The sequence below is a fragment of the Actibacterium sp. 188UL27-1 genome (assembly GCF_016901225.1).
Classification (GTDB): domain Bacteria; phylum Pseudomonadota; class Alphaproteobacteria; order Rhodobacterales; family Rhodobacteraceae; genus 188UL27-1.
Genome location: NZ_JAFEUL010000002.1, coordinates 113,855 through 228,462, shown reverse-complemented (window position 1 = coordinate 228,462; position 114,608 = coordinate 113,855). Strand labels below are relative to the sequence as shown.

Genomic DNA, 114,608 nt, shown 5'->3' with positions numbered 1-114,608 from the left:
GAACAAGGGCAAACCTGACCCGGCCTGTTTCACGTTTGCCGCCAAAACGTTGGACGTCTCACCGGAACACTGTTTGATCATCGAAGACAATGTCGATGGGATCCAGGCCGGTCGGCAGTTCGGCGCCAAGGTCATGGCATTTCCAGGCGCCAACACGATGGACCATGATTACACGAGTGCCGATCATGTATGCACGTCCGATTTGCGCCAGTCCATCAAGCCGTTTCTGACCAATACCTTGCGCGGCGCGGCCTAAAAGGCGTCCAGATATCGGTCTCGCTCCATCGGTGTGACCTGATCTGCGAAAAAAGCCAATTCGCGCCGCGCCTGCTGCAAAACGAGGGTATGCAGCGTGTCGCCCAGAACCGCGCGCAACCAGTCTGAGGTCGCTGCCTGGCGGATTGCATCGCCCAGATCCGTGGGAATGGGGCCCGCGCTGGCGCTTTTATACGCGCTGTCGGGGGTCGGATCCGTCGGCTCCATCCGCTGTTCAATCCCGTCAAGCGCGGCGGCAATATCGCTGGCGAGCAACAGATACGGATTGCAATCCGCGCCTGCATCGCGTTTTTCCACCCGCACGGCCTTGTCCTGCCCTTCGATCACGCGCAGCCCAGCCGTCCGATTATCGATCCCCCATGCCGTGTTGACCGGACAAAACGAATAAGGCACCCGGCGGCGGTACCCGTTCACCGTGGCGCTGCCACAGATCGCGGCCTCGGCCATACGGCGCTGCAAGCCCCCGATCACATGGCGCCCGATCTCCGACAGCGCACCGCCATCCGCCAACAGATTTCGCCCATCCCGCCACAGCGAATAATGACAATGAAAACCGTTCCCGGATTGATCGTGGAATGGCTTGGCCATGAACGTGGCCTTGTAGCCGTGACACCCCGCCAGTTGCTTGACCAGGGACCGAAACATGACCACCCGATCCGCGGCAAGCAGGGCTGTATCATATCGGATATTCACTTCGACCTGACCCGCCGCATATTCCGGGTTCGATTGTTCGATGGGAATGCCAAATTCATTGATCTGGCGACGGATCGGACCCAGCACATGTTCCAATTCCGCAGCCCGGTCCAGGCCGTAGACACTAATCCCCCTATCGCGCGGCAGATGGGTGGCTGGGTCCAGCAGGTAAAATTCCAGCTCCGTCCCGACCTGAACATCGATATCCATCCGGGCGGCGCGCTCTACCTGCCGCACCAGCGCCTGGCGCGGGTCAAGCGGCAAGGCATCATGGCCCACATCCACGGCCCGACCAAAAGACAGCGCCACGCCCGGCTCCCATGGCAATGCGGCGGGTTGTGACAGGGGCCACATGTGAAAGTCGGGAAAGCCATTGTCGAAATTGGCAAAGGGGGTGTCCCACACATCGCAGGTCATATCCATCGCGAACAGGACCGACGAAAAGGCATTGCCATCAGCACAGACCGTGGGCCACTGGCGCGCCGGAATGCGTTTGCCCCGCATGATCCCGTTCAGATCGCCCAATCCCAGAACGACCGTATGGGTGCCCTCCGGCAGCTCCCGCAGCGCGATACTCATCTGCAAACCCCTTTCGCAACTCCACCCGATCATCGGCATCGGCGCGGGACTGGCAAGGGGTCATGGCGGCGGTGGATGTGCCCGGCGCAAAACCATCCCGTGCTTTTCACCAGCAGTGTAACCCAACCGCTCGTAAAACCCCTTGGCGACATTGTACCGCCCGGTCAAAAGCATGATCTTATAGCAGTTCTGTTCCCAGGCGGTCGCGGCAACCGCCTCCATCACCTGGCGGCCCAAGCCTTGCCGGTGATGGCTCTTCAAGGTGACCACATTCTCGACCAGGGCATAGGGCCTGCCGCCATAGGTCATGTTGGGCAGCACATGCAACGTGGCCATCGAAACGACGCGCCCGCCGATGTCGGCCCCCAGGACCGATGTGCCGGGATGGTCGATGAGCGCACCGAACATCTCTGCCCCCAGGGCCCCGTCCGCCACGGGCACGTCAACCGACAAATCGCGATAAAGTGCGATGGCATCGGAATAATCCTCGCGACCCAATGTCCGGCATACCGCCACAGCTGCCCCCATCATGTGTCTGAAAATATCCTCGCCGAAGGCACAAAATCCTCAGTCCCCCGGATCCCCTCAGCCCAGCGCATAACCCGCTCCACGGACCGTGCGCACGGGGTCTTCGCCGCCATGCTGGCACAGCGCCTTGCGCAGCCGCCCGATATGCACATCAACGGTGCGGGTATCAACATAGATGTCGCGTCCCCAGACCCGGTCCAGCAATTGCTCCCGGCTCCAGACGCGTCCAGGTTTTTCCATGAACGTGCTCAGCAGGCGAAATTCGGTCGGTCCCAGCTTCAGCGCTTCGCCTGCGCGGAACACCCGGTGGGTTTCCGCATCCAGCAGGATGTCGTCAAATTCCAAACGACTGCCCACGCTGGCCGGGCGGGTCCGTCGAAGCTGTGCCCGCACGCGAGCCATCAATTCAATGACGGAATAGGGTTTTACGACATAGTCATCGGCGCCGGTTTCCAGCCCGCGCACCCGGTCAACCTCTTCACTGCGCGCGCTCAACATGATGATCGGCACGCTGCGCGTATCGCTGCGCATCTTCAACCGGCGGCAAACCTCAATACCTGACACGCGGGGCAACATCCAATCAAGCACGATGATATCAGGCGCATCCTCATCGACCAGGATCAACGCTTCCTCGCCATTCTCGGCCCGGCTCACACGGAAACCCTCGGCCTCCAGATTATAGGCCAGAACCTCCCTTTGGGCTGGCTCATCTTCGACGACCAGGACCGTCGGCTGCTCAGCAGGCGGTGCCATTACTGTATCTCAAGCTTTTCATAGGCCGTGCTATCGCCTTTGGGTCGTTCATCATCGGGCGCTTCACCGGTCACCAGGTAAATCACCTGTTCCGAGACCGAGGTGACGTGGTCCCCCATCCGTTCGATATTTTTGGCGATGAAATGCAAATGCATGCACGACGTGATGTTGCGCGGATCTTCCATCATGTGGGTCAGAAACTCCCGGAAAAGCGCATTATACATCTGATCTACCTCGACGTCGCGGTTGCGCACATCCTCGGCCAGATCAGCATCGCGCTGGATATAGGCATCAAGAGCATCTTTCAGCATTGCCTCAACCGCACGCGCCATGCGGCGGATGGCAGAGGTCGCGCCATCAACCTGCGGCAAATCGATCAGCACCGCTGTACGCTTGGCGATATTCTTGGCGTAATCTCCGACCCGTTCCAAATTGCCCGAAATCTTCATGACCGACAGGACAGTGCGCAGATCGCTGGCGACGGGGGAGCGCAGGGCCAAAAGACGGGCGACTTCCTCATTCACCTGCTCTTCCAACTCATCGATGGCCTTGTCGTTCAGACGGACCCGACCGGCCATCTCCATATCGCGGCGTTCAAGGCTGTCGGCGGCCTCGACGATGGCGGCTTCCACCATGCCCCCCATTTTCATGATCATGGCTTGGATCGCTTCAAGGTCCCGGTCAAATGCCGCGGAGATGTGTGGATCTTGCATGTGGACTGAACTCCAGTGTTAGCCGATCCGGCCTGTGATATAGGACTCAGTACGCGGGTCCTTTGGATTGTTAAAAATCTGCCCCGTTTCCCCATATTCAACCAGATTACCCAAGTGAAAGAACGCCGTCTTCTGGCTGACCCGCGCCGCCTGCTGCATCGAATGGGTCACGATCACCACCGAATAGTTCTGACGCAGTTCATCGATCAGGTTTTCCACCTGCTCTGTCGCGATCGGATCAAGGGCAGAGCAGGGCTCATCCATCAACAGCACTTCGGGCTCGGTTGCCACGGCGCGGGCAATGCACAAACGCTGCTGCTGACCGCCCGAGAGACCCGTGCCTGGCGCCGTGAGGCGATCCTTGACCTCGTCCCAGATCGCGCCGCGGCGCAGGGACCGTTCGACAATCTCATCAAGCTCCGCCTTGTCTTTGGCCAAACCATGGATCCGCGGGCCATAGGCCACATTGTCGTAAATCGACTTCGGGAACGGGTTCGGCTTTTGAAAGACCATGCCGACCTTGGCACGCAACTGAACCGGATCCACCTTGCGGTCATATATATCCTCGTCATCGATCCGGATGTCGCCTTCGACGCGGCACACATCGATGGTATCATTCATCCGGTTCAAGCAGCGCAGAAAGGTGGATTTTCCACAGCCTGACGGGCCGATGAACGCGGTGACCGCCTTGTCCTCGATATCGACGTCGACATCCTTAATCGCGTGGTTCTCGCCATAATACACCTGGCAGCCGCGGGCCGCGATCTTGGGTTTGTCGGTATCCACAATTCTCTCCACAGGTCGCATATCATTCATCGTAAGATCTCCCTTACCAACGGCGTTCAAAGCGGCGACGCAGGAAAATGGCCAGCGCATTCATGAAAAGAAGGAAAATAAGCAAGATAATGATCGCTCCCGAGGCGCGTTCGAAAAACGCAGGGTCGGAACGTTGGGTCCAGTTATAGACCTGCACCGGCAAGGCCGACGCGGGATCAAACAGCCCTTCAGGCGGACCTGCCGGATATTCCCGGACAAAGGCCACCATGCCGATCAACAGCAATGGCGCGGTTTCGCCCAGGGCCTGGGCCAATCCGATAATCGTCCCAGTTAGAATGCCGGGGGCGGCCAGTGGCAGCACATGGTGAAAGACCGATTGCATCTTTGAAGCGCCCAGCCCCAATGCAGCCGACCGAATGGATGGCGGCACCGATTTCAGCGATGCCCGGGTCGCGATGATGATCGTCGGCAGGGTCATCAGGGTCAACACCAGCCCACCGACAATCGGCGCAGATTGCGGCAAACCTGCAAAATTGATGAAAATGGCCAGCCCCAGGATGCCGAACACGATGGACGGCACGGCGGCAAGATTCGAGATATTGACCTCGATAATATCCGTCAGCCAGTTCTTGGGCGCGAATTCCTCCAGGTAGATCGACGCGGCAACCCCGATAGGCAGGGCCAGACACAACACTACGAGCATCATGTAAAGGGATCCCAGGATGGCGACCCCCAGACCAGCCGCCTCGGGGCGCTGGCCAGAGGCATCGGGCATGGTCATGAAGCCCCAGTTGAACCGCTTTTCGATCAAGCCCGCCTCGCGCAGCTGGTCGGCCAGCTGCAACTGCTCGGGCGAGATATTGCTATCCCGCGCCGCGGTTTCCATCGTGACCCGGCCTTTGTAATAACCATCAATCCGACCATTGGTGAGGAAGGTGAAGGACCGGCTTACATCCTCGTCATCGCCCATCCGTGCGGTGGCAACATTGCGCAACTGCGCCGCCGCCTCCTTGGAAATCAATCCCATCGCGTCATCAACCGACACTTGATCAGCCAGACCTTGGGCGGCGAGGGCAGTCTGGAAATTATCCTTGATGATTGCGGAATATTTCGACGTCTTGACCACCGATGCCTCGGCATCCGCGATCTGCTCCTGCGTCAAAGTCACCTCAAAGGTTACGAAGGACTGACTAAAGGCCGACAACCCGTTCGACAGGATCGAAATCAGCAGCATTGCCAGCGCAAGCACCCCAACCGTGATCGCCGTCAGCCCGTAAAACTGGAACCGTTTCTCGGCGGCATTGCGGCGCTTTGTGCGGTCATCCTGCTCCAGCAGGGACATCTTCTTGACGCGCACACCGGCAGGGCCGGTGGCGGGTGCGGTTGCGTCGCTCATTCGTACTGCTCCCGGTATTTGCGCACGATGTACAGCGCCAGAACATTCAGACCCAGGGTGATGACGAACAGCGTCAAACCCAGTGCAAAGGCCACGAGTGTTTCGGGGCTGGCGAAATCCGTGTCACCGGTCAGCTGGCTGACGATTTTCACCGTAACCGTAGTCATGGCTTCCAGCGGGTTGAGGAACTGCCCCCCCTGGAATTGCGCAGCCGCAGCCCCCGCCCCCATCACGACGATCATCGTCTCGCCAATCGCGCGCGATGCGGCCAGCAACACGGCTCCGACAATGCCGGGCAATGCGGCGGGAACAACAACCTGGCGGATCGTCTCTGACTTGGTCGCGCCCAAACCAAACGAACCGTCACGCATCGTCTGCGGCACCGCGTTGATGATGTCATCGGACAATGAACTGACAAACGGGATCAGCATGATGCCCATCACCAACCCCGCCGTGATCACGCTTGAGGAGCTTTCGCCCCAGCCCGTGGGCTGCGCCAACCAATCGCGGATCAACGGCCCCACCGTGATCAGGGCGAACAGACCGTAGACGATTGTCGGGATACCGGCCAGCAACTCCAACAGTGGCTTGGCCACCGAACGCAGCCGCGGCCCCGCATATTCCGACATGTAGATGGCAGCGAACAATCCGATCGGGACCGCCACGATCAATGCCACAAGGCTGATGTAAAGCGTGCCCCATAGCAACGGCAGGATGCCCAGATCGCTATTGCCGCGGAAATCCGGCGACCACCGCGCGCCCAGGAAAAACTCCTGCCATGAATAGGCCCGGAAGAAGTTGGTCGTTTCGAACAGCATCGACAGCACGATCCCCAGCGTGGTCAGGATCGCTATGGTCGAAGCGAGCATGAGCAGCGCCAGAATGCCCCGTTCCACCGTATTGCGTGCCCGGAATTCCGCCTTGGTCAGCGAATATGCTAAGCCGAAACCGCCTGCGCTCAGGGACAGCACGACAACGGTCATCCAGATGCCAGAAGCGGCCGATAGACCCCGATAGCGTTGCGCGGCATTCACCACGGCCTGGCTCGGCTCTGACCCCAGGGCCACGCCAACCTCGCCCAATCGCGCGCGCACATTGGTGAAATCGGTCCGAATGTTGGCGGCCTCGTCTTCGGTCAAAGCCCCGCGAGAGATCGCCGCGTCAATGCCAGAGGCAAGGCGGCGCACGTCCTCCATAACAAGCCCACGCGTCGACACTTGCGGGATCGTCTCGTTAGGCAGCAAGGCCGAGACACGCCCATCAATGACCAACGGCGCCACCAGCAGCCACGCCGCCAATGCCAAAAGGCTCGGCACAGCCGCGAACATGACCACGTTCCAACCGTAGTATGAAGGAAGGGAGTGCAGGCCCCGCGCGCCATCGTCGGTCATGGATAAGGCGCGTTTACGGCCAATCAAGTAACCAACAACCGAAATCGCAAAGATGATAACGACAATCCAGAGAACCGGCATGGCCCGGTATTCCTTTAGACTAGCGCGCGCAGTCTAGCGGCGACTTGGACCGAACCCCACTGATACGGTCAAAAAGGCGGCAAAGCCGCCTGCAAAAATGCAGGCGGCTTTACCGATATCGTCTTAGGAACCAGACGCCATGGTCTGTTCTTCGGCAACGGAGCTTTGGGTGGCTGACAGCTCGGGATCGGCAACCAGACCATAGGCCGACAGCGGGCCATCGGGGCCGGCAATTTCATCAGAGACGAAGAACTGCGCGTACTCTTTCAGGCCGGGGATCACACCGATATGGGCTTTCTTGATGTAAAAGTACAGCGGACGCGACACCGGGTATTCACCCGAGGAGATCGTCTCAGTCGAGGGGGCGATGCCGCCCATGGTGGCGACCTTCAGCTTGTCGGTGTTGTTCTCGTAGAATGCCAAACCGAACACGCCAAGACCGTTATTGTTGGCGTCGATGCGGGCCAGGGTCTCTGTGTAGTCACCGTCGATGTCGACAGACCGTCCGTCCGAACGGATGGCCATGCACTTGCTCTCTGCCGTGTCTTCATCAACACCGGAATCGAGCATTGCCTGGTAGAAACCGCCTTCTTCGCAGCCAGCCAGGATCACTTTTTCCTCGAACACTTCGCGCGTGCCGTGCTTGGTGCCAGGGATGAAAGCCTGGATGTCAACGGCGGGCAGCGATGCATCGACCTGGTCCCAGGTCGTGAATGCGTTGGCAACAAGCTCACCATCGATGAAGTGCTCAGCAGCCAGCGCCTTGTACCACTGCTCGGCCGTAAACTCTGTGAATTCAGGGCCATTTGTCTGGCTGGCAAAGACGATGCCATCATACCCGATGCGCACTTCGATGATGTCGGTCACGCCGGCATCGGCACAGGCCTTCACTTCCTTTTCGCGGATCTTGCGCGACGCATTTGCCACATCGATGGTGGTGGCGCCAACGCCTTCGCAGAACCGCTTCAGGCCAGCTGAGGATCCACCGGATTCAACGACGGGTGTGGGGAAGTCGGTGTTTTCGCCGAACGCTTCGGCGACGATCGAAGCATAGGGCAGAACGGTCGACGAACCGGCAACCTGCACCTGGTCACGGGCGGTAGCAACGGTCGCGGAAAGCGTGGTGATCGCCAGGGCGGAGGCGGTCATTTTCACGAGGGACATAAATAGCTCCTGTCAGATGGTGAGACCTCTCAATGGAGATCTTAATGACGCCACATATGCGCGCCGTGTTGGGCTTTTGTGACGAGAGCGTAACAGATTTATGAATGCACAAATTTGTCTACTTGTCTATGTGTGGCCTCGCAGGGATATACCAACAAAATAAGGTTTCAGCGCTGCATTATCACGCTGCGCAATCGTTTTGGATCTTTGACAAGCTTACGGGTGGTTCGTGCAACCAAGCAGTAAACCCCGCAATATTTCGAATCGATGGCGCGTCAGATCTGCGCCGCCTGCTGCCAATCTGGCTCAACTGCCATCTGTTTCAGCAGGCCGGGCACCTTGCCGACGATGGCATCCACGACAGATCGGACGGCAGGTTGATCGATCGTCTGGGGATTGGCCAGCATCCAGATATCGCGGGTCAGCGTGAAATCCCGGGCAAGAATGCGGCGCAGCCCCGACCGCCCCGCGGCCAGGTAACGTGGCAGCGCCACGATACCAAAGCCCGATGTCACCGCGACAAGCTGGTTTTGCAGGGTGTTGCTGGCATAGGCGATCTGCGCCCCGCCAGCGGCATCACGCAGGGCTTCAACCTGAACAAGCTTGGCAATCTCGCCTTTGCTCTCGATGACCGCATGGTGCTCCAGATCGGCCAGGGTCGCGGGAGTGCCGCGGATGGTAAGATACTCTTCGTGGGCGTAAAGGCAGAATTGCACCTGCCCCAACCGGCGCCCGATCAGGCTGTCATCCATCGGATCCCCGATCCGCACGGCGACATCGGCCACGCGGCGCCGAAGGTCCGCGATCTTGTTGGTGATTGACAGATCTAGGGTGATATCCGCATGGGTCAGCCGCAGACCCGCCAAAACTGGCGTGAGCAAGGCCTGCGTCACACCTTCGGATGCGGTCAGCCGCACAGGCGTGGCCACGGCCCTTTCAACCGCGCGGGCCTGCATCTCGATCTCGGCTACCTGGCATTCCAGCAGACGCGCCTCATCGCAGATCCGCCGCCCAGCCTCGGACAGGCGCGCGCCATCCATGCCTCGTTCCAGCAAACACAGATCAAGGGCCCGCTCCAAGGCCGTGATCCGGCGGCTGACCGTCGGTTGGCTGACGCCCAGTCGCTGTGCAGCGGCAGCAAGGCTACCGAACGTGTCTGTCGCCAACAAAAACCGATAATCATTCCAGTTGGTCATGGTCCCACCCAAACTTTGATGACGTCGATTTTGCCTTGAAGATACCGTTACGGGCGTTGTGTTTTCACAAACCGAACCCCGCCTGTGGTCAACAAGCGCCAACACTTTCGTGAGCTTTCCAACAAAATCGTGGATCCCGCCGGATCGCATGGGCCGCTAGGCTAAGGGCCAGGAGTTTTCAAACACCGCCCCGTTTTCAAGGCGGACCCACCGAAAGACCACCGCGATGACATTGTATGATACGCTTGAAGGCGTGATGCTGGGATGCTTTTCCATCGGCTGGTACTGGTCGATCTTCACCATGGTCCGGACCGGTCGGCCCAGCGGGAAAAGCGCCGTTTTTGTGTGCTTCACGGTCGCTGGGTATGGTTGCGGTCTGACGGCGCATATCATCGCCCTGCGCCACGGCGCGCCGTTCACCTATCTGGTGGTGCTTTATGCCTGGAACCTTGCCGTTACGCTAATCGATCTTAGCCTGGTCGTGCTTCTGACCCGGCGCACGCTCAGCTTCCCAACGGCAACAGGACTGAAAAGCGTGCCCCCCGCCCCGGTGCGCTTTCGATCCGAAACCGTCCGCGGTGACGGTTGAGGATGTGTTTGGCAATGGCAAGACCCAGACCCGTCCCCCCCAGTTCGCGCGAACGGTGGCTGTCGACCCGGTAAAAGCGTTCGGTCAGGCGCGGTATATGAACCGGGTCAAACCCGTCGCCTTGGTCGATGACGTCGACCTGCACGAACCCGTCCTTGAATCCCGGCGCGCGGTCCTGGCGGCTCAACGCGACGGTCACAACACCGCCGCCGCCGCCATATTTGATAGCGTTTTCCATCAGATTGGTGAAGACCTGCACCAGTTGATCGGCATCGCCCGGCACGGTCAGGTCATGATCCATGTCGCCCATGATCGCAATCTCCACCCCGGCATCCTCGGCCATCGGCCGGATCGCCGTCGCGGTGGACTGGATCAGGTTGCGCAGATCCACCCGCTCGGTCGGGCGCACCCGCTCGTCGGTTTCCACCCGGCTCAGGGACAAAAGATCGGCAACCAGGCGGTTCATCCGCTCAGCCTCCCGCTCCATTATGCCCAGAAACCGCTCGCGCGCGATCTCGTCATCCCGCGCAGCCCCTTTCAAGGTCTCGATGAAACTCAGCAGCGCGGTCAGCGGCGTTTTCAACTCATGGCTCACATTGGCCACGAAATCGCGGCGCATCTGTTCGGCCCGCTGCAAGTCCGTCACATCCTCGAACGAGACCAGAACCCCCGATCCGCTCTCCGAATTGACCGGTGCCGCATAGACACGGTAGCTTTCCGCGCTTTCCTGATCCGGACGCGTGAACCGGGTCCGCGCCTCAAGCCGTTGCTTCAGTGCCTTCTCGATACAGTCGATCATCAGGGGTTGGCGCAACACGGTGATGTAATGCCGCCCCTCAGTTGCCGATCCAAACAGCGCAACAGCGGGGGCATTGATCGCCTCGATCCGCTCCTGCTGGTCGATCAGGATCAACGGCAAGGGCACCGCGGCTAGAAAGGATTTCGATATCGTGTCGCCCACGTCCAGCCCCCTCACCCAAGTCTCAGCGCGGCGACCTAGACCCTCTTGGTGGTAAAGCGCAACTCGCAATTTTACCCAACGTCATGGGCTGCCGCGATACCAGCCGCGAATTCCTCTTTCAAAACAGCGATATCTTCGACCCCGACCGAGACCCTAAAAAATCCCTCGGTGATCCCCATGGCCGCGCGCCCTGCCGGGCTCAACCCGCGATGGGAGGACGTGGCCGGATGCGATAGCGTCGTGCCGATATCCCCCAGGGTCGGCGCGAAGGGCACATTGGGCATAGCCCTGACCAGGGCATTGGCAGCATCGCGCCCGCCCCTCACCTCAAAGCTCACCATATTGCCGTAACGCCCCGCCAGCAGATCGCGCGCGCGGATACTTTCCGGGTGATCCGCGCGCCCAGGGTACAGCACCCGCAAGATACCGGGCAGATCGGCGATATGGTCGGCCAAGGCGGCGGCATTATCCTCGGCCCGATCATAGCGCAGGTCAAAGCTGAACAAGCCACGCTCTGCCAGCCAGCAATCAAAGGGGCTCGGCGTCAGCCCCCAGGTCGCGCTCGCCATGGCAATCGCCGCCCGATCGGCGGGGTCGCGGGCCACGGCATAGCCCAGCGTCGCGTCGGAATGGCCCGCCAGCAGCTTGGTCACCGAATGCACGATCACATCCGCACCATGGGTATAGGCCTGAAAGGCGCGCGGCGTGGTAAAGGTGTTGTCGATCACCAGCTTGACCCCACGGGCCCGGGCCAGCGCCGCAACCCCGGCAATGTCGGCAATGCGGATCGTCGGGTTCGACACGACCTCGAGCAATATCAACTTGGTCTCGGGTCGCAATGCACCCTCCACCATGGCCGCGTCCGTCGCGTCCACCAGGGTGGTGCCGATCGCCAACCGGGGCAGATCATCGCGCAGCATCTTGAGCGATTTGCCATAAAGCTGATCGCTGCCAATCACATGATCCCCGGCCTGGCAAAGGCCCAGCATCACCGCGGTGATCGCTGCCATGCCCGACCCCATGACATGACCGCCCTCAGCCCCTTCCAGCGCATTGATCCGTGCGGCCAGGGTTGCGGCGTTGGGATGACCTTCGCGCGCATAGGTCCAGCCTTCGGCGCGCCCTTCATAAAGATCATCCAACCCATCCGGGCTCTCTGCGCCATAAACCACTGACGGTTGGAGTGGTGCTCCGATCGGCAGACTTTCGCCAGCCGGCCATGCCATACGACGGATTGTGATGCTGCGTGTGTTGTGACCTTGCGCCATGGATCCCTCCCGATTCCCCCGTCTGCGCACCCTCAAACAAGCCTGTGCCGGATACAAGATCAGCCCGCCCCACACTCTCAAACACAACCCCTGGCTGTGCCCGGCACAAGGTCCAGCATCACTTGACTGTTGCTGAAATACATCGCCCATCATGTGCAAAAATACGTAGAAATCAACGAATTTGGCGAGTTTCGCGCGTTAAGAAAGGTTAATGGGGTATTAACGTGTGCGATAGCGCTCTGTTTCGAAAGAAATTAACGGCCGCTGTTTCGATCCATTCAGGGATCTACCGATTGTGATCGCAGCGGCCCTAAACGAATCCATCGTGGCAAAGGCCAACCCGACAACAACGTGAGGTTGCGTCGGTAATTATCATTAACCTATATGTCGACCATTAACCCGAATTTGTCGAAAATTAGGCAATATCTGGGCAAAACAACGTCGATAGAAATTAGTCCAAATCACAGTCGAATATGAGGATCCAAGCGATGTTTGCTTTACGGTTAAAAGGTACAGCAGCCGCGATTATTTCTTCGCTGCTCATCTCAGCCTCCTCCGCCCTTGCGATACCCGTAGGTTACGAATTCACCGATACTCTCGGCCGCACCGGTATGTTCGAGTTTGAGCATGATGCACAAAGCCAGGGCCGGGGCCTGCATGGCGGCCGGGCCTACCCGCTCGCGACCTTCATCATCGATGGCCAGTCCTTCGCCGATCCCGAGATCTCGATTTTCACGAATTTCCATGGGAACCAGTTCGCCGTCGCCGCAGCCCCGGAACGCAATTTCGTGCAACTTGGTCATTTCGGGAAAGGCCTATTTAGTTCGACCGATTTGTCAGAGCTTTTTGACCTCAAGCTCAGCGATTTTAACATGAGCGGCTTTAACTTTGTAAATATGGATGATGGCGCGCTGTCGGTCGTCGCATCCTTGCGCAAAATATCAAACAATAGCGCACCGATTGAGCCTGAACCCCCTGTCAGCAGTGAACCTGAGCCGCCGGTTAGCCCGGTCCCGTTGCCGGCCTCCCTTCCCCTCTTGATTGCAGGTATCGGCGGCATGCTTTTGTTGCTCCGACGCCAACGGATGCGCTAACCGAAACGCCAACGTTCCAGACCAAATCAAAACCGGTACGCGACGCGCCGGTTTTTCTTGCGCCGTTGCGCTCAGGCCGGGACAGGCGCGCGCTGCGTATGTATAGGATGTGTACGATTGGTGCATAGCTTCTGCATGCCATATGGGCACGCGGATCAGACCGCGACCAGACCCTCCCGGAACCGTCGCTGATTGGCTTGATAGACGAGTGCCGTCTTGCGAAGCGCCGCCTGCGCCGCGTCGTCCAACTGCCGCACGATCTTGCCGGGCGCGCCCATGACAAGGCTCCCATCGGGGATATCCTTGCCCTCGGTAATCAACGCACATGCCCCGATCAGGCAGCCCCGTCCGATCCGTGCGCCGTTCAAAATCGTGGCACCCATCCCGATCAAGGATCCCTCCCCGATCATACATCCGTGCAGCATCGCCCTATGCCCCACCGTCACATCACGGCCGATCTGCATCGGGAAACCGGGGTCCGTGTGCAAAACACAGTTCTCCTGAATGTTGCTGCCGTCACCAAGCGCGATCAACTCGTTATCGCCCCGAAGTGTTGCGCCAAACCAGATGGATGCAGCAGATCCGATCACGACCCTCCCGATCACATTGGCATCAGGTGCTACCCAGTAATCACCGCTCTCCGGCACGGTGGGATGCACACCGTCCAATGCGTAAAGGGTCATACCCGTTCCTCAAATTCCCGGTTCAACTGGCGGACCGTATCAACCAGCGCGGGCTGTTGCGACCGGCGCATCCGCTCTGCCGTGATGATGGTTTTCAGTTTTGCTTCCGTCTCGTCCAGGTCGTCATTGACCAGCACATATTCGTATTCGGGCCAGTGGCTGATCTCATCCCGGCTTTTCCGCATCCGCCCTGCGATCACATCATCACTGTCCTGGCCGCGGGTCCGCAGGCGCCGGTCAAGCTCGGCGATGGAAGGCGGCAAAATGAACAACGATAACGTGTACTTACCCAGTGTGCTTTCGCGGATTTGCTGACCACCCTGCCAATCCACATCGAACAGAATGTCCCGCCCTTTGGTAATCGCGGCCTCGACCGGGGCGCGCGGGCTGCCATAGCAATGGCCGAACACCTCAGCATGTTCCAGCATATCGCCGTCGCTCACCATGCCGTCAAATTCGGGGCGCGTGGTAAAGTAGTAATCCTGACCATCGACCTCACCCGACCTGGCCGCCCGCGTCGTGGCGGATACCGAAAAGGCCAGACTGTCATCCCAGACCATCAGCCGCCGGGCCAGCGTTGACTTTCCCGCCCCCGATGGAGACGATAAAATGATCAGTAGCCCGCGCCGTGTCTCCGCCATGCCCTGCCCCCGTTCAACCGTTTGGTCTTATTCGATGTTCTGAACCTGCTCGCGCATCTGGTCGATCACGGTTTTCAGGTCAAGCCCGATCCGGGTCAAGGCCACGGATTGAGATTTGGAACACAGGGTATTGGCCTCGCGGTTGAACTCCTGGCACAGAAAATCCAGTTTGCGCCCGATCCCGCCGGATTGCGTCAGCAGGTCCTGGGCAGCGGAAACATGGGCCGTCAGCCGGTCCAGTTCTTCGGTGATGTCCGCCTTTACAGCGATCAGGGCAACCTCCTGCTCCAACCGTCCGGCATCCAACGCGTCGGTGGTGTTCAGCAGCCGATCGACGGCCAGGCGCAACTTGTCGGCGATGCCATCCTGGGTGGCGTCAGCTGTGCTGCGGGCTTGGTCTATCAGACCACTGATCGTCTGCAATTGCCCGACCACCAGGGCCTGCAATGCCGCACCTTCTGATGCGCGCATGGCCTGAAAACGCTCCACCAGAACATCAAGATCAGCCAGTAACGCCTTGCGCAACGCCGTCAGGTTTTCGGGTGCCGCACCCGCCTCCTGCACACCGCGGAGGTTGAGAATGTCGACTGCGCTGGGTGCGGCGAGGCTGACACCCCGTTCGGTCGCCGCCGCATTGACCTGCGCCAAGCCGGTCAATGCGCGGGCCAGGGCATCCTTGTTCAACCGCAGGTCGCTATCGGCCTGATCCACCGTCACACGCAGCGATAACGTGACACTGCCCCGCGCCAGAGTGCCCGACAAAACCTTGCGCGCCTGGGGTTCCAACCCGTCGACCCAGTCCGGCAATCGCAGTCGGAGATCCAGCCCCTTGCCGTTTACGGCGCGCAGATCCCACGCCCAGCTATGCCCGGCCCCTGCCGCGCTGTGGGCCGAAAACCCAGTCATCGAGTTAACCATTTGTGATTTTTAGCCCCCAAAAGACGTGTTTTTGTGTCATATTAACGGAAGGGTAACCATTGTGAGCCATGCCGGTTAATAGTTCGTAACCGCCGGAAGCTCAATGTATGGCTTTCGAGTGGTGTGTTATGAACGTAGAGGGTGGATGAGTGAGCAATGAGGTCAATAACGGGCACAACGTGGTGTCAATCATGGGTATGATAGACGATATCAGATTTCCGGTTGTGGGCCAGCTTGAGGCTTACTGGGAGGAACTGCGGCGTGACCGCGTCGTCCCACCGCGGTCCGAAGTGGATCCCCGCCGGATCGAGAATTGCTTGGAATATGCCTTCATCCTGGAACGCATCGCGCCCGGACTCGCGCGGTTTCGGTTGGCGGGCACTCATCTGAATGATCTGATCGGGATGGAGGTGCGGGGGATGCCGCTGACCTCTCTGTTCACGCCCGATGCGCGCAAGGACGTGACCGAGGTTTTGGAGGACGTGTTCTCAAACCCCGCCACCGCCCTGTTGGATCTGTCGGCCGAGCGTGGCTTTGGCAAGCCAGCCATTGACGGCAAGCTGTTGTTGCTACCCATGAAGAGCGATTTTGGCGATGTGACCCGCGCCCTTGGCTGCCTAGTGACCCAAGGTCAGATCGGTCGCACGCCGCGCCGGTTCGAGATCGGGCAAAAGCGCGTCACGCAACTGAGCGATACTGGCGTAATGACAACCCATGTGGTCAAGACGGAAACACCGCGCCCGGTAGCAAGCGGCTTTGCTGAGGAGCCCGGGAATTTCGTGGCCGCCACACCGCGCCCACAACAGCCGTCAGAACCAGAGCGCCCCGAGCGCCCGAAAGGCGGCCGCCCGCACCTTTACGTGGTTAAATCAGACGATTGATCCCGCGTTCAAACTAAAAAACCCTCTGCCCCGCTGGGCAAAGGGGTTATTTTAGCCATATATCGTCAGGTGTTTCAGCCCGTCGCGCGGGCCGCTTCGCGCCCTGCGGACAGTTCCTCCGCCACAAGAAACGCAAGTTCCAGCGATTGGCTGGCATTCAGGCGCGGGTCACAGGCCGTATGATACCGTGCGCTCAGATCCTCATCTGTCACGGCGCGGACACCGCCTGTACATTCGGTGACATCCTGGCCCGTCATCTCGAAATGCACACCGCCGGGAATGGTGCCGTGGTCCCGGTGGACGGCGAAGAACTCCCGCACCTCGGACAGCACCTTGTCAAATGGCCGGGTCTTGTAGCCGCTGGCGGATTTGATCGTGTTGCCATGCATCGGGTCGCACACCCAGACAACGTTGGCCCCTTCGGATTTCACCGTCTCGACCAGCTTGGGCAGATGCTCCACCACCTTGCCAGCCCCGAAACGCGCGATCAGGGTCAGACGACCGGCCTCGTTCTCGGGGTTGAGGGTGGCCATCAATTGCTTGAGGTCATCCACCTCCATTGAGGGGCCGCATTTCAGACCGATCGGGTTTTGCACGCCCCGGCAAAACTCGACATGGGCGCCATCCGGCTGACGCGTGCGGTCGCCGATCCAGATCAGGTGGCCGGATCCCGCGATGGGCGTTCCGGTGGTGCTGTCGATGCGGGCCAGCGCCTCTTCATATTCCAAAAGCAGCGCTTCATGGCTGGTATAGAAATCGACGGATTGCAGCGCGTCGATGCTGTCGGCATTCACGCCCGCGGCGGCCATGAAATCCAATGCATCGGCGATCCGGTTGGACAAGTCGCGATAGCGCTCTGACTTGTCTTCCTCGACAAAACCGGTCGTCCAGCTGTGGACGCGGTGGATATCAGCAAACCCACCGGTGGAGAATGCGCGCAACAGGTTCAACGTCGCCGCCGCTTGGGTGTAGGCCTGCAACATCTTTTCGGGGTTCGGGATCCGCGCCTCAGGTGTGAAATCCAGATCATTTATGATGTCCCCGCGGTAGCTGGGCAATTCCAGCCCATCCTTGACCTCGGTTGGGGCCGAGCGGGGCTTGGCGAACTGCCCGGCCATGCGGCCAAGTTTGACCACAGGCACCTTGGCACCATAGGTCAGAACGATTGCCATCTGCAACATCACCTTGAATGTGTCGCGAATTGTGTCGGCGCTGAATTGAGCAAAGCTTTCGGCGCAATCGCCGCCTTGCAGCACGAACGCCTCTCCGCGGGACGCCTTGGCCAGTTCGGATTTCAAGCGACGGGCTTCCCCGGCGAAAACCAGCGGCGGAAATTGCGACAAGCGCGCCTCGACATCCTGCAATGTCACTAGATCCGGATAATCGGGCATCTGGATCCGCGGCTTGGCCCGCCAGGCCGATTTGCTCCAATTCTGGGTCATGGGACATCCTCCGCACTGCGTTTACCGGTTATGGCTCCGGCGAGCCAGCACCATAGGGGGCGCTTGACGCGGTGCCAACGCGAAACCTTGCACCATGGTGCGGTTATTTGCCTTGCGGCGTTAGGGATTTCCTGTTTCCGTCTGCAAATCATTTTTGCGGAATGCCCATGGACGCTCATCTCTCAGATCCGGAAATGCTGGTGCAGGTCGATCAGCCCGTGGTCAAGCCGCGCCGGTTCGTGTTCGTATTGCTGGATCAATTCACTATGCTCTGCTTTGCCTGCGCGGTGGAGGCATTGCGGATCGCCAACCGGATGGCGGGGCAAACCCTGTATGATTGGCGGATCGCAGGCGAAGGGGGCGATCCTGTTACCTGTTCCAACGGTGTGTCCTTTCCGGTCGGAATGGACCTGCAGGAGGTTGGCCGCGATGATACGGTCCTTATATGCGGCGGGGTCGACATCCAGGCCGCCACGACACGGCGCTTGCTGAACTGGACCCGGCGGGAGGCGCGCCGCGGCGTGACCATGGGCGGATTATGTACTGCGAGCTTTACCCTGGCCAAGGCGGGGCTGCTGGATGGCAAGCGCGCCACAATCCACTGGGAGAACCATGACAGCTTTGCCGAGGCGTTCGAGGATGTGGAGCTGACCAAATCCGTCTTCGTGATCGACGGCAACCGGATGAGCACAGCAGGGGGCACCGCATCCATCGATCTGATGCTGACCTTGATCGCCGATGACCATGGGGAGACGCTTGCCAATGCCGTGGCGGATCAGCTGATCTATTCGACCATCCGCACCGATCAAGACACCCAACGGTTGAGCGTGCCCACCCGGATCGGGGTGCGGCATCCCAAATTGTCGGCCGTGATCCAGATGATGGAGCAAAACCTTGAAGAGCCGATCAGCCCCTCGATCCTGGCCAAAGAGGTTGGATTGTCCACGCGCCAGTTGGAGCGGTTGTTTCGCCGTTATCTCAACCGCTCCCCTAAGCGCTATTACATGGAGTTACGCCTGCAAAAGGCGCGCAACTTGCTGATGCAGACCGATATGAGCGTAATCAATGTGGCGCTTGCCTGCGGCTTCGCCTCACCTTCGCATTTCTCCAAATGCTACCGTGCCCATTATGATACGACCCCCTACCGGGAACGCGGGGCCAAGACGACGCGGTTGCCGCTGTCCTGAGCCACGCTCGGGTCATCCCTCCAAATCCCTTTTGCACATCGCGCGCAGACCCGCGTTAACGTACCGAAGGTGCTGAGATTTTGAGCGCAGGCAACGTGTCAGCCGCGCTGGACATTGCCGCCACCAGAAAAGGTTGGGAGGGTGATGCAACAAACCAGGGAGTATCCACCATGCCGCGACTGTTAGACCGTATTCTGCTGGGTGCCATTCTGACCATGGCAGCGCCAGTTGTCGCGCAGCCGCTGGATCAGACACCGCGACTGGCCGTTATTTCCGCCTTTCCCCCAGAATGGCTGGCCTTGCAGGAGGGGTTGGACGCGCCTGTTGAACACGTGGTGAACGGCAACCGCTTTTTGACCGGGCGTCTTGCCGACCAGGATGTTGTCTTGTTTTTGAGCGGGATCTCGATGGTCAACGCGGCCATGACAACGCAATTGGCCCTTGATCGGTTCGAGATTGAAGGGATCGTGTTCTCCGGCATCGCAGGCGGGGTGGACCCGGATCTGGCCATTGGCGACGTCGTAGTGGCCGATAATTGGGGACAATATCTTGAGACGGTTTTTGCCCGCGAAACGGACGGCGATTTTGCGATCCCACCTTGGATGTCATCGGATTTTTCCAATTACGGGATGATATTCACCCGCAGCGTTGGTGTCGTGTCAGAAGCTGCCCCGGATGGCGAAGACAAGTTTTGGTTCGCCAGCGATGCCGGATATCTGGAGGTCGCGCGGCAAATAGCGCAAACGGTCAGCCTGGACAATTGCAACACGGATAATGCGTGCCTGGGCCAGGAACCCAAGATCGTCGTGGGCGGCAACGGCGTATCGGGATCTAGCTTTGTCGATAATGCGGATTTCCGGGATTACGTCTTTGAAACGTTCGAAGCGCGGGTACTGGACATGGAAAGCGCCGCAGTCGCCCATGTCGCCCATGCTAATGCGCTGCCGTTCATCGCGTTTCGCAGCTTGTCGGACCTGGCTGGCGGCGGGGATGCCGAGAATGAGTTGCCGACCTTCTTCAGTCTCGCTGCCACCAACTCCGCCGCGGTGGTGACGGCATTTCTGGAGGCCCTGCCCGCGCCAGAGTAACGGAGGCCATCAGGCATTTGCTCATACGCACCACGTAAATCCGTCGCAAGTTGCGCACGGGGCCAGTGACCACGCAGGGAGATGGCATGATACATGCGCTAACCAAATTGTTGGTGACGGTGCAGCCGCGCGCCCAAAGTGCGTGATCGACCGCGGCCAGGGGCTCATCGCGATAAATCAGGTATGGCATTGAAAAATTGGGGCATCTCATTCAAACGAAAATAGCGGGGCGCTTCGTCAAGATCACGTTCCCGGATACGGTTGATCTGGTCCTGCGGCAGGGCCTTCCACACCGTCCACCAGCACGATTTAACCGGTCAGGCCAGGACGCGCTGTACCTGAGCTGCGATGAAACCAGCGCCAAAGCCGCGTTGCGCAAGTATATTCGCAAGGATGATCCGCCAAGGGTGTTGGTGACCTATGCTGTCGAGCGGTGTTGGGTGGTTGATCTACGGCACCCAGAGACGGCTGATCTATATGAACAAGCGCGACAGCCTTGGAAGGCTGTCTTGGATGCTGGGGAAACACCCGCGTCCTGGGAGGCCGCCGACAGAATCCGCGCAGAAGACCATTCCGGGCTTATCGACCCATCACGCCAAAGCCCGGGTCTGTGGCATCTGACATTATTTCGTTGGAATGCGAGCGGAGGTCCGAGCGTGCGACAAATTCATGTGTCCGAGCCGATGCTGATCCGGTGAGGGCCAGCGCCTTAAGAAACCGCTATATACCCTTGATGGTAAATACTTAAAGGAAGGCAGCCCGCACATCCGTGACACAGCGCTGTCGCGAGACATGGGGCCGTTCATGGGGTGCAAAATCGGCCTCTACGCTGTCCAGCATGGCCACTACATCGCCCAGGAGCGCAGTCTGTGATGATGACAGGGAACCGGGGCCGTCCAAAATCAGATCCTCAATGAACATCACTCCGGCCTGCTTCAAAAATATGGTCTCAGGCTGACCGTCCTTTGTGCAGACGCCATAGACGCCGTTCAGGAAATGGCTCCAGGTCGCAGCGACGTGTTCTGTGTCGAACTGTTCGGGAATGTGAGGGGCGCGGGCGACGAGTTGGCACCCGAGAGATCCGGACAGGAACAACCGTTTGGCCGTGTCATATCGACGTTCGAAATATTCCCGGGCGCGATCTTCGGTATGGAGGTCGAATTGCCTGACGGACTGAAACCAATAGGCGTGGTCCTTGAGGTGAAAGCGGTAGCCGTAGGTGTCTTTGATATCGCTGACAAAGGACAGGGACTGACCGGCACCCTGATAGATATAGGATGCTTTCGGAACAGTTCGGTTCTCGATGAGTTCGGCCATGCGATCAGGCGTCAGGTCACAGCGTTGCGCCATGGCCGGTTCATCGAGGAAATGGGAGAAAAGATAGTTGAGAAGCATCGGACCACCCTCATTGTGATCACATCAATCTACCATCGAACGGGTCGTGAATGGTTCGATTGTGACCGAACTATGAGTGTGGGATTTGGCCACAGGCGGCTTGGTTGACATTCACGTGACTTTTGCACCGCAACGGCGAGGCTCTGTTGGAGATGGTCTTTGATCTCGATGGTCCGATTTACGATCCACGGGGTCTGACAAACTGAAAGAGGCGCCGCCGGGCGCCTCTGATCCGTTTGCTTGAGGCCCCGCGTCAGTGGGCGTGGGGTTGGGTGCTTTCGGGGCGAGCTGCAGCGGCTGCGGCAGCAGCGGCCTCCTCTGCGGCTTCGTCCCATTCGATCCCTTCTGGCGTGGAGGTCAGGGCATGTTTGAGCACCTCAGAGACGTGTTTGACGGGGATGATATCCAGCCCGTCCTTCACGTTGTCCGGGATCTCTGACAGATCCTTTGCGTTCTCTTCCGGGATCAAAACCGTCGTGACACCACCGCGCAAAGCGGCCAGCAGCTTTTCCTTGAGCCCGCCAATGGGCATCGCGTTGCCACGTAGGTTGACCTCACCCGTCATGGCGATGTCGCGGCGCACTGGAATACCTGTCAAGACCGACACGATCGAGGTGACCATGGCCAGACCCGCACTTGGCCCATCCTTGGGCGTCGCACCTTCGGGAACGTGGACATGGATGTCCATTTTCTCGAATTGCGGCGGTTTCACCCCGATTTCTGGGCTGATCGAGCGGACATAGGATGACGCGGCCTCGATGCTCTCCTTCATGACATCGCCCAGCTTGCCGGTCGTCTTCATGCGCCCTTTGCCGGGCAGTTTCAGCGCCTCGATGCTGAGCAGATCACCCCCGACCGAGGTATAGGCCAAACCGGTAACGACACCGATCTGATCCTCCATCTCGGCCAGACCATAGCGGTACTTTTTAACGCCCAGATATTCCTCAAGGCTGTCCCGCGTGATCTCAACCGTTTCGGTCGCCTTGCGCACAATCTTCGTCACGGCCTTGCGGGCCAGTTTCGCGATCTCACGCTCCAGGTTCCGCACACCGGCCTCGCGGGTATAGACGCGGATCATTTCCTGCAACGCATCGTCACTGACCGAGAATTCGCCCTTTTTCAGGCCGTGGTTCTTGATCTGCTTGTCGATCAGATGCTGGCGCGCAATTTCGCGTTTCTCATCCTCGGTGTACCCCGCAAGGCTGATGATCTCCATGCGGTCCAGCAGCGGGCCCGGCATGTTGTAAGAGTTCGCGGTGGTCAGAAACATCACATTCGACAGGTCATATTCAACCTCCAGATAGTGATCGACGAAGGTCGAGTTCTGTTCCGGATCCAGCACTTCCAACATGGCCGAGGCAGGGTCGCCACGGAAATCCTGACCCATCTTGTCGATTTCATCCAACAAGATCAGGGGGTTGGTGGTTTTGGCCTTTTTCAATGCCTGGATGATCTTGCCAGGCATGGAGCCAATATAGGTGCGCCGATGGCCCCGGATCTCGGATTCATCACGTACACCGCCAAGGGAGATGCGGATAAACTCGCGCCCCGTCGCCTTGGCCACGGATTTACCGAGCGATGTTTTACCGACGCCGGGAGGACCGACAAGACACAGGATCGGGCCTTTCAACTTTTTAGAACGTTGCTGCACGGCAAGGTATTCGACGATGCGTTCCTTGACCTTTTCCAGCCCGTAATGGTCGTTATCAAGGACCTTTTCGGCGCGGCCCAGATCCTTTTTGACCCGGCTTTTGGTGCCCCACGGAATGCTGAGCATCCAGTCAAGGTAGTTGCGCACGACAGTCGCCTCAGCGCTCATCGGGCTCATGTTCTTCAACTTTTTCAGCTCAGCATCAGCCTTTTCGCGGGCCTCTTTGCTCAAGTCTGTCTCGGAGATGCGGGCCTCCAGTTCGGCCACTTCGTTCTGGCCTTCTTCGCCGTCGCCCAACTCCTTCTGAATGGCCTTCATCTGCTCATTCAGATAATATTCACGCTGGGTTCGCTCCATCTGGGATTTCACGCGGGTTTTGATCTTTTTCTCGACCTGCAGGACGCTCATTTCGCCCTGCATAAGGCCGTAGACCTTCTCCAAACGCTCCGCGACGATCAATGTCTCAAGCAATTCCTGCTTTTGTTCGACCTCGACCCCCAGATGACCCGATACCAGATCGGCCAACTTGGCGCTTTCACGGGTTTCGGCCACCGCGGCGAGTGTTTCGTCGGGAACGTTCTTTTTAACCTTGGCGTAGCGTTCGAACTCTTCTGCGACAGAGCGTACGAGCGCCGCCAGCGTCTCTTCATCGCCCGGTAGTTCGTCCAGATATTCGGCGCTGGCTTCAAAGAAATTCGGATTGTCTACATATTCCTGGATGCGCACCCGGCGACGCCCCTCCACCAACACCTTAACGGTACCGTCGGGCAATTTCAGCAGTTGCAGAACATTGGCCAGGACGCCGACTGTGTAGATGCCGTCGCTGGACGGATCGTCATCGCCCGGGTCGATCTGACTGGACAGCAGGATTTGCTTATCATCGGCCATCACTTCTTCGAGGGCGCGAACCGACTTTTCCCGGCCAACGAACAGCGGCACCGTCATATGTGGGAACACAACGATGTCGCGCAGCGGCAAAACGGGATAGGTGGCGCTCATTTGCTCTTGCATGGGAAATCCCTTGTTATTGGCAAGATGGCTCTGGTCCCGCTTGGCGGCAACCTGTGGCCATCTCCGGTCATGGACCTAGAAGGTGGGGCACTGGAGGCAGGCTTTCAAGCACGCCTCTAAAATCGTGCGAACATTGCCTGAACTGAACCCGCGGCACAAGCAAAGTGATGCGCCGCGGCAGGCGACGTCGGGGCGCCTGGTACTTTTCGCCATTGTCGGGGCATGCTACGTGCGGCCGATGCTGGCGCAATTGAACCCATTGATCCTGCCAGAAAGCGGCGATCTGGCCCGTGATCCCATCCGGGTCGCGCATCTGGACGTGCCCGGTTTTACTGAAGCCTATGACCGCCACACACTGGCCTATGATGTGATCCATAGACCGGCGGATCAAGCGATTGTGCTGGTTTGCCCCAAACTGTTTAACTTTGCCCAGCCATTGCGCGCAGCCAAGATCCAGGTGGACGGGACAAACCGTAAGATCGCAAAAATTGCCCGCTTTCGCCGATATGACGAGGTTTGGATCTCCTGTGGCCCTGCCCCCGAACGGATCGAGATTCATTTGGGCGCAGACACGCTATCGGCAGCCATATCGATCCCGGATGCCACTTTGGCAGGGCGGGATGTCGTCATCGCCAAATCAAAAGACAATGCCCTGGATTGGATCGCGGATTGGGCCCATCACTATGCCACACTGCAACGGGCCACGGGTTTCGTTTTTTTCGACAATGGATCCACCGACTATGGACCGGCAGATATCGAAGCCACACTGACCAAAGCCGCGCCAAACGCAGTGCATCTGGTCGTTCCCGCCAATTTCCGATTTGGGCCAACCCTGCCGAAGGTTCCCAAACATCTGAGCAAGTTCTTTCAGGCTGGCATCCTGAATGTCGCGCGGCATCGGTTTGTGGGGCAATCCGCCGGGGTCGTTTCGGTCGATATCGATGAAATGATCGTGAGCGAGCAGCGCACGATCTTCGATGAAGCGCGCGCCGCCCGCCTCGGCTACGTCACTGTGCCGGGATTCTGGCGCTATGCCCGTCCCGCGGCAGGACAGATGCCACGCCATTCCGACCATGTCTGGCGCTTTCCGGTCGACAGAGGATGTCAGGAAAAGTGGGCTGTTACCCCCAACAGTTTTCTGGGCCGCGGCGGATGGGATGTGCATGGGGTTCGCGGATACCATGCCAACAAATGGGTCACCTCGGCCACGTCGATCATGCTGCATTGCGAACGGGTCACGACTGGCTGGAAACGCAAACGGCAAAATGACGGTCCCGACCTTGTTCCCTGCCCCATCGCGTCACGGGTTTTGACCGGCCAGAAGGTGGAGTGACGCCGGGCCTGATCCGCCCGGCGCCTTGATCAGGTTTTAGGCGAAATCATCGGTCACAGAACAGAAATTCACGCTGAGACCGGCCATCATATCATCGAACTCGGCGAGGCTGTCGGTGGTCCGGGTGCCTTCGCCTGTCGTGACGCTCCCGCTGAAAGTGTTGGTGGCCATATCGTCATCAACTCCGGCCACAAACCAGTCCATGTCACCGAAATCGAACCGGTCAAAAATACGTGCAAAGAACGCCTCGCAATCGGATGCCGTATCCGTCGGCGTCGGGGTTTGCGGCGCCGTGGGACCATCCGTCGGCGTTGGCGTTTCCTCGTCTGGCATTTGTGGCTCGGGCGGGGCTGGGTTCACGGGCGTGGTCGGCCCGTTGGTTGGGGTAGGCGTTTCGTCGTCGGGCGTTTCGGGCTGAGACGGCGTTTGGTCTTCGGGCTCCGTGGGTTCGGGGGCAGTTGGTTCCGGCGTCGTGGGCGGCGCCAGCGGTGTTTCCGTTTCCCCGCTATCACCCCGATCCGCAACCTCGTCAGTTTCCGGCGGGGTAGATGTTTCCGCATCGGTGCGGCCGAAATTCTGGGTCACCATCACACCATCAAACGTGCCGCTATCGGCCGTGAAATCACCCCGTTCAATGCCGATGCCAATATCCTCCATGTTTGGGTTCAGGATATTGGCGCGGTGACCTGGACTGTTCATCAAGCTGTCATGGATGTTACGGACATCATCAGCCAGTCCGGTTGCACCGCGTTCGCTTTGCCAACCGATATTCTCGGCTGTGGACCAGCTCCCATCCAGCTCATATCCAGATGCCTCGATCCGGTCTGTCGCGGTCGAACCGCCCGCCCCGCGATGGTCAAACTGGTTTGTGCGCAGCATCCATGCGCTGTGATCCTCTGCTGCCTCGTTTAGGTCATTGTTAATTTCAAGGGTGGTTAAACCGCGGGAGGTGCGTTCTTCGTTGATCAGGTCCAGCATCAAAAGTTCAAGTTCGCTTGCCTGGCTCATCTTGTATCCTCGCTTCGTCGGGCTTTGCCCGTTGGGTCGTGTTCCCGGGAACACGACAAATGCCCCGGCTCATTCTGACGGGGAGACTGCGTGGTCGAGGCATGTTCAGTCACGACCACGGCGCAAGTTAGAAGGGGTGGACGATCACCTCAACAACCGCTCCACCTCCGCACCACCGGCAAGCATAGCCCTGCCGGGATTTACACAACGTCGGCAGATGTCCTCCGATGGGGTATAAACAGCAGCAACTGCCAAAGGTGACTGTTTCGAAACTGGAAATCGAATGCGAAATCGGCGGGGCATGGCTGACGATTTGGGACAAGGCACGATCCACAACTTGCGTCGCTTCCGTTGCCTGCCAATGATCAAGCCCCTAGAAAGACGAGGCGGAATTGGTTGGGAGGCTGGGATGAGCCACAGAACACGTACGATCCAATGATTGTCAGCATGCCAGCGATCAGTCTTGCGGCAATTTTTTTTGGCATCAATTGCGGTGGCCGATCAACCCCTACCTACGCCGTCTGATTATGAAATTGCCTCCCCCTCTGGCAGTTGGACAGCGACCCTGCAAGCCGAGCCGTCGAAACGGATCCGAGTTCAGGGTCCAAACGTGATCTGGACCCTCAATGAGTGGTTCTACAGCGCATATCTGACCGATACGGGATTGATGATTGTCGGACCATCCGGGGCGCAACTCGTCCCCCAGGGAAGCGGCTCCGATCAGGTGATGTTTCGCGTATTCCGCAATGGCGCAAAGATCGCATCTTACACCCTGGGTGATCTGATCCGGGACCCCGACAGCCTCACCCGAACCGTATCGCACCGCATCTGGGGGCAGACGCGCGGCTTCACCCGCCGTGGCCATCTGCGCATCCGAACAGCCGAAGGCCGCAATTTCATCATCCACCGCAAGACCGGTTCATTGCGCCGCCGTTAACCCCGAGCGTTTTGATCTGAGGTTGCGGACAGTGCTATCCTATCATCCTGAGGAATGCAGGATGGCACGGTCCAATCTGGCGCGCCTCTTACAGTGGCTCGATATCACCATCGGCGCGCGCGGCGTGGAAATCAGCCTCCCATGCGGCAAAGCGGTGTTCGGCGATGGCCGCGCGCATACCCGCCATCAACTTTTGATAATAGTGCAGGTTATGCCAGGTCAGCAGCATGCCTGAGATCATCTCCTGCGCGCGAAAGACATGGTGCAGGTAAGCGCGGGAGTAATTCTGACAGGCCGGGCAACTGCAGCCCTCGTCCAGAGGGCGCGGGTCATCCTGGTGGCGGGCATTCTTGATGTTGACAACGCCGCGGCGGGTAAAGGCCTGGCCCGTCCGCCCAGACCGGGATGGCAGCACACAATCCATCATGTCAATGCCGCGCTTGACAGCGCCCACGATATCATCAGGTTTGCCGACGCCCATTAGATAGCGCGGTTTGTCCACGGGCAGTTGCGCGGGCGCATAGTCCAGAACGCCGAACATGGCCTCCTGCCCCTCCCCCACGGCCAGACCACCAACCGCGTAGCCATCGAATCCGATCTGGGTCAGGGCCTCGGCACTTTCGGCGCGCAGATGTTCAGTCACGCCGCCTTGCTGGATGCCGAACAGCGCGTGGCCAGGACGGTCGCCAAACGCATCCCTCGACCGCGCCGCCCACCGCATGGATAGGCGCATCGCCTCTGCCACGCGCGCGTCATCGGCCGGCAAGGCGGGGCATTCATCGAAGCACATCACGATGTCGCTGCCAAGCAGGCGCTGGATCTCCATCGAGCGTTCTGGTGTCAGCTCGTGCTTTGACCCGTCGATATGGGATTTGAAGGTCACGCCATGCTCGGTCATCTTGCGCAAACCGGCCAGGCTCATGACCTGGAAACCACCGCTATCGGTCAGGATCGGGCGCTCCCAATTCATAAACCGGTGAAGCCCCCCCAGCCGGTCGATCCGCTCTGCCGTGGGGCGCAGCATCAGATGATAGGTATTGCCCAGCAGCACGTCCGCCCCGGTCGCGCGCACGCTTTCGGGCAGCATCGCCTTGACGGTCGCCGCCGTGCCAACAGGCATGAAGGCGGGCGTGCGGATCTCCCCGCGGGGGCTGGAAATGGCACCTGTGCGGGCGGCGCCGTCCGTGGTGGCGAGAGCAAAGGAAAATCGGTCAGTCATTTCGATGGGATAGGCTGCGCTGTCGGTGGTGAAAAGGGCCGATTGGGGTGTGGCGCTTCAAGCAGCCGCAGCGTAGCGTTGTTTCAGGTCACAAGGTCAGTCTCATGTTGCGCAGACTTCGAAATCTGTTCCGGAAACGCCCCACCATCCAGCAGCCCAAGGTCGAGGACCCGAACCGACCGCCACTGGACCGGCTGCGCGATATCCGGGCGATGCTGTGGGACACGGATGCGCGGTTCAGCATCTCGGGCACATTCCATATCCTGAACGTGATCAAGATCGACATGGCGGATGCGGGCATCACCGATTCCGAAACGTTGGGGGAGCTTGCCTATTGCCGTGGCTACCTGCTTTCGCGCAACCAGCAGCATGGCGAATGTATCGAGGCGTATCAGATGGCGCTGCACCATGACGACGCGACGCCGTTTCTGCCCGAAAAGCAGCGGCTGAGCGCCCGCGCGGGTATCGCCCTTCATCAGTCCAATATGGAGCGTTGGGACCAAGCCGTGGCGAGCTATCGTGCACTGTTGCCAGATCTTGAAGCCTCAGACGCGTATGATGAAAATGCCTGTGCCGGAACACAGCAACAGCTGGCCTATTGCCTGCATGAGGCCGAAAAATACGCCGATGCGCTAGAGCTGAATGAAATCGTTCTGGCGCGGGGTGAGCGGCTGTTTGGCGCGGACGCGCCAGAATTGACAACCTGCCTCACAAACATGGCGCAAAACCTGTATGAGTTGAAACGTCTGGCGGAGGCCGCACCGATCCTCGACCGGGTGCTGGCCATTGCCGAGGCGGATGGCAATATCGCATGCGTCACGGATATGCTGTTTCAAAAGGGTGTGCTCGCCCATGAAACGGGTGATAACGCCGCCGCACGCACCTTCATGCAGGCGGCCATCGACCGGGCAGAAGCCGAACAGGACGAGGATTTGGCCGCCCTAACCCGTGCCCAATTGGCCGAATTGGAAACGCGGATGCGACCCAAATCGGTTTGACCCCTTACCTTCCGGCGTCCGATGATGCTTGCTTGGCCAAGGACTTATCAAGGGGGCCACACCATGGATGACGTCTTTAAGGTCGGTTGGGAGGAATGGGTGGCGCTGCCGGATCTGGGCCTGCCCGCGCTAAAGGCCAAGGTGGATACCGGGGCGCGGACCTCGGCGCTGCATGCCTTTGATATCGAACCCTTTGGCCCCGCGAACCGACCCAAGGTGCGCTTTGCCATCCATCCCATTCCGGGCAACGACAATATCACCATCGCCTGCTCGGCCGAGATTATGGACCGGCGCGAGGTTACCTCCTCTAACGGCGAAACGGAACTGCGCTATGTGATCAGCACGCCGCTGAAGATGGGCGAGGCCGAGTGGCCGATCGAGGTGACGTTATCCGACCGTGGCACCATGGCCTACCGGATGCTGCTGGGCCGCAAGGCCCTGGGTGATGAGGTTCTGGTGGCCCCCAGTGACAGCTTTTGCCAGCCCGTACTAAGCTATGATGTGTATAAATCTGCCCGAATGCGCGCCGGTGCGCCCACCCGGGCCCTGCGTATTGCCGTCCTATCGCGCGAGCCGAACAATTACTCCACGGCCCGCCTTGTCGTCGAAGGGGAGCGGCGCGGCCACGTGGTGGAGGTCATCGACACGGCCCGCTGCTATATGGCGATCAACGCAACCTCACCCGAGGTCTATTATGATGGCGCCCGCCTGCCCCGGTTTGATGCGATCATCCCGCGTGTTGGCGCCTCGATCACCTCCTATGGCACAGCGATCATCCGCCAATTCGAGACCATCGGGACCCATTGCGTCAACGGCTCCGAAGGGATCACAGCCAGTCGCGACAAGCTGCATGCCCATCAGGTGCTGGCCCGCCACCGGATCGGGATGCCCACCACAGCCTTTGCCAGCAGCCCAAAGGACACCGATAATCTGATCGGCCTTGTGGGCACCGCGCCTCTGATCGTGAAACTGCTGGAAAGCACGCAAGGCAAAGGCGTGGTACTGGCCGAAACCAAGAAGGCGGCGCAATCGGTGATCTCGGCTTTTCGGGGGCTGCGCGCCAATTTTCTGGTTCAGGATTTCGTGAAGGAAGCGGCAGGTGAGGATATTCGCTGCCTTGTCATTGGATCAAAGGTCGTCGCCGCGATGCGGCGCACCGCCGCCGCGGGCGAGTTCCGGTCGAACCTCCACCAAGGTGGGACCGCAAGCGTCGCGCGCATCACCAAGGACGAGCGGGAGGCGGCGGTCAAGGCCGCCAAAGCGTTCAAACTCGGGCTGGCCGGTGTTGACCTGCTGCGGTCGGAAACCGGGCCCAAGGTGCTGGAGGTCAATTCCAGCCCCGGTCTGGAAGGCATTGAAAAGGCCACCGACAAGAACATCGCCGGATTGCTTTATGATGAGATCGAAAAGCGTGTTCGCCCCACCACCCCTCGCAAGCCAGCCGCGAAAGCTGTAACGTAGCCTACGCTCAATCGCGCTGCGACCACAGGTGGTGATTATGGGCAAAAAGCTGGCAACCTGAGCCGTAGATCTCAAACCGGTGTCGTATCCCATGCGCTGTTAAGGCGTCAGACAGCCGTTTGGCGAACTTTGCCAGCAGATCGACCCGGTCATGGTCGGCGGTGATACAAGGCTGCCCGATATCCGAGCCATATTCTCGAAAGACGAAATGGTCGATCCCAGCCAGACGAGTGGAATAGCGGCCAATGGTAAGCTCAAACCCGACTGCACGCAGCAAGTCGGCCATTCGGTCTTTGGGTGGTCAGCCATCAAGCTCAGCGACAAGAGATCCCGAACCGGGCCTCAGCGCAGGTCGACGGTCTGGCCAGTTTCGGCCGCCTCCTTGATGGCCTCGATTACCCTGAGCGTGGCCAGCCCCTCCGCCCCACTGACCAACGGCGCCTCCGTCCCACGGATCACTGCACAGAAATGATCGTGCTGGCGGTGCAGCGGATCTTCGGCACTATGGGAGACCTGTTTCGCCGCAATCGGCGCCCACCAACTGCGGGTTTCGGGATGCTGCCAAAGACCCAGATCGGGGACCGACAGGGATCCATGGGTGCCGCCAATGGTGTAGCAGGTCGCCTTGGTCGCCGGATAGGCGGGGTTTTCGGCGGCCGTCATCTCCCAACTCCACGGTGCCACGATGCTGTCAGAGACATTGACCGTACCAAGCGCCCCCTTCGCAAATTCCAGCAAGATCACAGCGGTATCCTCCACCGCATGTCTCCGGGTCACGCTGGACTGTCGCGCCTGGACCGATGTGATATCGCCGCATAGATGGCGCAGCAGGTCGATATCGTGGATGAGATTGATGAAAACCGGCCCCGCGCCGATTTGCGTGCGCCAGTCGACATCAAAGTATTCATCGGGCTTATACAGCCAAAACTGCGCATGGACCGATACAATCTGCCCCAGATCTCCGTTTTGGATTGTGGCACGGGCCGCGGCAATGATCGGATTGTGGCGGCGGTGATGGCCGACCAGAACCGGCACCCCTTCCGCCTCTGCCGCTTGGGTCAGATCGCGGGCCGCGGCGCTGGTATCGGCAAGCGGCTTTTCGATCAGCACCGGCACACCAGCCGCGATGCATGCCAATCCATGGTCGCGATGCAATTGGTTGGGCGTGGCGATGATCGCGCCATCCGGGCGATGTGTTTTCAGGTATTCAGAAAGATCAGGAAACCACGGCACGTCCCAATCCCGGGCTAAGGTCCGCGCGGCATCTGACGGATCCACAAGTGCGGCAAGGTTCGATCGCTGTCGTACGATGGCTGCATGGCGCTGTCCGATCAGCCCGGCGCCGATGACTGCAATCTGCGGTTGGCTCACTTCGGCTCACGGGGTTGCGGACGGAGGGGTATCTCTTTCAGCAAGCCGCCCACCCCCATGCTCGCGATGTCGTCATCGGTGATCTCGACCCCACAAGCGATCCGTTCCAACACCCAATCCGCGCCGTTCAGCGCTGGCGAACGGGCACATCCCGGCAGGCCGATCACCGGTTGCCCACGCAGGTTGCCAAGGACCAGCAGATTACCCGGATCGACCGGCATCCCGAACCGCATCACCTCCCCGCCCGCTGCACGAATGGCCGCCGGGGCCGTGTCGTTCATGTCGGAGGTGGCCGAGCCAGTGAGGATCAGCCCGATATCGCTGTCTTGCTGGCCAAGCGCCGCCGCCACTGCCGTGATCTGGTGTGGGACGGTTTCGCAATGGGCCAGGTCAATGCCCAAGGCCTTAAGCCGCCCCTCCACCGCCTTGCGCCCCTTGTCGTTCAGGCTGGGCTTCTGGCCAGGCACCGATGTTAAGATCAGGTGGGCGGTCGCTCGTTTGACTGGCAGAACCCGCAACGCTGTGCGGGCCGCCTCGCAGGCTTTCGAAACCGCCGTCTTTTCAACGCCATACGAGATGATCTTTACCGTGCCAACCAATGTGCCAGCAGCCACGCGAGTATATTGTGGCAACGTCGCCAGGGTGATGGAGGGATGCACCCGGTTCAGGCGATGGATGGCAGCTTGGTCCTGTGCCACGATACCCGGACCGATGGCGTTCAGGTTAACACGCCCGGTGAAGGCCTGGCCGATCTTTAAACACGCCGCCGTGGCATCGGGGACGATTGCAGCGGCCAGTTGGGCGGCGGCTGTGTTTTCATCCACATCGTCGGGGGATAGGCGCGCAACCGTGACGTGCGTCAAACCCGCCTGGAGAAGAGCCTTCGCCATCGCAGGATCAACGACTTGTCCCTTGCGGAAATGGGTCCCGCCGGCCTTTTGCGAATGCGCCAGCATCGCCCCGATCGCTTCGGTCACCGGGACCGGACCAAACTCCATCAACCTTGCCTGAGAACCTGGGTGATCTGTGCCATGACAGCAATCGCGATCTCGGCCGGGGTTTTTGACCCAATATCCAGCCCCACCGGTCCATGGATACGCGAGATCTGGTGTTCGCTCAGGCCTGCCTCTGTCAACCGCGCGACCCTCTTGCCATGGGTGCGGGGAGAGCCGAGGCAGCCTAGGTAGAAACAATCGGAGGCCAACGCCGTCTGGATCGCGGGGTCATCGATTTTGGGATCATGGGTCAGGGTGACAACGGCCGTCCGTGCATCAAGGCCCCACACCGTCAGTGCCTCATCCGGCCAGTCATGGCTGATGGTCTCATCGGGAAATCTTTCAGCAGAACCAAAGGCTTCACGCGGATCGACCAGAAATGGATCATAGCCCGCCAGCCGCGCCATCGCGATCAGAGGTTGGGCGATGTGGACCGCACCGACCACCGCCATTCGCAGCGGTGGATTGTGGATGGCGACGAAGGTTTGATCCTCCTCAAAACCAGACTTGTCGGAGCGAAAACGAGCCTGGAACCCATCGTCGGGTGACATGAGGTTACGCTGCCAAGTCTTTGTATTCACAGTATAAGCTGCGGCTTTCCGACTGTGGCGCGCTTGTGTCAGATCGGCCAGCATCTGTTCGGGGATCGCGGCACCGATGGGTTCAACCAGCACCTTGATCTCCCCACCGCAGGCGAGGCCGACGGCGAAGGCCTCGTCATCACTGACACCATAATCGAGGAGGACGGGCTTGCCGGTCTCCAACGCTTCCATCGCCTCCACCACGACGGCACCTTCGACGCAACCGCCTGAAACCGAACCGGAAATCTCACCCTTACCGCTGATCGCAAGCTGGCTGCCCACACCGCGCGGGGCCGAACCCCAGGTCTGCACAACAGTGGCCAAAGCAGCACCGCGCCCGTCCCGGTGCCAGGCCAAAGCCGTTTCGGGGATGTCATCAAAACCAAGTGTCATCTGGATAGCCTAGGCCGCATTTTTCCGATGCACAATCCATGCACATTCCATGCACATAGCATACATACGCTCCGCACGGTGCCGCAGGACTTTAGCAAGATCTGTCCATCTGCCCGTGATACCGTGCTTGCAGCAAAAAGGCCGGTTCTGTGACGCATGTGGTCCAAAAAGCGCAAACCAAAGCTCCGGCTGTTGATCGCGAGGTTGCAGGCGTGTTGGCAGGCTATCCCCCACTGGTTGCGCAGCGATTGATGGACATCCGCGAACTGATCTTTGCCGTAGCCGCAGCGGATCCAAGGATCAAGACGCTGACGGAAACCCTGAAATGGGGACAGCCCGCCTATGTGACCGAGGCGTCAAAGACCGGGACGACGATCCGGTTGTCGGATGATGCAACGCGCCCGTCCCATTGCAAGATGCTGGTCCATTGCCAGACCGATCTGGTTGGGCGATATCACGCCCGGTTTCCCGATGCATTTGCCTATGAAAAGAACAGGGCCGTTCTGATTTCAGTGAAGACCCCATTGGCGGAAGCTGAACTGGCAGCCTGTATCAATATGGCGCTGATCTATCATCTGTGACCGCCGGACATGAAAAGGCCCGGGTCGCTCTGCGCGTTCCGGGCCAATGTGATCGCGTAGCGGCAATCAGATTTGGTGCCGCAACCCGTGTAGGCTTAGCGGCGGGCCTTGCCGACAAGCGCCCAGAGAGCCGGGATCAGCAGCGCTGCCAAAGCGAGCTTGAGCAGATCGCCGATCAGGAACGGGGTCAAGCCCCAGGCCAGTGTCTGATCCCAGATTGACGAGAATTCAGCCGCATTGAAACGGTCGCCCACGACGATCCACTGGTTCAGCCACAGCAAGCCTGGCACATAGATCGCGAGGCTGGCGACCAGCATTGCGCCCCCCATCCCCTCGATCGAGCGGTCCAGACCGCGACGGGAGGACCAGCCCAGATAGGCCACAGCCAGAATATAGCCCAAAAGGTAGCCACCCGAGCCGCCCAGCATATACCCGATGCCGTAATTCTCAGCGCTGGAACTGGCAAAGATATTCAGCCCCGCCGCGCCCAAAGCAAGATAGCCCACGATCGTCGCCAGACCCAAACGCGGCCCATAGCTGGCGCCGATGGTCAGGACGGCGAATGTGCCCATGGTGACCGGAACGGGCGATGGCCATAGCGGCACCTGGATCTTGGCTGCGATGGCCAAAAGTGCGATCCCGGCAAGGACCAGCACGGCCTGCTTGACGCGCAGGCCAAGGCCGCTTTCGGGGCCAAGCACCTCTGCCAGGGACAGATCGGATGTTGTTGCGGTTTGGGCCATCGGAACCTCCAAGTCGTGGTTTCACAACGGCTTGCCCTATGCGGGGGGGAGGTGCAAGGGGGTTGCGCTAACGGCACGGGCTTCTGCGGAATTGGCCCTGCGATGTCAGAGGTTTTGTCGAATGCGGCGCCGCTGCTCCGAAGACAGCTTCATGAGGAGTTCGGCCTTGTGAAACATCGTTTCCACCTTGGTCCTGTTGGGTCCGCGAAAGCCCAGCGCAAGCGTAGCATTGGGTCTGTCTTCCAAACCGTTCCGGCCCAGCTGCGCGGGCAGCGTGACCAACCCGTCCTTAAAGGAGAGTTTGATCAACTGATGCTCAAGAGACTGATGGGTCACAAGGTCGACGACTTTGATATCAATGGCGATGCGGTGCCAAAAATTTTCCTGCACGGCATAGGGCAAGCTGGTCGCGTGGCGCGTGATTTGCAGTGTTAGATCTTCCAGGCGCAGAAGATCCAGTTGAGACAGCGGAACAAGCAGAAGCCTGCATTGGTATGTGCCAGCAAAATCGGCGTGGGGGATGATTTCCTGAAGGCGCAGGAACATGGCAGCCAATAGCCTGTTCCGCATGCGCCCGTTACTCCATGTGTATAGCGACCGACAGGGCCGCAGCCGGATAACGAGCGCTTGCGTGTAGGAGCCATCGGCCAGGGCACTGGACCGGATCGCGCATTCCTGCGCAAATGCCTGGGGGGTCATCAAGCCATTGTCGGGATCAAGGCTGACGGAGGCCTTGAGTCGGCACTCCTCCTGAAATTTGCGCCTCTCCCCCTCCAACAGGATGCTGATGATCGGGATGATGGCCACATTCACCGCAAAAATTGGCAAGGCGGCCTGCGCAAAGAACCACAGGCGCGCGTCATCCGGCAGGACCAGCCCCGCCAGCAGATGGGTCGATGCCAGCACAGCCAGGGCGATCATTTGAGGATACTGCCGGGTCGGCATGTTCTTGGTGAATTTGGCCCAAATCACACCCATACTGGCCGCAACAGTCAACCCGGCGATGCCGGCCCACATCCCCATGCCACCGATCTGCAGCCGAACCGTCACCGCCACGGCCACACAGATCAAGACAGCCCGCCCGCTGAGGAAAGCACCGGCCAGCGCTATGGGAATATTGCGCAAATCGATGATCAGGCCGTCTGTCGGCTCAAACGGACGATACATCTGGACGACCGCGGCGAGCCCGAAAATCAGGCCCAAGATGGCCTGACTGCCATGGGGGAAATCCAGCCAGCGGTGCAACCTGCCATAGGCCAGCCCAAGGAGGACGATCAGACCCAGCGAGGCGGCCAGATCAATCAGACTTTCAATATCCACGCCGTGCAGCCCCTTTGGTGATGCCAGCGCAACCTAGCCCCTAGGACCTAATCAATTGCTATCGGTCAAGCATTTGTCGGAATGGATGCACCGCTATTACATCGAACTTTCAGTAATACCCTGCGCCGGATCTTAACGTTGGCGGGTGTATTCGGACCGCAGACGGTAGGATTTGCGCGGCCCCTGGACGCGCCATTCGACCGACCAGATGGGCCATCGGCTGAAGTCATAGGTGACATGGTACATGTCAGGCGGGCACATATGCGTGGCTTCGGGCATTGTGCGATTCAGGGAAAAACTGTGAAAAGGCGCGCCGTCTTCGAAATCGACGGCGACCTGGCCCCCATTCTTGCGGCTCCACTGGTATTTGCGGGAGGCGGTCAGCGGCGGCTGATCAGGCACCTTCAACTCACCCTCCTCCGCATAATCCAATGCGCCGTCCTTGCCACGGCTGAGTTTGGCGGTGCCGGTCAGGGTGCTGTCCGTTCCGGTAAGACGGTCCTGGATCATCCGCTCCAGGGTCCAGGTGCCTTCGAAATCAAGCAAATCGCGTATCTTGGTCGTCATGGCCGCAGGGTTCCTTGGCTGCCGTGTTCAACGTTGCACAAAGACTGTCCGCCGGGCACCACGACCCGACAACACACTGTTGCGCATTCCGGGGCAATACCGCCGTAACGTTGAGCAATGTTTCCAGAATTGAGCGATAGGGACTGCGTGACAAAACAGGGCTCTGCCAAGGCTGAACCGGTGACATCAATCGCAAGCCTGGGCGTGACCTGTGTCACACGTGCCCCCATCGCCTTGCCGTACCCCTCGGTTAACATTATGGCATGTGGGCGAAATTCTCTAGCAAAAAGGTTAACGCGCCGCATGATCCCTCGGTATGCCCGTCCTGATATGGTTGCCATCTGGTCCCCCGACACCAAGTTCCGCATCTGGTTTGAGATCGAGGCGCATGCCTGCGATGCCCAGGCCAAGCTGGGCGTGATCCCAGCGGAGAATGCAGCGGCCGTCTGGAAAGCCAGCGATGTGGCCTTTGACGTGGCGCGGATCGACGAGATCGAGGCCGTGACAAAGCATGATGTCATCGCCTTTCTGACCCATCTGGCAGAAATCGTAGGCGAAGAAGAGGCGCGGTTCGTCCACCAGGGCATGACCAGTTCGGACGTGCTGGACACAACGCTGAATGTACAACTGGTGCGCGCCTGCGACCTGCTGCTGGCCGATATGGATGGGTTGCTGGCGGCGCTGAAGCGGCGCGCCCATGAGCACAAGCACGACGTGCGGATCGGGCGGAGCCACGGGATCCATGCCGAGCCCACGACGATGGGCCTGACCTTTGCCCGCTTTTACGCGGAGATGGCCCGCAACAAGACCCGACTGCAGGCCGCCCGGGCCGAAGTGGCGACCGGTGCGATCTCTGGAGCGGTGGGCACATTTGCCAACATCGACCCGGCGGTGGAGGCCCACGTCTGCGCCCAGATGGGTCTGGAACCCGAACCGATCAGCACGCAGGTGATCCCGCGCGACCGCCATGCAGCATTTTTTGCGGCCCTGGGCGTGGTGGCCAGCTCCATCGAGAATATCGCCATCGAGATCCGCCATATGCAGCGGACCGAGGTGTTGGAAGCCGAAGAGTTCTTTAGCAAAGGGCAAAAGGGCAGCTCTGCCATGCCCCACAAGCGCAATCCGGTGCTGACCGAGAACCTGACGGGACTGGCCCGCCTGGTGCGGATGGCCGTGGTGCCTGCGATGGAAAATGTGGCCCTGTGGCACGAGCGCGATATCTCGCATTCCTCGGTCGAGCGGATGATCGGGCCCGATGCAACCGTGACGCTGGATTTTGCATTGTCACGCCTGACGGGGGTGATCGATAAACTGGTGGTCTATCCCGACACGATGATGGCCAACCTGAATAAATTCCGCGGTTTGGTCCATTCCCAACGGGTTCTGCTGGCGCTGACTCAGAAAGGTTTGAGCCGAGAAGCGAGCTATGCAGTGGTGCAGCGCAACGCCATGAAAGTGTGGGAAGAAAGTGCGGATTTCCTGGAAGAATTGAAGGCCGACCCAGACGTCACCGCGGTGATGTCGAAGGCGGAACTGGAAGATGCCTTTGACCTTGCCTACCACACCAAGCATGTCGACACGATCTTTGCCCGGGTATTTGGCGTAGAGGCATAAGAGCGGCCTATACAGGCGAACTAAATCGGGAGTAAGCTAGGTCTTTGCCGTAGCTGTAGGTTGGCGAAAGCCCTGTTGGTGGTTCGCTCCCAAGAGGCCTAGGCGGATTCCGGTATCTCTCCACGCACCATGCCGCGATAGAGCGTGCGGTTGCCGACCACTGCGGAATGGTCCGCAGCATGCAGGGTGCAGCGATTGTCCCAGATCACCACATCTCCGGCCCGCCAGCGATGGGCGCGGGGTGGCTGCAAATTGAGCGAGTGGTCATAGAGCGTCTGGATCAGATCGCTGCGATCTGATCCATCCGCCAGGCGCAACTCGGAGCAACGCGCGGTCGTCGTCAGATAAAGGGCGGTGCGCCCCGTTCCGGGATGGCGCCGCAGGACGGGGTGACGACAGTCGCGCTCTGCCCCATCGCTCAGATCGACCTCGGTCACAGAGTGGAGCATCGTGGCGCCCATCAGCAATGTCTGCAACGCATCGGGCAGCGCCTCAAATGCGGCATACTGATCGGTAAAGAGGGTGGCCCCGCCCTGCTCCGGCACGTCTGCCGCGATCAAGCCCGAGAAGGACGGCGGTCTGCGGACATATGTTGTGTCGGAGTGAAACACGCTTCGGGGCGGTTTCGTCCGACCGACATTGGTGACAATGTTCAAGTCTGGTAACGCCTTGAGCGGGATCTCACCTTCGGTGAACATCAATGGACCGAGGGTTGAGAGGAAATCCACGAACCCATGGGCCGTCATGCCATTGGACGACAATTTGACAACGCCGTCCGCCTCGACCTGTTGGCGGACGGCAGCGGTGTTCAACGGCGCCACGGCGATCTCCGGATTGGGGCTGATCTGGGTGGTCAGGTTCATTCAACAGGCTCCATAGCGAAGTCGACGGCGTTGCATAGGGCTGCGACCAGATCGTCGGAGGCGATGTGATCGGCCTGAGAGACATCGTGGGCCATCGTATTTTCGCCGGGGAAGGCGATGGTAACGAGGCCCGCGGCCTTGGCGGCGCGGATGCCGTCGGCATTATCTTCGATCGCGACGGCCTTGGCCGGGGCGATGCCAAGCTCAGCCAGGGCATACCTGTAGACTGCCGGATCAGGCTTGTCGGCCAAACCATTATGGCGGCTGGTAAAAACATCGAATGTTGTGCCGGGGCCAACCTTGATCCCAGCGCGGATGCGGTTGACGGTCTGCAGCTCTGTCGAGGTGATGAAACCCGTCTTGCAGCCCATGCTCTTGGCAAAGGCCAGCAGGCTCAGGACGCCGCGTCGCAATTCGATCCCGCTTTCGTCCAGCAGATCATTGAAAATCCGGGTCTTGGTCGCGTGGATCGCGATCGGGTCCACGGTTTGCCCACATCCCGCAGCATAGGTCGCGATGCGCCCGGACCCGCCCGATATCCGCAACATGTTCTGATAAAAGTCGCGTTGCCACGTCCAGTTCAGGCCGTGTTCCCGAAAGGCCATGTTAAAGGCGGTGCGCTGCATTTCTGAGGTCTCGACGACGGATCCGATGGAGCCAAGGAGAATTGCGTACATGCTGCGGTCCTTTCCTTGTTTATAATGATAAGTCTTTAACGCGCCGCGGCGACTATTCCGCCGCAAGCGGTTTGATTTGTTTCGGCCCATGCTGGATCGGGCCCCGTTGTGGCGTGGGTGTTTGAGGCGCGTTTTTCGCTGCCTTCTCGGCCCGGCGCTCCTTGCGTAGGTAGGTGTGGTAAAGGGCGGGAATGCCAATCAGGGTCAGCAGAGAGGCAAAGCCCAGACCAGCCATGATCGTCACCGCCATGGAGGCGAAGAACACATCAAAGAGTAACGGCACCATGCCCAGGATCGTCGTCGTCGCGGCCAGAATGACAGGACGCAAACGGCTGATAGAGGCCTGCACAACCGCTTCTGATTGGGGCAGGCCCTCTTCTTCCTTCTGGGCGTCGATCTCTTCGACCAGGACGATTGCGTTTTTGATCAGCATTCCCGACAGGCTCAAAAGGCCCAGCATTGCGGTGAAGCTGAACGGCAACCCGGTAAAGAGCAGGCCAAGGGCCACACCGTTGACAGCCATGGGCACGATTGTCCAGATCACCGCAGTCTGGCGGAGCTTACCAAACAGCAAAACGGTGATCAGGAGCATGACGCCAAAGCTGAGCGGCATCTGCTTGCCCAAGCTGGCCATGGCGTCGCCTGCGCTTTCGAACTCACCGCCCCATTCCATGCGGTATCCGGGCGGTATGGCGATGCCTTCGACGGCCGCGCGCACCTCGCCAAAGGCGACAGGGGGCAAAACGCCCGGCACCGTAAAGCCCTGCACGCTGATCGTCGGGACACGGTCCCGGCGCTGGATCAGCGTGTCGCGGACGACCACATCGAACCCGTCAATCGTTTGCGACAGGTTGGTATAGCCGCCGGTGGCCGGGGCATAGACCAGTTGATCCAAAAGGGCGGTATCCTGGCCCAGTTCGTCACGTGGCGTGCGAATGACGATGGGGATCAGACGTTCCCGCTCCCGCAAGGTACCAGCGCGGATGCCGTCGGTGGCAAGTGCGATGGCCTGGGAGACATCGCTGCGCCCGATGCCCAGGGTCTGGGACCGGTCGGTGGCATAGATCGGCCGAGTGCCCAGTTCACGCTCCCGCCAATCCGAACGTTCGGTGACCAGCAGGTCGGTCTGCTCTTCGAAAATCTGCTGCGCTTCATCGGCGAGTGCGCGCAGCACATCCGGGTCGGGCCCACTCAGGCGCACCTCGACATCCGCGCCGACAGGGGGACCATAGATGATCTGTTCGACGCGGGTTTCGGCCCAGGGCAACCTATCTTTGGCAAAGTCGGCCAGGTCATCGCGCAGGACCGGGATGTCTTCTGATGACGTTGCGCGGATGACCAATTGCCCAAGAGAGGGATCGGGGTCCTGCGGTGTGTAGGTCAGGACAAACCGGGTCAGGCTGCGCCCGACGCTTGTGGTATAGGCAACGACATCCGGCCGCTCATCCAGCCACGCTTCGACGATTTCAAGATCGTTCGCAACATCCTGGATCTTGGTCCCCTGGGCCGCCTTATAGTTGAGGTAGAAAAGCGGGGTGTTGGCTGGCGGGAAAAACTGCTGCGTGACCATGCCAAAGGCCCAGAAACACGCGACCGTCCCACCGATCAGCGCCATGATCACAAGCCAGCGCACACGCAAGGCCCCCCGAACGATCCACCCATAGGAGCGGAAAAACCAGGTATCATAGGGATCACCACCCTGCCCCGCCGCACTGACGCGGAAAAAGTAGCTGGCCAACAGTGGTGTCACCGTGACGGCCAGCAGCCAGGACAGCATCAGCGAGATCGAGATCACGGCGAAGAGCGAGAACAAAAACTCGCCCGAACTGTCGGGGCTAAGGCCGATTCCGGCGAAAGCCATGACCCCGATCACCGTCGCACCAAGCAGCGGGATCTGGGTGCGGCGGGCAACCTCTGCCGCGGCATCGGCCGCCTTGCGCCCGCGGCGCATCTGGATCTGCATCCCTTCGGCCACGACGATCGCGTTGTCGACCAGCATCCCCATGGCGATGATAAGCGCACCCAGGCTGATCCGCTCCACCTTGATATCGAACAGCGCCATGAAGAAGAACGTGAATGTCACCGTCAAAAGCAGAGAGCCACCAACGACCACAGCCGCACGCCACCCCATGAAGAGTGCCAGCACACCGATCACCACGCCGACCGATAACGCGAGGCTGACCAGAAAGTCCTTGTTGGCCGTGTCCACGACGCGGTGTTGTTCATAGATCGGCTCCAGCGCGACGCCGACAGGCAAAAGCGGTGTCAGTTCGGCCACCCGATCTTCGACGCGTTTGCCGACCGCCACGATGTTTTCGGATGTCAGACCAGCGACGCCAATGGTGAACGCCTCCACCCCGTTATGGCGGACGATATGGCGAGGGGCGTCAACGCGTCCCCGCTCGACCCCGGCCACGTCAATAAGATTGATGATCTCTCCTTGAAACCCAAAGGTCAGGGCGCTGATCTTGGCCACGCTATCCTCGGCCGCAGGGGCATCGACGCGCAGGTCCTGGCGTCCATTATCAGCGGTACCAGTTGGCGTGACGGCATCAGCGGAAGACACAGCACCCAGAATCGCGTCGGGCGGAACACCAAGCGCGTTGAGCGTCGCACTTTCCGGCTCCACAAAGATCGCTTCTTCCGGCAGGCCAAGCACCTCGGCATCCGCAACGCCGCGGACCGATAGCAATTCGCGGCGCAGGAACGTGGCCAATTCCCAAATATCACTGTCGGAATAGCCCGGCGCACTGACGGCGTAGTAAAGGCCATAGACATCGCCAAAACTGTCATTCACCTGGGGCGGAAATGCGCCGCTGGGCAAATTGGGTTGGGCATCGGCAATCCGGTCGCGCAGGTCATCCCAGACCTGGGGCAATTCGGTGCCATCGTAAATATCCTTGATCTCAACCTCGATGACCGACAGGCCCGGCGTGTTTGAAGACGTGATCGTATCGACCTCATCCATCTTCTGGATTTCGCTTTCGAGCACCTCGGACACTTCTGTCGCGACCTCCGCCGCCGTAGCGCCGGGATATGAGGTAAACACAAGCGCAGATTTCAGGGTAAAGACCGGGTCTTCCAGCTTGCCGACGCTGAGATATCCCCCTGCCCCACCGAAAAGGCAAAACAGGATCAGGATCCAGGTATAAAGGGGCTTTTCGATGGATTGGCGAGCGATTTGCATGGGATCAATCCTCTTCGACGATCAGACCAGTATAGCGTTTGATCGGCTGACCATCTTTCAGAAGATGCGCGCCGACTGTCACAATCTCCGCACCGTCTTCCAGGCCGGTGACAGCCAGGGTGGTGCCCCCTTGGGACACGACATCAACCGGTTGCCTGCGGGCGATCAACTGGCCGTTATCCCCTTCACCCACGACCATCACGGCGGTTGCACGATCCGGATCCATGATGATCGCGGTCGCTGGTGCGGCGATCCCTGTCGCGGTCATATCAAGGCTGGCTCGGACCGTTACGGTGGCGCCCGGAACCAGGAATAGGTCCGATGCGTCGGGCACAGCCAATGAGATCGTATAGCTTTGGCCGATGGCGCTTGCTTCAGCCCGAAACTCGCGGAATTCCAGGTCTACAGGATCGCTCGTGCCCGGCAACACGGTCTCAAAATCGACCCGGGTGGGATCGCCGATCTGTTTGAGCAGACGCTCGGGCAGATCAAATTCCACGCGGACCTCTGACAGATCATGCATCCGCACAATCGGCTCTCCCGGGGAGATTGTGGTGTAGGGGCTCGCGATACGGTCGGCGATGAGGCCGTTGAATGGCGCTTCGATCCGCGCATCGTCCAGCGCCTCTTCCGCGTCCCGCAATGCAACCTGGGCCAGATCGCGGGCGGTTTCGGCATCGCGGGCCCGCACGGCGGATCCCGTATTCGACTGGGCAAGCGAGGTCGCCCGGTTGTATTCTCGCTCCGCCTGGGCCAAGGCCAACTGCGCCCGCTGAACGGCACGTTCAAACGGACCGACATCCAGCTGGGCAACCAATTGGCCTTCGCTGATCCGCACCCCTTCCGGCGCATCCAGACGCTGGAGATAGCCGGGTTGTTCGAATGACAGATCGATGGTTTCCACAGCGGCAATACGCCCGAAAAATTGCCGCGAGACGACACCATCGCCCTGCATCAGCACCTGGGTTTTGACAAAGGTCGGATCAGGCGGGATTTGCGTCTGCGCCATCGTTTGACCCGGCGCCAGTGCCAAAATCGCACCAACCCCTAGCACAAGAACATGTGTTCTGATCTCTTGTTTCATAATCATGCGCCCCTATGTGCAGATCAACCGACCGTTCGGTTGGGAAGTTAGGGTAAGGAAAATTGTCGTCAATGGCCGAGGTCAAAGAAAATCACGTCTCTTCCCGTCGTCAGGAAATCCTGGCGGCTGCTACACAAGCCTTCCTGGACAAGGGGTTCTCGGGAACATCGATGACCCATCTCGCCAAGGTCTGCGGCATCCAAAAAGCCAGTCTTTACCATCACTTCCCGGGCAAAGAGGATCTGTTCATCGCGTGTGTGACCGATGGATATGCGCAGGCCGTTGACCAGTTGGATGACCTGCACGGCGACGATACGCTGAATGATGTCGAAAAAATCACGGCGGCTTTTGATTGCCTGTACCGGATCACGATCAGCTCGCCCGTCGGTCGGCTGTCGCCAGTGATTGCCGAAGTGTCACGCACCATGCCCAACGTCGCCAAGATGTTTCATGCGAATTACATCGCGCGCCAGCAGGCGGTGTTGGAAAAGATCATCTCGGCCGGGGTTGAACGGGGGTCGTACAGGCCGCAGAACTACAAGGTGCTGCATCATCTCGTCTTTGGGCCCATCGTGACGCTCTCCCTGTCGCGGGAGATGTTCGCGTCCTTCGACGACCTCGACAGCCACTTTCCGGTCGATGAATTAAAGGCCGGTCACCTGTCCGCCATCCTCACGGAACTGGGTGTGGCCGATACAATGCAACCTCTTTCCCAACCGGCATAGCGAAGCGCGAGGACGCCTCCGGATCACGGGTTTGTACAGACCCAATTGCCACCGCGACACCCGCCTCTGTGGCTTAAGCAGACGAAATCGTGCTGTTGGCGTCGGTGATTGTCCGCAGATCTGACCTCACAAGAACCCGCAGTCATGCGGATTCTGCAGGCGCGCTGGTTCCATTGTCGCGCAATGGGCTGTCAGATCAAAATTTTCGCTAGAGCGTCATGCGAAAAACCTGAATCACGTAACACTGCCTGAAATTTTAGATTTCAACGCGTTACGTAATTCAGGTATTTCGTCAGACGCTCTAAACAGTTCGCGCCCGCGGTTACCCCACAGCATGCGCGTCGCACGCCGCAACCACAAGAATTGGTGCGCTGGCTCGTGGGCGTCTGCTGCCGGTTCGCAAGGATACTTTTCTGCGTAGTTTTCGGTCCGGGGCCGCAAAGACAATGGTGGACCTCATAGTTGTTGGTGTCGATGACTGGGCCTGGCGCAACGGGCAAAGCGACGGCACGCTGATCTGCGACCTCGAACGGCGGCGCGTCTATCAATCTCTTGCCCGACCCTCTAAAGGCGTCGCTTAGCGCGCTTCCAAGTATCAGGGTCGTCGCCCCAGATCGCAACGGTGGCTCTGGCAGCGCTGCGACAGGCGCGCGCAATCGTCAGGTCATCTTTGGTGGGCGCGAAGACATGTTTCGCGCACGGGAACAGCCTGACCCTTTGTTTGCCGAGGCTGGAGCAAGAATGGCATGACGGTTACCGGAATGGCACACAACTCTAGCGCCGACTAAGGTCAGATGAATTCAAGGGCAGTTTACGGGGCGCTGCTGAGTGGGCGACACGACAGCGCCGCGCCGCGCCGCGCAAATGATACCGCCCGGAACAGACAAGGATCCAACAGCCAGAAGGATCGCACGGCTCCTGAAAATGGGACAGTACCAATTATGCAGGCCCAATACGCTCAAGGTCGCGCAGATCGAAGCTGCGTTGCCAAACCTCGCAGCTACTCGCGTCCCGCTGGACCGCTGGACCGCTGGACCGCTGGACCGCTTTACGAACATGGTCCGAAACGAGCGTGAAGACATAATAGACAGTTGGCTTGAGGCAACCGGGGACAGTCTGATCGCATCTTTCGTTCGCGGTCTGCGGAGAGATCAGGCTGCTGTGGCAGCAGCGATACGGGAACCATGCTCGAACCGCCAAACCGAAGGGCTGATCAATCGACGAAAGATGATGAAACGCCAGATGTACCGTCGTACAAACATCGATCAACGGCAGTCCTTTCGTAGTTGATCGGCGACTTGTAACCCAAAGCTGAGTGTCGGCGCGAGGGATTGTACCACCCTTCGATGCACTCGAAGCAGGCCACTCGGGCTTCGGCCTTTGCCTTGAACTGGCGGTTCAGCTTGTCCAGCGGACAGGGTTGAGACTTGTCCGGGAGCGTCGTCCTGTGTTTCTTGCCATGAATGACGCCTTCGATGCCGATGCTCTTCATCAGCCGAGCAACGGTACAGCGGGCCACATCAAAGCCTTCCCGACGCATCTGGTGACAGACCTTGCGCACCCCGTAGACCTTGTAGGTCTGTTCCCAGACCCGCTCGATCTCAGGCCGCAAAGCCTTGTCCTGCTTTGCCCGATCCGACATCAGATCGGGGTTCGCCCGCTTGGCCATGTGATTAATGGGATGGATGTCTCTCCCTCCAACCGCCACGCTGTGAGGGCAATCTCCGCTTTCTTGCCCCACGCGTTCAGCGTCTGAGATGCGCAACCGATCTTCGAGGAAATCGACAGGATCGCCGACCAGCGGCTCCCATGCTGCCCGGCGTGGTCCAGAACCATGCGAACCGCTCGGGCGCGCAGTTCGGGGGAATACTTATTCGTCGTCCGGCTCATGATGCTCCATCCTACTCAGGAGTTGGAGCCTCCAGAAAACACGCCGCGGCTCAATACCGCCTTTCTCAGCCGTTCGTTCTCTTTCTGAAGCCGCTTCAGTTCCTTCAATTGCTCTGTGCCCATTCCGCCGTACTTCTTCTTCCAGCGGTAGAATGTCTGTTCAGTCACACCAATCTGCCGGATTGCGTCCAGACGCGGCACAAAGCAATGAACGAAGGCACATTGCCGCAGCTAGCCAATCCAGAATGGATAACGCGGCCACCTCCCCATTTGCCGCCATCCACAAAACCGCCAAAACACCGAAGGACTCGTCACGGGCCGACTTGCGTTAAGCGACCGTCTGCGCTAACCATCAATATCAACGAACAGAACGGCGAGTTGGCGGAGTGGTTACGCAGCGGATTGCAAATCCGTGTACACCGGTTCGATTCCGGTACTCGCCTCCATTTAAAATCAATCACTTAGCTCTCTCCTCGCTTTGCCCCATCGGGGGCGTTTACAATAGCGTTTACAGTTTTGCCCTCGCGGCGCTGCTTTTCGCGCTCCAGTAAGTCGAGGACTTCCGCGCTCTCAGCAGGTGAAACGGCGGCGTAATGCTCGATCACAGCGGCGGCGTAACGCAGCGACCACCCCATGTGATTTGCGATTTGGTTGAGACCGAGGCCAGCGCGGAGCAGCCTCGTTGCTGCCGTTCCACGCGTATCCTGGAGCCGCAGAGAGGGATCGCTGAGCTTGTCTTTGATCCGATCACGATAGCGGGCTATGCCCCTGCTGGCAGAGTTGGCATTCAGGGGCTTTGCTCGGTCATTGACTAAGAGCACCAACTGATCCGGCGGTGTCTCGTCAATCAAACGCCTTAGCTCAGGGTTGACTGGGATGTGTGCAACGCGCCCTCGCTTCTGCGTTCGAACCCGAAAGCGGTCCATTCCATCGAAACTTTCAAGATTTCCACGTGTAAGGCGAACAAGATCGGCAGGCCGAAGGCCTGTTTCACAAGCCAGGGTCAGCACGCGCTGCACCCAAAGCGGTGCGCTGTCCTTGAGAGCTCGTTGGTCAGCATCCGTCCATACGATTTCGGCTCGATCAACGGTGTAGATGCGATGCAGGCGGTCGCAGTAGTGGGCTGCGATCTTGCCTTCATCCCGCGCCCAGTTGAGAATCCGAACGGCGACTGTGCCTGCATAGTCATGTTGCTTGGGCGAGGCTTTCCATTTCGCGCGCCACTCGTTGAGCTCACCGCGCGACTTTGGGTTCCAGAAGGTGCTCGTGTCAGGCATCCTGCAAGGCTCGCCCCTGGAACTTGCCGCTGTCGTTCCAAACCATGACCGGCTGACCGTCCTTTCCAAGAACGGGTATCATTTTGCCAGTCTTGGGATCGCGCTTTCGCTTCTCACGCTGGCCATACCGTTGGCGCGCATTCTCCTTGCTGAACTTTGAAAGGCTGATCCATTGAGTTGTGCCCTTCTGCTTGCGCTTTTCGTATCGCGGAGCGAAGAAAATATCGACGCCGTGGCGTCCAGCTTCGTCGCGATCAAGACGAGCATGGAAGACCGCATTTCCGCCGTATGTCAGGTTGATGAACTCTACGGCCTGACGCAGCATCATGCGTTCGCGGTCGCTGTTGAGTTCCAGATCGGTCGGATATTGGAGGAACGCGTGCAAGAAGTCCTTCTTCGCCGCCTTGCTCTTTCGCGCACCAGCGATGTGTGCCTGAAGCGCATCCCAGATTGAGAAGTTGCTCTCATCCGGCTTTGGGTGGATGAAACGCTCAATGCGCATGATGCGATCGTTGCGAACTCGCGTGGTTCGAGTCTCCGCATCAGGGTCAGATGCTTCTAAGGCAGCGTAAGGCGAATATACCAAGGGCGGCACATCGCGCACGCGCCGACGCGCGCCCAAATAATCGACCCGATCCTCATGCCCTTGCATCGCTGTCGCATATCCTTCGATTTGGGGCCTCTGATGAGCCGCCGTGCACCCTGGTCGGCTTGATCCCGTGTGAGACGGCCAACCCTGCCAGCCTGGTTGGCGATGGTCCGCGTCGGGGCCATGGTGCCGACGACATTCTGTTCAAGGTTCAGCGTATTGGCCCGTTCGGTGAGCATACCGACCAGTGAAAGGGCACGGTCACCAAGTTCAGTGATCAAGCTGGACGCCATGATGACAAGGTACAGCGTCACAAGGACGTACATGCACACCAGACCAACCAGAATGATAACAGTGAACCAGGAATCGCCCGCAGTCATGGATCCGAGAAACCCAGAGAAAAGCAGGAAAAGGAAGTCCATGCCGCTCCGCATGATGATCAAGCTGGCGACGAAACCAACGATGATGAACAGCGGGCGCAGGGCTGCGCCCAGGCGATCATCACATTCGCCTTCATCAGCACCAGCCTGTTTGACCCAATCGTGGATCGTGGCAGCGCACGGTTCATACTCCCGTGCAAGACTTTCAACGCTGCGACCAGCTCGCGCCTGCGCAACCAATTGTTCCCTAAATTCCGTGGGGTAAGGGTTCCTCGTTCTCGGCATGGAAAACGCTCTCCTTCATCAGCGAAAAAGTGTCCACGAAACCGGGGGAACTCCATACTGCAACACACATATAATGAGACCAGTATTTATTATTCGCGGTCTATCCACCATTTAAAATATCTCGATGTCATTCATTGGCGGGGAGAGGGAAATAGCATCATTGACCTGATCTGCGGAAACGAGCATCTGACGGGCCTTCCCCGTCGTGGGAACGAAGCGGATCTTCCGTGCCGAGAAACCACCCAGACTGTGACTAAGGCATTCGATCCCCTCACCGTTAAGAAAGTCGACAGCAAACCGTGCGTTGCGTTCACCGACATCGCTTAACCCCGCCACCATGCGAGCCCCACCAAACAACTTGCCCTTCAACCGCTGCTTTTGACCACCTAACTTAATGATCTCATTTATCAAAAGCTCCATGGCATGAACACCATGATAGGCCGCCCGAACGGTGTTATCAGTCGCATTTGGCAGAACGATATGATTTAGGCCACCCACCTTGGCAAGAGGATCCCACAAACAGGCTGAAACGCAGGAGCCTAACAAGGTGGCAAAGACAATATCGACATCGCCCGAGGCCGCGTATTCTCCTTGAACGATGCGATGGGTCCGCTTGAGCGGAGATAGGTCAGTCGGCATGACCGGACGTTTCTCCCGAGTCAAATATTGCTAGCGAGTTCACGTCGACCTGCGCAACCGTCCGGGATCGAGTTACAAAAACTGGCGCATGCCAGTCAAAGGCGACATCCATCAGGGTTGAAACGGGTGAATAGACATTTGGGCCATCAAAAATCTTCCCATCCTCCGCTATCGCCAATGGGCCCATTGGCCGTTTTACGAGAGAGAGGAGTTTGCGCAGATCGAGGCAAGGCCATCTGACCCGCGCTAGCAAGATGGGCGGTCCGGTTAGAAACTTTTGGTCGCGCCAGAACCACCGCCTGTGACAGAGCTTCAGGTGCGGACAAGAGCTGATGTGGGTCGCAAGACTGCTGGTTCAGACTAACCGAGTTTGCAGCGACATCGGGGACTGTCATTGGCAAGCCGCGAACCGCAACATCTGCAAAAGTCGCAATCAATTTTTCAACGCTTTCCACCAATCCTTCGAACTCGCGGCCGTGTTCGCGATTTGCGGCAGTTTCGCTGGCCAAGATGTCACCGACATCGCCGACCACATGTTGGAGTTCCTTGACCCGAGCATATTGGCTATCCGACGCTTCCATCACGTCTTTGACGTGATCAGAGATTTCCTCAAAGTGTTCGGTGAAATTCGTCAAGGCAGCGCCGGTTTTTCCAACCAGCGCGACACCGTCTTTGACGAAGATATTGCTGTCTGCAATCAAGGTGCCAATTTCCTTTGCCGCGTTCGAGGAGCGCTGCGCAAGCGCACGCACTTCCGATGCCACAACTGCAAAACCACGGCCTGCTTCGCCTGCGCGAGCGGCTTCCACTCCGGCGTTCAGCGCCAATAGGTTGGTCTGAAACGCGATCTCGTCGATGACATTCGTGATCTTGCTGATCTGCGCCGACGAGGCCTCGATCTCCCCCATCGTCTTCACGGCCTGGGTGACCACATCCCGCGCCGTCCCTGATGACGAGACCATGGCTGTCACCACCCCTTCCGCCTGAGAAATTCCCTTGAAAGTAAGCTCAAGGCTATCGGACAAGCCGCAAGACAGGTCTACCGTCCTGGTCAACAGATCTGACCGACGCTTCAGACAGCCCTCACCTTGTTGCGTGCTGGATGCTAGGCCACGCGTTCTGACCGCGATATCGCCGCCAATTTCCACTGCATTTGCAACGATCTGTTCGATACGTGCATTTGCCTCTGAAAGCGCAAAATGGACCGGATGCCCGCTATCGCCTGATGCTTGGTCAAAGTCGCCAAATCTTGCATTCGCCATGGCGGACAGTGCTTTATGGAGATGCGCCATGGACGCCTCTAGATCCTCAAGACGCGCCTGATCCTCGGCCAGTGCCTTTGCCAGTACAGTCGCTTGATCGGTGGTATCAACGGCGGTGAAAATGAGCGTTCCGTCCGATGCTTTGTCCAAAAATCCCTGCAGACACGATAAGCCATCAACACCACGCACCTTGATCTCCCGCTGCTGGGGCAAACGATCTGCCTCCAAAATGGCGCCATGTATCCAGCCAGTAAGCGGTTCAATGCCGTTGCCGAACACCTTTGATGCCGGACTGCTTTGATCCAAGACGGAACCATCCTCGCGGAACCGCACCCAAATCAGATGCGTGTTCAACACGTCGAGTTGCGCCTTGCATGCGTCATCCTCCGTGCGGTCTTTCAGAACCAAATGACGATACGTCTGGGCCTCGTTCCGCCCCGGGATGTCAGCTGTGATTTGGCGGAGTTGCCAATGATAGGATAGACCGCTCAGCTGCAGCGAGCCCTCAACCTCTCCTTCGATGGCCGGGTCGGGCAGCAGCGACAAGGGTTCATCCGCCGGTAAGTCCTGCCACGCCGCATTTGCCGCGACTGTCTCCCCATGTTGATCAATGATGGCGATAGGATCCGCCAGATGATCGAGCCCGCTAGACGCCGCAGTGCAGGTCAAGATAAGCTCATCAGCCGCATCCAAACGATCCCGCAGGTCACAGACGGCGCCAACGGGAATGGACATGCCCGAACCCATGGCCGTTTCCTGCTCAAGAACACCACTTAAGACATTAAGATCAAAATGTAATATCCAGATCGACCAACCCGCCGATGCGATGCCCAGCCCCGCCGCGCCCATTGTCAGCCATAGCGGCACCGACATCGTCGCCAGATCAATGATCAAGACCGAAAACATAACCATGCACAGGATAATGCCCCAAACCGGCGATCTTGCGGCGGACGGAAGTGTCAGATTTATCAACGCAGGGACTCCGGCTGAAACGTTTTCAGGACCATGGCCCGACCATCTGAACATTTCGTTAGGCGCGCCTCGAACCGACGTCGCCCAAAGACAAAAACCGACGCACAAATGTCGGGTTAGTGCCTTCGCGGGTGCGAAACCCGCCGTAGCCTGATGATATGCTGACCTGCCAAACAGATCTTTACCAGCTCGACCAACGGATACAGGCCGCCCATGACTGTGCGGATCACCGCACCTTGGTGACACTTTACGGCCAGGCCGCGGATCTGGCGCAGGACATTGATGTTGAATGCTTTTTCCTGACGCAGGCCCATGTCTTTGCGCTGGAAATCGGGGATGACAGTGCCGCATCACTTCGAACCAGGCTCTACCGGCACGGACGCGAAACGGCGCGTTGAAAGGATAAACCCATGAAATCACATGCAAAAGTTGTTGTGATCGGAGGCGGTGTCGTGGGCTGCTCGGTCGCGTATCACCTGACCCGGTTTGGCTGGACAGATATCGTATTGCTGGAACGTTCTGAGCTGACCAGCGGCTCCACGTGGCACGCGGCCGGCGGGATGCACACGATCAACGGCGATCCGAATGTGGCCAAGCTGCAAAAATATACGGTCGATTTGTATAAAGAGATCCAGGAATATTCCGGGCAGGACATCGGTATGCACATGACCGGCGGGGTCATGCTGGCCGCGACGCCGGAGCGGTTCGACTGGTTAAAATCCATCCGCGCCAAGGGGCGCTACATGGGACTTGATGCTGACATCATCACTCCAACGGAAGCCGCAGCACTCTTTCCCCTCATGGATCCTGATCAGTTCGTGGGCGCGCTTTATGATGAGGTCGAGGGCCATCTGGACCCCTACGGCACCACCCATGCCTATGCCAAATCCGCCAAGAAAAACGGCGCGCAGATCGAATTGCACACCAAGGTCGAGGATCTGGTACAGCAACCCGACGGCCAATGGCGCGTGATCACCGATAAGGGAGAGATTGTTGCCGAACATATCGTCAATGCAGGCGGTCTGTGGGCGCGCGAGGTCGGACGGATGGTTGGCCTGGAACTGCCCGTTCTGGCGATGGAACATATGTATCTGATCACTGAAGACATGGCAGAGGTGGCGGATTTCAATGCGGAAACCGGTAGGGAAATGCTGCATGCCGTGGATTTCGATGGTGAGCTTTACCTGCGGCAAGAGCGCAAAGGCATGTTGATGGGCACCTATGAGCAGGAGTGCCGCCCCTGGTCCCCGCAGACCACGCCGTGGGAGTTCGGGCACGAACTGCTGGAGCCGGACATTGACCGGATTGCCCCCAGCTTGGAGGTCGGCTTTCGCCACTTTCCCGCCTTTGAAAATGCCGGGATCAAGCAGATTATCAATGGCCCCTTCACCTTTGCCCCGGATGGCAATCCGCTGGTCGGGCCGGTGCGGGGCCTGCGCGGTTACTGGTCTGCCTGCGCGGTGATGGCAGGCTTCAGCCAAGGCGGCGGGGTCGGCCTTTCGCTGGCCAACTGGATGATCGTGGGCGACCCTGGCTTTGACGTTTTTGCCATGGATATCAGTCGCTACGGCGATTTCGCGACGATGGCCTACACCAATGCCAAGGTGCAGGAGAACTATGCCCGCCGCTTCTCGATCCGCTTTCCCAATGAGGAACTGCCCGCTGCCCGACCCCTGAAGACAACACCGATCTACAGCACACTCAAGGCCGCGGGCGCACAGTTCGGCGAATCCCACGGTTTGGAAACGCCGCTCTGGTTTGCGCCGGACGGCGTGGAGGATGCGTTCAGCTGGCGCCGCTCAACTGATTTCGACCATGTCGGGGCCGAGGCGCGCGCCGTCCGCGAGGGCGTGGGCCTGATCGAGACGACGGGCTTTGCCAAATACACCGTCAAGGGCGCCGATGCCGAAGGCTGGCTGGACCATATCCTGGCGGCACGCATCCCTGCCCCGGGTCGCATGGTGCTGGCCCCGATGCTCAAGCATGACGGCAAGCTGATCGGTGATTTCAGCCTTGCCAATCTGGGCGAGGGTGAGTTTTTCATCGCCGGATCGGGCATTGCCGAAGACTATCACATGCGCTGGTTCGACCAGCATCTTAGTGGCGATGTTACTGTCGCGCCTCACGGTGCGGGCCTGTGCGGCCTGTCCATTGCGGGGCCAAAGGCGCGCGATGTACTGGCCGCCGTGACCCGGGCCGATGTCAGTGCAGCGGCGTTTCGCTTCATGGATATCCGCCGCATGGATATTGGTATGGCCCCTGCCCTTGTGGGGCGTGTCAGCTTTACCGGCGATCTGGGCTACGAGATCTGGATGGAGCCGGAATACCAATTGCACATCTATACTGCCTTGATGCGCGCCGGGGCGGACCATGGCATTCGCAACTTCGGACTTCGCGCCCTCAATGCCTTGCGTCTGGAAAAGAACTTTGGCGGCTGGGCCCGCGAATATCGCCCGATCTACACGCCGTTCGAGGCAGGTCTGGGCAGGTTCACAGCGCTCAAGAAGGACGCGGACTTCATCGGAAAGGCCGCATCAGTTGAGGCCAAGACCAATGGGGGCGGACCGATGCGACTGAACACCTTCGTCGTTGAGGCGACGGATGCCGATGTCATCGGGGATGAACCGATCTATCACAGTGGTGCCGTGCAAGGCTGGGTGACCTCTGGGGGATATGCTCACACATCGGGCGTGTCTGTGGCGATGGGATATGTTCCACGCGAAATAGCGGACCATGATGACGGTTGGGAAATCGAGATTCTGGGTCATCTGGTGCCCGCCCGCTTACAGCGGCAGCCCCTGTTTGATGCCAATGGTCAGGCCATGCGCGGTTAGATCAACCTGACATGGGACAAGGCCAGGACCATCCTCCTGCGCGATTGGTCACCGAAGCTGGGCATCGTTACGGTGCTTGAATCGGGCATCCAGAGAACACCGGGCAAAGCCTGACCAAAACGCCCACCAGGCACCGAACCCGGCCAGCTTGAAGAAATCCTCCAGCATCGCGCTGGCCGGACCAAAGAGCCGGACGACATCCAAAAGAACCGAAAGACTCAAAAAGACAACGGCAACGACAAGGCCGCGAATGTCCTGTCGGCCAGTGACCTTCCAAACTCGCGTCGCGATCAACAAAACTGCCAGACCGTATAGCGCAAATAACAGGACCTCACCCTTCTTGGGCAGGCTTTCGTGGATCATGAAAATATCGTCGAAGGCCAGCAATCCCGACAGAACGCTGACGCGAAACATCAACAGGCCACTATCCCCGTTCCAGTCATGGGCCAGCATGGCCGTGAAACCGGTAATGGCACAAGTCGCCACCAACAGGACGATCCCGATATGGGAGAGCAGCCCAGCATAGGATGGAAACCCAAACTGAGCGGCAGGATCCCGCATCAAAACGGCCGCCGGTACTTCGTTCTGCGCGCCGATAAATGCAGCCCCCGCGGCGAACAGGAACAAACCAATCCCGACCCAAACGGCGGGCACGTCTATAAATGTCCAAGCCGCCCAATTCGATTTCGCAGAACGTGCGGGGATCGTGTTGTGCATATTAAGGTCTTTCCAAATCAACTTTTGGCCAGGCGGGACCGGCCAGCATCAATGTAACAAATATGTAAAGGGTAGTTTTGTTCCACAAGGCAGACTGGCCAATGCGGCGGCAGCCTGCCGATAGGAAGGCGGATATGCCGTTGTTGCTGTGATAGGATGTAACAATAAACACCCATGCGGGGTCCGCCGGAACCGCGTTCACATGGGTCCAATCCGTTTCGTGCGGCCCGATGCTAGCCTTGAAGGACTTTCAAACGCTCCAACCGGATGTCGGCGCTGCGGGCATGGGCTTCCATCCCTTCGAGCCGGGACAGGCGCGCCGTCGCTTCGGCGACCGGGCGCATACCTTCCGCCGTGGCGCGCTGCCACGTGACCGTCTTGAGGAATTTGTGGACCGAAAGCCCGCCCGTGTAGCGCGCCGAGCCAGAGGTGGGCAGCACATGGTTTGGTCCAGATGCCTTATCCCCCATGGCAACGGTCGTTTCCTCGCCAAGAAACAAGGATCCATAGGAACGCAGCCGCCCCAGCCACCAGTCCAGATCGCGGGCCATGACTTGCAGATGCTCCGGCCCGACCTCGTCCGCCTTGGCGGCAACCTCCTCGCGCGTGTCGCACAGGATGACCTCGCCGTAATCCCGCCAGGCCGCGCGACCCGCATCACGATTGACCGCAGGCAGATCCTCAATCAGTTCCGGCACCCGGTCCAGCACCGCCTCGGCCAGTGCCTTGTCGGTCGTCACCAGCCAGACCGGCGAGTTGGGGCCATGCTCCGCCTGGCTCACCAGATCGGTCGCCGCCACCTCGGCATCACAGCTGTCATCGGCCAAAACCATTGAATCCGTGGGGCCTGCAATCATGTCGATCCCGACGCGGCCAAAAAGCTGGCGCTTGGCCTCAGCCACATAGGCATTTCCGGGCCCGACCAGAATGTCGGCAGGCACACCACCAAATTGGCCAAAGGCCATGGCCGCCAATCCCTGCACACCGCCCAGGTTGAGGATGGTATCTGCCCCGGCCAGATCCATGGCATAAAGAATTGCGGGCGGAATACCCTGCCCCGCCGTTGGCGGAGAGCAGGCCATGATGTGCCGGGCACCCGCCACCCGCGCCGTCGTGATGGTCATCAAGGCTGACGCGATATGCGCATATCGCCCACCCGGCACATAGGCCCCGACAGAGCCGACGGGGATCTGGCGTTGTCCTGCTGTCAGGCCTGGCACAACATCGATCTGCGTGTCGCCCACGGTGGCCAGCTGGGCTTCGGCAAAGCGGCGGATATTGTCATGGGCAAAGCCGATATCGGCGCGATCCTGTTCGCTCAGTTGGCCTGCCGCTGCCGCGATATGGTCAGGTGCAACGATGATCTCCCCGTCCCATTGATCGAACTGCTGGGCATAGCGGCGGGTCGCCTCGTCCCCCTCCGCCTCAAGAACGGTCAACATGTCCGAAACGACCGCCGCCACATCCCCGTGATCGGTCCGCGCCGTGTGGGTTGCGCGTTTCAGATAGGTGACAGCCATGCGGATCCTCCAACCAGATGCCGCAGACCTTGCCCGCGCGACGCGACCTGCGGCAATCGGTTTCCGAATGGCCAATGTTTGATTTTCAAAACCCTGAAACGGGTCTTCAGAAAAGCCTCAAGGCCGAAATGCACCATCGTGTTCGTGCACGGAAGACTAGACAATGCATACATGAACAGACCAACGCTGGCATCCTGCGCTGTCCGCACCGGCGCGACATCCAGTTCGGCACTCCATGCCATCCGCCCCAGTGGGACAATCCGCCGAGTGGTGAAGGATCCGTTCGGCATCATCGGTATCCGTTTCGTCGTGGTCATCACGCGGCAGACACAACAATGAAATCAGGTGAAAACTTGGACCATAGCCAAGCAAATGGCGGCAAACACGCCTGTCTGCCGCCACCCAAATTAGCCGGTCGGGCGCTTGGTCAGGCGCGACCCTTCCAAGGCACCAGAAAGTTCTCGGCCTGGCGCATCAGAATATCGATACCATAGCCAATCACCCCGATCAGGATGATGCCGGTGATCACGATATCGGTCAGCTGGAACCGGGACGCGACCATGATCATCATACCCGCACCCTTCTCTGCCGCCACAAGCTCAGCAGCCACGACCGTCCCCCAACAGACCCCCATGGCGACCCGGGCACCGGTAAAGATCTCGGGCAGTGAGTTCGGAATGATCACATGGCGCATCACCTGCCACTTGCTGGCCCCCAGGGAATAGGCCGCATGCACCTTGGTGATTTTGACGCCTGACACACCGGCACGCGCCGCAATGGTCATGATCCACAATGCTGCCAGGAACAGCAGGATGATTTTGCCCGGCTCTCCGATCCCAGCCCAGATGATGACCAATGGGATCAAGGCCAAAGGCGGCACTGGCCGCATGAACTCAACGATCGGGTCAAACCAGCCACGGAACCAGTCGCTCAGCCCCATCGCATAGCCCAGCGGAATGCCCACCAGCGCGCCCAGGATAAATCCGGCGACGACCCGCAAAAGGGACCATCCCAAATGCTCCAGCAGCCGGAAGTTTTGGTAGCCGTCCCGGCTCAATTCAACCAGCCGCCAAAAGACGGTCTCCGGCGATGGCAACCAGACCGGCTCCATCTGCCAGCCGCGATAGGGTGTGAAATTGAGCGTGCCGCGACGGGTCATGTTGACCACACCATTATCGACCTGTACCCGTCCGTCCGGTTCAATCGCCGTACCATTCACAGCCGTGACAACTGCGCCCGCGTCGCGGCCCAATTCGTCATTCTGGTCCACCCGGATAAGACCCGACCGCCACGCCCCGATCAGGGCGATGTCATCCTTGGCAAATCCGTCGCCTGGCGCCATTTCAGGCGCTTCAGGCTTGTCGGCCACGGGATGGACGATCACCCTCACCGTCCCCTCATCGCTTTGCCCATCCGCCGTCGCAGTGTAGGTAAATGTCGTGTCACCGATGAACGGTCCAGGCGCATGGATCGGCACCAGACTTGACCCGGTAAAGGCCCCCCAGATCAGGAAAATCGCCACAATCGACATGACGGAGGCGGCCCGGTTGGCCCGTACCGCACTTTCATCCCCGAATGTCACGGTTTTCAACGAGGTGAAGTCTGACTTGGCCGTCAGAAAATTCCCCACCGCTTTCACGGCAAAGAATGACCCCACAAAAAGGGCGATGTAAATCAGCAGAATGGTCATACGCTCGTCTCCGAAATCCCAATCATGCACTCGTCTCCGACGCTCATGATGCGCTCGTCTCCGGCCCCGCTCATGCGCTCGTCTCCGAGCGACCCATGATCTCTTCTTCCATATTCCAGATCATGCTCAGGATTTCCTCGCGTGTCGGGTTGTAATCTTCATGTTTCTTGACCTCGCGCAGATCGGCATTCACGCCCATATCGGCAAAGGGCAGACGATACTCCTTGTGGATGCGCCCGGGCCGCGGCGCCATGACCAGCAGCCGCTCGCCCAGCAACAAAGCCTCTTCGACCGAATGCGTGATCAGAATGATCGTCTTGCCCGTTTCGCGCCAAAGTTTCAGCACAAGCCCTTGCATCTTTTCGCGGGTCAGCGCGTCGAGCGCGCCCAGCGGTTCGTCCATCAGGATCACGTCGGGATCGTTAGCCAGACACCGCGCCAGGGCCACCCGCTGCTGCATGCCGCCCGACAATTCATAGATCGCTTTTTCCTTAAAATCGCCCAAGCCCGTGACATCCAGCAGATGGTCCACAATTTCGCGTTTTTCGCCTGGAGCCATGCCCTTCATCTTGGGGCCAAAGCCCACATTATCCCGGACGCTCATCCACTCAAACAGGGCGCCCTGCTGAAAGACCATGCCACGCTCGGCTGCCGGGCCAACCACCGTCTCACCGTTCAGCACCACCTTGCCTTCTGTCGGCGCCAGAAAGCCGGCAACGATGTTCAAAAGCGTCGTCTTTCCGCAACCAGACGGGCCCAGCACACTCATCAATTCGCCTGGTTTCAGATCAAGTGATACATTTTTGAGCGCTTGGACCGATCCGCCTTTCGGCAGTTCGAACCGCATGGAAATGTCATCGATCGCCAATCCGGTCATCGTGCCCCCCCCGCGACGGCACTCAAAGGCCGCTGGGAAAGACAACTCTGTCCCCGCGGGGACACATATTGGCCATGGGTGGTCAACATCCCTACATCCATGATCGACCTCGCAAAATCATTGTTATTTTTCAGGGGCATACAGCACTCCATGTTGAGGCCGCGCGCGGCCAATTTTCCACGGATGGTCATTAATCGCCCCCGTTTTAGCACCCAATGTGGGTCGACTCGCCCGCCCCGCACCAGCACAAATCGACCGTTCTGCACCGATCCCGTGCTGTCAATGCCTGGATGCCGCTTTCTGATCGGCATGCCCTGCTGGTCAAATGTGGCCTTAAATTCGATCAACTTTTGGCCCTATTCGCCCAAGCCAAGCTCAGGCACCGTTTTTGAGACCTTTAGCCCAGCAGGAGTGTGCGCCATGGATGGCTCGAACCCCAACGATCTTTCCCACATCGTCTCCGCCGACAAGGCGCATGTATGGCACCACCTGATCCAGCATAAACCGTTTGAAACGGCGGATCCCAAGATCATCGTCGAAGGTAAGGGCATGCGCGTCTGGGACCAGGACGGCAAGGAACATCTGGATGCCGTCTCGGGTGGGGTCTGGACCGTGAATGTGGGCTATGGTCGTGAACGCATCGCCAATGCCGTCCGTGATCAGTTGGTCAAGTTGAACTACTTCGCCGGTGCGGCAGGATCGATTCCCGCCGCGATCTTTGCCGAAGCGCTGATCGACAAGATGCCGGGGATGAGCCGCGTCTATTTCTCGAATTCGGGATCCGAAGCGAACGAGAAGGGATTCAAGATGATCCGCCAGATCGCGCACAAGCGCTATGGCGGCAAGAAAAACAAGATCCTGTTCCGCGAGCGGGATTACCACGGCACCACCATCGGCACGATGGCGGCCGGCGGCCACCACCAGCGCAATGCGCAATATGGCCCCTTTCCTGCCGGGTTTGTCTCGGTCCCGCACTGCCTGGAATACCGCAAGCAATGGGATGTTGAGGAATATGGCCAGCGCGCCGCCGACGCTATCGAAGAAGTTATCCTGCGCGAAGGTGCCGATACGGTTGGCGGCTTGATCCTGGAGCCTGTTACGGCAGGCGGCGGCGTCATCGTCCCGCCCCAAGGGTATTGGGAGCGGGTGCAGGAGATCTGTGCGAAATACGATATCCTGCTGATGATCGACGAGGTTGTTTGCGGCATCGGACGGACCGGCAAATGGTTCGGCTACCAGCAATTCGGCGTGAAACCCGACATCGTGACCATGGCCAAGGGTGTTGCCTCGGGCTATGCGGCGATCTCTTGCACGGTCACCACCGAAGCGGTCTTTGACATGTTTAAGGACGATCATGCCGACCCGATGAACTATTTCCGCGACATCTCGACCTTTGGCGGGTGCACGGCCGGCCCGGCGGCGGCAATGGAGAATATGAATATCATCATCGAAGAGAACCTGTTGGATAATTGCACCCAGATGGGCGCCTATCTGATGGAGAACCTGTACGGGCTGGCTGAAAAGCACGCTTGTGTCGGCGATGTTCGTGGGATGGGCCTGTTCAACGGGATGGAATTGGTCGCGGATCGCGGCACCAAGGACCCCGCCCCCGAGGCGATGGTGCAAGCGGTGGTCAAGGATTGCATGGGCCAGGGGACGATCATCGGCGCCACGAACCGTAGCTTTGACGGCTATAACAACACGCTGTGCCTGTCGCCGGCGCTGATCTGCACCAAGGACGATCTGGACGCCGTCACATCCTCAATCGACGAAGCGCTGACCCGCGTCTTCGCCTGACTTGATTAGGCTGGGCTGAATTCAAGGAATTTGGCCCTGACCGCCTATTGAACCGCGTTTGTTCATATGGGCGCAGGCTTGATGGAGAGAGACCGACATCGACAACTAAACTACTTTGCTGCAGGCATCAGCTCACGCTGGCATCTTTATCCAAGATCGCCTCAAGATCATCACGGCACACGCCCAGATCAGACAATTCGGCATCGGAGAGCTTGAGCATCTTGCGTGCCTCGAACCCTCGCTTATCCGCCACGACGTGTAATCCAAGCGTATCAAGCACCCTTAAAAGGCCCGAACGCTTTCGCGGAGCGTGGTGTTGCTGCATCGACATAAGCATGTTCTCACCTAAACTTGACTACAGGTAATTCAGCGCTTTTTACCGTTGAACAAGGCAAATGTGGCCAAAAGTGGCCTGATGCCAGAAAGCCGCCAGTGTCGGCAAAAAACCGCCATTGTCGACACCACGACAACAGCCCGCCCCCGATTTTTCAGGTGATTTCACATTTTTCGAACGCCAGGATTTGATGAAAGCGCGGTATTCTGCGCCTATTACATCGCTATTTCGGATTTGAACCATGCATTTAATCGAAGCCGCTTTGGCATTCGCTGTTTTGATGATCATCTTTTCGACGGCCGTCAGTGGATTAACGGAAAGCTATCTTAGGATTACCGCTGTGCGCCCTTCTGCGTTGATGCAGATGTTGCAGCAATTCGTGCGCGAAGATCCGTGGATGGCCGATCAACTGAAACAGGCTGGCGCAAAGATCGATGAAGAAACAAAGAAATTTGATCAGGCCACGCAGGAAATGTTCAACACGATCATCACGAAATTGACGGAGAACCCGGCGCGCGCTGACCATGGGTCTTGGTCAAACCTTGCCACCCTGCTGACCCGGGATGGCGCGCGCCATATCGATCGGCTCAGCACCTACGGATTTTTCCAACGCCTCGCGCGCACCAAAATCGGTGACGTTATCCGAAACAACGCCCAGGACAAAAGTGCTGAAATTCTGCGCAGCATCATCATGGGATACGAACGCTATGTTGCGACGTCGAACGAGATATTTCGCAAAAGGTCACAAGCCATCACCATGGGATTGTCCATCGTGGTAGCCTTTGCGCTGAATGTCGATGCTGGGCGGATTTTCCAGCATCTGGTCGACACCCCCGAGACGCGGGCGCAGCTGATTGCCGAAGCCTCTGACCTGGCGGCAGAAAATGATGCGGCCCTCGCACGCGTGGCAGACTTGTTGGATATGCTGGAACAAGAGGGGCAGTTGGCACCGGACAATCCGTTGGCGCTCGGCGAAGGGAACACAGTTGAGGAGAACGAAGTCATTGCGGCGGCGGATCGTCTGCACACAACGCTTGAACGTTTGGACCGCGACGGCACCCTGCCCCTGGGATATGGCAACATGCCGCCCCTTTGTTTCTTGAACACCACAGATGAAAGAGTGGTGGATGGATCTGGCACGCCACCGTCGGGCAGTGCAGCCGACCGATCCGGCGAATGTACGACGGGGGGCGGCCTTGTCCTTTGGTTTGTCAGCGTTCTTTTGACGGGACTGTTGATCGGCCTCGGCGGCCCGTTCTGGTATCAGTTCTATTCCGGCCTTGCCGCCCTGGTCCAATTGCCCCGTGGCAGCAAGGCGCGCAGCGAACTGATCAAGGACGATGAGACGGCCAATCAGCGCGGCTCCCGTCCGCTGGTAGACTCCTTGAACGACCGCGCCAACGGCAATGCAAAACTGGTTGAACTGTTCAGGCGGGCGGCGGGGCCCGCGACTGGCATGCCATAAGCCCTAGCAATTTCATCGGCCTGCCTTGATCCTACCCCATTGCTGCGCTTATTCAGCCGCATCTTGTTGAGTGAGCCGTTCCTATGTCGTTGCCGACCTTTGTCACGTCACGCCTTTTGTACACTCGGCTGACGCGTGTCGATTTGCCAGAGCTTTGCGCGGTGCTGAACGACATCTTCAGCCCGGCAGGCTATGCCTTTGATATCATAGATCATATTCGCGGCAACCGGCTGGTCTTGGCCCATGACATGGTGCAGGTGCATATCCTATTGGAGCCGGAGACGCTGGATCACGACCCGCTTCTGGCATTGGCCGATGAACCCTTTCACCAGACGGAGCGGATCGACTGGCCCGGGCTGATCACATCGCATCAATGTCATGCGGAGATCACGGTCCAGATGACTGGATCGGCCAAGGCTCCGGATCGCGCCCTGTTCGAGGTGATGTTGAGCCTGTGCCAGATGACGACAACGGCCCTGGCCGCGATGATGCCACCGATCATGATCCACTGGATACAATCGGAGCAGCTTTTCCTGCCGTCAAAATTTCAGTTGATGGACGATATGCTGTTTCCCTTGCCGCTTTTCATCAAGCCGCGGCTCTTTTCGTCGGGCCGGATGCAAGAAGACATGCAGGTGCTCGGCATGTGGGCCGAGGGGGCAGAGCTGTTCCTGGATCGTCCCCTGGTTTTTGAAGAGGCGCCCGTCACCCTGCAATGGCTGCAGCAACGGGTGTTTGCCTTTGTGGAGCATTACCGCCATGCCGAGAGCCTGCCCGCCGATGGAGACACATTCGGGATCGAACCCGAGGAGATCATTCGTGTCCAGACCAAGGGCCGCGGCCCCATTGCGCTGACCCTGCGTGAGCGGGGCGGGGTGCTGATGCTGCAACCCGATCCAAAGATCCCGCGCGCAGATGGTATGGAAGTGGCTCGAAAATCCGGGACACCGCTGGAACGGAGGCATGCCGACAGCCCGCAGACAGCAACGCCTCTGCCCCTGAGCGCCGCGTCAGAACTGAGCGGAGAGGACAAGCTGCGCCTTGCCTCGGAACATAGGCTTGCGGCGGCCCGGTCTGCATCGCGCGATGCGCAGTTCCGCCACAACACTGTGGCCATGCTTCTGGGTGCGCGGGGGCCATTGGATGTGCAACTGCGCCATCGCGGCAAGGTAACCTGGATCCTGACTGGTCTGAGCCTGTTCCTGATGCCATTGATCGGCCTGCCCCTTGCGATCTGGAACTGGATGCGCGGCCCGCATTATTACGCAACAAGCTATGCCACCGCTGGTGCCGTTATCGCCCTGGCGATTTTCACTCCGGTTTTACGGTACAGTCCTGCTGGCGCGCTGATCCTCGTCACGGGGCTGGACGCCCATCCGGCGTTTGCCGCCTTGAACGCCCCAGCCGACACGACATTCTGACTTGGGCTGCATCGCCTATGCTTCCCCCAAAATGCTCTCTAACATCGGGCGGCTCAAAACGCTGTTCGTGCCCCGGTTTCAGACCATTGGGCAGTAAATGGGTAGGGAAAAGCCCACTTTCGGGCCATCACCGCCCAACGGCGCCATTCACGCGCTTGCGCAAGGGGGGACCATAGGTAAACTCTGCCGTAAATTGATTTTGCCGGAGTATCTACCAATGCGCGCCCTTCCTCTGATTGCTTTTGTTGCGGCCTTCGCCGTCCCCACGGCTGGTCTGGCCGCAAAATGCGGCAATAATTCCGGGGGCTACGGCACCTGGAAAGCTGCTTTCGCGGACGAAGCGAAACGTGCCGGCGTGAAATCCCGCGGCCTGCAGGCCCTGGCTGGAACGCAATATGCCAAACGCACCATCGCCGCAGATCGCAACCAGAAAAGCTTTAAATACAGTCTTGAAAAGTTCATGCAGGTCCGGGGCGCAAACACGATCGTGGCCCAGGGTCGCAAGCGCAAGGCGCAGAATGCAGGCTTCTATCAGGGGCTTGAAAAGCGGTACGGTGTCCCTGCCGGGGTGATCATCGCCATTCACGGGATGGAGACGGGCTTTGGCCGCTTCAAAGGGGACAGCAACGTGATGTCCGCCATTGCAACGCTGGCCTATGATTGCCGCCGGTCTGAGTTTTTCACCGGTCACCTTGTGGCCGCCCTGAAACTGGTGGATCGGGGCATCATCTCACCCGGCAGCATCGGGGCTAAACACGGTGAATTGGGTCACACCCAATTTCTGCCCGGCAACGTGCTGAAATACGGCGTTGACGGCAATGGGGACGGACGGCTTGACCTGAACAATCAGGCAGATGCTCTTGCCTCTACCGCGAACTTCCTGCGCAAGAAAGGCTGGAAGCCTGGTGGCGGCTACCAGAAGGGCCAGACCAATTTTCGCGTGATCCAGGCGTGGAATGCCGCAGGTGTCTACCAGCAGGCGATCGCGATCATGGCCGCGAAGATTGACGGCTGATGCGCGCCGCATCTGGCCTGGCGGCCGCTTGGCCAGACGCGAACCGAACCAGCAAACCGCGGTGATCTGATCCCGCGAGGGGGCGCAATTCCGTGGCACCCCCCAGCCCATCGGGAATCAAGACATGGTCGATGGGCAACGCAAATTCGGGAAAGGTGGGGCGCGACCGCCCCGCCCGCTTTGTTCCAGTCCGCCGCTGAAACTCCCGCAAGGTGTAGGACCAGGGCACCATGTTGAAATCCCCACCGATCACACGCAGCCCAGCCAATTCGGCCACATCCGACATGATCCGCGCCGCCTGATCGCGCTGACCGTAGGGCCAAGGCCAGTGCAGATGAACCGATGCCAGCCACAGCGGACCATCCGGCGCATCGACCTGCATCGCAGCGAGGCCTTTGGCACAGGTCTTCGATCCCGGAGTGACCGGCCAGCGGGACGCTACAGCCACACCGCCAACCCGCGCGCCTGAGCAATAGTGCTGATAAGGTAACATATCGATGAGAGCAGCCAACAGCGCGCGATTGCCATCCGTAACCTCCTGCAGGGTCAGCATATCGGGAGCATTGGCACGAATATCCGCCTCCAGCTGGTCCAGCCCGTCGATTTTGTACAGCATGTTCTTTTGATAGACGGTGACGGGCGATGATCCTGTATTCTCTGGCCGGACGGAGGCCCAGCCCACGGGGATTAACGCCGCCAGCACGGCCAGGATCGGCATCGCGCCCACCCATCTGGCACATCGCCCAATTGCAAGCCAGCCCAAAGTTACCAAGGCGACCGGCCCGCGGATGACGGCGAAACTGTCTCCGGCCTCAAGCCAGGCTCCGGTGAACCCTAGCCCCAGAAGCGCCAACAGCACCGCCGCCACACACCAATAGATCGCCCGTATCATCTGCCTCACTCATCTTGCCTTGGGCCCGTGATGGCCGTGCGGAAATGTCCGCGCAACATGATTTTTTGTGCAGGATTTACTGGGTTTTTGAGGCTGCTCCCACATTATGATCCCGCGGATTGGCTTTGAAACCTGCGTCACCATGGCGTGACAGCGCTGACATATGCTTGGCAGCCCGCAGGACGCCGCCTTATCTGCCCGCCAACGCTGTAACGAGGATAGCGCCATGACCACAGAACGTATCACCTTTGACGGCGCCCAGGGCCAGTTGGCCGCGCGCCTTGATCTGCCAAGGGGCCCGGTTCTGGGCACTGCGCTTTTTGCCCACTGCTTCACCTGTTCCAAGGATATCCCAGCCGCACGCCGGATCGCCGGGCGGCTCGCTGCGATGGGCCTCGCTGTTTTGCGGTTCGATTTTACCGGCCTTGGCCATTCCGAAGGTGAGTTCGAGAACACGACATTCACCAGCAATGTCGATGATCTGGTCGCCGCCGCGCGCTACCTGGCCAGCCGCGACATGGCGCCAGGCGTATTGATCGGTCATTCCCTGGGGGGCGCCGCTGTCCTGCGCGCGGCCGGCCAAATCGAAAGCGCCCGCGCCATCGTGACGATCGGGGCACCGTTCGACCCCGAACATGTCACCCATAACTTTGCCGATGCCTTACCGCAGATTGCCACCGATGGCGTAGCCAAGGTGGATCTGGGCGGTCGCCCGTTCCGCATCCGCAAGGCTTTTGTCGAAGATGTCGCCGCCGAACACCTGGCCCCTGCCATTGCCGGTCTCAAACGGGCGCTGCTGGTCCTGCATGCCCCGCGCGACATGACCGTCGGGGTCGAGAATGCTACCCAGATCTTCACCGCCGCCAAACATCCCAAAAGCTTTGTGACGCTTGATGATGCGGATCATCTTATCTCCCGACCTGCCGATGCCGAATACGCCGCCGATGTCATCGCGGCCTGGGCCAAACGCTACATGAAGATTGCGCAGCCTGCCCCGCCACCTGCAGCGCCTGAAGGTGTGGTGCGCACGATCGAAGCGGATCCAAATGGCTTTTTGCAGGATATCCATGCGGGCGCCAACCACCACATATTGGCCGATGAACCGGCCAGCTATGGCGGTACGGATCGCGGCATGTCGCCTTATGGGTTTCTGTCGGCCGGTCTCGGTGCCTGCACCTCAATGACGATCCGCATGTATGCCCGGCACAAGGGCTGGCCCCTGACCAATATCTCGGTCGATGTGACCCATGACAAACTTCATGCCAGCGACGCCCGGGATGGCACCAACCGCATCGACAGTTTCACCCGGGTGATCCGGCTGGACGGCGATCTGGACGCTAACCAACGCGCCCGGCTGTTGGAGATCGCCGACAAATGCCCGGTCCATCGCACACTCGAAGCCAGCGCACCGGTCCTCACCGAACTGGCCTGATGGCCTGTTTCCGATGCCGGGATATCGGCGCCAAGAAGGTATGATCGACATCAGGCCTGCGCAGCAGGCCTGCCCGGCCCAACGCTTTCGCCACAAAGGCGAAAGGGGCGGGAGCCCGCCCGCCTCCGAACCGGTCTGGACAAGCGCATGCCGCCGCGCCAAGGTCCGCCCCATAGCGGAGGCCCCATGCGCAAGATCATTATCGACACAGATCCAGGCCAGGATGACGCCGTGGCGATCCTTCTGGCATTGGCCAGCCCCGATGCGCTTGACGTGCTGGCCATCACCTGCGTGGCAGGAAATGTGCCACTGGATTTGACCACTCGAAATGCACGCATGATCTGTGAGTTAGCAGGTAAAGTTGATGTGCCGATCCATGCGGGATGCGACCGCCCGCTGGCCCGCATGCTGGTCACGGCAGAGCATGTGCATGGCAAGACCGGGCTCGACGGGATCACCCTGCCCGACCCGAAAATGCCCCTCGCCGACGGCCATGCCGTCGATGCGATCATCTCTCTCGCAAAGGCCAATCCGGGCGTCACGCTTTGCCCCCTTGGCCCCCTGACAAACGTGGCCACGGCGCTCAATCAAGCGCCCGAAATCGCAGACAACATCGTTGAAATCGTTCTGATGGGTGGCGCATATTTCGAGGTTGGGAACATCACCCCAGCCGCAGAATTTAACATCTACGTCGATCCGGAAGCCGCCGAGGTCGTGTTCAAATCTGGTATCAAGCTTACCGTTCTGCCGCTTGACGTCACCCACAAGGCGCTCACCACCCGCCCCCGGGTTGAACAGTTCCGCGCCCTGGGCTCCGTCGGACAGGCCGTCGCCAGTTGGACCGATTTCTTTGAGCGCTTTGACAAACAAAAATATGGCAGTGAGGGCGCCCCTCTGCATGATCCTTGCGTGATTGCCTATCTGCTACGGCCAGAGCTCTTCTCGGGGCGCTACATCAATGTCGAGATCGAAGTACAAAGCCCCCTTACGCGCGGCATGACCGTCGCCGATTGGTGGGGGGTCACCGGTCGCGCGCCCAATGCGACCTTCATTGGCGATGTGGATGCGGACGGGTTCTTCAACCTGTTGACTGAGCGGATCAGCCGACTGCCCGTGTCATGAGCACACGCCTTCACCTCGCCGGACCGGATGACGCGCCAAAGCTGTTGGCCCAGATCGCGGCCTTTCACGCCGACCATGGCATCGACCAGACCGATGCGTTCCGCCAGGCAGCCCTTGCCCCCCTCCTGGGCGGCAGTCCCCATGGCGCAGCCTATCTGATCGGCCCGCGTCGCGCCCCTGTTGGATATTTGGTGATCTCCTTTGGATACTCGCTTGAAATGGGGGGGATCGACGGTTTCCTTGATGAAATCTATATCCGCCCGGCTGTCCGTGGTCGCGGCATGGCGACAGAGGCTTTGGCTGCGCTGCTGCCCAGCCTGGCGGAAGCCGGCGTCAAAGCCCTGCATCTTGAGGTCAAACGCGACAGGCCAGAGGCGCAGGGCCTCTACAAGCGCCTCCGGTTCGAACCCCGCGCAGACTATCACCTCATGACACGGCGGCTGACCCAATGAGCATCGCCTTCACACACAGCTATGCGGATCTGCCGCCGCACTTTTACACCGAACAGCCTCCCAGCCCGGTGGTTGATCCCAAGCTTCTGTTTCTCAACAACGCCTTGGCGCAGGAACTTCAGCTAGATCAAGCCGCCTTGCGTAGCGCCGACGGTATCGCCATGCTCGCCGGGAACCATGTTCCCGACAGTGCGCGCCCCCTGGCTCAGGTCTATGCCGGTCACCAGTTCGGCGGCTGGTCCCCGCAATTGGGCGATGGCCGCGCGGTGTTGCTGGGGGAGGTCATTGATCGCCACGGCACCCGCCAGGACATTCAGCTCAAGGGCTCCGGCCCCACTCCCTATTCCCGCATGGGAGACGGGCGCGCCTGGCTCGGACCCGTCTTACGCGAATACATCGTTTCAGAAGCGATGGCGTCTTTGGGCGTCCCCACGACACGCGCCTTGGCCGCTGTATCCACAGGCGAAACAGTGCTGCGTGAGGCCCCCTTCCCAGGCGCCATCCTCACCCGGGTCGCCATCAGCCATATCCGCGTTGGTACCTTTCAGTATTTTGCCAGCCGCAACGACAGCGCCGCTCTCAAAGCTCTCACCGAACATGTCATCGCGCGCCATTATCCCGATGCGACCGGCCCGATGGACCTGCTCAGGCAAGTCTGCACAGCCCAGGCGCACCTCATTGCCCAATGGATGAGCTTGGGCTTCATCCACGGCGTCATGAATACCGATAATTGTCATGTCGCGGGGATCACCATCGATTACGGCCCCTGCGCCTTCATGGACACCTATATCCCCGACAAGGTTTTCAGCTCCATCGATCAATTTGGCCGCTATGCCTATAACAACCAGCCCGAAATCGTCGTCTGGAACCTGGCGCAATTCGCCACCAGCCTTTTGCCCATCATGGGCGACCGCGACGCCGCCATCGAAGAAGCGACCGAGGTTATACATACCATACCCGACACATTCCAGGCGGCCTGGTTGGCGCTTTTTCGGGCAAAGATCGGCCTCACCACCAGTCAGTCCGGTGATATGCAACTGTTAGCAGATTTGATGACGGCGATGGCCCAGAACCAGGCCGATTTCACCAATACGTTTCGCGCCCTCTCGGGTGACAAAGCCCGCGATGCGTTCACCGATCCCGCCGCCTTTGATACTTGGGAAACCAATTGGCGCGCCCGCCTGGCCAGCGAACCGGACGGGCTGGCCGAACGCCTTACCAAGGCGAACCCGGCCTTCATTCCCCGCAACCACAGGATCGAACAAGCAATCCAGGCTGCCCTGACGGGCGATCTTGCCCCGGCCCAACGCCTTATCGACACATTGACCCGGCCGTTCGAAGATCAACCCGACGCCGCTGACCTGCGCCGACCGCCGACCGATGAAGAGGCCGTGCGCCAAACCTTTTGCGGCACCTGATCCACACCGGTTCTTTTTCTGATCAGTAGCGTACCCTGGGCGAACACCAAAGGCGGTGGGGGCAGCGCCCCCAATCGGTCGGATTGTACAGGCGATCCGCCACCCTAACCCCGAATCGGCCGATTGATTAGCCAAAGCCCGGCTGACACCAACACGAGGGCCACCAGAATTTCACTCCCAACATCCTCATTCAGGATCACCCATCCAAAGGCCACGCCAAAGATTGGCGACAAAAACCCAAACGCCGCAACAGACGCGGCGGGGTAGATCTTCAAGAGCCAGAACCAGAACATGAAACCCAGCGTCGCCACGACCACGGTCTGAAAGGCCAACCCGATCCAATGGATCGCCTCTGGCTCCCGCAGCAACGGGCCAAACAGCGGCGACAGGGCCAATAACAGCACCGCGGAAACGCTAACCTGCCACATCAACTGCATCTCGGCCGCAATCTCACGGATGCGGGTGGCGCGGACACATAGGGCAATTCCCGTCCACCCCAATGCCGCACCCAATGCAAGCAGATCGCCCAGCAGTGAAGCCTCCCCGCCGCCATCGCGCGTGACGATTGCCCAGACCACACCCAAAAAGGCCAGGGCAAGCCCAGCCAGCTTTGGTTTGGTCAACCGTTCCGCCTCCAAAAGAAAGTGACCGGCCAATGCCAGCCACAATGGCATCGAATAAAAGATCACGCTGGTCCGGGTCACCGTCGTCAGATCCAGGGCCAGAAACAGGCACACGAATTCGAATGTGAAAAACAAACCGATCAGGACGCCCGGTCCCAGCATATTGCGCGCAAAGACGACCCGCTTGCCACACAACACCATGAACAGCCAGATGCAACCAACGGCGCCAAGGGATCTCAACCCGGCCGAAAAGATCGGCTGTAACCCGTCATTAACGATTTTAATGGCAACCTGATTGAAACCCAAAAGTGCAGAAAACAGGATCAGCGAAAGTGCTCCAAACGCATCAATCCTGTGCTTACGATCCATGCCGCCTCCTGCTGCGTTATTCCGACACCTTCTCGGCCCCCGCAGGGCTGGCCAACCCTGGCTATGCCCTATGACGCAGGACGGCAACGCTCACCTAAATGTTTGGCTCGAAAGGCTCCTATCGGATTCACTTGGCCCCAGAACACGTTTAGCGTGAACCAGACCCAGACCGGAGCCACCATGTCCGCCAGCCTGACCATCCGCCCTGTGACCGCCGGCGACAAACCGAACTGGCATGACCTTTGGCAGGCATATCTGGCCTTTTACAACACGGAATTGCCGGCCGAGATCTATCACAGTTCGTTCGCGCGGCTGCTCGACCCGGCCTGCCCGGATCTGAACGGTTTGATCGCGATGCAGGATGATCAGCCCATAGGCCTTGCCCATTACATCTTTCACCGGCACATGTGGCGACAGAACGATGTCTGCTATCTGCAGGACCTGTTCGTTGCGCCCGACATTCGCGGCTGCGGCGTGGGGCACGCCCTGATCCAGGCTGTTTACGATAAGGCCGATACTGCCGGGGCATCAGGTGTGTATTGGCTGACACAATCGGATAATACGAAAGCGCGCCGCCTTTACGACCAGATGGCCGACCTGACCCCGTTCATCAAATACCAGCGGAAGGCCGCGTGATGATCCGCCAACTCATCGCCTTTGGCACCTTGGCCGTGCTGACAGCCTGTGCCGCCGTCCAGCCGCCTGACGTGGCAGAGCGGCGCGCGCCCCTTGCCGCCTCCACTCTGCCCCCGATGAAGACCTTCGGCACATCCCGCGCCACCCGCCCTAGCAGGTCGAACGCAGCCCTGGCGCAGGACTTCATGGAACTCTCCTTCATGATGGAAAGCGGCCGAAAACTTGACCGCTTCACCCGGTTCGAAGGGCCTATCACCATCAAGGTTACCGGACCGGCGCCGCCCACATTGCAACCCGATCTGACCCGGCTTTTGGGCCGGTTCCGGCGCGAGGCCGGCCTGAATATCCGGCAGGTTCCGGCGGATCAGGAGGCCAGCATCGCCATAAGCGTCCTGTCGCGCCGCGAATTGCAACGGGTTGTACCGCAAGCTGCCTGTTTCGTAGTACCAAATGTGCAAAACTGGCAGGATTTCAAGCGCATACGCCGAACCCGCGCCGTTGACTGGACGTTGCTTGAGGCGCGCACGCGGGCCGCAGTTTTCCTTCCCGGCGATGTCAGCCCGCAGGAAATTCGCGACTGTTTGCACGAGGAAGTCGCTCAGGCCCTTGGTCCCTTGAACGACATCTACCGCCTGCCTGACAGCGTCTTTAACGACGACAATTTCCACACGGTGCTGACCGGCTTCGACATGCTGATGCTGCGCACATATTATTCCCCACAATTGCGCAACGGAATGGCGGAGGCAGAGGTCGCAAACCGGTTGCCCACCATTCTGGCCCAACTGAACCCGCGCGGACAACGGGGCCTGGCCAGCGGATCATCGTTCACGCCGCGCTCTTGGATCGACACGATCGAAACCGCCGTAGGCCCTAAAACCTCCTTTGCCGGACGCCGATCCGCGGCCAAGCGGGCCGTGAGCATCGCACAATCGCGGGGCTGGACGGGATCGCGCAATGCGTTCTCCCTATATGTGTTGGGCCGGTTGAGCCTGATCCGCGAGCCCGAATTGGCGCTGACCTCTTTTCGTCAAGCAGGCGCCATCTACCGCGCCCGTCCGGAAACACGGGTGCAGGCGGCCCATGTGGCCATGCAATTGGCGGCCTTCTCGCTGTCCGCCGGTCAAGCCGACACGACGCTGGCACTCGTGAATGAAAGCTTACCCGCGGTGGCCGCGGCAGAAAACGCGGCCCTGCTCTCAACCCTACTGATGATCAAGGCGGAAGCCCTTGAATTACAAGACAGATCTTCGGAGGCACGCACAGTCCGGCAAGACGCTTTGGGGTGGGCACGCTACGGATTTGGCCCAGAACAAGTGGTCCGGGCGAGACTTCAGGAGATCTCGGCCCTTGCACCTTCGATCAAACCCACGCAAACCGCGCTGAACAATCGGTAACAACGGCGGGCTGGCATGATTGTCATTGCAGGACTGGTGGGCGGCGGCATTTTGGGTGCCATGACTGCGCGCAAACGTGGCGGCAAAGGGCTGGACATGGCGCAATATGCCGCTGGATACGGGATCGCCCTTGGCTTGGTCGGCCTGTTCCTGACGATCGTGATCGAACGGATGCTGTAGCTGCACCCCATTCCCCTCCACCGCAATTCGCCCTATCGTTATCACATGTTTTTGCCATTTTTCTTTACTCTGCGGAAGGCCCGCGTACCGGTTACCGTGCGCGAACACCTGACCTTTTTGGAGGCCATAGGCCGTAACCTGACGACCTATGACATCGAAGGGTTCTATTATCTGGCACGCGCTGCCTTGGTGAAGGATGAACGCCACATTGACCGGTTTGATCAGGCTTTTTCCCATAGCTTCAAGGGGTTGGAGGAAGTCTCCGCCGAAGCAGTGATGGAAGCTGTGGACATCCCGCAAGACTGGCTGACCAAGCTAGCCGAAAAGCACCTGACCGAGGAAGAGCGGGCGGAGATCGAGGCCATGGGCGGTTTTCACAAGCTGATGGAGACTCTCAGGGAACGTCTTAAAGAGCAGGAAGGTCGCCATCAGGGCGGTAATAAATGGATCGGAACCGGAGGAACATCGCCGTTTGGCGCCTATGGCTACAACCCCGAAGGCGTACGGATCGGACAACAGGAAAGCCGACATCAGCAGGCGGTAAAGGTCTGGGACAAAAGGGAATTCCGCAATCTGGATGATGGCGTGGAACTGGGCACGCGCAACATCAAGGTGGCGTTGAAACGGTTGCGCCGCTGGGCCCGTGACGGGGCCAATGAGGAACTGGATCTGGACGGCACCATTCGCGCCACTGCGGAGCATGGTTATCTGGATGTGCAGACCCGACCTGAGCGGCGCAACGCGGTGAAAGTCCTTTTATTTCTGGATGTTGGCGGCTCTATGGACCCCTATATTCGCGTCGTCGAAGAGCTGTTTTCTGCCGCCCGGGCTGAGTTCAAGCACCTGGAATACTTCTACTTTCACAATTGCCTGTATGAAGGTGTCTGGCGCGACAATCGCCGGCGCTGGCAGGCCCAAACCCCAACAGCCGAGGTGCTGCGCACCTATGGCGCTGATTACAAATGCATTTTCGTAGGAGATGCGAGCATGAGCCCCTATGAAATCCTGTATCCGGGTGGCGCCAATGAGCACTGGAATGCCGAACCCGGCCAGCTTTGGCTGGCCCGGGCGCGCGAGCAGTGGCCAAATCATTTGTGGATCAACCCCCTGCCCGAGCGGCATTGGCAATATACCCAGTCGATCAGCATGATCCGCCAAATCTTTGAAGATCGCATGGTGCCCATGACGCTGGACGGCATCTCCCGCGGTATGAGGGAACTGAACGGCTAACGCCGGTCACATGGCATGCACAACTTATGCATATACCGTATGTATCCCAGACATATGCTCCGCGCGGTCGGATCATGATCCGTTGACGCTCCGGACCGGCCGGTCCCGTTCGAAATCACGGTGATCCGCCCTTGCCGATACGCTATCTGCGCCCGATATTGCAGATATGTTCAAAATTCTACCAATCCTATTGGCTGTGATCTATGGCATTGCGATGTACCGCTTCTCGGTTTGGCGGACGGCAAGGATGCTCGACAAGGAATCGACCGAGCTTTCGGATCCGATGCTGAACATCCTGACAGACCGCATGGCCGGTGCGTTGGAGATCGACCGGATCCCGGTCCATATCTACGAGGTTGATGTGGTCAATGGCCTGGCGGTCGAGGATGGCCGGATCTTCATCACCCGCGGCTTCTTCAACAAGTATCGCCAAGGCGACGTTTCTGCCGATGAGATGGCCAGTGTCATCGCCCATGAGCTTGGCCATGTCGCCTTGGGCCATGCCCGACGGCGGATGATCGACTTTTCCGGCCAGAATGCCCTGCGCGTTGTTCTGATCACCATCGTCAACCGGTTTATTCCAGGGTTGGGCGTCTGGATCGCCAACATGTTGATGTCACTGATCTCAGCCCGGCTCAGCCGGTCGGATGAGTACGAGGCCGACGCTTATGCGGCTGCCCTGCTGGTCAAATCCGGCATCGGAACGGGCCCGCAAAAAACCCTGTTCGGGAAGCTGGCACAGATCACCGGCAATATGGGGGCTGGTCCACCAGCTTGGCTACTAAGCCATCCAAAGACCGAGGATCGGGTCAAGGCCATCGAAGAACTGGAAGCCCGGTGGGATACTCCAAGACTGGAAAGCTGATCTCGCCGCTGCCGTGCGACACTTACACAACCGTTACATCATCATGTGTTCAAAAATATCCCCGCCGGAGGCACTAAATCTAGTGGCGCGATAATTGAGTTTGTGCGTCCGGTGGGGATATTTTTGAACACATAATGAGAAAGATTTAACGATCTAGCGCACGGGCAAGGCGTGGAAGGCGAGCCTTTTTTAGAAGAGCGCGGCGGGTTTTGGGGACATTTTCGAGGTTCCGGGATTGGGCATAGATGCGATCCGCGGCCTCGGTCACGATATTGGTTCGATCAAGCCACAGCTTCATAAGGAAACTATCTGGATCATTCCGGTCTATCCCTTCTTCGTGGAGGGTATGGCGCGGGAAGTCCTTGGCGTTCCAGGTCAGGATCAGGTCGGCTGATCCGGCGATGGCAGCGGCCAGGACATGGATATCGTTTTCATCGGGAAGCCAGAGGCGGGCCATATCGCCCTCTTTCGGAGTGACGATGGCATTTGGCCAGGCGGCCGTAGCCAGGGCAATCTCGGCCTGGGCCTGCACCTGTCCGGCTGGGCCGATCTTGCGGGCGGCGTGAGCCCATTCCTCAAGAATACGTGGGGACCAGAGCGGTTGGAACAGGCCTGCCTTGGCCACTTGAAGCAGCACCTCGCGGGCGACGGTCGGGTAAAGAACGCAGGTGTCGATGAGGACCTTCTTCATCACAAACGGCAGATCACGGATTTGAGGTAGCTCGTTTCTGCCAGATGCGGGAGCACCGGATGATCGGGCCCGGCGAACCCCGTATGGAGGATCACACCGCGGCGACCGGCACGGCCAATCCCGCGGGATGACGCATTGCGAAACCGGGTCAGATCAGCGGCGTGGGAGCAAGAACACAGGCCCAGGATCCCACCCGGTGCCACCAGCTTGGCCGCGAGCCGCGCCGTGCGTTCATAGGCGCGCAGACCGGCCTCCAATGCGGGCTTGGCTGGCGCAAAGGCTGGCGGATCGCAGATGATCAGATCGAAGGTTGCGCCCTCTTTCGCCAGTTCCTCCATCACCGCGAAGGCATCGCCTTTGCGTGTTGCAAAGCGATCGGCGCAGCCCATGCGGGTGGCACCTTCTTGCGCCAGGGCAAGGGCTGGGGCCGAGCCGTCGATGGCTGTGACATGGCTGGCCCCGGCAGCGAGGGCGGCCAGTCCGAAACCGCCGACATGGGAGAATACGTCCAGCATGCGCGCGCCTTGGGCGAATTGGGCCGCAAAAGCATGGTTGGGGCGTTGATCGAAGAACAGGCCAGTCTTCTGGCCGCCGATCACGTCGGCCATGTAGATCGCACCGTTCATGGGGACGGGGATCGGGCCTGAGATGGCGCCGGTCAGAACAGTCGTTTCTTCATCCAGCCCTTCCAGCGTGCGGGAGCGGCCCGTCGCGTTTTTGACGATTGTCGTCACACCGGCGACCTGTTGCAGCGCGGCAGCGAGCGGTGTGAGCAAGCGGTCGGACCAGGCGGCATTGGGCTGGATGACGGCGACGTCGCCGAACCGGTCGATGACGACACCTGGCAGGCCGTCGGCCTCTGCATGGATAAGGCGGTAATAGGGGGCATCAAACAGCTTTTGGCGCAGGTCAAGCGCGCGGCTGAGATGGGCAGCGAACCAGTTTTGGTCAATGATTGCACGGGGATCGCGGTCCAGCATCCGGCAGATGATCTTTGAGTGCGAATTGACGGCGACCAGGCCAAGCTCTTGCCGGTCAGCATCGGTCAGTAAGGCAATGGTGCCGGCATCCAGCGCCTTGGACCGGCGATCCAGCACCAGTTCATCGGCATAGACCCAGGGGAAGCCATGGCGGATGGCTTTGGCATCGGCCTTGGGCCGCAGGCGAACGGTGGGGTGGTCTGTTTCGGTCATCCCCCCCAGCTACGCCGGATCGCGTCGGGCGAAAAGAGCTTAGCGCACCATACCCACGGACCACATGTAGTTTGAGTTCAGTTGCGGGACGTTGCGCGATACATCCGGGGCGCTGCACGCACAGATGAACAACAACCCCAACAGGGCGATGAAGAGTTTTGACGGCATTGTCCTGCATTCCTTTCGGGCGAGCGGCCCTGACTGCTTGGGGAGGCGGGCGCTTTGGCCCGGCAATCTCCGGCATCTTCGGCCAGTTCATTAAGGAATTACGCGAGTTCGGTTTACCGTTGATTACGTGCCAGGCGCGCGGCCTCATGAATTGCAGCATTTGGTTAACGGATCCGCCACGGAGGACACTGATCGCCGGGTTGCGGCAAATGCACGGGCTGGGCAATGTTCACTTGCCCGGTTAGCGCTAACAAGCTACCTCATGGTCAACGCAACCCAGCGCGGAGACGTTGCTATGCCCCTGCACCCGACCCTGCACGCCGTCACAGATCGTATCAAGGACCGGAGTGCTGCAAGCCGCAGCGCTTATCTGGAGCGGATGGCGAAGGCGGCCGGTGACGGGCCGCGCCGGGCACATCTGAGTTGCGGTAACCAGGCCCATGCCTATGCCGCGATGGGGGAGGATAAGGGCGAGTTGGTGGCCGAACGCACTGCCAATCTGGGCATCATCACCGCCTACAATGACATGCTGAGCGCGCATCAGCCGTTTGAAAGCTTTCCCGCCGTGATCAAGGCGGCCGCCCGGGCTGCGGGCGGCACAGCGCAGGTGGCAGGTGGGGTGCCCGCCATGTGCGACGGGGTCACACAAGGCCAGACCGGGATGGAGTTGAGCCTGTTTTCGCGCGATGTGATTGCGCTGGCGACCGGTGTTTCACTAAGCCACAACACCTTTGATGCGGCACTTTACCTGGGTGTGTGCGACAAGATCGTACCAGGCTTGGTGATTGCCGCAGCTACCTTTGGCTATCTGCCGGGGATCTTTCTGCCCGCGGGGCCGATGGTCAGCGGGTTGCCCAATGATGAAAAGGCCAAGGTGCGCCAACAGTTTGCCGCCGGAGAGATTGGACGGGACAAACTGATGGAGGCGGAGATGGCCAGCTATCACGGCCCGGGAACCTGCACCTTTTACGGCACGGCGAATTCGAACCAGATGCTGATGGAGGTGATGGGCCTGCACCTGCCCGGGGCCAGCTTTGTCAATCCGGGCACGCCGTTGCGGGAGGCATTGACCGTAGCGGGAACCGAGCGCGCGATGCAGATCACCGCCCTTGGCAATGATTATCGCCCTGTCGCGCAGGTTTTAGACGAGAAGGCGTTTGTGAACGGGATCATCGGGTTGATGGCGACCGGCGGCTCCACCAACCTGGTGTTGCACCTGCCTGCCATGGCGCGGGCGGCGGGGGTAATCCTGGATTTGCAGGACTTCTCGGATCTGTCGGAGATCACGCCGCTGATGGCCAAGGTTTATCCCAATGGGCTGGCCGACGTGAACCATTTCCATGCGGCTGGCGGCCTGGGCTATATGATCGGGCAGTTGCTCGAGGCCGGATTGCTGCACGAGGATGTGACGACCGTGGCGGGGGATGGTCTGTCACTTTACACGCAGGAACCCAAGCTGAGGGACGGCGCGGTGGTCTACGGCCCCGGCCCCGTGGACAGCCAGAATGACAAGATCCTGCGCCCTGCCACCGACCCGTTCCAAAAGACCGGCGGCCTGAGAGAGCTGAAAGGCAATCTGGGTCGCGGGATCATGAAGGTCTCGGCCGTGGCACCAGAGCGCCATGTGATCGAGGCCAAGGCGCGGATCTTCAGCACCCAGGATGCCGTGAAAGCCGCATTCAAGGCCGGTGAGTTTACCGAGGATACGGTGATCGTGGTGCGGTTTCAGGGGCCATCGGCCAATGGGATGCCGGAACTGCACGCGCTGACGCCGTGTCTGGCCGTCCTGCAGGATCGCGGGCTAAGGGTCGCGTTGGTGACCGATGGGCGGATGTCGGGCGCGTCGGGCAAGGTGCCATCGGCGATCCATGTCACACCAGAGGCGGCCAAGGGTGGCCCACTGGCGCGGCTGCGTGATGGCGATGTGGTGCGGGTGGATGCCGTAACCGGCGCGCTGACCGTGCTGGCCGCGGATTTCGATCAACGCCAGCCCGTGCAACCTGACCTGTCTGCCAATGACCATGGGACGGGGCGCGAATTGTTCACGATGTTCCGCCATACTGTGGGCCTGTCGACCGATGGGGCCGGTGTAGTCGTTTGACCTTTGCCACGGCGCGGGGCACATGACCGGTATCCCATTCCGCCAGACAAGGACATTTCGATGACCCCCGATACCCTGAGCCGTCGTCCACGCGAAATCTGCATGTTGGCGCCGGTTGTCCCCGTTCTTGTCGTGCATGACGCCGCCATCGCCAAGGATCTGGCCAAAGCGTTGGTGGCGGGCGGCTTGCCCGCGCTGGAGGTTACCCTGCGCACCCCTGCAGCACTGGATGTGATCCGCGAGATGGCAGATGTCGAGGGCGGCGTGGTTGGGGCAGGCACGTTGCTGACACCTGACGATGTTTCGGCGGCGGTTTCGGCGGGCGCGCAATTCGGCGTCTCACCCGGGTCGACGGATCGGTTGTTAGAGGCCTGCGTGGCCGCAGATTTGCCATTACTGCCGGGTGCTGCCACTGCGACCGAGGCTATGGAGCTGTTGGAAAAGGGCTACACGGTCCAAAAGTTCTTTCCAGCGGAGGCGTCCGGCGGGGCTGTGGCGCTCAAATCCCTGTCCTCCCCCCTGCCCCAGATCAGCTTTTGCCCGACAGGCGGGGTCAGCCTGAAGAATGCTCCCGATTATCTGGGCCTGCCAAACACACTCTGCGTCGGCGGAAGCTGGGTGGCGCCGACCGGATTGATCGAGGCTGGCGATTGGGACGGTATCACCGCCCTGGCCCGGGAAGCTGCCAGGTTGCCGCGGGCGGCCTGATTCTGTGGGTGCCGGGTCAATGACGGCCAACGCGTTTGCGCGGTTGTGGGAAGACGGTTGGAACAGTCACGATCTGGATAAGATCCCGGACCATTACCAGATCGACATCGTCCTTCGATCCTGAAAGGTCGTGCCATTGGTTGGCTCTGGCGAAATCATCGGAATGGAAAGGCTGCGTGCTCACTGGTCTGCCGCATTGGCCCGTCAACCGGGCCTTCGTTTCCGGGTTCAAGACGTGTTCGAAGGCCATGAAATGATGGTGATCACATCTCTGAACCATCACGGCGTTCTGGCCGCCGAGACGCTATATTTCGATGATACCGGAAAGATCTATCAGGCGGCGACGTGCCATCGGGCGAACTAACGCCTGGCCCGGTCAGGAGGCAACGCGCCCCTTTCGGCCACCACGGCGTTTGCCTGCGCCAGGATCCGTGGCAAGCCCTTCTTTCAGGACAGCCGTCATAGGATGGTCGGGGGCCTCGGCCCCATAGCGCTCCAACAGGGCCATGATGGCCGCGCGGTCCTGAATGCCCGCACCCGTGGACAGCGCCCAATCGACGAAGATCGACCGGCATTCCGGGGATGAAATACCATCGATCCGATAACTGTCCTGGATCAGGCCCTTCGGGTCCAGTGCGTCGCCTTTCATGGCATCTCCTTTACTTTGGCGAAGTTAGCGGATGCTCAGGGCGCGGCAAGGGCATCCGTTATGATCCGATCACATTCGGAGGCCAGCTGGGTCAGATGCGCATTCAGCTTGGCAAGGTCCGGTTGTCCTGTCTCCCGCAGGAGGACCTGTGCGCCGCCTTGCCCCAATGTGGTGTCAGAGACCGCGCCATCGGCCACCAAACGGCCCGCGCTTTGAACAGATCGGCATAGGTTATGCATCCGAGTGAGCGTGGCGATGCTATCATCCGGGATCCATCCAGCAGCCTGGAGCAACTGTTCAGGGATGGTGCCCGCGGCCTGCCCCGACAGAACTGCCGCCGTTTGGGCCAACAAGGCGATGTCCTGGGCGCGACCGGCGCCCAGCTTTGCTTCATAGGCCGAGAGCTGACCAGCCTGGCTGGCCAGCCGGGCCCGCATATCCACCAGATCGGATAGGACCTGTGCCCGGTCATGGGGCGCGCCAAGAATGGCGCGCCGAGCTGCGGCCACATCAACTTGCACCTGTTCTGGACCGGCCACGGGGCGCGCAAGGGTCAACGCGAGGTGTTCCCAGGTCCATGCTTCTTCTGCGTGGTAGCGTTGAAACGCAGCCAGGGATGTGGCCACCGGTCCCTGCTTGCCCGAGGGCCGCAGGCGCATATCGACGTCATAGAGCTTTCCTTGCGCCGTTGGGGCTGAAAGCGCTGTGATCAGAGATTGCGTCAGTCGAGCATAATAGGGGCGTGCGGCCAGGGGGCGGGGACCATCGGAGGTGTCGTTTCCGTCCGCATCGTAGATGACGATAAGATCGAGGTCGGAATGGGCATTGAGCCACCCGCCGCCCAACGACCCCATGGCCAAAATGACCGCCCCGCGCCCCGGGGGCGCTCCATGCCGCCGCGCCAGATGCCCCAAGACGGCCGGGTACAGCGCCGCAAGGACAGATTGGGCCAGGTCGGCATACTGCGCGCCAGCCTGGGTCGCATCCGTCAGACCGCGCAAGTGATGCACGCCGATGCGAAAATGCCACTCCTTGGCCCAGAGGCGGGCCGCATCAAGCTGCGCCTCGTAGTCCGGCGCGGCCTGCAACGCGGCACCCAATCCGGCCTGCAGACTGAGTTGATCCGGCCAGGGCGCAAAGAAATCACCGCCGATCACCGCATCCAAGACCCGGGAATGGCGTGACAGATAGCGGGCCAGCGGTGGCGCGGTCGCCGCGATATCCACGATCATCGCGCGCAATTTCGGGTTGGCCTCGAACAGGGAAAAGATCTGAACGCCGGCAGGCAGGCCCGACAGAAAACCATCGAAGGCTGCGAACGCCTCCTCCGGTTTGGTGGCTTCTCCTAGTCGCTTTAGAAGGTCGGGTTTAAGCCGCTCAAAGATCTCAACAGCGCGGGCGGAGCGCATGGCGGGATAGCGCGCCCATCCCTTTACGATGGGGGGATCATCCCCCCGCGGGGCCGCCGCGCCATTATCAGGGCGAAAGAACGCCTCTGTCAGGCCCGCCACACGGTCGAGCCGCGTGCGCAACTCTGCCCGGAAGGCGCCCGTATCCCCCTGCCCCATCATCCGCGCGATGCGGTCAAAACCCTGCTCGGATTTGGGAAGAAGGTGGGTCTGGGCGTCGGCCACCATCTGAAGGCGATGTTCAACCTCCCGGTGGGACCGGTAATCCGCAATCAGCGCATCCGCTGTTTGGTGATCGATCCAGTCGCCCTCTGCAAGGCACCGCAGCGCATCGACCGTGCGCGCACTGCGCAGCGTGGCGTCACGCCCCCCCGCGATCAACTGGCGGGTCTGGGTGAAAAATTCGATCTCACGGATCCCGCCGCGCCCCAGTTTCAGATCGCGACCATCAAGCCGATCCCCGTGCAGGCCCTTATGGTCGCGGATCGCCTTGCGCATGTCATAGGCATCCTGAATGGCGGCGAAATCCAGGTGCCGCCGCCAGACAAAAGGGCGGAGCCGATCAATGAATGCCGCACCAACGGCGATGTTACCGGCACAGGCGCGCGCCTTGATAAAGGCGGCCCGCTCCCAGGTGCGGCCCACGCTTTCATAATACTGTTCCGCCGCGTCGATGGCGACGCAGACCGGCGTCACGGCAGCATCGGGGCGCAGGCGCAGGTCGGTGCGAAAGACATAGCCATCGGCGGTGATGTCACTGAGCATTGCACAGGTCTTGCGGGTGGCCCGGATGAATGCAGCGCGCGCCTCCCCCACATCGGGCCCGGTGAAACGGGTATTGTCGAACAGGAAGATCAGGTCGATATCGGAGGAATAGTTCAATTCCCCCGCCCCCATCTTTCCCATGGCCAGTACTGTGACACCTGCTGCATCGGTCAGATCATCGGGGCCGTCGCCCGGCACTTTGCCCCGGTTCAGTTCAACCAGCAGCGCGGATTTAAGGGCCGTATCCACTGCATGATCCGCTAGGTTGGTTAATGCCGCGGTCACATCCTGCAGGGTCCAGACACCGCCAAGATCCATGAGTGCGACCCACAGCGCCATCCGCCGCTTGGCCCGACGCAAGGCGGGGCGCAACTCGGCCTCGGGCCTTGGGGAGAGATCGGCCAGAATGTCATCTGCCACCGTGACGGGATCTTGGGTCAGTGCGTGCGCCAGCCAAGTCCGCTCCTTTTCCAACAGACCCCGGAGGAAGAGGCTGCACCCCGCAGTCCCCATTAGCAGATCGGCCACGGCCTTCACCTGGTCGGGATAGAGGTCTGCAATATCCGCGGCCGCCTCGGCGTCGAATGGTAGGGGTGTGCGGATGATCCGGGAGGCGAGGTTTGGCGACATGGTCAGAGCCTTGCCGCGGGAATACCCGCGGGTCAATGATGTGTTTTCCAGGGCTTCGGCTGGAACAACCGGCGCCCTGCTTGAACGGTCCCTGAGGCCTATACCATTGCGAAACGTCAATAAATTCGACTTTATCGAAGGTGATAGCTCGGGATGTGAAATAGTTTTACATACCGGCTTGACGGATGCGTGACCGGTCCCCATCTCATGTCATGTGAAAAGCATTCACATACAATCGCAACAACGGAGACCTACATGACACCTGCTGTATCCGCTTCTTCTGGCCAGTCCTGGTTTGGCCGGACCGAGGCTTGGCTCGATGACCGGGGCAAAGGCGCCTGGATCGCAGCCATGGTTCTGGGATTTGTCTTCTTCTGGCCCATCGGCCTGGCCTTTCTCGCATATATGATCTGGAGTAAGCGCATGTTTTCAGGAAGTTGCGCCAAACGGCGCGATCACAACCACATCCGTGGCATGAAGTTCAAATCGTCAGGCAACATCGCGTTTGACGCCTATAAATCGGAAACGATCCGCCGGTTGCAGGATGAACAGGAGGCGTTCGAAGCCTTTTTGGAACGTCTGCGCGCCGCCAAGGACAAATCCGAATTCGACCAATTCATGGATGACCGCGCCAAAAGCGCCAGGTCCGACGACAGCGCCGCTGAGCCTGCCTAATCCGACACTGCAAAAGGCCGATCCCGTTGGGGCCCGGCCTTTTGACCTGTCCGGCGCCAATCCGCCAAGAAGGGGCGCTACCCCCATTTAAATCACGAAAAGGATCTGCCACATGAGGGCCATGCCGTATACAAATGACCGGCTTCCCGATCCGGAGCTTCACGCTGAATTTTATGCCGATGTCCCGATGAAACGGGCCATTGCCTGGATCGTGGATGGCGTTCTCATTGCAATCCTGACCATTGTCGCGATCCCGTTCACGGCATTTACCGCCCTATTTTTTCTGCCGTTGCTGTGGCTGGTTCTGGGATTTCTGTACCGGGTGATGACGTTGGCAGGCGGATCCGCGACATGGGGCATGCGGTTGATGGCCATTTCGTTTCGCACCCATAACGGCGGCCCAATGACCCTGCCAGAGGCATTTTTACACACGCTGATCTATTCGCTGTCGATGTCGTTTGTGGTGCCGCAGTTGATCTCCATCGGGACAATGCTGTTTACCGAGCGCGGGCAAAGTCTGGGTGATTTGTTTCTGGGAACGGTTGCGATCAATCGCAGCGCCCGGGCGTAAAAACCAAAGGTCGGGCAAGAACGGCGCGGCAATTGATGATAGTCAATCGCAGGGCTTGGCGAGACCGATCAGCCCTGCTACCGTCCGTTCAACTTGCAAGTGAACATCCATGCGCCACACCCTTCCTATTGCGCCGCAGTTTTATGTGACGGCCCCTCAGCCCTGCCCTTACCTTGAGGGTCGGATGGAGCGGAAGTTGTTTACAGCGTTGCAAGGCGATTATGCCGAGCGATTGAACGATACCCTATCGAAACAGGGGTTCAGGCGGTCGCAGAACGTGCTGTATCGTCCGTCTTGTGCCGACTGCAATGCGTGCCTGTCGGCCAGGATCAAGGTGGCGGATTTCAAACCATCGCGCAGCCAGCGTCGCACCATAAAGCGGAATGAGGCGTTGCGGCGAGACGCGACATCCCCATGGGCCACCGAAGAGCAATACCACCTGTTCCGTCGATACCTGGATAGTCGCCACGCGGATGGCGGAATGGCGGATATGGATATATTCGAATTTGCCGCGATGATCGAGGAAACGCCCGTCCGTTCCCGCGTGATCGAATATAAACAAGCGCCGGGCGCGCCTGTCAGCTTGGACCATGGCGACAGTTCGGCGCTTGCCGCGGTTTGCCTGACAGACGTTCTGGAAGACGGCTTGTCGATGGTATATTCGTTCTATGAACCCGATCTGGCGTCGCGGTCAGTCGGAACCTACGTCATCCTGGACCATATTGAGATCGCCCGCCTGGCCAAGCTGCCGTATGTTTATCTAGGCTATTGGGTGCCTGGAAGCCCAAAAATGGGATATAAGGCGGGGTTTGATGCGCTTGAAATCTATAAAGGGGGCCAATGGATCCCCATCGGTAATGCCGAGGATCATTCGAGCGAAACACATCCCCTTTCCGTTGACCCGATTGCCGAACAGGTGGCCCGGATCTCTCTACCGGACAGTCAACCGGCCAACCGGTAATCCGTGACGGCTGACCATATCAGCCTGGTTGCAATCGTCGTGCCGGATTATGAAGCGGGGCTGGCGTTTTACGTGGCGAAACTTGGTTGGGACCTGCGTGAAGACATTGAGCTTGGCGCTGAAAAACGCTGGGTCGTCGTCGCCCCGCCGGACAGTCAATGTGCGGTCCTTCTCGCGCGGGCCAGCGGCCCGGATCAAACAGCTGCGATTGGTAATCAGACCGGCGGGCGCGTGGGCTTCTTTCTGCGCGTTGGGCAATTTGACAAGGCATATCAGGCCATGGTGGCCGCCGGCGTGGTGTTCGAAGGGGCTCCGCGCCATGAAAGCTATGGATCAGTCGCCGTCTGGCAAGATCCATTTGGTAATCGGTGGGATTTGCTTGGCCCCCCGCCTGTCTGAGCAGGCGGAGCGACCTATCGAAGTCTTAGGCTGCAGCGCGTGCGCGACGCAAAACCATCAGGCCGCCCAAACCACCGATTAGCAACAGGCCAGCGGCAGGGACGGGCACAGGCGAAACCGTACCGGTCACAACATCCTGGCTACCCGGCGCCGCGTAAAAGGTGAGGTTGGTGCGATTATCGGTCGGATCAGACAGGCCCGACAAAAACCCCAGGGCTGTTGTGCGCACATCGCCACCACTGTTCAGCACAAAGATCCCGTCATCCAGATCCAGCGACCCGTCCTGATCGGTCACAATTTCCCACAGGCTGACCTGGAAAGCGGCGGCGCTGGTGTCATCCGTCACCTGCTCGTAAGCGGTGCCAAACAACTGTGCGACCCGCTGTGTGGTAGCGGCATCGAACAACGCCTTGGTCTTGGTGAATTCGAAGGGCAGTTTCAGCCCCTCCGCCAATTCGACACAGAACGCGATGAAGCTTTTGCCTTGTGCTTCGGAAATGCGGAACGCACCTGCGTAAGCGTTAATGGTTTCGGTGCCGTAATTGACGCTCACGGACTCGCGCAAGCGCTGCTCATCGGTGTCGCCGAACAGGTTCGCGTACGTTTTTTCAAGCGTTACGGTGCTGGCTGCTGCAGCTCCTGCAGACAAACCCAGAACCAGGGCCGTCGCCGCGATATTGCGCAGAAATGTCATTTCCGTCCTCATACTCAGTCTTGGTACACACCCTAGATGGGTTTGCCCGGGTCACTAAAAAAGCGGGAATGGAAGCCGGGTTTTCCCCCTAGGTGCTGACCAATCGGCCTGCCGCTGCGCGACATCCTTCGATATTCCTGCAGATGAGATAGGTGAGAAATCTGTCGCGACTTGGGCAGCCGAATGACCACTTGACGCCATTGTTCGCAAAGTGCGTGCTAATGATCGCCTCAGCGGTGCGAGGCGACCAAATAGGCACAAACGGTGGCCGACTTAGTTCGGGATTAGGCTGGGCACGATCGTCACGATGGACGGCACCAGCCATAGCAGCGCCAGACCGGCGACCTGGATTAGGACGAACGGTATGATCCCACGATAGATATGGCCCGTCGTGACCTCGGGCGGGGCAACCCCGCGCAGGTAAAACAATGCAAACCCAAAAGGCGGCGTCAGGAAGCTGGTTTGTAGGTTCACCGCGATCATGATCGTCACCCATTTCGGGTCCATCGTGCCGCCATAGATGACCGGACCCACGATGGGGATGACGATGTAAATGATCTCAAGGAAGTCCAGCACAAAGCCCAGGATGAACAGCACCAGCATGACGATCAGGAAAACCGTGAACTCATTATCAAAGCTGCGCAGGAAATCCTGGATATAGTGCTCTCCACCGAACGAGATCACGACAAGGTTCAACAATTGTGACCCGATCAGGATGGTAAACACCATCGAGGTGACCTTGGCCGTTTCCCGCACCACCGGCGGCAACACCCCTGACCGCAGCAGGACCCAGCAGGCGTAGAACAGGCCGAACATCGCATAAAGGTATGCGGCTTGCGCAACAAAGAAGGCCGCCCAGTTCTGGAACCCGGCGCCCGATTGCGTCACCCGCAGATCAAAGTTGACGCCGACAAGGATCATGATGATCAAGGCAAAGGTCGAAAACAGGATGACCTTGCCCGTGCCCCCTTCGTCCTGCAGCTTTCGGAAGGCCGCCAACATGATCGCACCACCGGCGCCCAAAGCGGCGGCAGGGGTGGGGTTGGTGATGCCACCCAGGATTGAGCCCAGGACAGCAACGATCAGCACCAAGGGTGGGAAGACGACGCGAAGCAGCTCATTCTGGCTGAGATATTTCGCACCATGGGCACAGCCATAAAGCGCCATGGCCAGCGGGATTGCCAAGACAAGCAACCGGAAACCCGGCGTGGCCAGCGGTCCCAAAAGGAAGGCATCGGCCAACAGCGCCAAAGCCACACCTCCTCCCCCGATCACCAGGTTGCGCGGGTTTGCAAGCGGAGCGCAGCCACGGGCCGTGGTCATCCACAGTGACAGCAACAGCAGACCGATGGCCAGACCCGACCCGATTGGGGCGGCATTGGCGACCTTCACCGCCAGGGCTTCCGCCCGTTCTTCCTCGGTCAAGGCGCGGCTTTGCTGGGCACCACCGGACGCGTCAATTGCCTTTTGTTCGGCAACAGCGAAATCCCAAGCCGTTTGACCGTGCAACTCGATCATGGCGGCCTGACAATCCGCCCCCACATTGGTGCGCAGGCTGGCGGCCGCCCCCGTGTCAGAGAAGCTTTGCACCCTTGTATCCTGCGAGCCGACAATTCCGAATGTGCTGGCAAAGATCAAAAGCCCGACCAAGGCCGCGGGCACGCCCAGATACCAGGTCAGCGCCTCGTCCCGGGTCACGATATTGCCGGTGCTGTCGCCCATCGCCACAGGCGGCGCCTTGGTTGGATTGAAGATGGCAAAGACCAGCGCATAGCCCGCATAAAGACCGGCCAGCAGGATACCGGGGAGCAATGCAGCCTGGAACAAGGTGCCCACGGAGACGACAGCCGGCTCCCCCAGATAGGTCAGCGCATCGGTACAGCCTGCCGTGGTCGCGCGTTTCTCTTGCGCGGCGGAGTAAAGGTCCCCGGCCAGAGTGCCCAACAGCACGATCACAATGGAGGGCGGGATGATCTGCCCCAACGTACCCGAAGCCGCAATAACCCCGGTCGATAGCTCGGGCGAGTAATTGTTGCGCAGCATGGTAGGCAAGGCCAATAGGCCCATCGTCACCACGGTCGCCCCCACAATCCCGGTCGAGGCGGCAAGGAATGCGCCCACCACCACAATCGACACGGCGAGGCCACCGGGAAGCGGACCAAAGACGCGGGCCATCGTGGTCAGCAAGTCATTGGCAATCTTGGAGCGTTCCAGCGTGATGCCCATCAGAACGAACATCAGGACAGCCAACAGAGTCTCAATGGACTGACCCGCCAGCACCCGTTCGTTGATACGGTTGACGATAAAGCTGACATTGCGGTCAAGCGCCTGTTCCCAGCCTTGGGGAAAGACCGGCACCTCGGTTCGTGCCAAATCCGGGTATCGGAATATCGATATCGTCTCGGGCCTGACCCCCTCGGCGAGAAGAGCCCTATATCCCTCGCTCCCCCGGTCAATCGCCTGGTGGATCAACAGGCCCGATGTATCGAGTGCCGCGATGATCCCAAAGGAAATAACCGCGGATCCCGCGATCGCAAAGGCGACCGGAAAGCCCGACAAAATCCCGCCAAACAGGCAGAGGAATACGATGATCAGGCCAACTTCGACCCCGTCCAAACCGAAAAGCATCGTCCCCGCCCCCTAGTGAATGCTGGCGACAAGCTCGGCTTCTTCATCGCCGAGTTTATCCTTGTCGTGGTATTTGCCCGCGCTCTCTTCACCCTCGACCCATTCGAGGTAGGACCGGTAAAAGAACGCGATAGCCTGCAAGAAAACCATGGCTGTAAACACAACCAGCAGGATCTTGAACAGGAAGTAGCCGTTAAAGCCGTTGGGGCTGAAGCCGATGGTTTCGACATTCCATTTGAAAGCGCGGCTCTTGCCCTCGACCAACCGTTGCAGCGTGTCCGAGGCACTGACCTTGGGCGTCACCAGATGGCGCCACATGAAATACCACGAATACATCCAAATCATCACGGCGGCAGGGATCATGAAGAACAGCGATCCGAACATATCGATCACCCGCTTGGTGCGGTGACCGACGGCGGAATAGACCAGATCGACCCGCACATGGCCCCCTTGAACAAAGGTATAGGCACAGCACAACGTGACGATGATCGCGTTATATAGTTTCAGCTCCTCGGCCCACCAGCTGATGTCAAATTCCAGCGGCACGCCGAAACCGATGCTGATCGTTGCCTTGGCAAAAATGCGCTGGATCATCACGATGATGATTTGTTGCAGCACCATCAGCAGCCCGGCCCAGGCGGCGATGCGGCCGATATTGTTGGCAAACCATTCCAGCCCGCGCACGATGCCCCACAGGATGGGTCGGTAAAACATGCCCGAAATGGTGACGACCAGAAAGACCAGCAAAACGACGAAAAAGAACTCAACCGAGCCGCCATAATAGATCACGCGCATCACGGCCTGCGGATCTGTCCAGTTCAACCATTGCATCGGGTGCAGCAGCGCATAGCCCAGATTGTAGGCCGCCAGCCCCAGGTTTTGAAAAAACCAGGCCATCCATTCCATGATCTGTACCCCCCTGTCGCACCGATTTGCCGGCGTCGTTGATTATCCCCGCGCTTTGCAGCACGGGGACATGTCGATTTTGGCTTAGCCTGCCAGAACGCGGTTGCGCTGCGCCACGAATTCGCCGTCCGACTTCAGGATCCAGTCGGAAGATTTCGCGAGGCTTGCATCAAAACTGTTGCGGATCTTAGCATACAGCTCATCCCCCATATTCTCGTCGAGCACCTCTTTCGAGGCCGCACCGAATGCATCCCAGATATCGTCCGAGAATTGCAGGGTTTTCACGCCTTGCTGCTGCAAACGGGCCAAGGCGGCACCGTTATTGGCAAGGGTCTGGCTGAGCTGGTAATGGGTCGTGGCCTTGGCCGCATTGTCGATCACCGCCCGCTGCGTGTCATCCAGGCTTTCCCAGACATCCAGGTTCATGGCAGCCGACAGACCCGATCCAGGCTCGTGGAAACCAGCCGTGTAGTAGACCTTGGCAACTTCCTGGAAACCGGCGCGTTCATCGGCGAAGGGACCAACCCATTCCAGGCCATCCAGGGCCCCTGAAGACAATGCCTGATACAGTTCGCCACCGGGGATGTTCTGAACCGATGCGCCCAGCTTGCCCAAAACCTGACCGCCCAGGCCCGGCATACGGAACCGCAGACCCTGCAAGTCACTGGCGGAACCCAGTTCGTTGCGGAACCAACCGCCCGACTGCGACCCCGAATTGCCGCACTGCATGGAATGCAGGCCAAAGATCTGGCCCAGCTCGTTATGCAGATCCTGACCACCATCATGGTAGTACCAGTTGGTCAGTTCCTGCGCTGTGGCGCCGAACGGCACAGCGGTGAAAAAGGCATAACCCGGGTGCTGACCAATGAAATAGTAGTCAGCGGAGTGGTACATATCGGCCTGGCCGGATGTCACGGCGTCGAACACCTCGAACGCGCCAACCAGTTCCCCGGGCGCTTTCTTTTCGATGGTCAGGCTGCCGCCCGACATGGCATTGACGGCTTCGTTGAAGTATGTGGCAGCATCATCCAGCACCGCAAATCCGCGAGGCCATGATGTGACCATGGTCAGCGTGCGGGCGCCTTGGGCGATGGCGGGTGCAGCAAGCGTCGTGGCAGCCGCCCCAACAGCGCCCGTACGTAGAAATGAACGACGATCCATAAGGTTGTTCCTCCCGGTAAGATTGCCCACCCGTTCAGATGGGCGGATCGTTGCAAGTGTGGCGCACCATAAGCTGCGTCTCAAAAATGTAAAATACCAAGGACTGCGTAGCGCGACGTGGCAATGTTTGACCGTCCGGCGCTTTTCAAGGAAGGATGGAGGGCAAATGAAACGGAACGCGCATTCCATGCCCCGCATCAGCCTAAACTATGCTCAAAAGCTGTTTTTGTTGGCAACCGTCCCTCTGGTGCTGGCGGCAGCGGCGATTTCCCTTGTCGTGGCGGTACAATCCTCGCAACTGGCAAAACGAGAAATCCGCGAGCTTGAGGTGCAGTTGATCGAGGCCAAGAAACGCGAGCTGAAGAATTACCTGACGCTGGCGCGCAATGCGTTTTTCTCGATCTACGGTCGCGCTACTCCGGATGATGAAGAGGCCAAAACCAGGGTGATGCAGATCCTGGCCGCGATGACCTACGGGCAGGACGGCTCTTTCTTCGTCTACGATTACGACGGCATCAATCTGGTCAGCCCACGCCAGACCGAATTCATCAACCAGAACTGGGCGGGGCTAAGCGACCCCGAAGGTGTGCCCGTGGTTGATGAATTGATCCGCATCGCCCGGTCCGGCGCGGGCTACCACACGTATCTTTGGGAAAAGCCCTCAACCGGTGAGCAAGCGCAGATGGTCACCTATGTGATCGGCCTGCAGAACTGGCGATGGGCCGTCGGCACTGGCATCTTCATCGACGACGTCCGCGCCACTGTGGCCAATGCCCAGGCCGAGACGGAGGCCCGCATCGCGCGCACCTTCATCTGGATCGGAGTGATCACCGTGGGTGCGCTGCTCATGGTGTTTTGCTCGGGTCTGCTTTTGAACATCCGGGAACGCCGTCTTGCAGATGCCAAGCTGAAGGCGCTGACTACCCGGATCATCGACACCCAGGAAGAGGAACGCGGCCGGGTCGCCCGCGAACTGCATGACAGCGTCAGCCAAATGCTGATCGGGGTGCGCTACACGCTTGAGCTGGCCAAACGTCGGATGACGGCGGGCGATGCCCGGGCCAGCGCCAACCTGGAACGCGGGATCGACGGCCTGTCCGGCAGCATCCAGGAGGTGCGCCGCATCAGCCGTGACCTGCGCCCCGGCGTGCTGGATGACCTGGGCCTTGGCCCTGCCCTGCAGACCCTTACCGAAGCATTTGGCAAACGCACTGGCATCACCTCACAATTCGATACGGTCGTCTTCCGCAACCGCTTGGATCCAGACGCCAAGATCGCGCTTTACCGCATCGCACAGGAGGCACTGACCAATATCGAACGCCATTCCGAGGCGACGGATGTCTTCCTCAAGGTCTGGGGCCATGCCCGCGGCGCCACCCTTTTGATCCGTGACAATGGCAAGGGGATCGATGGTGCAAACGGGCGCATTGGCCTTGGTCTGCGGAATATGCAAGAACGCATAGAACAACTGGACGGACGGCTGGATATCAAGTCAGGCCGGGACGGAACAATCATTCAGGCCCATGTTCCGCTCAGTCACCTGTTGCCGCCCGAAGAAGCGGCCCGCCCATCCAAAGCGCGACCTGCCTCGGCGGGAGGAGAAGACTCGAATGAAAGATACGCAAGCTAACGCTGGCCAAACCCGCGTCCTGATCGTTGACGATCACCCCATGGTCGCCGAAGGGATCGAGGCGATCCTGGAAAGCTATGACGATATTCTGGTGGTCGGTACACTCGCCAACGGGCAGGACGCCATTGACCGGATCGAGGCACTGAGCCCCGACGTGATCCTGATGGATCTCAACATGCCCGGCATGAACGGCCTGAGCGCCACAGAGATTATCCTGGAAAAGGCGCCTGATACCCGGATCATGATCCTGTCGATGCATGACAGCCCCGAATACATCAACACCGCCCTCAATCACGGGGCGCGTGGTTATGTTTTGAAAGACGTGCCGACCGACGCGATCAAGAACGCCATTGACCATGTCATGGCCGGGGAGCGGTATTTGTGTACGGGTGCCGAAGCCTCCCTCGCCCCAGACGGATCAGATCAACGCGAGGCCCTGACCAGCCGCGAACAGACGATCCTGCTGCAACTCGCGCAAGGTCAGTCGAACAAGGAGGTCGCCAATACCCTCGGGATCAGCGTCCGCACGGTGGAGACCCATCGCAAGAACATCAAACGCAAGCTCGGCATCAGTTCCACCGCCGGCCTTACCCGCTATGCCATGGAACACGGCGTGTTGCAGGGCACCGGGGTCGGGTTTTGACCAGCACCTCGCGCATTTTGGACCGACCCACCACCCTTTGCTTGCGGGCTGCGGGCAACGGGCGCTGCAGGCCACATTGGGAAAACTGCTAGCCACGGGATGAGATGGGCGTGTCGGCCTTGTCAGGCGAAGCGTTAAAGTCAGCCGAAGTTGGTGTGCATTATATCAAACGGTTGTGCATTGGGTTCAAGGGAATGGCACGTCACAAGGGAAAGTCACCGACAATATCTTGATGTGGTGGATCTCCATGAGTTGGTCAGTAAGCCAGTCCAGCAGGAGGTCGAAGGCTACCTTCTGTGCCAACACGCGCGCGACACATTCGCGCTGCCGAAGCCAGGCCGACGATGGCCTTTCGTCTTGTCCCATCAAGACGTGTTTGACCATGGTAAAACCCGGGGACGCCCCGGCTCAATAGCGGCTTACCTTGGCAAAATGGTCGTTTCCATAGTCCGGCATAACATCTCACGCGCACTTTAAGTGCATGTGATCAGGCAAAGCCGCACCATTCTGCACAAGTAGAATGGAGGTCCCGTATGATATGGTCGCGTCGGCAATTTGCCGGATTAACCCTTGGCTTTGCCGCATGGCCCGGCCTGGTCTCTGCCCAGGATAGTGGGCTTGAGGACGCGCTTCTCGCACAACTCTTTGGGACGACTTCCGAACACGAGGCGGGCCTGCGACTGATCGCGGATCGCGGCAAACCGGACATGGCGGCCGGGCTGATCCTGGCCCTGCGTTTCGCCATCAACCGGCAGGACGCGATCGGCCGGACGTTGGAGCGGCTCACCGGGCAATCCCACGGCACCCAATGGTTTGACTGGATGCTCTGGCAGGAACGCAACCCGCAGATCGTCCCCCACCCGTCCTATGCTGCGTTCATGCGTGACGCCCATCTTCGCATCGATCCGAATTTCCGCGACTTTCTGCGACCAGAGCATCTGACGCGCGACGCGGCCAAAATCCGGATCGAGGAAATTGCCTGGGGCGGAGTCCTGAAAGACGGCATTCCATCCCTGGACACCCCCACCATGATCACGGCCAGCTCCGCCGAATACCTCCGCGACGATGATCTGGTCTTTGGCATTTCCATCAACGGCGATGCCCGCGCCTATCCGCTGCGCATCATGGGCTGGCACGAGATGTTCAATGACGTAGTCGGCGGCGTCCCCGTGGCGCTGGCCTATTGCACGCTGTGCGGCTCGGGCATCCTATTCGAGACACAAACCAGAAACGCTAAAAAACCGCTGATCTTTGGCTCATCCGGGTTCCTCTATCGCTCAAACAAGCTGATGTTTGACCGCAAGACCAACTCGCTGTGGAACCAGTATACCGGCCAGCCCGTCATTGGCCCCCTTGCCGGCCGCGGCATCAAGTTGACACAACGCCCTGTGGTGATCACAACCTGGGCCAATTGGAAAGCCACCCATCCGACAACCCGGGTTCTGTCGCTCAAGACCGGGTACCGGCGCGACTATGGCTCAGGCGTGGTTTACTCCGCCTATTTCGGCTCACCCGATCTGATGTTCCCGGCCTTGGTTGATGAACAGGCGCATAACCAAAAGGATTATGTCTTTACCATCCGCCAGTTCGGTGTGGCGCGGGCCTGGCCGCTTAACGCCTTTGACAAAAAGCGCGTGATCAATGACGCCATCGCCAACACGCCCCTGGTTCTGATCGGCAATGCACAGACCCGCAGTGTTCGCGCCTATGAACGTGGCGATCTGACATTTGCCTCAACCGGCGACCGTCTGACAGCCAGTGACGGCACCGGCTGGACAGCCACGGAAGCGGCACTGGTCGGCCCCGATGGCGTCAGTCTATCCAGGGTGGCGGGCCACATATCCTACTGGTTTGCATGGGATAATTATATTGGCGATGCCGGCACGGTGTACCCAGGCTAGACGACAAACGTCACCGGTGCCCAACACCAAGGTCAGGCATCTTACCGCGGAATATGATCCGCGTTCAATCCAGCGGAGCCGACGTCACCAGCGGGCGCATGATGATGCCCGTCGTCGTCTCGAACCCGCCGGACTGGTCGGGCAGCAGGTGGCCACAGGTTTCTCCGATCCGCGGGCCGCTGGCGAAATAAACGCACATCAGGTTGTCAGCCATGGCCCAACTGCCTTCGAACTGACCGATGGGGCCATTGATCTCCACCCGGCCATCACCGCCCATCACGACAGTTATCTTGTGATCGTCCACCAGCGCCTCATAAACCTGGTCTGCATACATCGTGCGGAACTCATCCGACGACAGGGGCGTTGCGTTGCTTGGCAGCGAACTGGCCCATAGACCAACCGTAATAAGCATCCCCAGGAAGGTGGCGTGGCCTGCGGTAAAATGTGAAACTCGGCGAGACAAGGACATTTGAACTCTCCTGTTCAGCTTCCATGATTACCTAATGACCTAACGTCGGACTCCAATCAACAGCGAACCATCACCGGTTGTGCGCATTGGTGCACAGTCAATGTGAACCGAAGGGTTCACTTAAGCTCTTAGAAAGATAATTCCGAAAACACGGGCTTTGGCGACATTTTCTCATGTATTTCGATTGACGCCACCAAACGCGCCTCGTATTGTCCCGCCACGTAGTAAGGGACCTTTGGAATGATCAGCATTCTACTTCTCGTAGTCGAAAGGTGCATGGGCCGGTAACACGGACGCCAGACGATAACCCCATGCACCCCCGCCGAAAGACCGGGGGTTTTTTATTGCCCAGATGCCAGCCAAACGGAGAACATGAAATGGCACGCCAAATGACCGGAGCAAAGATGGTGGTTCAAGCCCTGAAGGATCAGGGTGTGGACGTCGTATTCGGCTATCCCGGCGGGGCCGTGCTACCGATTTACGACGAGATCTTTCAGCAAGAAGGCATCCGCCACATCCTGGTCCGCCACGAACAGGGTGCCGCCCATGCCGCCGAAGGGTATGCGCGCTCGACCGGGAAACCCGGCGTTGTTCTGGTGACCTCGGGTCCCGGGGCCACCAACGTCGTGACTGGGATCACCGATGCGCTGATGGATTCGATCCCGATGGTCGTTCTGACTGGCCAGGTGCCCACTTTCATGATCGGCTCGGACGCATTCCAGGAGGCTGACACGGTCGGGATCACCCGCCCCTGCACCAAGCATAACTGGCTGGTTAAAGACACCGACCGGCTGGCCGCGACCATTCATGAAGCGTTCCATGTCGCAACCTCGGGGCGCCCGGGTCCCGTTCTGATCGACATTCCAAAAGACGTGCAATTTGCCAGCGGCACCTATGTCGCCCCCGCCGATGCACCGACCGGCCATTACAAACCACGCATAGAAGGCGATGCCGAGGTGATCGAGGGCTTGGTCGAGGCGATGGAAACCGCCGAACGCCCCGTTTTTTACACAGGCGGCGGCGTGATCAATTCCGGAGACCGGGCCACCGCTCTGTTGCGCGAATTTGCCGAAGCCACGGGTTTCCCAGTCACTTCGACCTTGATGGGTTTGGGTGCCTATCCCGCCTCGGGCAGGGCGTGGCTGGGCATGCTCGGCATGCACGGGCTTTATGAAGCCAACCTTGCGATGCATGGCTGCGATCTGATGATCAATGTGGGTGCCCGGTTTGATGACCGGATCACGGGACGGATCGCTGACTTCAGCCCAAACTCGATGAAGGCCCATATCGATATTGACCCGTCCTCGATCAACAAGGTCGTCCATACCGATTTCCCGATCATCGGCGACGTGGCCCATGTGCTGGACGCCGCCTTGGCGCTGTGGAAAGAGCGCGGGTCAAAGGTCAACGCAGAGGGTTTGGCCAAGTGGTGGAAGCAGATCGACGATTGGCGCGCGATCCGGTGTCTGGATTTCAAGACCTCGGAAAAGACGATCAAGCCCCAGCATGCCTTGGTCCGCCTCGAAGAGCTGACTAAAACGTATGACCGTTATATCTGTACCGAGGTTGGTCAGCACCAGATGTGGGCCGCCCAATATCTGGGGTTCGAGGATCCGAACCGCTGGATGACATCCGGGGGCCTGGGCACGATGGGCTATGGTTTTCCTGCATCGATAGGTGTGCAAATTGCGCATCCCGACGCGCTGGTGATCAACGTGGCGGGCGAGGCCTCCTGGTTGATGAACATGCAGGAAATGGGCACTGCCGCGCAGTACCGCTTGCCGGTCAAGCAATTCATCCTGAACAATGAACGGCTGGGCATGGTGCGCCAGTGGCAGGAATTGCTGCACGGCGAACGCTATTCCCACAGTTGGTCCGAGGCTCTGCCCGATTTCGTGAAACTGGCCGAAGCCTTTGGTGCCAAGGGCATCCTGTGCAAGGACCCCGGCGATCTTGATGACGCGATCATGGAGATGTTGGCTTACGATGGCCCGGTTCTCTTTGATTGCCTGGTCGAGAAGCATGAAAACTGCTTCCCCATGATCCCCTCAGGCGAGCCGCACAATAAGATGCTGTTGGGCGAAGCCTCCACCCAAGATGCCATCGGCAGCAAGGGTGCCGTGCTCGTATGACCGGCGATGGACTCATCGAGTTTTCCTCCAAACGCTTTCCACCCACGGCGGGCGAATTGGAGGAAACATCCGATGAGTTCATCAATCCCGGCCTTTTTGGCAAAGAGCTCGCTGAATTCCTGAAGGCCGAACTGCCAAAGCTTGGTTACCCGATTGGGTTCTCGTCCATGGAAGATTGGGGCTATTGGATCGAAGTTGAACACGACGGCGATTTCACACTCGCGGTCTGCTGCGGAAGCCAAGGCGACTATGATGCGAAAACCGGCGCAGACCACCTTGTTTTCGTCAAGGCAGAGCAAAATTTGCTGAAGCGGCTTTTCCGAAAGATCGACACGTCGACAGCCATGGCAGAGTTGGTGGAAAGTCTGACGGGGCTTCTTCAGGCGACTGACGGGGTTAGTGATGTCCAGCTTGTCGACGCAGACCCAACCTGATCCGTCTGTCGACGCACTGTTTGAACACGCAGAGTGGTCCCGGCCATGCTGGTGGGCCCCGTGACACATGATGGGCCCGGCAACACGCAGATGAAAGGATGGCCAGACCTGAGATGCGTTCGAAAACCCAACGCACGATGGCCGTAACATCAGCGGATCAAGCCGGCGATCATCGTCTGCGCGGACTGCAGACAAGGCGGTCCTTCCCGATCGCGATGATTGCCGCAAGCGTGACTCTTTTCATGCTTGCCCGTCAGATCACGGGCGAAATTTCTGACATGTTGGACCCGGGCTGCATCGATGTCTCGGTGGATTTCGCGGTCTTTTGGGGTGCGGGGCATCTGGCCGCCATGGGAGAGCCGCTCGCCGCCTTCTCGGTCAACCGCATATATGAGGCCAATGACGCCACCTGCCCACCCGACTGGTTTCCATTCCTGCATCCGCCTGCTTTTCTGGCCCTGATGACGCCGTTGGGTGTACTTCCATTTCCGGTCGCATGGATCATCTTTAGCGGGGTTTCATTTGCGGTTTATGCGGCCGCGCTCGGCCCCTTTTGCAAAGCATCGCCTTCAGCCTGGGTGGCGCTGGCCTGCGCACCGGCTGTCATTCCGGTTTTGGCCGTTGGACAATTCACACTCCTTTGGGCCGGAGTTTTTCTGGCCGCCTTTGCAGCATTGCGCGCGGACAGGCCTTGGTCGGCAGGGATCCTGATCGGTGTTTTGACCCTGAAGCCAACGCTTGGGCTGATGATCCCCGCCGCCTTGATCGCCATTGGGGCATGGCGTGCGACTGCGGGGGCGGCCATGACCAGCGTGATCCTGAATGTCGCCGCGACCCTCATCTATGGCCCGGCATATTGGACCAACCTGGTAGACATTTACACACAGCACGCAGCGCGGCTGGAGGAGACGCTACCCCTGCTTGACTTGATGACCAGCATCCCCGCCCTGCTCACACGTCTCGGGATATCTTACGAGACGGCCGTGACGCTCCAGTGGGGGCTATCAGCGCTGCTGGCCGGGGCGGTCTTTGTGATTTGGCGCAGCAAGGAGATTGGTTTCGACGCCAAGATGGCGGCTCTTGCAGCGGCGACCTGTCTCGCGACCCCTTATTTCTGGCACTACGATGCGGGGTTGCTGGCTGTGGTGGCACTGTTTCTTCTTCGCTCGGACAAAGTCTTGGGCACGCCTCTCACTATGGTTGCCGCGGTATTGCTTTGGATGGGCCCGGCCCTGCCGATCTTTGTCCCGGTCGCCCCCGCGGCAGTGATGATACCGCCTTTAATCGGTATGGCCGTAATCCTCAGCTTCGCCAGCGCCGTTCAACGGGTGAAGACCGCATGAGATGGGATCAAAACATGCATACGGCCCCGCGACACCGCGGGGCCTTGGCAAGATTTGTGCATTTACGCGTTACGGCGCAGGTGGGCGACCATGGCCGTGATCAGGGCAAACAGGACATGACCGACCAAGGCAACCCAGGTGATCGTGCCCCAGCCGAGGAAAGGCGGGTTACCGGCAACCAGATGCGCCATGAAGAAGAGCGCCCAGACCCACAGCGCCACGCCATAGACCGTGGCGGCGATCAGCCAGTGCACCTGTGGGGCGAACCGGCGGCGCAGGGGTTCGGCAATCAGAACCCAACCAGCGGGATAGGCGATCATTCCGGCAAAGTAATGCAGCGCATGGGCACCCGGCGTATAGCCTGTGCCAAAGAGCGTCTTGATCACGCCATTGGCGAGCGGCACCGGCGCCAGACCGCCGAAACCAAGCATCGGGCTCAAGGATTTGCCAAAGAAGTCAAAAGCAACGGTCGAGAAGGCGCCGGCGATCAGCACCGTCGTGACCAGCGTCACGATGTTCTGCGGCAAGCTGACTGAGGGGCTGGGGGCGTTGGCGGTCATGGTCATGGCATCGGGTCCTTTTGTGGAGCGCATTTGGAATACAACGGTATGCGGGATATCTACGCGGCACCCCGTGCCCCCGGCAATCAGCACCACAAACCCGTGATCCTGCGCGATCATGCCCCCAGGTTACCGTGAACAAGTTACCGCAAACTGAAACAATTCCGGCCCCGCGCTGGACAAGCCTCGGGCAATTGTTGCAAGTGGCGCCCCAACAAGAGGACAGGGAAAACAGATGGCAGCGCTGAAAATTCGCAAAGGCTCGTCGAAACATTCGGCCTATGACCTGCGCGACCCCAATGCGGAGGTGATCGAGACACACACCTTGGCCGTGGTCGTCGATAACGAGGCCGGTGTGTTGGCCAGGGTGATCGGGCTCTTTTCCGGGCGCGGCTATAATATCGAAAGCCTCACCGTGGCGGAGATCGACCAGACCGGCCACCGCTCTCGGATCACCGTCGTGACCACTGGCACACCACAAGTGATTGAGCAGATCAAAGCGCAATTGGGTCGGATGGTACCCGTTTACGAGGTCCATGACCTGACAGTCGACGGGCCGTCGGTCGAGCGCGAGCTGGCCCTGTTCAAGGTTGCAGGCGCCGGTGATAAACGGATCGAAGCCCTGCGCCTGGCCGAGATCTTTCGCGCCAATGTCGTCGACAGCACGCTGGGCAGTTTCGTGTTCGAGATCACCGGCACGCCCGAAAAGATCGAAGCCTTTGCGGAACTGATGCGCCCCCTTGGCCTACAGGAAGTAGCGCGCACCGGCGTCGCGGCCCTGTCCCGTGGCAGCGCCGATCCGACCTGATCGCACTTAGGCTCATCTGTGGTGCTCCCGTCCCCTTGGGCGAAGCGGCAAAGCCGCTGGCCCAAGGCGTTGGGCCCGGCAGGCGCGCTCACGCGCACCTGCTACCGGCTTTAACGCACCGTGCAAGAGCCCCAAAACACAGCTGATGACCCATCGCCCCAAGATCATTGGGTGCAGGCAGGACGAGGGGCTTGAGGTTTTCAGACCGGGATCCGGCCACCTCAGGCTTTCGACATTCGGAGAAAACGGCCCATTACTCTGATGGGCCTTCCCCCATCATGTGTCCTCAAATATCCCTGCCCGAAGGCACAAATCTAACGGGCATACCATGGCCGCTAAACTCCTGAGGTCGGAACAAGCCGCAGACGTAAAATATGGATATTTATGAACACATAATGACAGCAGTGGTGCGATCCGACAGACCGCTTTGCTATCCTCAACATTACTGTGACGCTGATTTCAAAGCCGGGTGAATCGTATTGGTCAGAACCGCCTCAGTGATTGGCCCGGCAAATCGCAAGATCACCTGGCCGTCCCCATCGATGACAAAGGTTTCGGGCACACCGTAAACGCCCCAGTCAAGGGCGGTGCGACCCTGTTGATCGGCGCCGATCGCCGCGTAGGGGTCGCCGAGTTCGGCCAGGAAGCCCAATGCCTTGGCGGGCTCGTCCTTGTAATTGATGCCGTAAACCGGGATCCCTTTTGCCGACAGATCGACCAATTGCGGATGTTCGGCCCGGCAAGGAGCGCACCAACTGGCCCATATATTCACGATCTTGGGGCCTTCGGCCTGCAACATCTCCGCCGTGAACTCGGCCTTGGGTGGTAGTGCCGCCAGGGTCAGGTCGGGAGCAGGGCCGCCCTGTCGAGCAGAGGAAAGGCCATCTTCGGGAGCAAAAAGACCAAAGGCCGCCAACACACCGAACCCTCCGAACACGACGACCGGAAGGATGTAAAGGATCTTCATCTCACCTCCTTTTCAGCGCGTGCCAATGCAGCCCGCACCCGCACGGCCCGCCACCAGGACAGGCCGACCAGGCCCAGGATCAGCACCAGCGAACCCGCATAGGCCAAGGCGACCTCAACCACATAAGCACCCAGATCCGGCATCACGCCATCCGCGACCGGGCTTCCAGCGCCCGGATCCGCCGCACCCGAATCTCGGTCCGGGTGCGCAGCAGGACCAGCGCCAGAAACAAGCAGACGAAACCTGCGATGCAGACAAGGAGCGGGATGTAGAAGACATCTGCCACATTCTCCTCCTTGTCCAGCGACAGCGATGCGCCTTGATGCAGCCCCTGGTTCCAGAAGTTCACCGCGTAGCGGCTCAGGATCGCAAACACAGATCCCACAATGCAAAGCACGCTGGTTAGATCGGCTGCGGTATCGGGATCCTCGATCGCAGACCACAGCGCAATGTAGCCCAGGTAAAACAGGAACAGGATCAGGAACGAGGTCAACCGGGGGTCCCACGCCCACCACGTGCCCCACATGGGCTGCCCCCAAACCGCTCCGGTGAACAAGGCGATCAGCGTCATGACGATCCCGACTGGTGCTGCCGCCCGCGCTGCCAGGGCAGAGACATGGTGCCGCCGGATCAACCAGATCAGAGCACAGACCAGCATCATGAACCATGTGTTGATCGCCATCAGGGCCGAGGGGACGTGTAGATAAATGATCTTGACCGTGGATCCCTGCCGGAAATCATCGGGTGTGAAGAAGAACCCCCAGACCAACCCAACTCCCAGACAAAGGGCGGCCAGCCCACCGACCCACGGTAACACCTGCCCCGATAGGGCCATGAACTTCACCGGATTGGCATATTCCCAAAGCGACATCGGCTCCCCCTCGTGTCAGCGTAGATTGATACGGATTGCGGCGGCCGAGGCAAAGGGCAGAAGTGCCGCACTCGCCAATGTGATCACCGCCAGCAGGATCAGTGGCGCGGTCGGGTCCAGCCCATCCGTGGCCCGGCGTACGATATCGGCGCCAAAGATCAGGGTCGGGACATAAAGCGGCAAGACGATCAGGGACATCAGCAAGCCGCCGCGTTTGATCCCCACAGTCAGGCCCGCACCGAAGGTTCCAATGACCGACAGGGCGGGCGTGCCAATGGCCAAGGACAGCGTTAACCAACCATAGGCACCCGCGGGCAAACTCAACAAAACGCCCAAGACAGGCGCCGCCAATGTCAGCGGCAAACCGGTGGTCAACCAATGGGCCAAGGCCTTGACCGCCGCCACACCTTCCAGCGGGATGGGGGCTGTGGCAAGCAACTCCAACGCGCCATCCTCGAAATCCAGGGCAAAGATCCGGTCAAGCGATAACAGGCAGGCCAATAACGCACCCAGCCACAGAACGCCCGCAGCAACGGCGGCCAAGGTTTCGCGATCCGGGCCAAGGGCAAACGGCACCAAGGTGACCACGATCAGAAAGAAAGCCAGCGCGAGGCCAAAGCCGCCCCCCGCCCGCATCGCCAGTTGCAGGTCACGGCGGAACAGGGCGATCACAAAAATGCCTCGTCAAAGCCAGCGGGATCAGCAGCGGCGGCCTGCGCCTTGTACGGGGTCAGGTCCAGCACCTCCGCCTTTAATTCCAGATCGATATGCGTGGCGATCACGGCAAACCCGCCCGTCGCCAGATGCCGCTGGATGAACGCCGCAAACAACGCGACAGAGGCCGCATCCAGCGACACGGTCGGCTCATCCAGCAGCAAACCGAGCCGCCCTGTCACCGCCAACCGCGCCAAACCTAAGCGCCGCTGCTGCCCCGCCGAAAGCTGCGCCGCGGTACGATCCTTCAGATGCGCCAGGTCAAAGGCGTCAAACACGTCGGCCCTGACCGGGTGACCATGAACCCGCGCCCAAAAGGTCAAATTCTCGACAACGGTCAGTGTGCCCTTCACCCCATCCGCGTGCGCGCCATAGGCCATACTGTCGGGTGCCACATCAACCCGCCCCCCCAGCACAGGCTGCAGCCCCGCCAGGGATCGCAAGAGCGACGTCTTGCCAATCCCGTTCGGCCCCCGCAGAACCAACACATCACCAGCACAAACATCAAATGAAACACCATCCAGCAAAGCGATTCCCGCGCGCCCAACCTTCAAATCTTGGACATTAAGCGTCATTTCCGAAAAACCGCCCTCACTTTTTCTTATCGGTAAAAATACTCCGGGGGAGACGCCCGACAGGCGGCGGGGGCGGCGCCCCCAATCGGTCGGATCGCGCCAGCGATCCGAAACGCCTCAATCCACTGGCAACAACGCCACCGCGATCCGTCGCCCCTCAGAGAGCAACACGTTATAAGTACGCGCCGCGGTGGGTGACGCCATGATCTCCACCCCCAGATCCACCTCCTCAAGCACCCAGCGCAGAGGTGAAGGTAACGGGGCAATCTCAGCGCCCGTTCCGATAAACAGCACATCAATCTGCCCGGCCAACGCCACCAAAGGCGCCGTATCCTCATATCCCGCCCAGTCCTGCGGCCCCGCCGCGCTGGTCAAAAGCGGGCCCTGCCGCGCCGCGCCGCCGATGCGGAAAAACCCAGGCCCATAGCCCTCGATCGGCTGGGCATCGTCATAGCTCACCTCATTCAGGCGCATCCGCACATCTCCTCAGCTCCAAACAGGCAAACCCGCCACGATCGCCGCGGCAATCACCACATAAGCCACCATTCGGTATAACCCATCTCGGGCCGGATCGAAAAGCGCCTGCCCCACCAACGTACCCGCCCCGTATGGCGCCAACAGCAACGCGCCCAACCACAAGGCCGTCGATGGCAGCGCGCCACTCATCCACATGACCGGCAGCAACAGCATCGTGCCAAAGGTCAGGAACAAGATGGCATTGGCCCGGCTGCGCCCTGCCCCATCTGGCGACGATAACTGAAACAGCACCATGATCGGCCCCAACAGCCCAGTCGCCGCGCCCACGATGCCTGTCGAAAAGCCAACCCCAACCCGGGCAGTCAACGTCCCTCGGGTGGTCCGGCGCCACCCGGCGACCAACGCCAATAGGGTCCCGGCTGTTACCGCCAGAATGATCCAGCGCACCAACTCGCCATGATCCGCGGTCAGGACCTGCAGCCCGATGGGCATGCCCGCCAAGGCCGCAGCCACCAGCGTCAGGGCCGCCGGTCGGTCCGCCTCCGCCCAGGCCCGTGGCACAATTGTAAAAAGCGAGATTATGGCGACCACACTAAATGCCGCCACAGCCAGCGGCGGATCCAGCCAGATCACCGCGACAGGCATGAAAACCAGCCCCGCTCCGAACCCGGCAAAGCCATAAACCACGCCCGCCAGAACACAGGCAGCCAGCACCCAGACAAGGCCCGGAGTGGCCAGGGCCACTCCAAGCCCGTCAGGCATCGATATCTGCAAATTGCGTGCCGGCCCCACCATCGGTCTTGGACGTATCGCGCGTCACACCGAGGTAAAGCAAAATCGCCGACGCCACAAAGACCGAGGAATAGGTGCCCACGATCACACCCCAGATCATGGCAAACACAAATCCGCGGATCACATCGCCCCCCAAAACGTAAAGAGAGATTAGCGCGAGCAACGTTGTGACAGAGGTCATGACCGTCCGCGACAAGGTCTCATTGATCGACAGGTTCAATACCTCAACCAAAGGTCGCTGCTTGAACTTGCGCAGGTTCTCCCGAACCCGGTCGAACACAACCACCGTATCGTTCAGCGAATAGCCCACGATCGTTAACAAAGCCGCGATGATCGCCAGATCAAACTGGATCTGAAGCAGTGCAAAAACCCCAATCGTCAGCGTGATGTCATGGACCAGAGCGGCCACCGCTCCCAACGAGAACTGCCACTCAAACCGCAACCAGATGTAGACCAGCACCGCCATGATCGCGAGCACCACGGCAATCGCCGCTGTCTGGATCAACTCCCCCGAAACTTCCGGCCCAACAGACTCGACCGACGGGAAGGTGATATTGCTATCATAGGCGCGCAAAGCCCCCTGGATCTCATCCAGCACCGCGTTCGACACGGCCTCCTCGCCTTCCTGCGCCTGGATCTTGACCGAAGCCACATTTTGCTCCGGCCCGAAATTGGTATCGAAAACCTCGGTAATCACCACATCGCCCAAGCCCAGCGGATCCAGCGCGTCGCGGTAGGCCCCCACATCCACGGGTTGGCTGCTTTCTGTACGGATCGTCGTGCCGCCCAAGAAGTCGATGCCAAAATTCAGACCAACCAAAAGAAACAACACGACCGAAGCGACCATCGCTAGGACCGAGGCACCGAAAGTGGTCTTCCAAAAGCGAAAGAAGTCGAGCGATGTTTCCTTGGGAACCAGACGCAGCCGCATATCACACCTCGATTGTCTTGGGACGTCGGGCCTCGAACCAGATCACCACCATCACGCGTGTGACATAGATCGCCGTAAAGACCGAGGTCGCGATACCGATCATCAACGTCACCGAGAACCCTTTGACCGGGCCAGAGCCCAAGGCAAACAGGATTACCGCCGTGATGAAGGTCGTGATGTTGGCGTCGATGATCGCACTCAGCGCCTTTTCATAGCCCAGCTCAATCGCCCGGCTGGGTCCCTTGGCCGATTTCAGCTCTTCCCGGATGCGCTCAAATACCAGCACATTGGCATCCACCGCCATCCCGATGGTCAGCACGATGCCCGCAATACCAGGCAAGGTCAGGGTTGCCCCAAAAACACTCAACAGGCCAAAGATCATGCCCACATTCACAATCAACGCGATGTTGGCAAAGATCCCGAACGTGCCATAGCTCAGCAGCATAAAGATCAGAACGGCGGCAAAGGCGACCATGCAGGCCATGATCCCGGCATCAATGCTGTCTTTTCCCAAATCCGCGCCGATCGTGTTCTCCTGCAAAAACTCCATGGCCGCAGGCAGCGAGCCGGCGCGCAACTGGATCGAAAGGTTGGTGGATTCCTCGACCGAGAAATTGCCCGTGATGATCCCCGCACCGCCGCAAATCGGTTCATTGATCCGCGGGGCAGAGATCACTTCATCATCCAAAACGATGGCAAAGGGAGCCCCCGCATTCTCGGTCGTATAACCGCAAAAAATCCGCGCTCCTCCCGGATTAAAGCGAAAGCCGACGGCGGGGCGCCCATTCTGATCAAATTCCGGCTGGCTGTCGGTCAGGTCCTCGCCGCTGATGACGGGCAACCGTTCCAGAACAAAGTATTCCCCGGCCTGCTCCGCACTTGGGTGCAGGATGTTGCCCGGCCCCGGACTGGCATTGGGATCGTCGGTCACCGAAACGACAGAATGGAAAGTCAGCTTGGCGGTCGTCCCGATCAACTCCTTCAACTCCTGGGCCGATCCCAACCCCGGCACCTGCACCAGAACCCGGTCGGAACCCTGCCGCTGGATCGACGGCTCCCGCGTACCAGCCGCATCGACCCGCCGGCGAATGATCTCCAATGCCTGTTGCAGGGTCAGATCGGCAATGATCTGGCGCTCGGCCTCCGACAGGTTGATCGTCAGGATGGCACCACTGGCATCCACTTCAATATCCGTCGTGCCCACCCCAGTCAGACTTTGCACAGGTCTGGCCAGCGCCCGAATGGCCGTCAGGACGCGCCCCATTTCGGCCGGATTTTCGATGCGCACCCGCAGCTCATCGGCAGGCCCCTGCTGGATCCGGCGAATACCGCCAATCGCCGCCCGCTCGGCCCGTAACACATCGCGCACCTCGGGCCATAGCGCATCCATCCGGCTGGCATAAACCTCTTCGACCTGTACCTCGGCCAACAGCGACGCACCACCCCGCAGATCCAATCCCAGATTGACCAGCGTCCCAGGCATCCAGTCGGGCCAAACCCCGGCAGCGGCCTCCAATTCCGGCGTGCTGCCCGTCGCCTCAATCGCCTTGACCGCGTCATTATGCGTCTCAACCCGGCCGTAAAACGCATTGGGCAGCGCAAAAAACAGCCCCACCGCCACGACCAGCCAGATCAGCACGCGGTTCACCAGGGAAATATTCAGCATAAAAGCAGCACCTTTCGGACAGGCTGTCGGATCAATCGCTGGCCGGTTCGGTCTTGTTCAACACTTGCGCAATGGTCGCCCGCACAACGCGCACCTTCACACCATCGGCCACCTCGACCTCAACCTCGTTGTCGTCCTTGACCTTGCTGACCTTCCCGATCAATCCGCCCTGGGTCACAACTTGGTCACCCCGCCGCAGCGCCGTCACCATCGCCTGATGCTCTTTCACCTTCTTCTGCTGCGGCCGGATCAAAAGAAAATACATGATCGCAAAGATCAGGATCAGGGGAATGAAACTCCCCAGCCCAGCACCGTCCATCGCAGCTACCTCATCCGTTGGTCCGGCCCGGGCGCTCCCCGGGCGTTGAATTGGCGCGCACCCTATGCGGCAAGGGTATCAAGCACAAGGTGCCCCTTTTGTGCGCAACACTGATGGGCCATATGGGCAGGCAGGCAGGGAGTTCAATTTCAAATGCGAAAATGCGTGATGTTTTTTGTGATCCTGTGCCTGGGCAGCGCCGCCTTGGCCGATCCCGCCCCGCGCCCCATCACCGAGGGCGAGCGCGCAGACTGGCAGGCCGTCGGCCGCGTCAATGCCGCAGGCTACAAGCGCCGCCAGCATTGCACCGGTACCCTCATCGCCCCCGATCTGGTGCTGACGGCGGCCCATTGCGTCCAGCATCGCCGGACCGGAGCCGTCTTTGCCGCCGATGAACTCACCTTCGTCGCGGGCTGGCATCGTGGCGACTACGCGGCCGCTGCCCAAGGTATCGCCCTCGCCGTCCACCCCGATTACCAGACGTTGCAGCCCACCTCCGCCGCCCAGGCCCATGCCGATGTCGCCGTCATCCGGTTGGAGGTGCCGCTGACCGACATCACCCCCCTCCCCGTGGGTGATCTGGCTACGGGTCCGGCCCGGGTCGCAGGCTATCGTGGCGACCGCCCCCATATCCTCAGCGTGAATGACGACTGCCCCCGCGCCGGTCTCGACGGCCTGATCACCTTGGCTTGCGAAGTCGTGCCCGGAAATTCCGGCGGTCCCGTCCTGCAAGGCACGGGTAAGGCCCGCCGCGTCGTCGGCACCATGTCCCTGCGCAACGGCCCCCTCGCCGTCGCAGCCACCGTCACACCAGCCCTCATCAAAACCCTCGCCCCGAATTGAAGGCCAATGGATCCGCTCCATCTGCAAACGTTGGGCGTCTTGCCCCGTTCCAGCTTAGAACAGCTTCAAATTCATTAACCTTAATCCATTGGACGGGAACGAAAATCTGCCTTAGCGTGTGTCAAAATTCGTTTTCTCACACGCGACTTACCAAACCTTTGAATTGACGACATGAGCGACAAAAACCCTGATCTGTTAGACTGGCTTGGCGTCCCCAGGAGCGTCGATTTCAAAAAAGCCAAGTGGCTCGGTATCGGATTGACCGTCTGCGGAGCCATCCTAACGGTTTGGGTCGCGGCCCTCATAATTGGCGCCCTCGTCCAACTCTCTGGTGCTATCCTATCGACCGATACGACGACCGATGCAGCCAGTCTTAGATCGCTGGGCCTAATCGTGTTGGCCCTCGCGGGAGCGCCCTTCGTCATCTGGCGTGCCATCGTAGCACAAAAGCAAGCCGAAACCGCCGCCGCCTCCCTCGCCAATGACAAGCTGAATGACGCCTTCAACGCTCTTGCCGCCCGGCACAAGGTGCTGCGCGCGGTCCGTCACGTGTACTACCGCGCTGGTCAATCTGATGATGAGGCTCCCCGCAGCATGCTGCAGATCGAAGGCCAGCGCCTCAACCTCCCCGAAAACGCGCGCGTTCTGAAAGCCAGCGACTGGGAAACCCGAGAGATCGAGATCCCCGACATCGTCACCCGCGCCGCCGCCATCGACCGCCTCGAAGGCTTGGCCTGGGACCAACCCGAAAACCGAGACCGCATCGCCTCCATCCTCTGCCTCTACGTCCGCGAAACCTCGGCAACTGAAGACGCCCCAATGACTGTGCCTGAAGATTTGCCCTATTGGTCTCTTCATGACTGGGCCGCAGAGTTAAGGAAAAACATCCGTACAGATCGAGAATTAGCAGTTAAAGTCCTATCCCAGCTGAATAAAAATTCTCGGATCGAGTTAAACCTTGAGGGCGCAAACCTTCAGGGCTTTCAACTATCCGAACTTGATTTGCGGGGAGCAGTCCTGTCTCGGGCCTCAATTCAAGGTGTCCGTTTCTTTAGGACAAAACTGGGTGGGGCGAAGTTTCACGGTAGCAAAGCTCAAGGTACAGAGTTCGTAAGGGCAATCCTTCTAGGAGCGAAGTTTGCTTTAACCGAGGCTCAAGGCTCCAGATTCAACTTAGCCGTACTCCAGCACGCCGAGTTCCATGATGCAGATCTGAGATGCGCTGACTTAAACGGAGCAGATCTACAAGGAACTCGGTTCATCGGAACGGACTTACGCGGAGCCGATCTGAGCGGTCTTACCGTATCGCAAAAAACCCGTTTCATGAGACGTGTCGACACACTCGGGGCGGCAATCGATCACGGTGACGAGAAACTTGTCGTTAAGCTCAAAAAACATCTGAACCAAATCTTCGCGGATGGCTGCCTTCGGGATACTATCGAAGAAGAGGCGGCGCACATGCGCGACCACATTCCTAGTCATTGGGAGTACGGGGAACTTCAGCCTCGCGACTTCAGGCGCGCTTGGCGGGAGTGGCAGGACACGTTGCCGGACTTCCCGGACGAGTGGAAAGTACGTCTGGGTCGCTGACCTTCGTATGCATGGTTTGTGCATAGGATGCGCATCGATTGTGCCCCGTGCGTTTCGGGCCTATAGGGGCGGCACTTAGCTCAAACCAAGGAACCGGAGCCATGCACGATATCCGCGCGATCCGCGACAACCCCGATGCTTTTGAAGCGGCCCTTCTGCGCCGCTCGTCGGAGTTTGCGGGCATCTCGTCCCGGATATTGGAGTTGGACGCCGCCCGCCGCGCCAAGATCCTGGAGGCCGAAAATGCCCAGGCCGCGGCCAACAAAGCCGCCAAGGAGGTGGGTGCCGCCAAGGCCCGGGGCGACGAGGCCGAATTCCAACGCCTCCGCGCCTTAGTGTCTGAGAACAAAGCGAAAATCGCTACTCTCAACGAACAGGCCAAGGCTGAGGATGCCGCCCTGACCGACCTTCTGATGGGTCTGCCGAACGTTGTCCATGACGATGTGCCCGACGGCACGGACGACACCGAAAACGTGGAAGTCCATCGCTGGGGCAGCCCCCGCAACTTTGCCTTCACGCCGCTGGAACACTACGACATCCCCGCCGCCAAAGCGGGCCTCGATTTTGAGACGGCGGCCAAGCTCTCCGGCTCCCGCTTCGTCGTGCTGAAGGGCGAAATCGCCAGACTTCACAGAGCCTTAGCCCAGTTCATGCTCGATACCCACATCACCGATCACAGCCTTCTAGAGGTGAACGCCCCGGTCCTTGTGCGCGAGGAGATGATGTACGGCACGGGCCAACTCCCGAAGTTTGGCGAGGACAGTTACCAGACCACCAATGGCTGGTGGCTGATCCCCACGTCAGAGGTGACGCTGACCAATATAGTCAACGGCGACATCCTGGAAGAAAGCCAATTGCCACAACGCTTTACAGCCCATTCCTTATGTTTCCGATCCGAGGCCGGCAGCGCAGGTCGCGACACCGCAGGCATGCTCCGCCAGCACCAATTCGAAAAGGTCGAGATGGTCTCGATCACCCATCCCGATCAGTCGATGGCCGAGCATCAGCGGATGACGGATTGCGCGCAGAACATCCTGCAAACCC

The 114,608-nt window shown here is 59.5% G+C and carries 107 protein-coding genes, 1 tRNA gene and 3 pseudogenes (2 of these 111 running past the window's edge); 46 read left to right on the top strand and 65 right to left on the bottom strand.

Annotation, left to right across the window (positions count from 1 at the left end):
* Window positions 1-256, top strand: the final stretch of a protein-coding gene (locus tag IU397_RS04210; RefSeq protein WP_204411052.1) for an HAD family phosphatase. 428 nt of this gene lie to the left of the window's left edge; only the last 256 of its 684 coding nucleotides appear in the window; the start codon falls outside the window, past its left edge; its stop codon occupies window positions 254-256.
* On the opposite strand, the gene IU397_RS04205 is transcribed toward IU397_RS04210, so the two are convergent.
* The 9 genes from IU397_RS04205 to IU397_RS04165 all read right to left on the bottom strand — a co-directional run bounded on the left by IU397_RS04205 (window position 253) and on the right by IU397_RS04165 (window position 9,547).
* Window positions 253-1,548: a glutamine synthetase family protein gene (locus tag IU397_RS04205; RefSeq protein ID WP_204411050.1), complete on the bottom strand. Its 1,296-nt coding sequence runs from the start codon at window positions 1,546-1,548 to the stop codon at window positions 253-255. The genes IU397_RS04210 and IU397_RS04205 overlap by 4 nt on opposite strands.
* Window positions 1,549-1,608: 60 nt before the next feature.
* Window positions 1,609-2,079, bottom strand: a complete 471-nt coding sequence (locus IU397_RS04200; RefSeq protein ID WP_204411048.1) for a GNAT family N-acetyltransferase — start codon at window positions 2,077-2,079, stop codon at window positions 1,609-1,611.
* Between the two features lie 54 nt (window positions 2,080-2,133).
* On the bottom strand, window positions 2,134-2,829 hold the full coding sequence (phoB, locus tag IU397_RS04195; RefSeq protein WP_204411046.1) for a phosphate regulon transcriptional regulator PhoB: 696 nt from the start codon (window positions 2,827-2,829) through the stop codon (window positions 2,134-2,136).
* Window positions 2,829-3,542 carry a phosphate signaling complex protein PhoU gene (gene phoU / locus IU397_RS04190; RefSeq protein WP_204411044.1) on the bottom strand — a complete coding sequence of 238 codons (714 nt, stop codon included), beginning with the start codon at window positions 3,540-3,542 and terminating at the stop codon, window positions 2,829-2,831. The genes phoB and phoU overlap by 1 nt, the downstream gene beginning before the upstream one ends.
* Before the next feature lie 18 nt (window positions 3,543-3,560).
* Complete coding sequence (gene pstB, locus IU397_RS04185; protein ID WP_204411042.1) at window positions 3,561-4,358, bottom strand: phosphate ABC transporter ATP-binding protein PstB; 798 nt, start codon at window positions 4,356-4,358, stop codon at window positions 3,561-3,563.
* A gap of 13 nt (window positions 4,359-4,371) precedes the next feature.
* Window positions 4,372-5,715, bottom strand: a complete 1,344-nt coding sequence (pstA, locus tag IU397_RS04180) for a phosphate ABC transporter permease PstA (protein ID WP_204411040.1) — start codon at window positions 5,713-5,715, stop codon at window positions 4,372-4,374.
* Window positions 5,712-7,187, bottom strand: a complete 1,476-nt coding sequence (pstC, locus tag IU397_RS04175) for a phosphate ABC transporter permease subunit PstC (protein ID WP_204411038.1) — start codon at window positions 7,185-7,187, stop codon at window positions 5,712-5,714. Before pstC ends, pstA begins: the two co-directional genes overlap by 4 nt.
* Window positions 7,188-7,310: 123 nt before the next feature.
* Window positions 7,311-8,351: a substrate-binding domain-containing protein gene (locus IU397_RS04170; RefSeq protein WP_204411036.1), complete on the bottom strand. Its 1,041-nt coding sequence runs from the start codon at window positions 8,349-8,351 to the stop codon at window positions 7,311-7,313.
* Window positions 8,352-8,626: 275 nt separating this feature from the next.
* Window positions 8,627-9,547: a LysR family transcriptional regulator gene (locus IU397_RS04165; RefSeq protein WP_204411034.1), complete on the bottom strand. Its 921-nt coding sequence runs from the start codon at window positions 9,545-9,547 to the stop codon at window positions 8,627-8,629.
* A gap of 226 nt (window positions 9,548-9,773) precedes the next feature.
* Between IU397_RS04165 and IU397_RS04160 the strand changes: the two genes are divergently transcribed.
* Complete coding sequence (locus IU397_RS04160; protein ID WP_204411032.1) at window positions 9,774-10,136, top strand: hypothetical protein; 363 nt, start codon at window positions 9,774-9,776, stop codon at window positions 10,134-10,136.
* Here the strand turns inward: IU397_RS04160 and IU397_RS04155 are convergent.
* The gene (locus tag IU397_RS04155; protein WP_204411030.1) at window positions 10,051-11,097 is read right to left on the bottom strand and encodes an ATP-binding protein; all 1,047 of its coding nucleotides are present in this window, start codon (window positions 11,095-11,097) and stop codon (window positions 10,051-10,053) included. The genes IU397_RS04160 and IU397_RS04155 overlap by 86 nt on opposite strands.
* 71 nt (window positions 11,098-11,168) lie before the next feature.
* Entirely contained in the window at window positions 11,169-12,365 is a 1,197-nt protein-coding gene (locus tag IU397_RS04150; RefSeq protein ID WP_204411029.1) for a PLP-dependent transferase, read from the bottom strand.
* Window positions 12,366-12,853: 488 nt separating this feature from the next.
* Here IU397_RS04150 and IU397_RS04145 point away from each other — a divergent pair, with 488 nt between their 5' ends.
* Window positions 12,854-13,459, top strand: a complete 606-nt coding sequence (locus IU397_RS04145) for a hypothetical protein (protein WP_204411027.1) — start codon at window positions 12,854-12,856, stop codon at window positions 13,457-13,459.
* A 155-nt stretch (window positions 13,460-13,614) separates the two neighbouring features.
* Here the strand turns inward: IU397_RS04145 and IU397_RS04140 are convergent, their stop codons facing one another.
* From IU397_RS04140 to IU397_RS04130, 3 genes are read right to left on the bottom strand one after another with little or no spacing between them, the layout of a single operon-like run.
* Complete coding sequence (locus IU397_RS04140; RefSeq protein WP_204411025.1) at window positions 13,615-14,142, bottom strand: gamma carbonic anhydrase family protein; 528 nt, start codon at window positions 14,140-14,142, stop codon at window positions 13,615-13,617.
* Window positions 14,139-14,783, bottom strand: a complete 645-nt coding sequence (gmk, locus tag IU397_RS04135) for a guanylate kinase (protein WP_204411023.1) — start codon at window positions 14,781-14,783, stop codon at window positions 14,139-14,141. The genes IU397_RS04140 and gmk overlap by 4 nt, the downstream gene beginning before the upstream one ends.
* 27 nt (window positions 14,784-14,810) lie before the next feature.
* Window positions 14,811-15,701 carry a YicC/YloC family endoribonuclease gene (locus IU397_RS04130; RefSeq protein ID WP_204411021.1) on the bottom strand — a complete coding sequence of 297 codons (891 nt, stop codon included), beginning with the start codon at window positions 15,699-15,701 and terminating at the stop codon, window positions 14,811-14,813.
* A 191-nt stretch (window positions 15,702-15,892) separates the two neighbouring features.
* On the opposite strand from IU397_RS04130, the gene IU397_RS04125 reads away from it, so the two are divergent.
* Window positions 15,893-16,582, top strand: a complete 690-nt coding sequence (locus tag IU397_RS04125; protein ID WP_204411019.1) for a PAS domain-containing protein — start codon at window positions 15,893-15,895, stop codon at window positions 16,580-16,582.
* Window positions 16,583-16,656: 74 nt separating this feature from the next.
* On the opposite strand, the gene IU397_RS04120 is transcribed toward IU397_RS04125, so the two are convergent.
* Window positions 16,657-18,024, bottom strand: coding sequence for a class II 3-deoxy-7-phosphoheptulonate synthase (locus IU397_RS04120; RefSeq protein WP_204411016.1), 1,368 nt, complete (start codon window positions 18,022-18,024; stop codon window positions 16,657-16,659).
* Between the two features lie 167 nt (window positions 18,025-18,191).
* Here IU397_RS04120 and IU397_RS04115 point away from each other — a divergent pair, with 167 nt between their 5' ends.
* From IU397_RS04115 to IU397_RS23780, 3 genes are all read left to right on the top strand, one after another.
* A complete protein-coding gene (locus IU397_RS04115) occupies window positions 18,192-19,211 on the top strand; it encodes a GlxA family transcriptional regulator (protein WP_239479586.1) in 1,020 nt (339 codons plus the stop codon).
* 170 nt (window positions 19,212-19,381) lie between these two features.
* The gene (locus tag IU397_RS04110) at window positions 19,382-20,299 is read left to right on the top strand and encodes a 5'-methylthioadenosine/S-adenosylhomocysteine nucleosidase (protein ID WP_204411014.1); all 918 of its coding nucleotides are present in this window, start codon (window positions 19,382-19,384) and stop codon (window positions 20,297-20,299) included.
* A gap of 197 nt (window positions 20,300-20,496) precedes the next feature.
* Window positions 20,497-20,997 carry an RES family NAD+ phosphorylase gene (locus tag IU397_RS23780; RefSeq protein ID WP_204411012.1) on the top strand — a complete coding sequence of 167 codons (501 nt, stop codon included), beginning with the start codon at window positions 20,497-20,499 and terminating at the stop codon, window positions 20,995-20,997.
* A gap of 46 nt (window positions 20,998-21,043) precedes the next feature.
* On the opposite strand, the gene IU397_RS04100 is transcribed toward IU397_RS23780, so the two are convergent.
* The gene (locus IU397_RS04100) at window positions 21,044-21,694 is read right to left on the bottom strand and encodes a DUF6058 family natural product biosynthesis protein (protein ID WP_204411009.1); all 651 of its coding nucleotides are present in this window, start codon (window positions 21,692-21,694) and stop codon (window positions 21,044-21,046) included.
* A gap of 253 nt (window positions 21,695-21,947) precedes the next feature.
* The gene (gene lon / locus IU397_RS04095; protein ID WP_204411007.1) at window positions 21,948-24,356 is read right to left on the bottom strand and encodes an endopeptidase La; all 2,409 of its coding nucleotides are present in this window, start codon (window positions 24,354-24,356) and stop codon (window positions 21,948-21,950) included.
* A 229-nt stretch (window positions 24,357-24,585) separates the two neighbouring features.
* Here lon and IU397_RS04090 point away from each other — a divergent pair, with 229 nt between their 5' ends.
* Window positions 24,586-25,689, top strand: a complete 1,104-nt coding sequence (locus tag IU397_RS04090) for a hypothetical protein (RefSeq protein WP_204411005.1) — start codon at window positions 24,586-24,588, stop codon at window positions 25,687-25,689.
* Between the two features lie 36 nt (window positions 25,690-25,725).
* On the opposite strand, the gene IU397_RS04085 is transcribed toward IU397_RS04090, so the two are convergent.
* A complete protein-coding gene (locus IU397_RS04085; RefSeq protein WP_204411003.1) occupies window positions 25,726-26,697 on the bottom strand; it encodes a CAP domain-containing protein in 972 nt (323 codons plus the stop codon).
* A 493-nt stretch (window positions 26,698-27,190) separates the two neighbouring features.
* Between IU397_RS04085 and IU397_RS04080 the strand changes: the two genes are divergently transcribed.
* Window positions 27,191-27,634 carry a hypothetical protein gene (locus IU397_RS04080; protein WP_204411000.1) on the top strand — a complete coding sequence of 148 codons (444 nt, stop codon included), beginning with the start codon at window positions 27,191-27,193 and terminating at the stop codon, window positions 27,632-27,634.
* A gap of 88 nt (window positions 27,635-27,722) precedes the next feature.
* Here the strand turns inward: IU397_RS04080 and tgt are convergent, their stop codons facing one another.
* On the bottom strand, window positions 27,723-28,853 hold the full coding sequence (gene tgt, locus IU397_RS04075) for a tRNA guanosine(34) transglycosylase Tgt (protein WP_204410998.1): 1,131 nt from the start codon (window positions 28,851-28,853) through the stop codon (window positions 27,723-27,725).
* 104 nt (window positions 28,854-28,957) lie between these two features.
* Here tgt and IU397_RS04070 point away from each other — a divergent pair, with 104 nt between their 5' ends.
* Both IU397_RS04070 and rimK read left to right on the top strand, forming a co-directional pair.
* Window positions 28,958-29,851 carry a tetratricopeptide repeat protein gene (locus IU397_RS04070; RefSeq protein ID WP_204410996.1) on the top strand — a complete coding sequence of 298 codons (894 nt, stop codon included), beginning with the start codon at window positions 28,958-28,960 and terminating at the stop codon, window positions 29,849-29,851.
* Between the two features lie 63 nt (window positions 29,852-29,914).
* Complete coding sequence (gene rimK, locus IU397_RS04065; RefSeq protein ID WP_204410994.1) at window positions 29,915-31,312, top strand: 30S ribosomal protein S6--L-glutamate ligase; 1,398 nt, start codon at window positions 29,915-29,917, stop codon at window positions 31,310-31,312.
* A gap of 7 nt (window positions 31,313-31,319) precedes the next feature.
* On the opposite strand, the gene IU397_RS04060 is transcribed toward rimK, so the two are convergent.
* The 4 genes from IU397_RS04060 to IU397_RS04045 are packed head-to-tail and all read right to left on the bottom strand — an operon-like array spanning window position 31,320 to window position 34,652.
* The gene (locus IU397_RS04060; protein WP_204410992.1) at window positions 31,320-31,598 is read right to left on the bottom strand and encodes a hypothetical protein; all 279 of its coding nucleotides are present in this window, start codon (window positions 31,596-31,598) and stop codon (window positions 31,320-31,322) included.
* Between the two features lie 56 nt (window positions 31,599-31,654).
* Window positions 31,655-32,683 carry a Gfo/Idh/MocA family protein gene (locus tag IU397_RS04055; RefSeq protein ID WP_204410990.1) on the bottom strand — a complete coding sequence of 343 codons (1,029 nt, stop codon included), beginning with the start codon at window positions 32,681-32,683 and terminating at the stop codon, window positions 31,655-31,657.
* Window positions 32,680-33,681: a molybdopterin-binding protein gene (locus IU397_RS04050; protein WP_204410987.1), complete on the bottom strand. Its 1,002-nt coding sequence runs from the start codon at window positions 33,679-33,681 to the stop codon at window positions 32,680-32,682. Before IU397_RS04050 ends, IU397_RS04055 begins: the two co-directional genes overlap by 4 nt.
* Window positions 33,681-34,652 carry an XdhC family protein gene (locus IU397_RS04045; protein ID WP_204410984.1) on the bottom strand — a complete coding sequence of 324 codons (972 nt, stop codon included), beginning with the start codon at window positions 34,650-34,652 and terminating at the stop codon, window positions 33,681-33,683. Before IU397_RS04045 ends, IU397_RS04050 begins: the two co-directional genes overlap by 1 nt.
* A 149-nt stretch (window positions 34,653-34,801) precedes the next feature.
* On the opposite strand from IU397_RS04045, the gene IU397_RS04040 reads away from it, so the two are divergent.
* Window positions 34,802-35,233 carry a DUF1801 domain-containing protein gene (locus IU397_RS04040; protein ID WP_204410982.1) on the top strand — a complete coding sequence of 144 codons (432 nt, stop codon included), beginning with the start codon at window positions 34,802-34,804 and terminating at the stop codon, window positions 35,231-35,233.
* Between the two features lie 95 nt (window positions 35,234-35,328).
* On the opposite strand, the gene IU397_RS04035 is transcribed toward IU397_RS04040, so the two are convergent.
* The 3 genes from IU397_RS04035 to IU397_RS04025 form a co-directional block, all read right to left on the bottom strand.
* On the bottom strand, window positions 35,329-35,976 hold the full coding sequence (locus tag IU397_RS04035) for a biotin transporter BioY (RefSeq protein WP_204410979.1): 648 nt from the start codon (window positions 35,974-35,976) through the stop codon (window positions 35,329-35,331).
* 105 nt (window positions 35,977-36,081) lie between these two features.
* Window positions 36,082-37,296: a LytS/YhcK type 5TM receptor domain-containing protein gene (locus IU397_RS04030; protein ID WP_204410977.1), complete on the bottom strand. Its 1,215-nt coding sequence runs from the start codon at window positions 37,294-37,296 to the stop codon at window positions 36,082-36,084.
* Between the two features lie 132 nt (window positions 37,297-37,428).
* The gene (locus IU397_RS04025) at window positions 37,429-37,863 is read right to left on the bottom strand and encodes a DUF6314 family protein (RefSeq protein ID WP_204410974.1); all 435 of its coding nucleotides are present in this window, start codon (window positions 37,861-37,863) and stop codon (window positions 37,429-37,431) included.
* Between the two features lie 303 nt (window positions 37,864-38,166).
* Here IU397_RS04025 and purB point away from each other — a divergent pair, with 303 nt between their 5' ends.
* Complete coding sequence (gene purB, locus IU397_RS04020; protein WP_204410972.1) at window positions 38,167-39,477, top strand: adenylosuccinate lyase; 1,311 nt, start codon at window positions 38,167-38,169, stop codon at window positions 39,475-39,477.
* Window positions 39,478-39,575: 98 nt separating this feature from the next.
* Here the strand turns inward: purB and IU397_RS04015 are convergent, their stop codons facing one another.
* From IU397_RS04015 to IU397_RS04000, 4 genes are read right to left on the bottom strand one after another with little or no spacing between them, the layout of a single operon-like run.
* Window positions 39,576-40,340 carry a TauD/TfdA family dioxygenase gene (locus IU397_RS04015; RefSeq protein ID WP_204410970.1) on the bottom strand — a complete coding sequence of 255 codons (765 nt, stop codon included), beginning with the start codon at window positions 40,338-40,340 and terminating at the stop codon, window positions 39,576-39,578.
* On the bottom strand, window positions 40,337-41,017 hold the full coding sequence (locus tag IU397_RS04010) for an HAD family phosphatase (protein ID WP_204410968.1): 681 nt from the start codon (window positions 41,015-41,017) through the stop codon (window positions 40,337-40,339). The genes IU397_RS04015 and IU397_RS04010 overlap by 4 nt, the downstream gene beginning before the upstream one ends.
* Before the next feature lie 52 nt (window positions 41,018-41,069).
* The gene (locus IU397_RS04005; RefSeq protein WP_204410966.1) at window positions 41,070-44,204 is read right to left on the bottom strand and encodes an efflux RND transporter permease subunit; all 3,135 of its coding nucleotides are present in this window, start codon (window positions 44,202-44,204) and stop codon (window positions 41,070-41,072) included.
* A 4-nt stretch (window positions 44,205-44,208) separates the two neighbouring features.
* Window positions 44,209-45,213 carry an efflux RND transporter periplasmic adaptor subunit gene (locus IU397_RS04000; RefSeq protein WP_204410965.1) on the bottom strand — a complete coding sequence of 335 codons (1,005 nt, stop codon included), beginning with the start codon at window positions 45,211-45,213 and terminating at the stop codon, window positions 44,209-44,211.
* Window positions 45,214-45,359: 146 nt separating this feature from the next.
* Here IU397_RS04000 and IU397_RS03995 point away from each other — a divergent pair, with 146 nt between their 5' ends.
* Window positions 45,360-46,013 carry a TetR/AcrR family transcriptional regulator gene (locus IU397_RS03995; RefSeq protein WP_204410963.1) on the top strand — a complete coding sequence of 218 codons (654 nt, stop codon included), beginning with the start codon at window positions 45,360-45,362 and terminating at the stop codon, window positions 46,011-46,013.
* A 1,462-nt stretch (window positions 46,014-47,475) separates the two neighbouring features.
* Here IU397_RS03995 and IU397_RS23185 read toward each other — a convergent pair.
* The 3 pseudogenes from IU397_RS23185 to IU397_RS03980 all read right to left on the bottom strand — a co-directional run.
* Window positions 47,476-47,655: pseudogene (locus tag IU397_RS23185) on the bottom strand (IS3 family transposase); the annotation flags it as partial.
* Between the two features lie 80 nt (window positions 47,656-47,735).
* A pseudogene (locus IU397_RS03985) lies at window positions 47,736-47,903 on the bottom strand (IS3 family transposase); the annotation flags it as partial.
* Between the two features lie 54 nt (window positions 47,904-47,957).
* Window positions 47,958-48,104: pseudogene (locus tag IU397_RS03980) on the bottom strand (transposase); the annotation flags it as partial.
* A 171-nt stretch (window positions 48,105-48,275) separates the two neighbouring features.
* Here IU397_RS03980 and IU397_RS03975 point away from each other — a divergent pair.
* Window positions 48,276-48,349 (top strand) — tRNA-Cys (locus tag IU397_RS03975).
* Between the two features lie 15 nt (window positions 48,350-48,364).
* Here the strand turns inward: IU397_RS03975 and IU397_RS03970 are convergent.
* The 5 genes from IU397_RS03970 to IU397_RS03950 form a co-directional block, all read right to left on the bottom strand.
* The gene (locus tag IU397_RS03970; protein WP_239479585.1) at window positions 48,365-49,180 is read right to left on the bottom strand and encodes a tyrosine-type recombinase/integrase; all 816 of its coding nucleotides are present in this window, start codon (window positions 49,178-49,180) and stop codon (window positions 48,365-48,367) included.
* On the bottom strand, window positions 49,173-49,682 hold the full coding sequence (locus IU397_RS03965; protein ID WP_204410957.1) for a hypothetical protein: 510 nt from the start codon (window positions 49,680-49,682) through the stop codon (window positions 49,173-49,175). The genes IU397_RS03970 and IU397_RS03965 overlap by 8 nt, the downstream gene beginning before the upstream one ends.
* Before the next feature lie 56 nt (window positions 49,683-49,738).
* Window positions 49,739-50,434, bottom strand: a complete 696-nt coding sequence (locus tag IU397_RS03960; RefSeq protein WP_239479584.1) for a transposase — start codon at window positions 50,432-50,434, stop codon at window positions 49,739-49,741.
* Window positions 50,435-50,545: 111 nt separating this feature from the next.
* Window positions 50,546-51,073, bottom strand: a complete 528-nt coding sequence (locus tag IU397_RS03955; RefSeq protein ID WP_204410952.1) for a chemotaxis protein CheD — start codon at window positions 51,071-51,073, stop codon at window positions 50,546-50,548.
* Between the two features lie 146 nt (window positions 51,074-51,219).
* Entirely contained in the window at window positions 51,220-53,307 is a 2,088-nt protein-coding gene (locus IU397_RS03950) for a methyl-accepting chemotaxis protein (protein ID WP_239479583.1), read from the bottom strand.
* A 158-nt stretch (window positions 53,308-53,465) separates the two neighbouring features.
* Here IU397_RS03950 and IU397_RS03945 point away from each other — a divergent pair, with 158 nt between their 5' ends.
* Entirely contained in the window at window positions 53,466-53,705 is a 240-nt protein-coding gene (locus IU397_RS03945) for a hypothetical protein (RefSeq protein WP_239479582.1), read from the top strand.
* Between the two features lie 12 nt (window positions 53,706-53,717).
* Window positions 53,718-56,141 carry an FAD-dependent oxidoreductase gene (locus IU397_RS03940; protein ID WP_204410950.1) on the top strand — a complete coding sequence of 808 codons (2,424 nt, stop codon included), beginning with the start codon at window positions 53,718-53,720 and terminating at the stop codon, window positions 56,139-56,141.
* Between the two features lie 48 nt (window positions 56,142-56,189).
* On the opposite strand, the gene IU397_RS03935 is transcribed toward IU397_RS03940, so the two are convergent.
* The 4 genes from IU397_RS03935 to IU397_RS03920 all read right to left on the bottom strand — a co-directional run bounded on the left by IU397_RS03935 (window position 56,190) and on the right by IU397_RS03920 (window position 60,945).
* Window positions 56,190-56,858, bottom strand: coding sequence for a hypothetical protein (locus tag IU397_RS03935; protein ID WP_204410948.1), 669 nt, complete (start codon window positions 56,856-56,858; stop codon window positions 56,190-56,192).
* Window positions 56,859-57,091: 233 nt separating this feature from the next.
* On the bottom strand, window positions 57,092-58,378 hold the full coding sequence (gene hisD, locus IU397_RS03930; RefSeq protein WP_204410946.1) for a histidinol dehydrogenase: 1,287 nt from the start codon (window positions 58,376-58,378) through the stop codon (window positions 57,092-57,094).
* Window positions 58,379-58,805: 427 nt separating this feature from the next.
* Window positions 58,806-60,068: an ABC transporter permease subunit gene (locus tag IU397_RS03925; protein ID WP_204410944.1), complete on the bottom strand. Its 1,263-nt coding sequence runs from the start codon at window positions 60,066-60,068 to the stop codon at window positions 58,806-58,808.
* A 70-nt stretch (window positions 60,069-60,138) separates the two neighbouring features.
* Window positions 60,139-60,945, bottom strand: coding sequence for an ABC transporter ATP-binding protein (locus tag IU397_RS03920; RefSeq protein ID WP_204410942.1), 807 nt, complete (start codon window positions 60,943-60,945; stop codon window positions 60,139-60,141).
* Between the two features lie 420 nt (window positions 60,946-61,365).
* Between IU397_RS03920 and IU397_RS03915 the strand changes: the two genes are divergently transcribed.
* Window positions 61,366-62,742, top strand: coding sequence for an aspartate aminotransferase family protein (locus IU397_RS03915; RefSeq protein WP_204410940.1), 1,377 nt, complete (start codon window positions 61,366-61,368; stop codon window positions 62,740-62,742).
* Between the two features lie 127 nt (window positions 62,743-62,869).
* On the opposite strand, the gene IU397_RS23545 is transcribed toward IU397_RS03915, so the two are convergent.
* Window positions 62,870-62,995, bottom strand: coding sequence for a hypothetical protein (locus IU397_RS23545; RefSeq protein WP_255569767.1), 126 nt, complete (start codon window positions 62,993-62,995; stop codon window positions 62,870-62,872).
* A 322-nt stretch (window positions 62,996-63,317) separates the two neighbouring features.
* Here IU397_RS23545 and IU397_RS03910 point away from each other — a divergent pair, with 322 nt between their 5' ends.
* The 3 genes from IU397_RS03910 (at window position 63,318) to IU397_RS03900 (ending at window position 66,977) form a co-directional block, all read left to right on the top strand.
* Window positions 63,318-64,541, top strand: a complete 1,224-nt coding sequence (locus tag IU397_RS03910) for a hypothetical protein (protein WP_204410938.1) — start codon at window positions 63,318-63,320, stop codon at window positions 64,539-64,541.
* A gap of 83 nt (window positions 64,542-64,624) precedes the next feature.
* Entirely contained in the window at window positions 64,625-65,962 is a 1,338-nt protein-coding gene (locus IU397_RS03905) for a hypothetical protein (protein WP_204410936.1), read from the top strand.
* A gap of 217 nt (window positions 65,963-66,179) precedes the next feature.
* Window positions 66,180-66,977, top strand: coding sequence for a lytic transglycosylase domain-containing protein (locus IU397_RS03900; protein ID WP_204410934.1), 798 nt, complete (start codon window positions 66,180-66,182; stop codon window positions 66,975-66,977).
* On the opposite strand, the gene IU397_RS03895 is transcribed toward IU397_RS03900, so the two are convergent.
* Window positions 66,952-67,869 (bottom strand): endonuclease/exonuclease/phosphatase family protein, encoded by a 918-nt coding sequence (locus tag IU397_RS03895; RefSeq protein ID WP_239479608.1) that lies wholly within the window; start codon window positions 67,867-67,869, stop codon window positions 66,952-66,954. The two genes, IU397_RS03900 and IU397_RS03895, sit on opposite strands and share 26 nt — an antisense overlap.
* A gap of 226 nt (window positions 67,870-68,095) precedes the next feature.
* Here IU397_RS03895 and IU397_RS03890 point away from each other — a divergent pair, with 226 nt between their 5' ends.
* The 4 genes from IU397_RS03890 (at window position 68,096) to IU397_RS03875 (ending at window position 72,293) form a co-directional block, all read left to right on the top strand.
* The gene (locus tag IU397_RS03890; protein ID WP_204410930.1) at window positions 68,096-69,301 is read left to right on the top strand and encodes a bifunctional alpha/beta hydrolase/OsmC family protein; all 1,206 of its coding nucleotides are present in this window, start codon (window positions 68,096-68,098) and stop codon (window positions 69,299-69,301) included.
* 186 nt (window positions 69,302-69,487) lie between these two features.
* Window positions 69,488-70,423: a nucleoside hydrolase gene (locus IU397_RS03885; RefSeq protein ID WP_204410927.1), complete on the top strand. Its 936-nt coding sequence runs from the start codon at window positions 69,488-69,490 to the stop codon at window positions 70,421-70,423.
* The gene (locus IU397_RS03880; RefSeq protein WP_204410924.1) at window positions 70,420-70,875 is read left to right on the top strand and encodes an N-acetyltransferase; all 456 of its coding nucleotides are present in this window, start codon (window positions 70,420-70,422) and stop codon (window positions 70,873-70,875) included. Before IU397_RS03885 ends, IU397_RS03880 begins: the two co-directional genes overlap by 4 nt.
* The gene (locus IU397_RS03875; protein ID WP_204410921.1) at window positions 70,872-72,293 is read left to right on the top strand and encodes a YdiU family protein; all 1,422 of its coding nucleotides are present in this window, start codon (window positions 70,872-70,874) and stop codon (window positions 72,291-72,293) included. The genes IU397_RS03880 and IU397_RS03875 overlap by 4 nt, the downstream gene beginning before the upstream one ends.
* 104 nt (window positions 72,294-72,397) lie before the next feature.
* Here the strand turns inward: IU397_RS03875 and IU397_RS03870 are convergent, their stop codons facing one another.
* On the bottom strand, window positions 72,398-73,285 hold the full coding sequence (locus IU397_RS03870) for a DMT family transporter (RefSeq protein ID WP_204410918.1): 888 nt from the start codon (window positions 73,283-73,285) through the stop codon (window positions 72,398-72,400).
* 180 nt (window positions 73,286-73,465) lie between these two features.
* On the opposite strand from IU397_RS03870, the gene IU397_RS03865 reads away from it, so the two are divergent.
* The 5 genes from IU397_RS03865 to IU397_RS03845 all read left to right on the top strand — a co-directional run bounded on the left by IU397_RS03865 (window position 73,466) and on the right by IU397_RS03845 (window position 77,590).
* Window positions 73,466-73,921: a GNAT family N-acetyltransferase gene (locus IU397_RS03865; RefSeq protein WP_204410915.1), complete on the top strand. Its 456-nt coding sequence runs from the start codon at window positions 73,466-73,468 to the stop codon at window positions 73,919-73,921.
* Window positions 73,921-75,315, top strand: a complete 1,395-nt coding sequence (locus tag IU397_RS03860) for a DUF2927 domain-containing protein (protein ID WP_204410912.1) — start codon at window positions 73,921-73,923, stop codon at window positions 75,313-75,315. The genes IU397_RS03865 and IU397_RS03860 overlap by 1 nt, the downstream gene beginning before the upstream one ends.
* A 15-nt stretch (window positions 75,316-75,330) precedes the next feature.
* The gene (locus IU397_RS03855; protein ID WP_204410909.1) at window positions 75,331-75,495 is read left to right on the top strand and encodes a hypothetical protein; all 165 of its coding nucleotides are present in this window, start codon (window positions 75,331-75,333) and stop codon (window positions 75,493-75,495) included.
* Window positions 75,496-75,540: 45 nt separating this feature from the next.
* Complete coding sequence (locus IU397_RS03850) at window positions 75,541-76,725, top strand: VWA domain-containing protein (RefSeq protein WP_204410906.1); 1,185 nt, start codon at window positions 75,541-75,543, stop codon at window positions 76,723-76,725.
* A 166-nt stretch (window positions 76,726-76,891) separates the two neighbouring features.
* Window positions 76,892-77,590, top strand: coding sequence for a M48 family metalloprotease (locus IU397_RS03845; protein ID WP_204410904.1), 699 nt, complete (start codon window positions 76,892-76,894; stop codon window positions 77,588-77,590).
* 145 nt (window positions 77,591-77,735) lie between these two features.
* Here IU397_RS03845 and IU397_RS03840 read toward each other — a convergent pair whose 3' ends face one another.
* Both IU397_RS03840 and IU397_RS03835 read right to left on the bottom strand, forming a co-directional pair.
* Window positions 77,736-78,281, bottom strand: coding sequence for an RSP_2648 family PIN domain-containing protein (locus IU397_RS03840; RefSeq protein WP_204410901.1), 546 nt, complete (start codon window positions 78,279-78,281; stop codon window positions 77,736-77,738).
* Window positions 78,281-79,474, bottom strand: a complete 1,194-nt coding sequence (locus IU397_RS03835; RefSeq protein WP_204410899.1) for an RSP_2647 family RNA methyltransferase — start codon at window positions 79,472-79,474, stop codon at window positions 78,281-78,283. Before IU397_RS03835 ends, IU397_RS03840 begins: the two co-directional genes overlap by 1 nt.
* Window positions 79,475-79,937: 463 nt before the next feature.
* Here IU397_RS03835 and edd point away from each other — a divergent pair, with 463 nt between their 5' ends.
* Both edd and eda read left to right on the top strand, forming a co-directional pair.
* The gene (gene edd / locus IU397_RS03830; protein ID WP_204410897.1) at window positions 79,938-81,743 is read left to right on the top strand and encodes a phosphogluconate dehydratase; all 1,806 of its coding nucleotides are present in this window, start codon (window positions 79,938-79,940) and stop codon (window positions 81,741-81,743) included.
* A gap of 60 nt (window positions 81,744-81,803) precedes the next feature.
* The gene (eda, locus tag IU397_RS03825; RefSeq protein ID WP_204410895.1) at window positions 81,804-82,451 is read left to right on the top strand and encodes a bifunctional 4-hydroxy-2-oxoglutarate aldolase/2-dehydro-3-deoxy-phosphogluconate aldolase; all 648 of its coding nucleotides are present in this window, start codon (window positions 81,804-81,806) and stop codon (window positions 82,449-82,451) included.
* 376 nt (window positions 82,452-82,827) lie between these two features.
* On the opposite strand, the gene IU397_RS03815 is transcribed toward eda, so the two are convergent.
* Both IU397_RS03815 and IU397_RS03810 read right to left on the bottom strand, forming a co-directional pair.
* The gene (locus tag IU397_RS03815) at window positions 82,828-83,100 is read right to left on the bottom strand and encodes a hypothetical protein (RefSeq protein WP_204410893.1); all 273 of its coding nucleotides are present in this window, start codon (window positions 83,098-83,100) and stop codon (window positions 82,828-82,830) included.
* 35 nt (window positions 83,101-83,135) lie between these two features.
* Window positions 83,136-85,904 (bottom strand): glutamine-synthetase adenylyltransferase, encoded by a 2,769-nt coding sequence (locus IU397_RS03810; protein WP_204410891.1) that lies wholly within the window; start codon window positions 85,902-85,904, stop codon window positions 83,136-83,138.
* Between the two features lie 255 nt (window positions 85,905-86,159).
* Between IU397_RS03810 and IU397_RS03805 the strand changes: the two genes are divergently transcribed.
* The 4 genes from IU397_RS03805 (at window position 86,160) to IU397_RS03790 (ending at window position 88,510) form a co-directional block, all read left to right on the top strand.
* Window positions 86,160-86,579 (top strand): DUF2852 domain-containing protein, encoded by a 420-nt coding sequence (locus IU397_RS03805; RefSeq protein ID WP_204410889.1) that lies wholly within the window; start codon window positions 86,160-86,162, stop codon window positions 86,577-86,579.
* Window positions 86,580-86,691: 112 nt separating this feature from the next.
* Window positions 86,692-87,150, top strand: coding sequence for an RDD family protein (locus IU397_RS03800; protein ID WP_370541608.1), 459 nt, complete (start codon window positions 86,692-86,694; stop codon window positions 87,148-87,150).
* Between the two features lie 109 nt (window positions 87,151-87,259).
* Window positions 87,260-88,111, top strand: coding sequence for an arginyltransferase (locus IU397_RS03795; RefSeq protein WP_204410887.1), 852 nt, complete (start codon window positions 87,260-87,262; stop codon window positions 88,109-88,111).
* A 3-nt stretch (window positions 88,112-88,114) separates the two neighbouring features.
* Window positions 88,115-88,510, top strand: coding sequence for a VOC family protein (locus tag IU397_RS03790; protein WP_204410885.1), 396 nt, complete (start codon window positions 88,115-88,117; stop codon window positions 88,508-88,510).
* 25 nt (window positions 88,511-88,535) lie between these two features.
* Here IU397_RS03790 and IU397_RS03785 read toward each other — a convergent pair whose 3' ends face one another.
* From IU397_RS03785 to IU397_RS03770, 4 genes are all read right to left on the bottom strand, one after another.
* Window positions 88,536-89,204 carry a hypothetical protein gene (locus tag IU397_RS03785; protein WP_204410883.1) on the bottom strand — a complete coding sequence of 223 codons (669 nt, stop codon included), beginning with the start codon at window positions 89,202-89,204 and terminating at the stop codon, window positions 88,536-88,538.
* Window positions 89,205-89,477: 273 nt separating this feature from the next.
* Entirely contained in the window at window positions 89,478-91,832 is a 2,355-nt protein-coding gene (locus IU397_RS03780) for a TRAP transporter large permease subunit (protein WP_204410881.1), read from the bottom strand.
* A 12-nt stretch (window positions 91,833-91,844) separates the two neighbouring features.
* The gene (locus tag IU397_RS03775; protein ID WP_204410879.1) at window positions 91,845-92,738 is read right to left on the bottom strand and encodes a TRAP transporter small permease subunit; all 894 of its coding nucleotides are present in this window, start codon (window positions 92,736-92,738) and stop codon (window positions 91,845-91,847) included.
* A gap of 84 nt (window positions 92,739-92,822) precedes the next feature.
* A complete protein-coding gene (locus IU397_RS03770) occupies window positions 92,823-93,899 on the bottom strand; it encodes a TRAP transporter substrate-binding protein (RefSeq protein WP_204410876.1) in 1,077 nt (358 codons plus the stop codon).
* A gap of 166 nt (window positions 93,900-94,065) precedes the next feature.
* On the opposite strand from IU397_RS03770, the gene IU397_RS03765 reads away from it, so the two are divergent.
* From IU397_RS03765 to IU397_RS03755, 3 genes are all read left to right on the top strand, one after another.
* Complete coding sequence (locus IU397_RS03765) at window positions 94,066-95,529, top strand: cache domain-containing protein (protein ID WP_239479581.1); 1,464 nt, start codon at window positions 94,066-94,068, stop codon at window positions 95,527-95,529.
* Window positions 95,510-96,172 (top strand): response regulator transcription factor, encoded by a 663-nt coding sequence (locus IU397_RS03760; protein ID WP_204410874.1) that lies wholly within the window; start codon window positions 95,510-95,512, stop codon window positions 96,170-96,172. Before IU397_RS03765 ends, IU397_RS03760 begins: the two co-directional genes overlap by 20 nt.
* Before the next feature lie 533 nt (window positions 96,173-96,705).
* On the top strand, window positions 96,706-98,073 hold the full coding sequence (locus IU397_RS03755) for a DUF3179 domain-containing protein (RefSeq protein ID WP_204410872.1): 1,368 nt from the start codon (window positions 96,706-96,708) through the stop codon (window positions 98,071-98,073).
* Between the two features lie 64 nt (window positions 98,074-98,137).
* On the opposite strand, the gene IU397_RS03750 is transcribed toward IU397_RS03755, so the two are convergent.
* On the bottom strand, window positions 98,138-98,542 hold the full coding sequence (locus tag IU397_RS03750) for a hypothetical protein (RefSeq protein ID WP_204410869.1): 405 nt from the start codon (window positions 98,540-98,542) through the stop codon (window positions 98,138-98,140).
* A 377-nt stretch (window positions 98,543-98,919) separates the two neighbouring features.
* Between IU397_RS03750 and IU397_RS03745 the strand changes: the two genes are divergently transcribed.
* The 3 genes from IU397_RS03745 to IU397_RS03735 all read left to right on the top strand — a co-directional run bounded on the left by IU397_RS03745 (window position 98,920) and on the right by IU397_RS03735 (window position 102,451).
* The gene (locus IU397_RS03745; RefSeq protein WP_204410867.1) at window positions 98,920-100,674 is read left to right on the top strand and encodes an acetolactate synthase 3 large subunit; all 1,755 of its coding nucleotides are present in this window, start codon (window positions 98,920-98,922) and stop codon (window positions 100,672-100,674) included.
* Window positions 100,671-101,108, top strand: coding sequence for a hypothetical protein (locus IU397_RS03740; protein WP_204410865.1), 438 nt, complete (start codon window positions 100,671-100,673; stop codon window positions 101,106-101,108). The genes IU397_RS03745 and IU397_RS03740 overlap by 4 nt, the downstream gene beginning before the upstream one ends.
* 242 nt (window positions 101,109-101,350) lie before the next feature.
* A complete protein-coding gene (locus IU397_RS03735) occupies window positions 101,351-102,451 on the top strand; it encodes a glycosyltransferase family 87 protein (protein WP_204410863.1) in 1,101 nt (366 codons plus the stop codon).
* Window positions 102,452-102,513: 62 nt separating this feature from the next.
* Here IU397_RS03735 and IU397_RS03730 read toward each other — a convergent pair whose 3' ends face one another.
* Window positions 102,514-103,017, bottom strand: a complete 504-nt coding sequence (locus tag IU397_RS03730) for a hypothetical protein (protein WP_239479580.1) — start codon at window positions 103,015-103,017, stop codon at window positions 102,514-102,516.
* Window positions 103,018-103,246: 229 nt separating this feature from the next.
* On the opposite strand from IU397_RS03730, the gene ilvN reads away from it, so the two are divergent.
* Window positions 103,247-103,819, top strand: a complete 573-nt coding sequence (ilvN, locus tag IU397_RS03725) for an acetolactate synthase small subunit (protein WP_204410861.1) — start codon at window positions 103,247-103,249, stop codon at window positions 103,817-103,819.
* A gap of 442 nt (window positions 103,820-104,261) precedes the next feature.
* On the opposite strand, the gene IU397_RS03720 is transcribed toward ilvN, so the two are convergent.
* From IU397_RS03720 to yajC, 10 genes are all read right to left on the bottom strand, one after another.
* Window positions 104,262-104,786 (bottom strand): DsbE family thiol:disulfide interchange protein, encoded by a 525-nt coding sequence (locus IU397_RS03720; RefSeq protein ID WP_204410859.1) that lies wholly within the window; start codon window positions 104,784-104,786, stop codon window positions 104,262-104,264.
* The gene (gene ccmD, locus IU397_RS03715) at window positions 104,783-104,929 is read right to left on the bottom strand and encodes a heme exporter protein CcmD (protein WP_239479579.1); all 147 of its coding nucleotides are present in this window, start codon (window positions 104,927-104,929) and stop codon (window positions 104,783-104,785) included. The genes IU397_RS03720 and ccmD overlap by 4 nt, the downstream gene beginning before the upstream one ends.
* Window positions 104,929-105,657 (bottom strand): heme ABC transporter permease, encoded by a 729-nt coding sequence (locus IU397_RS03710; protein ID WP_204410855.1) that lies wholly within the window; start codon window positions 105,655-105,657, stop codon window positions 104,929-104,931. The genes ccmD and IU397_RS03710 overlap by 1 nt, the downstream gene beginning before the upstream one ends.
* Window positions 105,658-105,672: 15 nt before the next feature.
* Window positions 105,673-106,329 (bottom strand): heme exporter protein CcmB, encoded by a 657-nt coding sequence (gene ccmB / locus IU397_RS03705; protein ID WP_204410852.1) that lies wholly within the window; start codon window positions 106,327-106,329, stop codon window positions 105,673-105,675.
* Entirely contained in the window at window positions 106,326-106,946 is a 621-nt protein-coding gene (gene ccmA / locus IU397_RS03700; protein ID WP_204410850.1) for a heme ABC exporter ATP-binding protein CcmA, read from the bottom strand. The genes ccmB and ccmA overlap by 4 nt, the downstream gene beginning before the upstream one ends.
* Before the next feature lie 117 nt (window positions 106,947-107,063).
* Window positions 107,064-107,420, bottom strand: coding sequence for an Mth938-like domain-containing protein (locus IU397_RS03695; protein ID WP_204410848.1), 357 nt, complete (start codon window positions 107,418-107,420; stop codon window positions 107,064-107,066).
* A gap of 12 nt (window positions 107,421-107,432) precedes the next feature.
* Entirely contained in the window at window positions 107,433-108,185 is a 753-nt protein-coding gene (locus IU397_RS03690; RefSeq protein WP_204410845.1) for a sulfite exporter TauE/SafE family protein, read from the bottom strand.
* Complete coding sequence (secF, locus tag IU397_RS03685; protein ID WP_204410843.1) at window positions 108,178-109,146, bottom strand: protein translocase subunit SecF; 969 nt, start codon at window positions 109,144-109,146, stop codon at window positions 108,178-108,180. Before secF ends, IU397_RS03690 begins: the two co-directional genes overlap by 8 nt.
* Window position 109,147: 1 nt before the next feature.
* On the bottom strand, window positions 109,148-110,812 hold the full coding sequence (secD, locus tag IU397_RS03680; protein WP_204410841.1) for a protein translocase subunit SecD: 1,665 nt from the start codon (window positions 110,810-110,812) through the stop codon (window positions 109,148-109,150).
* Between the two features lie 31 nt (window positions 110,813-110,843).
* Window positions 110,844-111,131 (bottom strand): preprotein translocase subunit YajC, encoded by a 288-nt coding sequence (gene yajC, locus IU397_RS03675; protein WP_204410839.1) that lies wholly within the window; start codon window positions 111,129-111,131, stop codon window positions 110,844-110,846.
* A gap of 168 nt (window positions 111,132-111,299) precedes the next feature.
* On the opposite strand from yajC, the gene IU397_RS03670 reads away from it, so the two are divergent.
* The 3 genes from IU397_RS03670 to serS all read left to right on the top strand — a co-directional run.
* Entirely contained in the window at window positions 111,300-111,974 is a 675-nt protein-coding gene (locus tag IU397_RS03670) for a serine protease (protein ID WP_204410837.1), read from the top strand.
* Between the two features lie 171 nt (window positions 111,975-112,145).
* On the top strand, window positions 112,146-113,564 hold the full coding sequence (locus IU397_RS03665; RefSeq protein WP_204410835.1) for a pentapeptide repeat-containing protein: 1,419 nt from the start codon (window positions 112,146-112,148) through the stop codon (window positions 113,562-113,564).
* Between the two features lie 101 nt (window positions 113,565-113,665).
* On the top strand, window positions 113,666-114,608 hold the 5' portion of the coding sequence (gene serS / locus IU397_RS03660; protein WP_204410833.1) for a serine--tRNA ligase. It continues 356 nt past the right edge of the window; the window shows 943 of its 1,299 coding nt (coding positions 1-943); the start codon lies at window positions 113,666-113,668; its stop codon lies off the right edge, out of view.

Bases quoted from the DNA above. Each gene is read 5' to 3' on its own strand.
- IU397_RS04205 (WP_204411050.1), bottom strand. From the start codon at position 1,548: ATGAGTATCGCGCTGCGGGAGCTGCCGGAGGGCACCCATACGGTCGTT.
- IU397_RS04200 (WP_204411048.1), bottom strand. From the start codon at position 2,079: ATGATGGGGGCAGCTGTGGCGGTATGCCGGACATTGGGTCGCGAGGAT.
- phoB (WP_204411046.1), bottom strand. From the start codon at position 2,829: ATGGCACCGCCTGCTGAGCAGCCGACGGTCCTGGTCGTCGAAGATGAG.
- phoU (WP_204411044.1), bottom strand. From the start codon at position 3,542: ATGCAAGATCCACACATCTCCGCGGCATTTGACCGGGACCTTGAAGCG.
- pstB (WP_204411042.1), bottom strand. From the start codon at position 4,358: ATGAATGATATGCGACCTGTGGAGAGAATTGTGGATACCGACAAACCC.
- pstA (WP_204411040.1), bottom strand. From the start codon at position 5,715: ATGAGCGACGCAACCGCACCCGCCACCGGCCCTGCCGGTGTGCGCGTC.
- pstC (WP_204411038.1), bottom strand. From the start codon at position 7,187: ATGCCGGTTCTCTGGATTGTCGTTATCATCTTTGCGATTTCGGTTGTT.
- IU397_RS04170 (WP_204411036.1), bottom strand. From the start codon at position 8,351: ATGTCCCTCGTGAAAATGACCGCCTCCGCCCTGGCGATCACCACGCTT.
- IU397_RS04165 (WP_204411034.1), bottom strand. From the start codon at position 9,547: ATGACCAACTGGAATGATTATCGGTTTTTGTTGGCGACAGACACGTTC.
- IU397_RS04160 (WP_204411032.1), top strand. From the start codon at position 9,774: ATGACATTGTATGATACGCTTGAAGGCGTGATGCTGGGATGCTTTTCC.
- IU397_RS04150 (WP_204411029.1), bottom strand. From the start codon at position 12,365: ATGGCGCAAGGTCACAACACACGCAGCATCACAATCCGTCGTATGGCA.
- IU397_RS04145 (WP_204411027.1), top strand. From the start codon at position 12,854: ATGTTTGCTTTACGGTTAAAAGGTACAGCAGCCGCGATTATTTCTTCG.
- IU397_RS04140 (WP_204411025.1), bottom strand. From the start codon at position 14,142: ATGACCCTTTACGCATTGGACGGTGTGCATCCCACCGTGCCGGAGAGC.
- gmk (WP_204411023.1), bottom strand. From the start codon at position 14,783: ATGGCGGAGACACGGCGCGGGCTACTGATCATTTTATCGTCTCCATCG.
- IU397_RS04130 (WP_204411021.1), bottom strand. From the start codon at position 15,701: ATGGTTAACTCGATGACTGGGTTTTCGGCCCACAGCGCGGCAGGGGCC.
- IU397_RS04125 (WP_204411019.1), top strand. From the start codon at position 15,893: ATGGGTATGATAGACGATATCAGATTTCCGGTTGTGGGCCAGCTTGAG.
- IU397_RS04120 (WP_204411016.1), bottom strand. From the start codon at position 18,024: ATGACCCAGAATTGGAGCAAATCGGCCTGGCGGGCCAAGCCGCGGATC.
- IU397_RS04115 (WP_239479586.1), top strand. From the start codon at position 18,192: ATGGACGCTCATCTCTCAGATCCGGAAATGCTGGTGCAGGTCGATCAG.
- IU397_RS04110 (WP_204411014.1), top strand. From the start codon at position 19,382: ATGCCGCGACTGTTAGACCGTATTCTGCTGGGTGCCATTCTGACCATG.
- IU397_RS04100 (WP_204411009.1), bottom strand. From the start codon at position 21,694: ATGCTTCTCAACTATCTTTTCTCCCATTTCCTCGATGAACCGGCCATG.
- lon (WP_204411007.1), bottom strand. From the start codon at position 24,356: ATGCAAGAGCAAATGAGCGCCACCTATCCCGTTTTGCCGCTGCGCGAC.
- IU397_RS04085 (WP_204411003.1), bottom strand. From the start codon at position 26,697: ATGAGCCAGGCAAGCGAACTTGAACTTTTGATGCTGGACCTGATCAAC.
- tgt (WP_204410998.1), bottom strand. From the start codon at position 28,853: ATGACTGACCGATTTTCCTTTGCTCTCGCCACCACGGACGGCGCCGCC.
- IU397_RS04070 (WP_204410996.1), top strand. From the start codon at position 28,958: ATGTTGCGCAGACTTCGAAATCTGTTCCGGAAACGCCCCACCATCCAG.
- rimK (WP_204410994.1), top strand. From the start codon at position 29,915: ATGGATGACGTCTTTAAGGTCGGTTGGGAGGAATGGGTGGCGCTGCCG.
- IU397_RS04060 (WP_204410992.1), bottom strand. From the start codon at position 31,598: ATGGCCGACTTGCTGCGTGCAGTCGGGTTTGAGCTTACCATTGGCCGC.
- IU397_RS04050 (WP_204410987.1), bottom strand. From the start codon at position 33,681: ATGGAGTTTGGTCCGGTCCCGGTGACCGAAGCGATCGGGGCGATGCTG.
- IU397_RS04045 (WP_204410984.1), bottom strand. From the start codon at position 34,652: ATGACACTTGGTTTTGATGACATCCCCGAAACGGCTTTGGCCTGGCAC.
- IU397_RS04035 (WP_204410979.1), bottom strand. From the start codon at position 35,976: ATGGCCCAAACCGCAACAACATCCGATCTGTCCCTGGCAGAGGTGCTT.
- IU397_RS04025 (WP_204410974.1), bottom strand. From the start codon at position 37,863: ATGACGACCAAGATACGCGATTTGCTTGATTTCGAAGGCACCTGGACC.
- purB (WP_204410972.1), top strand. From the start codon at position 38,167: ATGATCCCTCGGTATGCCCGTCCTGATATGGTTGCCATCTGGTCCCCC.
- IU397_RS04015 (WP_204410970.1), bottom strand. From the start codon at position 40,340: ATGAACCTGACCACCCAGATCAGCCCCAATCCGGAGATCGCCGTGGCG.
- IU397_RS04010 (WP_204410968.1), bottom strand. From the start codon at position 41,017: ATGTACGCAATTCTCCTTGGCTCCATCGGATCCGTCGTCGAGACCTCA.
- IU397_RS04005 (WP_204410966.1), bottom strand. From the start codon at position 44,204: ATGCAAATCGCTCGCCAATCCATCGAAAAGCCCCTTTATACCTGGATC.
- IU397_RS04000 (WP_204410965.1), bottom strand. From the start codon at position 45,213: ATGGCGCAGACGCAAATCCCGCCTGATCCGACCTTTGTCAAAACCCAG.
- IU397_RS03995 (WP_204410963.1), top strand. From the start codon at position 45,360: ATGGCCGAGGTCAAAGAAAATCACGTCTCTTCCCGTCGTCAGGAAATC.
- IU397_RS03970 (WP_239479585.1), bottom strand. From the start codon at position 49,180: ATGCCTGACACGAGCACCTTCTGGAACCCAAAGTCGCGCGGTGAGCTC.
- IU397_RS03965 (WP_204410957.1), bottom strand. From the start codon at position 49,682: ATGCGCATTGAGCGTTTCATCCACCCAAAGCCGGATGAGAGCAACTTC.
- IU397_RS03960 (WP_239479584.1), bottom strand. From the start codon at position 50,434: ATGCCGAGAACGAGGAACCCTTACCCCACGGAATTTAGGGAACAATTG.
- IU397_RS03955 (WP_204410952.1), bottom strand. From the start codon at position 51,073: ATGCCGACTGACCTATCTCCGCTCAAGCGGACCCATCGCATCGTTCAA.
- IU397_RS03945 (WP_239479582.1), top strand. From the start codon at position 53,466: ATGCTGACCTGCCAAACAGATCTTTACCAGCTCGACCAACGGATACAG.
- IU397_RS03940 (WP_204410950.1), top strand. From the start codon at position 53,718: ATGAAATCACATGCAAAAGTTGTTGTGATCGGAGGCGGTGTCGTGGGC.
- IU397_RS03935 (WP_204410948.1), bottom strand. From the start codon at position 56,858: ATGCACAACACGATCCCCGCACGTTCTGCGAAATCGAATTGGGCGGCT.
- hisD (WP_204410946.1), bottom strand. From the start codon at position 58,378: ATGGCTGTCACCTATCTGAAACGCGCAACCCACACGGCGCGGACCGAT.
- IU397_RS03925 (WP_204410944.1), bottom strand. From the start codon at position 60,068: ATGACCATTCTGCTGATTTACATCGCCCTTTTTGTGGGGTCATTCTTT.
- IU397_RS03920 (WP_204410942.1), bottom strand. From the start codon at position 60,945: ATGACCGGATTGGCGATCGATGACATTTCCATGCGGTTCGAACTGCCG.
- IU397_RS03915 (WP_204410940.1), top strand. From the start codon at position 61,366: ATGGATGGCTCGAACCCCAACGATCTTTCCCACATCGTCTCCGCCGAC.
- IU397_RS03910 (WP_204410938.1), top strand. From the start codon at position 63,318: ATGCATTTAATCGAAGCCGCTTTGGCATTCGCTGTTTTGATGATCATC.
- IU397_RS03905 (WP_204410936.1), top strand. From the start codon at position 64,625: ATGTCGTTGCCGACCTTTGTCACGTCACGCCTTTTGTACACTCGGCTG.
- IU397_RS03900 (WP_204410934.1), top strand. From the start codon at position 66,180: ATGCGCGCCCTTCCTCTGATTGCTTTTGTTGCGGCCTTCGCCGTCCCC.
- IU397_RS03895 (WP_239479608.1), bottom strand. From the start codon at position 67,869: ATGATACGGGCGATCTATTGGTGTGTGGCGGCGGTGCTGTTGGCGCTT.
- IU397_RS03890 (WP_204410930.1), top strand. From the start codon at position 68,096: ATGACCACAGAACGTATCACCTTTGACGGCGCCCAGGGCCAGTTGGCC.
- IU397_RS03885 (WP_204410927.1), top strand. From the start codon at position 69,488: ATGCGCAAGATCATTATCGACACAGATCCAGGCCAGGATGACGCCGTG.
- IU397_RS03880 (WP_204410924.1), top strand. From the start codon at position 70,420: ATGAGCACACGCCTTCACCTCGCCGGACCGGATGACGCGCCAAAGCTG.
- IU397_RS03875 (WP_204410921.1), top strand. From the start codon at position 70,872: ATGAGCATCGCCTTCACACACAGCTATGCGGATCTGCCGCCGCACTTT.
- IU397_RS03870 (WP_204410918.1), bottom strand. From the start codon at position 73,285: ATGGATCGTAAGCACAGGATTGATGCGTTTGGAGCACTTTCGCTGATC.
- IU397_RS03865 (WP_204410915.1), top strand. From the start codon at position 73,466: ATGTCCGCCAGCCTGACCATCCGCCCTGTGACCGCCGGCGACAAACCG.
- IU397_RS03860 (WP_204410912.1), top strand. From the start codon at position 73,921: ATGATCCGCCAACTCATCGCCTTTGGCACCTTGGCCGTGCTGACAGCC.
- IU397_RS03855 (WP_204410909.1), top strand. From the start codon at position 75,331: ATGATTGTCATTGCAGGACTGGTGGGCGGCGGCATTTTGGGTGCCATG.
- IU397_RS03850 (WP_204410906.1), top strand. From the start codon at position 75,541: ATGTTTTTGCCATTTTTCTTTACTCTGCGGAAGGCCCGCGTACCGGTT.
- IU397_RS03845 (WP_204410904.1), top strand. From the start codon at position 76,892: ATGTTCAAAATTCTACCAATCCTATTGGCTGTGATCTATGGCATTGCG.
- IU397_RS03840 (WP_204410901.1), bottom strand. From the start codon at position 78,281: ATGAAGAAGGTCCTCATCGACACCTGCGTTCTTTACCCGACCGTCGCC.
- IU397_RS03835 (WP_204410899.1), bottom strand. From the start codon at position 79,474: ATGACCGAAACAGACCACCCCACCGTTCGCCTGCGGCCCAAGGCCGAT.
- edd (WP_204410897.1), top strand. From the start codon at position 79,938: ATGCCCCTGCACCCGACCCTGCACGCCGTCACAGATCGTATCAAGGAC.
- eda (WP_204410895.1), top strand. From the start codon at position 81,804: ATGACCCCCGATACCCTGAGCCGTCGTCCACGCGAAATCTGCATGTTG.
- IU397_RS03815 (WP_204410893.1), bottom strand. From the start codon at position 83,100: ATGAAAGGCGACGCACTGGACCCGAAGGGCCTGATCCAGGACAGTTAT.
- IU397_RS03810 (WP_204410891.1), bottom strand. From the start codon at position 85,904: ATGTCGCCAAACCTCGCCTCCCGGATCATCCGCACACCCCTACCATTC.
- IU397_RS03805 (WP_204410889.1), top strand. From the start codon at position 86,160: ATGACACCTGCTGTATCCGCTTCTTCTGGCCAGTCCTGGTTTGGCCGG.
- IU397_RS03800 (WP_370541608.1), top strand. From the start codon at position 86,692: ATGAGGGCCATGCCGTATACAAATGACCGGCTTCCCGATCCGGAGCTT.
- IU397_RS03795 (WP_204410887.1), top strand. From the start codon at position 87,260: ATGCGCCACACCCTTCCTATTGCGCCGCAGTTTTATGTGACGGCCCCT.
- IU397_RS03785 (WP_204410883.1), bottom strand. From the start codon at position 89,204: ATGACATTTCTGCGCAATATCGCGGCGACGGCCCTGGTTCTGGGTTTG.
- IU397_RS03780 (WP_204410881.1), bottom strand. From the start codon at position 91,832: ATGCTTTTCGGTTTGGACGGGGTCGAAGTTGGCCTGATCATCGTATTC.
- IU397_RS03775 (WP_204410879.1), bottom strand. From the start codon at position 92,738: ATGGAATGGATGGCCTGGTTTTTTCAAAACCTGGGGCTGGCGGCCTAC.
- IU397_RS03770 (WP_204410876.1), bottom strand. From the start codon at position 93,899: ATGGATCGTCGTTCATTTCTACGTACGGGCGCTGTTGGGGCGGCTGCC.
- IU397_RS03765 (WP_239479581.1), top strand. From the start codon at position 94,066: ATGAAACGGAACGCGCATTCCATGCCCCGCATCAGCCTAAACTATGCT.
- IU397_RS03760 (WP_204410874.1), top strand. From the start codon at position 95,510: ATGAAAGATACGCAAGCTAACGCTGGCCAAACCCGCGTCCTGATCGTT.
- IU397_RS03755 (WP_204410872.1), top strand. From the start codon at position 96,706: ATGATATGGTCGCGTCGGCAATTTGCCGGATTAACCCTTGGCTTTGCC.
- IU397_RS03750 (WP_204410869.1), bottom strand. From the start codon at position 98,542: ATGTCCTTGTCTCGCCGAGTTTCACATTTTACCGCAGGCCACGCCACC.
- IU397_RS03745 (WP_204410867.1), top strand. From the start codon at position 98,920: ATGGCACGCCAAATGACCGGAGCAAAGATGGTGGTTCAAGCCCTGAAG.
- IU397_RS03740 (WP_204410865.1), top strand. From the start codon at position 100,671: ATGACCGGCGATGGACTCATCGAGTTTTCCTCCAAACGCTTTCCACCC.
- IU397_RS03735 (WP_204410863.1), top strand. From the start codon at position 101,351: ATGCTTGCCCGTCAGATCACGGGCGAAATTTCTGACATGTTGGACCCG.
- IU397_RS03730 (WP_239479580.1), bottom strand. From the start codon at position 103,017: ATGACCATGACCGCCAACGCCCCCAGCCCCTCAGTCAGCTTGCCGCAG.
- ilvN (WP_204410861.1), top strand. From the start codon at position 103,247: ATGGCAGCGCTGAAAATTCGCAAAGGCTCGTCGAAACATTCGGCCTAT.
- IU397_RS03720 (WP_204410859.1), bottom strand. From the start codon at position 104,786: ATGAAGATCCTTTACATCCTTCCGGTCGTCGTGTTCGGAGGGTTCGGT.
- ccmD (WP_239479579.1), bottom strand. From the start codon at position 104,929: ATGCCGGATCTGGGTGCTTATGTGGTTGAGGTCGCCTTGGCCTATGCG.
- IU397_RS03710 (WP_204410855.1), bottom strand. From the start codon at position 105,657: ATGTCGCTTTGGGAATATGCCAATCCGGTGAAGTTCATGGCCCTATCG.
- ccmA (WP_204410850.1), bottom strand. From the start codon at position 106,946: ATGACGCTTAATGTCCAAGATTTGAAGGTTGGGCGCGCGGGAATCGCT.
- IU397_RS03695 (WP_204410848.1), bottom strand. From the start codon at position 107,420: ATGCGCCTGAATGAGGTGAGCTATGACGATGCCCAGCCGATCGAGGGC.
- IU397_RS03690 (WP_204410845.1), bottom strand. From the start codon at position 108,185: ATGCCTGACGGGCTTGGAGTGGCCCTGGCCACTCCGGGCCTTGTCTGG.
- secF (WP_204410843.1), bottom strand. From the start codon at position 109,146: ATGCGGCTGCGTCTGGTTCCCAAGGAAACATCGCTCGACTTCTTTCGC.
- secD (WP_204410841.1), bottom strand. From the start codon at position 110,812: ATGCTGAATATTTCCCTGGTGAACCGCGTGCTGATCTGGCTGGTCGTG.
- yajC (WP_204410839.1), bottom strand. From the start codon at position 111,131: ATGGACGGTGCTGGGCTGGGGAGTTTCATTCCCCTGATCCTGATCTTT.
- IU397_RS03670 (WP_204410837.1), top strand. From the start codon at position 111,300: ATGTTTTTTGTGATCCTGTGCCTGGGCAGCGCCGCCTTGGCCGATCCC.
- IU397_RS03665 (WP_204410835.1), top strand. From the start codon at position 112,146: ATGAGCGACAAAAACCCTGATCTGTTAGACTGGCTTGGCGTCCCCAGG.